82 protein-coding genes (1 of these 82 running past the window's edge) are annotated in these 92,417 nt (G+C 72.5%); 37 read left to right on the top strand and 45 right to left on the bottom strand.

Annotated elements, in window-relative coordinates; all coding sequences use genetic code 11:
- Positions 1-94 precede the first annotated feature (94 nt).
- The 3 genes from KBY32_RS24550 to KBY32_RS24540 are packed head-to-tail and all read left to right on the top strand — an operon-like array spanning position 95 to position 4,244.
- Positions 95-1,051, top strand: a complete 957-nt coding sequence (locus KBY32_RS24550; protein ID WP_115505237.1) for a carbohydrate ABC transporter permease — start codon at positions 95-97, stop codon at positions 1,049-1,051.
- A complete protein-coding gene (locus KBY32_RS24545) occupies positions 1,048-1,866 on the top strand; it encodes a carbohydrate ABC transporter permease (protein WP_055620293.1) in 819 nt (272 codons plus the stop codon). Before KBY32_RS24550 ends, KBY32_RS24545 begins: the two co-directional genes overlap by 4 nt.
- Positions 1,863-4,244, top strand: coding sequence for a beta-glucosidase (locus KBY32_RS24540; protein WP_210981651.1), 2,382 nt, complete (start codon positions 1,863-1,865; stop codon positions 4,242-4,244). Before KBY32_RS24545 ends, KBY32_RS24540 begins: the two co-directional genes overlap by 4 nt.
- An 80-nt stretch (positions 4,245-4,324) precedes the next feature.
- Here the strand turns inward: KBY32_RS24540 and KBY32_RS24535 are convergent, their stop codons facing one another.
- Positions 4,325-4,495 (bottom strand): hypothetical protein, encoded by a 171-nt coding sequence (locus KBY32_RS24535; RefSeq protein WP_055620292.1) that lies wholly within the window; start codon positions 4,493-4,495, stop codon positions 4,325-4,327.
- Positions 4,496-4,675: 180 nt separating this feature from the next.
- On the opposite strand from KBY32_RS24535, the gene KBY32_RS24530 reads away from it, so the two are divergent.
- The gene (locus KBY32_RS24530; RefSeq protein WP_210981650.1) at positions 4,676-5,251 is read left to right on the top strand and encodes a dihydrofolate reductase family protein; all 576 of its coding nucleotides are present in this window, start codon (positions 4,676-4,678) and stop codon (positions 5,249-5,251) included.
- 315 nt (positions 5,252-5,566) lie between these two features.
- Positions 5,567-6,751, top strand: coding sequence for a type III polyketide synthase (locus KBY32_RS24525; protein WP_210981649.1), 1,185 nt, complete (start codon positions 5,567-5,569; stop codon positions 6,749-6,751).
- 3 nt (positions 6,752-6,754) lie between these two features.
- Here KBY32_RS24525 and KBY32_RS24520 read toward each other — a convergent pair whose 3' ends face one another.
- Positions 6,755-8,923, bottom strand: a complete 2,169-nt coding sequence (locus KBY32_RS24520; RefSeq protein ID WP_210981648.1) for a SpoIIE family protein phosphatase — start codon at positions 8,921-8,923, stop codon at positions 6,755-6,757.
- 217 nt (positions 8,924-9,140) lie between these two features.
- Between KBY32_RS24520 and KBY32_RS24515 the strand changes: the two genes are divergently transcribed.
- Positions 9,141-10,097, top strand: a complete 957-nt coding sequence (locus tag KBY32_RS24515) for a GlxA family transcriptional regulator (protein WP_210981647.1) — start codon at positions 9,141-9,143, stop codon at positions 10,095-10,097.
- Between the two features lie 114 nt (positions 10,098-10,211).
- Complete coding sequence (gene gap / locus KBY32_RS24510; protein ID WP_210981646.1) at positions 10,212-11,210, top strand: type I glyceraldehyde-3-phosphate dehydrogenase; 999 nt, start codon at positions 10,212-10,214, stop codon at positions 11,208-11,210.
- Between the two features lie 70 nt (positions 11,211-11,280).
- On the opposite strand, the gene KBY32_RS24505 is transcribed toward gap, so the two are convergent.
- Positions 11,281-12,597, bottom strand: a complete 1,317-nt coding sequence (locus tag KBY32_RS24505) for an NAD(P)-binding domain-containing protein (protein ID WP_210981645.1) — start codon at positions 12,595-12,597, stop codon at positions 11,281-11,283.
- Between the two features lie 128 nt (positions 12,598-12,725).
- On the opposite strand from KBY32_RS24505, the gene KBY32_RS24500 reads away from it, so the two are divergent.
- Together KBY32_RS24500 and KBY32_RS24495 are read left to right on the top strand one after the other, a co-directional pair.
- Positions 12,726-13,100: a helix-turn-helix transcriptional regulator gene (locus KBY32_RS24500; RefSeq protein ID WP_210981644.1), complete on the top strand. Its 375-nt coding sequence runs from the start codon at positions 12,726-12,728 to the stop codon at positions 13,098-13,100.
- A gap of 13 nt (positions 13,101-13,113) precedes the next feature.
- Positions 13,114-13,539 carry an arsenate reductase ArsC gene (locus KBY32_RS24495; protein ID WP_210981643.1) on the top strand — a complete coding sequence of 142 codons (426 nt, stop codon included), beginning with the start codon at positions 13,114-13,116 and terminating at the stop codon, positions 13,537-13,539.
- A gap of 91 nt (positions 13,540-13,630) precedes the next feature.
- Here the strand turns inward: KBY32_RS24495 and KBY32_RS24490 are convergent, their stop codons facing one another.
- Positions 13,631-13,909, bottom strand: coding sequence for a hypothetical protein (locus KBY32_RS24490; protein WP_210981642.1), 279 nt, complete (start codon positions 13,907-13,909; stop codon positions 13,631-13,633).
- A 75-nt stretch (positions 13,910-13,984) separates the two neighbouring features.
- Positions 13,985-16,132 (bottom strand): SpoIIE family protein phosphatase, encoded by a 2,148-nt coding sequence (locus KBY32_RS24485; protein ID WP_374224989.1) that lies wholly within the window; start codon positions 16,130-16,132, stop codon positions 13,985-13,987.
- A gap of 400 nt (positions 16,133-16,532) precedes the next feature.
- Here KBY32_RS24485 and KBY32_RS24480 point away from each other — a divergent pair, with 400 nt between their 5' ends.
- Complete coding sequence (locus KBY32_RS24480) at positions 16,533-17,192, top strand: NADPH-dependent F420 reductase (protein WP_115505247.1); 660 nt, start codon at positions 16,533-16,535, stop codon at positions 17,190-17,192.
- An 82-nt stretch (positions 17,193-17,274) separates the two neighbouring features.
- Here KBY32_RS24480 and KBY32_RS24475 read toward each other — a convergent pair whose 3' ends face one another.
- Both KBY32_RS24475 and KBY32_RS24470 read right to left on the bottom strand, forming a co-directional pair.
- A complete protein-coding gene (locus tag KBY32_RS24475; RefSeq protein ID WP_210981641.1) occupies positions 17,275-17,691 on the bottom strand; it encodes an SRPBCC family protein in 417 nt (138 codons plus the stop codon).
- A gap of 24 nt (positions 17,692-17,715) precedes the next feature.
- Positions 17,716-18,726: an aldo/keto reductase gene (locus KBY32_RS24470; protein WP_210981640.1), complete on the bottom strand. Its 1,011-nt coding sequence runs from the start codon at positions 18,724-18,726 to the stop codon at positions 17,716-17,718.
- A 169-nt stretch (positions 18,727-18,895) separates the two neighbouring features.
- Here KBY32_RS24470 and KBY32_RS24465 point away from each other — a divergent pair, with 169 nt between their 5' ends.
- Entirely contained in the window at positions 18,896-19,807 is a 912-nt protein-coding gene (locus KBY32_RS24465) for a LysR substrate-binding domain-containing protein (RefSeq protein WP_210981639.1), read from the top strand.
- Between the two features lie 12 nt (positions 19,808-19,819).
- Here KBY32_RS24465 and KBY32_RS24460 read toward each other — a convergent pair whose 3' ends face one another.
- Positions 19,820-20,692: an aldo/keto reductase family oxidoreductase gene (locus KBY32_RS24460; protein ID WP_210981638.1), complete on the bottom strand. Its 873-nt coding sequence runs from the start codon at positions 20,690-20,692 to the stop codon at positions 19,820-19,822.
- Positions 20,693-20,822: 130 nt separating this feature from the next.
- Between KBY32_RS24460 and KBY32_RS24455 the strand changes: the two genes are divergently transcribed.
- A complete protein-coding gene (locus tag KBY32_RS24455) occupies positions 20,823-21,266 on the top strand; it encodes a helix-turn-helix domain-containing protein (RefSeq protein WP_210981637.1) in 444 nt (147 codons plus the stop codon).
- A gap of 11 nt (positions 21,267-21,277) precedes the next feature.
- On the opposite strand, the gene KBY32_RS24450 is transcribed toward KBY32_RS24455, so the two are convergent.
- The 8 genes from KBY32_RS24450 to KBY32_RS24415 form a co-directional block, all read right to left on the bottom strand.
- Complete coding sequence (locus KBY32_RS24450; protein ID WP_210981636.1) at positions 21,278-22,195, bottom strand: hypothetical protein; 918 nt, start codon at positions 22,193-22,195, stop codon at positions 21,278-21,280.
- A gap of 67 nt (positions 22,196-22,262) precedes the next feature.
- Positions 22,263-22,772 (bottom strand): flavodoxin domain-containing protein, encoded by a 510-nt coding sequence (locus tag KBY32_RS24445; protein ID WP_210981635.1) that lies wholly within the window; start codon positions 22,770-22,772, stop codon positions 22,263-22,265.
- A 27-nt stretch (positions 22,773-22,799) separates the two neighbouring features.
- Positions 22,800-23,522, bottom strand: a complete 723-nt coding sequence (locus KBY32_RS24440) for a CBS domain-containing protein (protein WP_210981634.1) — start codon at positions 23,520-23,522, stop codon at positions 22,800-22,802.
- Between the two features lie 11 nt (positions 23,523-23,533).
- Positions 23,534-26,218: a GNAT family N-acetyltransferase gene (locus tag KBY32_RS24435; RefSeq protein WP_210981633.1), complete on the bottom strand. Its 2,685-nt coding sequence runs from the start codon at positions 26,216-26,218 to the stop codon at positions 23,534-23,536.
- Between the two features lie 86 nt (positions 26,219-26,304).
- Positions 26,305-27,210, bottom strand: coding sequence for a universal stress protein (locus tag KBY32_RS24430; protein WP_210981632.1), 906 nt, complete (start codon positions 27,208-27,210; stop codon positions 26,305-26,307).
- Positions 27,211-27,317: 107 nt separating this feature from the next.
- Positions 27,318-27,938 carry a DoxX family membrane protein gene (locus KBY32_RS24425; RefSeq protein ID WP_210981631.1) on the bottom strand — a complete coding sequence of 207 codons (621 nt, stop codon included), beginning with the start codon at positions 27,936-27,938 and terminating at the stop codon, positions 27,318-27,320.
- 182 nt (positions 27,939-28,120) lie between these two features.
- Positions 28,121-29,029, bottom strand: a complete 909-nt coding sequence (locus KBY32_RS24420) for a DUF1918 domain-containing protein (RefSeq protein ID WP_210981630.1) — start codon at positions 29,027-29,029, stop codon at positions 28,121-28,123.
- Between the two features lie 152 nt (positions 29,030-29,181).
- Entirely contained in the window at positions 29,182-29,574 is a 393-nt protein-coding gene (locus KBY32_RS24415) for a MarR family winged helix-turn-helix transcriptional regulator (protein ID WP_210981629.1), read from the bottom strand.
- A gap of 86 nt (positions 29,575-29,660) precedes the next feature.
- On the opposite strand from KBY32_RS24415, the gene KBY32_RS24410 reads away from it, so the two are divergent.
- The 7 genes from KBY32_RS24410 to KBY32_RS24380 all read left to right on the top strand — a co-directional run bounded on the left by KBY32_RS24410 (position 29,661) and on the right by KBY32_RS24380 (position 39,339).
- Positions 29,661-29,855: an SDR family oxidoreductase gene (locus KBY32_RS24410; protein WP_308293790.1), complete on the top strand. Its 195-nt coding sequence runs from the start codon at positions 29,661-29,663 to the stop codon at positions 29,853-29,855.
- Between the two features lie 142 nt (positions 29,856-29,997).
- Positions 29,998-30,939: a C45 family autoproteolytic acyltransferase/hydolase gene (locus KBY32_RS24405; RefSeq protein ID WP_210981628.1), complete on the top strand. Its 942-nt coding sequence runs from the start codon at positions 29,998-30,000 to the stop codon at positions 30,937-30,939.
- A 201-nt stretch (positions 30,940-31,140) separates the two neighbouring features.
- Entirely contained in the window at positions 31,141-32,694 is a 1,554-nt protein-coding gene (locus KBY32_RS24400) for a PH domain-containing protein (RefSeq protein WP_210981627.1), read from the top strand.
- Between the two features lie 292 nt (positions 32,695-32,986).
- The gene (locus KBY32_RS24395; protein WP_210981626.1) at positions 32,987-34,372 is read left to right on the top strand and encodes a chitinase; all 1,386 of its coding nucleotides are present in this window, start codon (positions 32,987-32,989) and stop codon (positions 34,370-34,372) included.
- A 54-nt stretch (positions 34,373-34,426) separates the two neighbouring features.
- The gene (locus tag KBY32_RS24390; RefSeq protein WP_210981625.1) at positions 34,427-35,728 is read left to right on the top strand and encodes a ThuA domain-containing protein; all 1,302 of its coding nucleotides are present in this window, start codon (positions 34,427-34,429) and stop codon (positions 35,726-35,728) included.
- 126 nt (positions 35,729-35,854) lie between these two features.
- Complete coding sequence (locus KBY32_RS24385; RefSeq protein WP_210981624.1) at positions 35,855-37,756, top strand: Na+/H+ antiporter NhaA; 1,902 nt, start codon at positions 35,855-35,857, stop codon at positions 37,754-37,756.
- A gap of 92 nt (positions 37,757-37,848) precedes the next feature.
- Positions 37,849-39,339 (top strand): FG-GAP-like repeat-containing protein, encoded by a 1,491-nt coding sequence (locus KBY32_RS24380; RefSeq protein WP_210981623.1) that lies wholly within the window; start codon positions 37,849-37,851, stop codon positions 39,337-39,339.
- Positions 39,340-39,352: 13 nt separating this feature from the next.
- Here the strand turns inward: KBY32_RS24380 and KBY32_RS24375 are convergent, their stop codons facing one another.
- Entirely contained in the window at positions 39,353-41,434 is a 2,082-nt protein-coding gene (locus KBY32_RS24375; RefSeq protein WP_210981622.1) for a SpoIIE family protein phosphatase, read from the bottom strand.
- Positions 41,435-41,741: 307 nt separating this feature from the next.
- On the opposite strand from KBY32_RS24375, the gene KBY32_RS24370 reads away from it, so the two are divergent.
- Positions 41,742-42,674 carry a Rieske 2Fe-2S domain-containing protein gene (locus KBY32_RS24370; RefSeq protein ID WP_210981621.1) on the top strand — a complete coding sequence of 311 codons (933 nt, stop codon included), beginning with the start codon at positions 41,742-41,744 and terminating at the stop codon, positions 42,672-42,674.
- Positions 42,675-42,682: 8 nt separating this feature from the next.
- Here KBY32_RS24370 and KBY32_RS24365 read toward each other — a convergent pair whose 3' ends face one another.
- Together KBY32_RS24365 and KBY32_RS24360 are read right to left on the bottom strand one after the other, a co-directional pair.
- Positions 42,683-43,276: a hemerythrin domain-containing protein gene (locus KBY32_RS24365; RefSeq protein ID WP_308293788.1), complete on the bottom strand. Its 594-nt coding sequence runs from the start codon at positions 43,274-43,276 to the stop codon at positions 42,683-42,685.
- Positions 43,277-43,286: 10 nt separating this feature from the next.
- Positions 43,287-44,486: a hypothetical protein gene (locus KBY32_RS24360; protein ID WP_210981620.1), complete on the bottom strand. Its 1,200-nt coding sequence runs from the start codon at positions 44,484-44,486 to the stop codon at positions 43,287-43,289.
- 294 nt (positions 44,487-44,780) lie between these two features.
- On the opposite strand from KBY32_RS24360, the gene KBY32_RS24355 reads away from it, so the two are divergent.
- Entirely contained in the window at positions 44,781-45,254 is a 474-nt protein-coding gene (locus tag KBY32_RS24355) for an SPW repeat protein (RefSeq protein WP_247689897.1), read from the top strand.
- A 9-nt stretch (positions 45,255-45,263) separates the two neighbouring features.
- Here KBY32_RS24355 and KBY32_RS24350 read toward each other — a convergent pair whose 3' ends face one another.
- The 3 genes from KBY32_RS24350 to KBY32_RS24340 form a co-directional block, all read right to left on the bottom strand.
- Entirely contained in the window at positions 45,264-47,129 is a 1,866-nt protein-coding gene (locus tag KBY32_RS24350; protein ID WP_210981619.1) for a glycoside hydrolase family 76 protein, read from the bottom strand.
- Between the two features lie 85 nt (positions 47,130-47,214).
- Positions 47,215-47,601 (bottom strand): helix-turn-helix transcriptional regulator, encoded by a 387-nt coding sequence (locus tag KBY32_RS24345; protein WP_210981618.1) that lies wholly within the window; start codon positions 47,599-47,601, stop codon positions 47,215-47,217.
- A 192-nt stretch (positions 47,602-47,793) separates the two neighbouring features.
- Positions 47,794-48,168, bottom strand: a complete 375-nt coding sequence (locus KBY32_RS24340; protein ID WP_055620259.1) for a hypothetical protein — start codon at positions 48,166-48,168, stop codon at positions 47,794-47,796.
- A gap of 364 nt (positions 48,169-48,532) precedes the next feature.
- Here KBY32_RS24340 and KBY32_RS24335 point away from each other — a divergent pair, with 364 nt between their 5' ends.
- Complete coding sequence (locus tag KBY32_RS24335; RefSeq protein WP_210981617.1) at positions 48,533-50,809, top strand: catalase; 2,277 nt, start codon at positions 48,533-48,535, stop codon at positions 50,807-50,809.
- Between the two features lie 234 nt (positions 50,810-51,043).
- A complete protein-coding gene (rph, locus tag KBY32_RS24330; protein WP_210981616.1) occupies positions 51,044-53,638 on the top strand; it encodes a rifamycin-inactivating phosphotransferase in 2,595 nt (864 codons plus the stop codon).
- Positions 53,639-53,711: 73 nt separating this feature from the next.
- Here the strand turns inward: rph and KBY32_RS24325 are convergent, their stop codons facing one another.
- The 3 genes from KBY32_RS24325 to KBY32_RS24315 form a co-directional block, all read right to left on the bottom strand.
- Complete coding sequence (locus KBY32_RS24325; RefSeq protein ID WP_247689896.1) at positions 53,712-54,218, bottom strand: ATP-binding protein; 507 nt, start codon at positions 54,216-54,218, stop codon at positions 53,712-53,714.
- Between the two features lie 218 nt (positions 54,219-54,436).
- On the bottom strand, positions 54,437-56,047 hold the full coding sequence (locus KBY32_RS24320) for an MFS transporter (RefSeq protein WP_210981615.1): 1,611 nt from the start codon (positions 56,045-56,047) through the stop codon (positions 54,437-54,439).
- Between the two features lie 140 nt (positions 56,048-56,187).
- Positions 56,188-57,153, bottom strand: coding sequence for a hypothetical protein (locus tag KBY32_RS24315; RefSeq protein ID WP_210981614.1), 966 nt, complete (start codon positions 57,151-57,153; stop codon positions 56,188-56,190).
- 159 nt (positions 57,154-57,312) lie between these two features.
- Here KBY32_RS24315 and KBY32_RS35880 point away from each other — a divergent pair, with 159 nt between their 5' ends.
- The 4 genes from KBY32_RS35880 (at position 57,313) to KBY32_RS24295 (ending at position 62,171) form a co-directional block, all read left to right on the top strand.
- The gene (locus KBY32_RS35880; RefSeq protein WP_210981613.1) at positions 57,313-58,269 is read left to right on the top strand and encodes a helix-turn-helix transcriptional regulator; all 957 of its coding nucleotides are present in this window, start codon (positions 57,313-57,315) and stop codon (positions 58,267-58,269) included.
- A gap of 62 nt (positions 58,270-58,331) precedes the next feature.
- Entirely contained in the window at positions 58,332-58,547 is a 216-nt protein-coding gene (locus tag KBY32_RS24305; RefSeq protein ID WP_247689895.1) for a hypothetical protein, read from the top strand.
- An 89-nt stretch (positions 58,548-58,636) separates the two neighbouring features.
- On the top strand, positions 58,637-59,584 hold the full coding sequence (locus KBY32_RS24300) for a PLP-dependent cysteine synthase family protein (protein WP_210981611.1): 948 nt from the start codon (positions 58,637-58,639) through the stop codon (positions 59,582-59,584).
- A gap of 187 nt (positions 59,585-59,771) precedes the next feature.
- Positions 59,772-62,171: an RICIN domain-containing protein gene (locus KBY32_RS24295; protein ID WP_210981610.1), complete on the top strand. Its 2,400-nt coding sequence runs from the start codon at positions 59,772-59,774 to the stop codon at positions 62,169-62,171.
- Positions 62,172-62,186: 15 nt separating this feature from the next.
- Here the strand turns inward: KBY32_RS24295 and KBY32_RS24290 are convergent, their stop codons facing one another.
- Positions 62,187-63,011 (bottom strand): phosphotransferase, encoded by an 825-nt coding sequence (locus tag KBY32_RS24290; protein WP_210981609.1) that lies wholly within the window; start codon positions 63,009-63,011, stop codon positions 62,187-62,189.
- 152 nt (positions 63,012-63,163) lie between these two features.
- Between KBY32_RS24290 and KBY32_RS24285 the strand changes: the two genes are divergently transcribed.
- The gene (locus KBY32_RS24285; RefSeq protein WP_055620251.1) at positions 63,164-63,982 is read left to right on the top strand and encodes an SAM-dependent methyltransferase; all 819 of its coding nucleotides are present in this window, start codon (positions 63,164-63,166) and stop codon (positions 63,980-63,982) included.
- A 155-nt stretch (positions 63,983-64,137) separates the two neighbouring features.
- Here KBY32_RS24285 and KBY32_RS24280 read toward each other — a convergent pair whose 3' ends face one another.
- Positions 64,138-65,361, bottom strand: coding sequence for an MFS transporter (locus KBY32_RS24280; protein WP_055620250.1), 1,224 nt, complete (start codon positions 65,359-65,361; stop codon positions 64,138-64,140).
- A 403-nt stretch (positions 65,362-65,764) separates the two neighbouring features.
- Here KBY32_RS24280 and KBY32_RS24275 point away from each other — a divergent pair, with 403 nt between their 5' ends.
- Positions 65,765-65,986 carry a hypothetical protein gene (locus KBY32_RS24275; RefSeq protein WP_055620249.1) on the top strand — a complete coding sequence of 74 codons (222 nt, stop codon included), beginning with the start codon at positions 65,765-65,767 and terminating at the stop codon, positions 65,984-65,986.
- 95 nt (positions 65,987-66,081) lie between these two features.
- Here the strand turns inward: KBY32_RS24275 and KBY32_RS24270 are convergent, their stop codons facing one another.
- Complete coding sequence (locus KBY32_RS24270) at positions 66,082-66,384, bottom strand: hypothetical protein (protein WP_210981608.1); 303 nt, start codon at positions 66,382-66,384, stop codon at positions 66,082-66,084.
- A 127-nt stretch (positions 66,385-66,511) separates the two neighbouring features.
- On the opposite strand from KBY32_RS24270, the gene KBY32_RS24265 reads away from it, so the two are divergent.
- Both KBY32_RS24265 and KBY32_RS24260 read left to right on the top strand, forming a co-directional pair.
- Positions 66,512-68,578 carry a DUF4139 domain-containing protein gene (locus KBY32_RS24265; protein ID WP_210981607.1) on the top strand — a complete coding sequence of 689 codons (2,067 nt, stop codon included), beginning with the start codon at positions 66,512-66,514 and terminating at the stop codon, positions 68,576-68,578.
- 4 nt (positions 68,579-68,582) lie between these two features.
- The gene (locus tag KBY32_RS24260) at positions 68,583-70,142 is read left to right on the top strand and encodes a mucoidy inhibitor MuiA family protein (protein ID WP_210981606.1); all 1,560 of its coding nucleotides are present in this window, start codon (positions 68,583-68,585) and stop codon (positions 70,140-70,142) included.
- 66 nt (positions 70,143-70,208) lie between these two features.
- Here KBY32_RS24260 and KBY32_RS24255 read toward each other — a convergent pair whose 3' ends face one another.
- From KBY32_RS24255 to KBY32_RS24245, 3 genes are all read right to left on the bottom strand, one after another.
- On the bottom strand, positions 70,209-74,480 hold the full coding sequence (locus KBY32_RS24255; protein ID WP_210981605.1) for a discoidin domain-containing protein: 4,272 nt from the start codon (positions 74,478-74,480) through the stop codon (positions 70,209-70,211).
- A gap of 395 nt (positions 74,481-74,875) precedes the next feature.
- Positions 74,876-75,460: a TetR family transcriptional regulator gene (locus KBY32_RS24250; RefSeq protein WP_055620244.1), complete on the bottom strand. Its 585-nt coding sequence runs from the start codon at positions 75,458-75,460 to the stop codon at positions 74,876-74,878.
- Complete coding sequence (locus tag KBY32_RS24245) at positions 75,457-76,986, bottom strand: MFS transporter (RefSeq protein ID WP_210981604.1); 1,530 nt, start codon at positions 76,984-76,986, stop codon at positions 75,457-75,459. The genes KBY32_RS24250 and KBY32_RS24245 overlap by 4 nt, the downstream gene beginning before the upstream one ends.
- A 271-nt stretch (positions 76,987-77,257) precedes the next feature.
- Here KBY32_RS24245 and KBY32_RS24240 point away from each other — a divergent pair, with 271 nt between their 5' ends.
- Both KBY32_RS24240 and KBY32_RS24235 read left to right on the top strand, forming a co-directional pair.
- Positions 77,258-78,265 carry an NADP-dependent oxidoreductase gene (locus KBY32_RS24240; RefSeq protein WP_055620242.1) on the top strand — a complete coding sequence of 336 codons (1,008 nt, stop codon included), beginning with the start codon at positions 77,258-77,260 and terminating at the stop codon, positions 78,263-78,265.
- Between the two features lie 25 nt (positions 78,266-78,290).
- Positions 78,291-79,343: a zinc-binding dehydrogenase gene (locus KBY32_RS24235; RefSeq protein ID WP_210981603.1), complete on the top strand. Its 1,053-nt coding sequence runs from the start codon at positions 78,291-78,293 to the stop codon at positions 79,341-79,343.
- 10 nt (positions 79,344-79,353) lie between these two features.
- Here KBY32_RS24235 and KBY32_RS24230 read toward each other — a convergent pair whose 3' ends face one another.
- The 8 genes from KBY32_RS24230 to KBY32_RS24195 form a co-directional block, all read right to left on the bottom strand.
- Complete coding sequence (locus KBY32_RS24230) at positions 79,354-79,746, bottom strand: hypothetical protein (protein ID WP_210981602.1); 393 nt, start codon at positions 79,744-79,746, stop codon at positions 79,354-79,356.
- Between the two features lie 85 nt (positions 79,747-79,831).
- The gene (locus KBY32_RS24225) at positions 79,832-81,241 is read right to left on the bottom strand and encodes a glucoamylase family protein (protein WP_210981601.1); all 1,410 of its coding nucleotides are present in this window, start codon (positions 81,239-81,241) and stop codon (positions 79,832-79,834) included.
- A 162-nt stretch (positions 81,242-81,403) separates the two neighbouring features.
- Positions 81,404-82,606, bottom strand: coding sequence for a glycoside hydrolase family 1 protein (locus tag KBY32_RS24220; protein WP_210981600.1), 1,203 nt, complete (start codon positions 82,604-82,606; stop codon positions 81,404-81,406).
- Between the two features lie 146 nt (positions 82,607-82,752).
- Positions 82,753-83,622, bottom strand: a complete 870-nt coding sequence (locus KBY32_RS24215; RefSeq protein ID WP_210981599.1) for a carbohydrate ABC transporter permease — start codon at positions 83,620-83,622, stop codon at positions 82,753-82,755.
- Entirely contained in the window at positions 83,619-84,590 is a 972-nt protein-coding gene (locus KBY32_RS24210; RefSeq protein WP_210981598.1) for a carbohydrate ABC transporter permease, read from the bottom strand. The genes KBY32_RS24215 and KBY32_RS24210 overlap by 4 nt, the downstream gene beginning before the upstream one ends.
- A 15-nt stretch (positions 84,591-84,605) precedes the next feature.
- A complete protein-coding gene (locus tag KBY32_RS24205; RefSeq protein WP_210981597.1) occupies positions 84,606-85,850 on the bottom strand; it encodes a sugar ABC transporter substrate-binding protein in 1,245 nt (414 codons plus the stop codon).
- 468 nt (positions 85,851-86,318) lie between these two features.
- Positions 86,319-86,762 carry a hypothetical protein gene (locus KBY32_RS24200; RefSeq protein ID WP_247689894.1) on the bottom strand — a complete coding sequence of 148 codons (444 nt, stop codon included), beginning with the start codon at positions 86,760-86,762 and terminating at the stop codon, positions 86,319-86,321.
- Between the two features lie 34 nt (positions 86,763-86,796).
- Positions 86,797-87,054, bottom strand: coding sequence for a hypothetical protein (locus KBY32_RS24195; RefSeq protein ID WP_210981596.1), 258 nt, complete (start codon positions 87,052-87,054; stop codon positions 86,797-86,799).
- Positions 87,055-87,148: 94 nt separating this feature from the next.
- Here KBY32_RS24195 and KBY32_RS24190 point away from each other — a divergent pair, with 94 nt between their 5' ends.
- Entirely contained in the window at positions 87,149-87,508 is a 360-nt protein-coding gene (locus KBY32_RS24190; protein WP_210981595.1) for a hypothetical protein, read from the top strand.
- A gap of 10 nt (positions 87,509-87,518) precedes the next feature.
- On the opposite strand, the gene KBY32_RS24185 is transcribed toward KBY32_RS24190, so the two are convergent.
- From KBY32_RS24185 to KBY32_RS24175, 3 genes are all read right to left on the bottom strand, one after another.
- A complete protein-coding gene (locus KBY32_RS24185; protein ID WP_210981594.1) occupies positions 87,519-87,803 on the bottom strand; it encodes a hypothetical protein in 285 nt (94 codons plus the stop codon).
- A gap of 5 nt (positions 87,804-87,808) precedes the next feature.
- Entirely contained in the window at positions 87,809-88,408 is a 600-nt protein-coding gene (locus KBY32_RS24180; RefSeq protein ID WP_210981593.1) for a DUF5994 family protein, read from the bottom strand.
- Positions 88,409-88,671: 263 nt separating this feature from the next.
- Positions 88,672-89,172, bottom strand: a complete 501-nt coding sequence (locus tag KBY32_RS24175) for a DUF5994 family protein (RefSeq protein WP_210981592.1) — start codon at positions 89,170-89,172, stop codon at positions 88,672-88,674.
- Between the two features lie 177 nt (positions 89,173-89,349).
- On the opposite strand from KBY32_RS24175, the gene KBY32_RS24170 reads away from it, so the two are divergent.
- Together KBY32_RS24170 and KBY32_RS24165 are read left to right on the top strand one after the other, a co-directional pair.
- The gene (locus KBY32_RS24170; RefSeq protein WP_210981591.1) at positions 89,350-89,601 is read left to right on the top strand and encodes a hypothetical protein; all 252 of its coding nucleotides are present in this window, start codon (positions 89,350-89,352) and stop codon (positions 89,599-89,601) included.
- Between the two features lie 157 nt (positions 89,602-89,758).
- A complete protein-coding gene (locus KBY32_RS24165; protein WP_247689893.1) occupies positions 89,759-90,307 on the top strand; it encodes a DUF5994 family protein in 549 nt (182 codons plus the stop codon).
- A gap of 54 nt (positions 90,308-90,361) precedes the next feature.
- Here the strand turns inward: KBY32_RS24165 and KBY32_RS24160 are convergent, their stop codons facing one another.
- Together KBY32_RS24160 and KBY32_RS24155 are read right to left on the bottom strand one after the other, a co-directional pair.
- On the bottom strand, positions 90,362-90,760 hold the full coding sequence (locus KBY32_RS24160; RefSeq protein WP_055620230.1) for a DUF5994 family protein: 399 nt from the start codon (positions 90,758-90,760) through the stop codon (positions 90,362-90,364).
- Positions 90,757-91,083, bottom strand: coding sequence for a hypothetical protein (locus KBY32_RS24155; RefSeq protein WP_210981590.1), 327 nt, complete (start codon positions 91,081-91,083; stop codon positions 90,757-90,759). Before KBY32_RS24155 ends, KBY32_RS24160 begins: the two co-directional genes overlap by 4 nt.
- A gap of 346 nt (positions 91,084-91,429) precedes the next feature.
- On the opposite strand from KBY32_RS24155, the gene KBY32_RS24150 reads away from it, so the two are divergent.
- Positions 91,430-91,774, top strand: coding sequence for a hypothetical protein (locus KBY32_RS24150; RefSeq protein ID WP_055620229.1), 345 nt, complete (start codon positions 91,430-91,432; stop codon positions 91,772-91,774).
- Positions 91,775-91,957: 183 nt separating this feature from the next.
- Here the strand turns inward: KBY32_RS24150 and KBY32_RS24145 are convergent, their stop codons facing one another.
- Positions 91,958-92,417 carry the 3' end of a LacI family DNA-binding transcriptional regulator gene (locus tag KBY32_RS24145; protein ID WP_308293787.1) on the bottom strand. The gene runs 644 nt beyond the window's last position, so the window shows 460 of its 1,104 coding nt (coding positions 645-1,104); its start codon lies off the right edge, out of view; the stop codon is at positions 91,958-91,960.

Here is a 92,417-nt window from a genome sequence, read left to right as displayed (position 1 = left end):
CACAAGGCCATCCAGCAGTTCTTCAACGGACAGCTCGACACGGACGGCTTCATCAAGGCCATGCAGGCTCTCCCGACCGACTGACGAACGGCTCATGACCACACAGATCACGAGCGCCCGGCCCGCCGCCGGCCCCCGCAAGGGGGCCCGGCGGCGGCCGCCCGCCTCGAACGCCACGAAGGTGGGCCGCCCGAGTTTCGCCTGGGCGCTGCCCGCCGCACTGTTCTTCGCCCTCTTCGCGATCGCCCCGCTGGTCATGGTGGCGGTGCTGTCCTTCATGACCTGGGACGGCATCAGCTCCCCCCAGTTCGTGGGCATGGACAACTGGTCGCGTCTGATGGACGACCCGGTGATGCTGAACAGCATCTGGCTGACCCTGCTCCTGACCGTGCTCGGCGTCGTCATCCAGACGCCGCTCAGCATCGTCCTCGGGGTCTGGGCGGCCGGCAACCAGCGCAACCGCGCCGTGCTGTCGGTCATCTACTTCATCCCGCTGCTGCTGTCCGCCACGGCCGTCTCCGTGCTCTGGCGGGCGCTGCTCGACCCGAACTTCGGCATCCCGGCGGAGGCCACCTGGCTGTTCGGCGACGGCAACCTGTTCGGTGAACAGGCCACCGCCATCGGCGTCCTGGCGTTCGTCAGCACCTGGCAGTTCACGCCGTTCCACACGCTGATCTACCAGGGCGCCGCCCGTGCCGTCCCCGAAGTCCTCTACCAGGCCGCGGAGATCGACGGGGCCGGCCGCTACCGGCAGTTCTTCCACATCACGCTGCCGCAGCTGCGCAACTCGATGATCACCTCGATGATCCTGATGATCGTCGGCGGTCTGACCACCTTCGAGACGGTCCTGATCCTCACCCAGGGCGGCCCCGGCACCGACACCACCATCAGCGCCTACTACATGTACGACAAGGCGTTCAAGAGCTTCGACTTCGGCACGGGCTCGGCGATCGCCCTGGCCCTGGTGGTCGCGGCCACGATCATCTCGCTGGTCGTCGTCCGGGTGTCCGGCTACGACAAGATGCGCAGCACCATGGAGGGTGTGTCATGAGGCGCCGCCCCAACTACCTGGCCGGCGCCGGCTCGCTCGTCTGGCTGTTCGTCGTCGGTCTGCCCCTGTACGTGATGCTCGCCGCGACGCTGCGCACCCGGCAGGACTACGCCGAGAACGGCCCGGTCTCCCTGCCCGACAGCTTCACCCTGGACAACTACACCGGCGCCTTCGACTCGGGCTTCGGCCAGTACTTCCTCAACACACTCGTCGTCACCGGCTGCGTGATCGGCATCGTGCTGCTGCTGGTCCCGCCGCTCGCCTACGCGATCGTCCGCAGCCGCGGCCGGACCACCTCGGCGATCTTCCGGCTGTTCCTGCTCGGCCTCGCCATCCCGGCCCAGGCCGTCATCGTGCCGATGTTCTACCTGATCAGCGAGGCCGGGCTGTACGACAACCTGCTGGGCGTCATCCTGCCCACGGCGGCGTTCTGTCTGCCGATGTCGGCGCTGATCCTCAGCGGCAGCATGCGGGACATCTCCCCCGAGCTCTACGAGGCCATGGCCATGGACGGCGCGAGCCCGCTGCGCATGTTCTTCCAGCTCGTGATGCCGCTGTCCCGGGGCGGGCTGTCCACGATCGTCGTCTTCTCGGCACTCCAGGCGTGGAACGGCTTCCTGTTCCCGCTGGTCCTCACCCAGTCCGACTCCACCAAGGTCGTCACGCTGGGTCTGTACAACTTCCAGACCGAACACGGCATCGACATCCCCGGTCTGCTGGGAGCCGTGGTGCTGTCCATGGTGCCCATCCTGCTCGTCTACCTGTTCGCCCGTCGCGCCCTCGTCCGGGGCCTGATGGGTGTCGGAGGAAAGTGAACACCGACGTGGCCGTAGAGACCACCCCCGAGACCCCCCTCTGGAACGACCCCTCCCACCCCGTCGCCGCCCGGGTCGACGCGCTGATCGGCGCCATGACCCTCCAGGAGAAGATCGCCCAGCTGTACGGCGTCTGGGTCGGCGCCTCCGACCAGGGCGGCGAAGTCGCCCCGCATCAGCACGACATGGAGGAGGCCGTCGACCTCGACGCGCTGCTCCCCACCGGTCTGGGCCAGCTCACCCGGCCCTTCGGTACCGTGCCCGTCGACCCCGCCATCGGCGCGCTGTCCCTGATGCGCACCCAGGCCCGGATCGCCTCGGCGAACCGGTTCGGCATCCCCGCCCTCGCCCATGACGAGTGCCTGGCCGGCTTCGCCGCCTGGGGCGCCACCGCCTACCCCGTCCCGCTGTCCTGGGGAGCCACCTTCGACCCCTCGCTGGTCCGCGCGATGGCCGAGGCGATCGGCCGTGACATGCGCTCGGTCGGCGTGCACCAGGGCCTCGCCCCGGTGCTGGACGTGGTGCGCGACGCCCGCTGGGGCCGGGTCGAGGAGACCATCGGCGAGGACCCGTACCTCGTCGGATCCATCGGCACCGCCTATGTGGCCGGCCTGGAGTCGGCCGGCATCGTCGCCACCCTCAAGCACTTCGTCGGCTACTCGGCCTCGCGGGCCGGACGCAACCTCGCTCCCACGTCCGTGGGCCCCCGCGAACGCGCCGACGTGCTGCTGCCGCCGTTCGAGATGGCGATCCGCGAGGGCGGCGCCCGCTCGGTGATGCACGCCTACACCGACACCGACGGCATCCCCTCCGCCGCCGACGAGGCCCTGCTCACCGGACTGCTTCGCGACACCTGGGACTTCGACGGCACCGTCGTCGCGGACTACTTCGGCATCGCCTTCCTCAAGACGCTGCACGGTGTCGCCGGTGACTTCGGCGACGCGGCCGGCACCGCCCTGACGGCCGGCGTCGACGTCGAGCTGCCCACCGTCAAGACGTTCGGGGCACCCCTCGTCGAGGCCGTCACCGAGGGCCGCGTCCCGGAGGAGATCGTCGACCGCGCCCTGCGCCGCGTCCTCACCCAGAAGGCGCACCTCGGGCTCCTCGACCCGGACTGGAGCCCCGTGCCGCCCGCGCTCGAGGACGCCGACCTGGACGACGCCGAGGCGCTGCGCGGCCGGATCGACCTGGACCGCGCGGCGAACCGGGAACTGGCCCGGCGGATCGCCGATCAGGCCGTCGTCCTGCTCGGCAACGACGGCACGCTGCCCCTGACCCGGCCCCGCCGGATCGCCCTCGTCGGCCCCAACGCCGCCGAGCCCACAGCAGTGCTGGGCTGCTACTCGTTCCCCCTGCACGTGGGTGTGCAGCACCCCGAGTTCCCCGTCGGACTCGAACTGCCCACGCTGCAGGACACGTTGACCGCCGAGTTCCCCGACGCGGAGATCACCGCCGTCCGTGGCACCGGTGTCGACGACGGGGACCTCTCCGGCATCGCCGCGGCGGTCGAGGCGGCACGTGACGCGGAGGTCGTCGTCGCCGTTCTGGGCGACCGCGCGGGCCTGTTCGGACGCGGTACGAGCGGTGAGGGCTGCGACGCCGAGTCGCTGGCCCTGCCCGGCGCCCAGCAGCAGCTCCTCGACGCGCTGCTCGACTCCGGCACGCCAGTCGTCACCGTCCTGCTCGCCGGGCGGCCGTACGCCCTCGGCCGGGCCGTCGACGAGTCCGCGGCGATCGTCCAGTCGTTCTTCCCCGGCGAGGAGGGCACCCGTGCGATCGCCGGGGTGCTCAGCGGCCGTACCAACCCGTCCGGGCGGCTGCCGGTCAGTGTGCCGCGCGGCGCGGGTTCGCAGCCGTCCACCTATCTCGGTGCCCGGCTCGCCCAGGTCAGCGAGGTCTCCAACATCGACCCGACCCCGGCGTTCGGCTTCGGGCACGGTCTGTCGTACACCACGTTCGCGTGGAGCGACCTGACGGTCGACATCGAACAGGCGGCGACGGACGGCGAGTTCGCGCTCTCCCTGACCGTCCGCAACACCGGTGACCGGGCAGGGACCGAGGTCGTCCAGCTCTATCTGCACGACCCGGTGGCGTCCGTCGTCCAGCCCGTGCAGCGGCTCGTCGGCTACACCCGCGTTCCGCTGGAGCCGGGCGAGGCACGCCGGGTGCGGGTCACGGTCCCGGCGGACGTCGCCTCGTTCACCGGTCGCGACGGGCACCGTGTCGTGGAGCCCGGCGAGCTGGAGCTCCGGCTGGCCGCGTCCAGCACCGACGCGCGTCTGACGGCGACGGTCACCCTGACCGGGCCGGTGCGGCGGGTGGACCACACCCGGCGCTTCCACGCGGTCCTCACCCAGGAGCCCGTGGACCAGGCCTGAGGGACACCGCCTCGGATGTGAGCGCACAGCGAAGGGCCCGGCCGAAGCCGGGCCCTTCGCTGTGCGGTGATGGTGTCAGGTCACCATCGGTACCAGCGTCCGCGACCACCACCTGCCGTGGTGGAGCGCATCACGAAGCCGAGCAGCCACACGACCAGAACCACGACCGCGATCCACCACAGGGCCTTGAGGGCGAAGCCCGCACCGAACAGGATGAGGGCCAGAAGCAGTACAAGAAGCAGGGGAACCATAGTTATCAACCTCCTGACCCTCGATTGCCCTGCGATCCTCGATCCATACACCGAGGTTGCCTTGTTTATACAGGGGAAGCCGGGGCACACGGTGACGTTGCGACCAGGCGGGCGATGAGTATCGCGGCGGGCGCCGGTCTATAGGAGCAGTACCGCCCTCGCACTCCCGGGAGTCCCGCCATGACCGCCACCTACACGTTCGACGTCTTCTCCAGTCTCGACGGCTTCGGCGCCGCCGGCGGCGACTGGACGGGGTACTGGGGCAAGCAGGGCCCCGAACTCCTCGACCACCGCCTCTCGCTCTACGGCGAGGAGCAGCGGATGGTCTTCGGCGCCCACACCTACCGCGCCTTCGCCCAGCTGATCGCCTCGGACACGGAGGAGGCGGTGCACGACCCGTGGGTGACCCGGATGCGGAACATGCCGGCCACGGTCGTGTCGAACACGCTCGAGGAGCCCCTCGACTGGCCGGACGCCCGGGTCGTCCGGGGTGACGCCGTGGACGTGGTCGCCCGCCTCAAGGAGGAGTCGGACGTCCCGCTGCGCTCGCACGGCAGTCTGTCGGTGAACCGGGCGCTGATGGCGGCCGGCCTCGTGGACCGCGTCCAGGTGACGCTGTTCCCCGTGATCACCGGCAAGAGCGGACTGGACCCGATCTTCCAGGGCGCGGCCGACTTCGACCTCGAACTGATCGACCACCGGACGCTCGACGGCCACATCCAGGAACTCACCTACCGGCCGACCCTGCATCCCTGAGTCCACCGACGCACGTCCCACGTGCCCCGAGCCCTCGGAGGGTTCGGGGCACTTCCGCGTTCTGATGCCCGGTCAGTTCACCACCCCTGTGCGCGGCGTCACAGACATCGATGCGATCCAAGTTGCCCGCATCACAGCGGAAATGCCCGAATAGGCCCAAGCTCGATTCGGACGCACACGCCCGAACTGGGCCTTATCGGCGTCGATTTGGATACGACCCACCTAAGTGACGCACACCACAGCGCTCGTGCCGTACGCCTCGCGCTTCCCCCGTGACGACGTACGCCCCCCGCTTTCCGCAGAGAGGTGCCACCCATGCCCGCGTTCCTGAGCCCCCCTGCCGTGATCCACGGCGAGCACACCGTGAAGACCAGCGAGATCGTGACGGACGTCCTCGGCCGGCACCCGGACGCGGCCTGGGCGCCGCGCGTCGAGAGCATCGCGGCCAGCACGGGGATCGAGGCCCGCGGCTGGATGCTGCCGCTCCAGGCCGCCGTCGCCCCCGGCGGGGGCAATGGACTCCCGGCCGCCGGTGCCGACGCGACCCGCGCGGCGCTGGCCCGCGAAGGCGTCACCGGGCCGGACGCGGACCGGGTGATCGCCGCACTGGAGGCGATACCCGCACCGCAGACCGTCGCCGAGCGCACCGCGCCCGCGTGGGCGGCCGTCCAGGAGTACGGCGAGCGCGCGGCGCGCGGCGCCCTGCAGATCGCCGGTCTGGACGCCTCGGACATCGACTGCGTGATCACCAGCAACTCCACCACGCCCGCCCTGCCGGGTCTCGACGTCTCCCTCGCCAACCGGCTCCCCCTGCGGGACGACGTCCTGCTGCTCCCCGCCACCCAGTGGGCCTGCATCGCCGGGACCCGCTCGCTGGCTCTGGCCGCCGACCTGGTGGCCGCGGACCCCGACCGGGTGGTCCTCGTGGTGATCTCCGAGGCGCTGAGCACGACCTACCAGCCCGCGGACGACACCCTGGAGTCCCTGATCGTCCGGCTGCTGTTCGCGGACACGGCGGTCGCCGCCGTCGTCACCGGCCGCCCGCGGCCCGAGTCGGTCCTGCGGCTGGACTCCGCCTGGAACCACACCCTGCCCGGCACCCAGGACCTGCACCGCCTGGACACCCGGGCGGACGGCACGCACTTCGTGATGAACCGGCGCGGCCCGCGTGCCGTGCAGGAGACCGTCACCGCGATGTGGGCCTGGCTCCAGGAGCGGTACGGGGAGGACCCCGAGGCCTGGCACCCCGACGTGCTGCTCGCGCACCCCGGCGGGACGCGGGTGCTGGAGTACATGGAGCAGACGATGCCCGAGGCGTGGCCGTCGGGACTGCTGGAGTTCAGCCGGGACAGCTACACCAGCGGCAACCGCGGCGGGGCCGCCGTGTTCGACATCATGCGGCGGGCGTACGACGCCGGGCAGCCGGCGGGCAGCCGTGCCGTGCTGTACGCGGCGGCACCGGGCCTGACCGCGACGGCGCTGGAAGGCCAGTGGCTGTAGACCTCAGCGTCCCACCGAGGCCCAGACCACCTTGCCGTCGTCGGTCCAGCGCACGCCCCACCGGGTGGTGAGCCCGTGGACGACGTGCAGTCCTCGGCCGCCGTCGCCGAGGAGGTCCTTGCGGCCGAGCCGGGGCCTGCCGTTGCCCTTGTCCCCCACCTCGCACAGCAGGTGGCCGTGGCCGCCCCTGATCAGCCGGACCGTGAGGGGGCCGCGGGCGAAGCGGACCGCGTTGGCGACCAGCTCGCTGACCACCAGCAGCACGCTGTCCCGGGTGTCCTCACGGGTGTCCCACCGCTCCAGCAGCCCGGTGACGAGGGCGCGCGCCCGGGCCGCGGCGTCACCGCGGGCGGGCAGCCGCCACGTCGCGGTGTCCTCCTTGCGGTAGCCGATCGTGCGGGCGAGCAGCAGGGTGACGTCGTCACGCCGGTACGCGGGCGCCAGCGAACGGACGACACGCCGTGCCGCCTCCTCCAGGGGGTCCCACGGATGCACCGCCGACACCGCGTCGGACAGCCTGCCGATGCCCTCGTCGATGGACATCGCCGGATCCTCCACCAGGCCGTCCGTGTAGAGGGCGAGCATCGAGCCGGGGGGTGCGGCGAACGCGTACACGTCGAACGGCTCCCGCAGCGCGAACTCGGCGCCCAGCCCGGGGTGCGGGCGGACCGCGACCGGTCCGGCGGTGCCGTCCGGGGGGACCAGGATCGGCGGCAGATGACCGGCGCTGGCCAGCTCCACCCGGTGGCTGACCGGGTCGTACACGGCGATGCAGCAGGTCGAGCCGAGGGCGCTGTAGCCGGCGGCGAGCCCCGACTCGGCGTCGTCCAGCAGCGACACCGTGTCGTCCAGGTGCTCCAGCACCTCGCCGGGCGCGAGCCCCGCGGACAGCAGCGCGCGGGCCTCCATGCTGAGCTGCCCCATGGTCGCCGCCGCGCCCAGGCCGTGCCCGACGACGTCCCCGACGACCATCGCGGTGCGGCCGTCCGGCAGCGGGAAGCTGTTGACCCAGTCGCCGCCGACGCCGGCGCTGTCGGGGGTGGCGGGCTGGTAGACGCTGGCGGTCTCGATGGTGTCGCCTGCGGACCGGGGCAGCAGGCGGCGCTGCAGCGCCAGGACCTGGGTGTGCTCACGCTGGTGCTGCCGGGCGAGGTCGACGTGGTGGGCGGTCCTGGCCACCAGTTCCTGCAGGTCGAACAGCTCGCCGTCCTCGAAGGGCCGGTCGGCGCGCCGCCAGACCTCGGCGACGCCGAGGACGACGGGCGGCTCGCCGTCCAGCACCAGGGGCACGCACGCCACGCAGGCCGCCTGGTCGCCGGGGATCAGGGTGCGGGCGAGGCGGGGGCTGCCGAGGACCCGCTCGACGGCCGCCCGGTCGGGCAGGACGACGGCCTGTGCGGGGTCGTCCCGGCGGATCGCGTGGGACAGCAGGCGGCTCGCGTCGGCGGGCAGGTCGTCGCCGGGGGTGACATAGCCGTCGGGCCACGCCCGGTCCGGTACGAGGGCGGCGCGGCGCAGCCGGACGCGGCCCTGCGGGCGGTCGGTGACGACCTCGCCGGTCCATACGGCGAAGTCGAGGTCGATGGCGGCCACGTCGCCCCAGGCCAGCAGGGACTCGGCGAGGGACTGCGCGGTCTCGCCGATGTCCAGCGAGGTGCCGATCGCGGTCTCGGCGGCGTACAGGTGGAGCCGTCGCGCCATGGCGATCAGGGAGATGGTCAGGCCCTCCCGGGGTTCCGCTGCGGACAGGATGCTCATGGAGACGACCAGCTCGGAGCCGTCGCGGCGGCGCAGCCGCTGGACCCGGGCGACATGCGGCTCGCCGGTCTCGAGGACCTGGCGCAGCCGCCGGGTCACCGTGGGGACGTCCCAGGGCGGCAGGAGATCGACGAAGGGCATCCCGGGGACGGGGTCCACTCCCGCGAAGACGGGCGCTTCCAGGTTGGAGTCGGTGATCCTGAGATCCCGGTCGACGTTGACGGCGCCGAGTATCTGCTCGGGACGCCCGGCGCCCCGCCGGCGATTTCCCTCTCCGCGCGACGCGGCCGACTCGTCGATGTCCCGGTTGTCCTCGGTGTCGTCGTCGGCGTCGCCCCGCGGGATGTACTCCCCCAGCGCACCGCTGACCATGTCGAACGGTGACGCAGACGACGGGGGAGGCGTGGAGTCCATGCGGTTCTCTCAGCTCGCTCGCCGGCCACGGCACCGCGCCGGCGCCGTACCGGAGCCAGGGTGACGGGGTCCCGAGATCTCTGGCCGCACACCCCATTCAATAACACCCCGCTCCGCTTCGCCCACAGCAGCGGGCCGGACGCCGGTCACGCGGAGTGACGTGCGTCCGGGCCCCTGCGGACGCCTCCCAGGTCGGGGCCTCCGTATCCTCGTCCCCGTGTCACTCCCCCGTCTGCACCGTGTCGCCGTCCTCGTCAGCGAGGGCGCCAAGCCGCTGGACGTCGGCATCCCCGCACAGGTGTTCACGACCCGGGCGAGCATGCCGTACGAGGTGCGGGTGTGCGGGGCGACACCCGGGCTGGTGACCGGCGGGGACGGCCTGTCGTACGCCGTCGCGCACGGCCTCGACGCCCTGGCCTGGGCGGACATCGTGTTCGTGCCCGGCTACCGGCATCCGGACCGCGACGAGCCGCCGCGGCCGGTCGTCGACGCGCTGATCGAGGCGCACGCGCGCGGGGCGCGGCTCGCCGCCATCTCGACCGGGGCCTTCACGCTCGCCGCCACCGGTCTGCTCGACGGGCGGCGCGCGACCACGCACTGGCACTACACCCGGGCGCTCGCCGCCCGCCATCCGCGGGTCCAGGTCGACGAGAACGTCCTGTTCGTCGACGAGGGCAGCGTGCTGACGTCGGCCGGTGCCGCCTCCGGCATCGACCTGTGCCTGCACATCCTGCGCGGCGACCTCGGGGTGGCCGCCTCCAACCACGCGGCCCGCCGGCTGGTGGCGGCCCCCTACCGCAGCGGCGGCCAGGCCCAGTACGTGCCGCGCAGTGTGCCCGAGCCGCTGGGCGAGCGGTTCGGCGCCACCCGGGAGTGGGCGCTGCACCGGCTCGGCGAGCCCCTGACCCTGGACGTCCTGGCGCGGCGGGCCGGGGTGTCGGCGCGCACGTTCTCCCGGCGATTCGTGGAGGAGACGGGCTACACGCCGATGCAGTGGGTGATGCGGGCCCGGATCGATCTGGCCCGTGAGCTGCTGGAACGCTCCGAGCGCAGCGTCGAGCAGATCGCCGCCGACGTGGGGCTGGGCACCGGCGCGAATCTGCGTCTGCACTTCCAGCGGATCCTCGGCACGACGCCGAGCGACTACCGGCGCACGTTCACGCGGGGCGAGTAAGCCGCCTGAGGACGGAGCTGGCGACATCCTTGCGAACCGTGGCGGTCCCGCCACTGTCCGGCCGTCCCGGCGCGCGCGAGCCTTGGTGGTGGCAACAAGAAGGGACACCCACTCATGACTCGCATCGCCATCAACGGCTTCGGCCGCATCGGACGCAACGTGCTGCGCGCCCTGCTGGAGCGCGACAGCGCCCTCGAGATCGTCGCCGTCAACGACCTGACCGAGCCCGCCACGCTCGCCCGGCTGCTGGCCTTCGACAGCACGGCCGGCCGGCTCGGACGTCCGGTGACGGTCGACGGGGACACCCTCGTGGTCGACGGGCGGCGCATCAAGGTCCTGGCCGAGCGTGAGCCGGCGCAGCTGCCCTGGGCCGAGCTCGGCGTGGACATCGTCCTGGAGGCCACCGGCCGGTTCACCTCGGCGAAGGCGGCCCGCGCGCACCTGGACGCCGGCGCCCGCAAGGTGCTGGTGAGCGCGCCGTCGGACGGCGCGGACGTCACCCTCGCCTACGGCGTCAACTCCGACTCGTACGACGCGGAGCTGCACACGATCGTCTCGAACGCCTCGTGCACCACGAACGCGCTGGCCCCGCTGGCCAAGGTGCTGCACGACCTCGCCGGGATCGAGCACGGCTTCATGACGACGGTGCACGCCTACACCCAGGAGCAGAACCTCCAGGACGGCCCGCACCGCGACGCCCGCCGCGCCCGCGCCGCCGGCGTCAACATCGTCCCGACCACGACCGGCGCCGCGAAGGCGATCGGCCTGGTCCTGCCGGAGCTCGACGGCAAGCTGTCCGGCGACTCGATCCGCGTACCGGTGCCGGTCGGCTCGATCGTCGAGCTGAACACGACCGTGGCGCGTGACGTGACCCGCGAGGACGTCCTGGAGGCCTACCGCACGGCGGCCGAGGGCCCGCTCGCCGGTGTCCTGGAGTACTCGGAGGACCCGCTGGTGTCCTCCGACATCACCGGCAACCCCGCCTCGTCGATCTTCGACTCGGCCCTGACCCGTGTCGACGGCCGCCACATCAAGGTGGTCGCCTGGTACGACAACGAGTGGGGCTTCTCGCACCGCGTGATCGACACCCTGGAACTGCTGGCCTCTCGCTGAGCATCGACAGGCTGAAGCGCCGGGCGGCCGACGACCGCCCGGCGCTTTGTTGTACGGGTGCCGAGGCTCCTCACGAGCCGCAGCAGCCGTCGTCGCTACCGTCTGCTTCAGAGATGTCGAAGAGCCCAGCTCCACCGCACACCCCGGTTTCCGGGAGGGTGAGTTCGACGCGGTCGGCGGAGTCGGTGTCCCCGGCGATGGCGGCCACGACGGAGCGGACCTGTTCATAGCCCGTCATCGCCAGGAACGTCGGCGCCCTGCCGTACGACTTCATGCCGACGAGATAGAAGTCCTGCTCCGGGTGGGCCAGTTCGCGGTGGCCGTGCGGGTAGACGGTGCCGCAGGAGTGCTGGTTGGGGTCGATCAGCGGCGCCAGCGCGGTCGCGGCCTGGAGCCGCTCGTCCAGGCCGAGCCGGATCTCCGACAGGAACGACAGGTCCGGCCGGAACCCGGTCAACGCGATCACCTCGTCGACCGGCTCCAGACGTCGGCCGTCCTCGGCGACCAGGACCAGACGGCCGTCGCCGGCGCGCTCGATCGCGTCGATACGGAAGCCGGTGACCGCGTCCGCGTGACCGTCGTCCACCGCGGCCTTGGCCGCGAGCCCGAGCGCGCCGCGGGCCGGGAGTTGATCGGCGGTGCCTCCGCCGAAGGTCGAGCCTGAGATGCCGCGCCGCAGGACCCACACGGCGTGGGTGCCGGCACCGTCCTCGGCTTCGGCCAGCTCGGCGAGGTAGGCGAGTGCCGTGAAGGCGGAGGCACCCGAGCCGATGACGGCGGTGCGCCTGCCCGCGTACCGGGCCCGTACGGCCGGGTCCTTCAGGTCGGGCACCCGGTAGGTGATCCTGTCGGCGGCCGCGCGCTCGCCTAGTGCGGGAAGGCCGCTGCCGCCGGCCGGGCCGGGGCTGGTCCAGGTGCCGGAGGCGTCGACGACCGCCCGGGCGAACACCTTCTCCTCCCTGCCGTCCGTATGGGCGACGTGGACGACGAAGGGCTGTGCCTCACGGCCGGCGTCGACGACCCGGTCCCGACCGGTGCGGGACACGCCGGTCACCCGGGCGCCGGTGCGCACGCGGTCACCGAGGACGTCGGCGAGCGGCCGCAGGTACAGATCGGCCCACTCGCCACCGGAGGGATAGGAGTCCGGGTCCGGCTTCACCCACCCGGTCGGGGCGAGAAGCTTCTCGGCTGCCGGGTCCGTGAGTTCGCTCCAGGTGGAGAACAGCCGGACATGGCTCCACTCGTGCACGGCGCTGCCCGCCGCGGTGCCGGCCTCCAGCACGAGCGGTTCGATGCCCCGTGCGACCAGGTGGACGGCGGCGGCCAGGCCGACCGGTCCGGCTCCGATGACCACGACGGGCAGGTTCTGCTGTTCCAGCTTGTCCATGACCCCTGCTTCGATGATTGTCGATGTCTTGAGGGGTCGAGCATGACACCTGCATCGATGGACGTCAACATAGACATCCATCGAATCTGCGGGTCAAGCACTGCTTCGACATGTGTCAACATAGGCATATGTCGAACACCAAGCTGCTGCCGCTGCTCGAGCCCGACGGTGAGAGTGCGGCGCCGTGCTGCCCGCCGCTGACCGAGCGGCCTCTGGACGCCGCGGAGGCCGAGACGGCCGCCCGCATGTTCAAGGCGCTCGGCGACCCCGTACGGCTCCGGCTGTTCTCCGCGGTCGCCTCGCACGAGGGCGGCGAGGCGTGCGTGTGCGACATCTCCGACGTCGGCGTCTCCCAGCCGACCGTCTCCCACCACTTGAAGAAGCTCAAGGAGGCCGGTCTCCTGACCTCCGAGCGACGCGGCACGTGGGTGTACTACCGGGTCGAGCCGACCGTCCTGGCCGCCATGGGCCGGTTGCTGGTCAACGCGTCGGCCGCGGCCTGAAGGGGAGGAACCGATGTCCTCGAGCCCGCACGCCTCGGTGCTGTTCGTCTGCGTGCACAACGCCGGTCGTTCGCAGATGGCCGCCGGTTTTCTCTCCCACCTGGCGGGCGACCGCGTCGAGGTCCGCTCCGCCGGCTCCGCTCCGGGCGACCAGGTCAACCCGGCGGCCGTCGAGGCCATGCGGGAAGTCGGCGTCGACATCTCCGAGGCGAGGCCGAAGGTCCTCACGACCGACGCCGTCCAGGCGTCCGACTACGTCATCACCATGGGGTGCGGCGACGCCTGCCCGGTCTTCCCCGGCAAGCAGTACCTCGACTGGGTCCTGGAGGACCCGGCCGGCCAGGGCGTCGAGGCCGTCCGGCCCATCCGCGACGAGATCAGGAGCCGTGTCGAGGCGCTCGTCGCGGAGATCGACGCCGCTGCTCTGCGCAAGAGCTGACGGTCTCAGAGCTCCGACGGCGGCGTCGGTTGCAGGCCGCCGCCGGGTCGGGCCGGGAGCCGTGCTGGGCGGCCATCGGCGGGGTGCGGATCTAGGACACGCCCGTCTCCGTGCGGGCCGGAGCGGCCCCCTCTCCCCCGTCCCGCACGCGAGTCCCGGCGTCGGCCGACTCCGCGCCGAGCCCCAGCCGGTAGCGGAGCAGCAGCAGGGCCGTGGTGTCGGCGACGGGGGCGAGGCGTTCCAGCAGGGTGCGGATGGCGGGATCGTCGCCGGCCCGTACGGCCTGGACGATTCCGCTGATCAGGGCGCGTACGGAGGCCGGAACGGGGTGGGTGTCGTCGAGCGGGGAGAGCGCTGGTTTGCAGTCCATGCCTCCGTGTACCCGGTGCGCACAGGGCTAGAGTCACTCGTTCGGGCGATGTGGGGTGCACGCGGGCTGCCGGACTCAGCCGTGCGGCCGTACGAGGAGCAGCGCGATGTCGTCCGGGTTCGGCGCCGGATGGCCGGCGTGCCCGAGCAGGGCGTCGGCCAGGGCGTCGAGGTCCTCCGGCGGAGTGGCGGCGAGGCGGTCGGTGACGGCGGCGATCGCGTCGTCGATGTCGACGCCGGGCCGCTCGACGAGGCCGTCGGTGTAGAGGGCGAGGACCGAACCCGACGGGAGCGGGATGTCCACGGTGGCGTAGTCGGCCTCGGGGGTGATGCCGAGCAGGAGTCCGGCGGGGGCGGTCACGGGTTCGGCCCGGCCGTCCGGGTGCCGCAGGAGGGCCGGCGGGTGTCCGGCGGTGGCCAACTGCGCGCTGTGCCGGGCCAGATCCAGATGGACGATGAGGCAGCTGACGAAGAGGCCGGGGTTCAGGTCGGCCAGGAGGCGGTTGGTGCGGGCGAGGATGTCGCCGGGCGAGGCGCCGGAGGTGGCGTGCGCGTGGACGGCCGTGCGGACCTGGCCCATGAGTGCGGCGGCCGTCGTGTTGTGCCCCTGGACGTCGCCGATCGCGGCGATGGCGCTCGTCGGGGTACGGCGGATGAGGTCGTAGAAGTCGCCGCCGATGTCCAGGCCGTGGCTCGCGGGCAGGTAGCGGGCGGCGGCGTCGAGGCCGGGGACGTTGCCCAGGCTGCGGGGCAGCAGGGCGTTCTGCAGGGTGTGGGCGAGGCTGTGTTTGGCGTCGTAGAGCCGGGCGCGGTCCAGGGCCAGGGCGATCAGCCCGGCCAGCGAGGTGAGCAGGGCCCGCTCGGCGGGCGGGAACGCGCGGGGCGCGTCGTAGGCGAGGACGAGGGAGCCCACGGGGCGGCCGGAGACGATCAGCGGCAGGAAGGCCCAGGAGGCCATGTCGTCCTGGTGCCGTGCCGGCGGGTAGTCGCGCTGGAGGTCGGCGAAGCTCCGGTAGAAGCTGGCCTTGCCGGTGCTCACGGCCCGTACGGCCGGGGTGTCGAAGGTGAGGGACGCCGTCTCGAACCGGGAGATCAGCTCCCCGCCGTACCCCCGGTGCCCGGCGATGCGCAGACGGCCGTCCTGCAGCATCAGCAGGGCGAGCGCGGCCGGGCCGAACGCGGGGACGATCTGGTCGGCCGCCAGCTCGACGACGTCCTTGACGCCGGCGGCCTCGGCGAGCGCGGCGGCGACATGGGTCAGGTGGTAGAGCGCCGCGGCGCCGACGGGTTCCGCCGGTGAGGGGGCCGGGGCGGTGTCGTGCGGGCCGGTGGGTCCGTCGTCGGCGGGGGCGATGTGGACGCTGATGCCGGTGTCGTTCGGGTAGAGCCGGAACGACAGCCGGGTGTCGGGCGGGCGGGTGGCGGTGAAGGTGATGGGCCGGCGGGAGACCACCGCGGCCCGGTAGCGGTCCTCGAACAGCGGGTCGTGCAGCCAGAGCAGCACCTCCCAGGGCCGGTTGCCGAGGAGCGCGGCGGCTCCGGCGCCGACGAGTTCGGCGCCGGCCGGGTTGATGTAGGTGAGCCGCCCGTCGAGGTCGAGCGCACAGCACCCGACGGGCAGGCGCTCGGCGAACGCGAGGGCCGCCATCGCCTGCAGCGGGTCGGCGTCCTCCGCGTGGGGCGCGGTCAGCAGATGCGGGATGTCCGGGATCTCGGGCGGATGGCCGCGGTCCGCCGCGCGCTGCAGGAACCGCGCCGCACGGGCACACCCGGCGCCGATCGCCTCCCGCTCGGCAGGGCTGAGCTCCGGTGGATGCCACACCGGCCACAGCAGCACCACGCCGCCCCAGACGGGACCGCCGTCGGCGATCGGTGCGGCGGCGAGCATGAAGTCGTACGGCAGCACGAGGCCGAGGCGTGGATAGCGGTGGGCGGTCTCCTCCTGGCTGCCCAGCCAGATCAGCCGGCGTTCACGGATGGCGTCGACCACCGGGATCGCCGTGTTCATCGGGATCCGTGCCCAGGGCGCCGCGATCCGCCGCGACACGCCAGACACCAGCGCGAGGCGCAACAACTGCTCGCCGGGCGCCGGCACGTACACCATCCCGACGGACGCCCCGGTGTCCCGGACCAGGTCGGCCAGCAGGGAGACGGGCAGTTCCGCGTGCGGACCGGAACCGCCGTCCGGCAGGTCCCGCACGGCGTCACCCGGTCCGCGCGCCACGCACCACCTGGCGGTGCGGCGGCCGTCGGTACCGCCGCCCGCGTGGGACGTCCGGCACGGAGGGCCGCGCCCCGCACCGACCGCGGCACAGCACGTCACCCATATGCGGACAGTACGCCCACGGGCGGGGGACGGCACCCTGACCGGAGCCCGGGGCGCCCTGCCGAAGCGGGCCGCGCCCGGACGGGTGAGGTGGGCGGGGTGAGCGGCGTTTCGGGGTGCGGGGTCCCGCGGGGCGGCGCACCGTCGGTCGGGTGGGGGCGCGGCCGTGGCCGGAACCGGTCGCCCGCGGGTGCTCACAGACGGGCGACGGCACCGGTCCGCAGGATTCCCGGAATAGCCCTGCGGGGAGCGGGGGTTGGTGCCGTGGGCAGGACATTCTTGCGACGGAAGGCATGTCATGAAGATCGGCATCATCGGAGCCGGCCACATCGGCGGCAATCTCACGCGTCGCCTCACCGCGCTCGGGCACGACGTCTCGGTCGCGAACTCCCGTGGCCCCGAGACCTTGAAGGAACTCGCCGAGGAGACCGGGGCCACGCCGGTACGGGCGGAGGAGGCGGCTCGCGGCGCCGAGATCGTCGTCGTCACCGTCCCCCTCAAGGCGGTCCCGGATCTGCCGTCCGGCCTGCTGGACGGGGCGGCCGAGGACGTGGCGGTCATCGACACCGGCAACTACTACCCGCAGCGCGACGGCAGGATCGCCGGGATCGAGGACGAGGGGCTGACGGAGAGCCGCTGGACGGAACGCCAGATCGGGCACCCCGTGATCAAGGCGTTCAACGGCACCTACGCCCACGACCTCATCGACCGCGCCCGCCCCGAGGGCGCCCCCGACCGTATGGCGCTGCCCGTGGCGGGCGACGACGAGGCGGCCAAGCGCAAGGTGATGGCCCTGATCGAGGAGCTCGGCTTCGACGCCGTGGACGCGGGCGGCCTGGACGACTCCTGGCGCCAGCAGCCCGGTACCCCCGTGTACGGGCTGCGCGGCGGCGTCAAGGAGGTCCAGGACGCGCTGGCGGCGGCCACGCCGGAGCGACAGCCGGAGTTCCGCGGCTGAGGCTCCGGCGGTCGCGTAGGCGCGCAGCGTCTGGCACCTCGGCGTTCTGTCAGGCGCCCAGCGTCTGCCGCATCGGCTTCTGTCAGGCGCCCAGCGTCTGCCGCAGGGCTGTGAGGCCGTCGCGGTAGATGCCCTGGAAGAGGGCGGCCGCCTCCTCCTCGCCCACCCCGGCCGGGGTGAAGGTCCCGGACCACTCGACGCGTGAGCCGGTGCCGTCCACGTCGTGCACGGTGAGGGTGGAGCGGTAGCCGGTCACGGGGAAGGGCGCGTCGACGATCGAGTAGGTGTAGGTGCGCGCGTCGTCGTCGAACCGCTCCAGGCGTTCGACGATGACGCCGCCCTCCTCGTTGGTCAGGACACGGACGCGGCCGCCCTCCCTCAGCTCGCTGACGGGGATGTACGGCAGCCAGTCCGGCAGGGCGTCGAAGCCGCCGATGAGCTGCCAGACGGTGTCGGCGGGCGTGGGGAGGTCGATGGTCGCGGTCGTGCTCGTGGTCATGGTGGTACTCCGATGATCAGCGGGTCAGGCGGTCGGTACGGGGGCGTTCTCGGCGATCAGGCCCTCCTCGCGCAGCGCGGTCCAGAACGCGGCCGGGACGTCCGCGTCGAGGGCGGCGACGTCCTCAGCGATACGGCTGGGCCGGGTGGCTCCCGGGATGGCCGCGACCGTGGCGGGGTGGGCCAGGGAGAACTGGAGCGCGGCGGCCTTGATGGGGATGCCGTACCGCTCGGCGAGGGCCTTGATCCGGTCGACCTTGGCGAGGACCTCGGCCGGTGCCTTCTGATACTCGAAGTGCTCTCCGCCCGCGAGGACGCCGGAGCTGTAGGGGCCGCCGACGACGACGTCGACGCTCTGGGCCTCGGCGGCCGGCAGCAGGCGCTGCAGGGCGCGGTCGTGGTCGAGGAGGGTGTAGCGGCCTGCGAGGAGGAACGCGTCCGGCTTGGGCTCGTCCAGGTCGAGGGTCAGCTCCAGCGGCTCGACCCGGTTGACGCCCAGACCCCACGCCTTGATGACGCCCTCGTCGCGCAGGCGCTGCAGGACGCGGAAGGCGCCGGTGCGGGCGGACTCGTAGGCGGCCAGCCAGTCGTCGCCGTAGAAGTCCTGCGCGACGTCGTGGACCCAGACGATGTCGAGGCGGTCCGTCCGCAGGCGCCGGAGGCTGTCCTCGATGGACCGCAGGGTCGCGTCGGCCGAGTAGTCGTTGATCATCTTGTTCGGCCGGCCGTGTTCGAAGAGGCCGCCCTTCTCCCCCAGGTCGCGGGCGGCGGGGTCCTCGGTCTCGTCGAGGATGACGCGCCCGACCTTGGTGCTGAGCACGAAGGCGTCGCGGGGGCGTCCCGCAAGGGCTTCGCCCAAGCGGATCTCGGACAGTCCGGCGCCGTAGAAGGGCGCGGTGTCGAAGTAGCGGATGCCCTGGTCCCAGGCGGCGTCGACGGTGGCGGCGGCCTCGTCGTCGGGGATGGCCCGGAACATGTTGCCCAGCGGGGCGGTGCCGAAGCCCAGACGGCTGGGCAGGAGGGACGTGATCGACATGGTGGTTCCTCGTGGTGGTGCGGGAAACGGTGCGGTCTGCGGGCCGTCGTGCGGAGGGGCCGGGGTCACCGGCCGGGCCTTCGACGACCTGACGTGTTCGACCGTAGGATCGGAACTTGAGACTGTCCAAGACTTGCTTGGACACACTTGAGTCCCTGGAGGTCTCACCATGCTCGACCTGCGCCAGATCCGGTACTTCGTGGCGGTCGCCGAGACCGAACACGTCGGCCAGGCCGCCGATCGGCTGCACATCTCGCAGTCGCCGCTCAGCCGGCAGATCGCGCAGCTGGAGAAGAGCCTCGGTCTGACGCTCTTCGAGCGCGGGCAGCAGCGGATCCGGCTCACCCGAGACGGCCAGGTCTTCCTGTCGGAGGCCCGGGCGCTGCTGCGGCACGCCGACCGTCTGGAGAACCTGGGGCGCCGGCTGGGCCGCGGCGAGGAGGGCGGCCTGTGCATCGGCTACATCGCCGACGCCATGCACACCGGTGTGCTGCCCGCGGCGCTGCGCTCCCTCAACGACGAGCGCCCCGGCATCCACGTCGCCCTCTACAGCCTGCCTCCCGCCGAACAGTTCGAGGGCCTGCGGCAGCGCAGCCTCGACATCGCGCTCGTCCACGAGCCGCCGCCGTCCGAGGACCCGGACCTGACGGCCGCGCCCCTGCTGGAGGACCCGCTGCTGCTCGCCCTGCCCGCCGGGCATCCGCTGGCTGAGCGGCCGGACCTGACGCCTGAGGACCTGGACGGGCAGCCGTGGATCGGCGTGGAGAATCCCCAGGATCCGGTCTGGCGGGACACGTTCGTCGCCTCGTGCGCCGCGTCCGGCTTCACCCCGGACATCCGCATGGACGCCGCCGAACCGCTGACCGCGCTCGGCCTGGTCGCCTCCGGGCTGGGGCTCGCCCTGGTGCAGCGGAGCATGGTGCGCGGCATGTCGGAGGCCGTCGCCGTCCGCGAACTCCCCTGGCACGACCGGTCGGTTCAGCTGTGGGCCGCGTGGCACCGGGTGGACCTGCGCCCGGTGGTCGCCTCCTTCCGCGCCCTCACGCTCGCGTCGGGACCGGTGAGCGCCGCCCGGGCATGAGCGCGCCGGGCGTCAGCGCCCGATCTTGTCCAGCTCGGCGAGATCACCGTCGGAGAGCGATAGGCCCGCTCCCGCGACGTTCTCCCGCAGGTGCGCCACCGACGAGGTGCCGGGGATCAGCAGGATGTTCGGCGACCGCCGCAGCAGCCAGGCCAGCGCGACCGACATCGGCGTCGCGTCCAGCCGAGCGGCCACGGCCGTCAGCGCGGATGCCTGGAGCGGGCTGAAGCCGCCGAGCGGGAAGAACGGCACGTAGGCGACGCCCTGTTCGGCGAGTTCGTCGATCAGCTCGTCGTCATCGCGATGGGCGAGGTTGTACATGTTCTGCACGCACACGATCGGCCCGATCGCGCGGGCCTCGGCGACCTGTTCGGCCGTCGCGTTGCTGACCCCGAGGTGCCGGATCAGGCCCTGACGCCGAAGGTCGACGAGCGTGTCGAACGGTTCCGCGAGCGATCCGGGGACGGTCCCCCGCGCGTCGCCCAGCCGCAGGTTGACGACGTCCAGTGTGTCGAGGCCGAGGCGGTCCAGGTTCGCCTCGACGGCCCGGCGCAGCTCCTCCGGCCTGCGCGCCGGAGGCCAGCCGCCGTCCGCGTCCCGGACCGCTCCGACCTTGGTGACGAGGTGCAGGGCGGCGGGGTACGGATGCAACGCCTCGCGGATCAACTCGTTGGTGACGTGGGGGCCGTACGCGTCGGCCGTGTCGATGTGCGTGATGCCGAGGCGGACGGCCTCGCGCAGCACGGCGAGGGCGCCCTGGCGGCTGGCGGGCGGACCCATGACACCGGGGCCGGCCAACTGCATGGCGCCGTAGCCGAACCGGGTGACGGTCAGATCGCCCAGGGTCCAGGTGCCTCCGGGGAGCGAGGCGGAGGGGGTGGTCATGATGGGCCTTTCGGGTCGGGTCCGGGACTGGTGCCTGACGGCGCCTTGCACCACTATTGGTTTGCTGCTTCCTGTAGGGAAGTAGGCACTTCGAAGTGCGTAGGGCACCCGACGGTGGGAGGAACGGCCCATGGCGACGACGGCGGAGGAGCAGCGGCAGGCTCAGACCAAGGCGGAGTACGACGCCTTCCTCGCGGCCTGTCCCAGTCGCCAACTCCTCGACCGGATCTCCGGGAAGTGGGTCACGCTGGTGCTGGCCGCGCTCGGCAGCGGCGACGCGCCCCCGCCGGGCGCCGACTGCGCCGACGAGCCCCGGGCGATGCGCTACTCCGAGCTGCAGCGCCTGCTGGCCGGCGTCAGCCAGAAGATGCTCACCCAGACGCTGCGTTCGCTGGAGCGCGACGGTCTGGTGTCGCGCACCGTCGTGCCGACAGTCCCCGTCACGGTGTCGTACGAACTCACCGACCTGGGGCTGTCGCTGTACAGGATGATGCGCGGCATCAAGACGTGGGCCGAGGCTCACATGGACGAGGTGCAGGCCCACCGCGAGACCTACGACGCGCACGGCTCCTGACGCTGTGCCCCCTATCCGACGAGGCGCCGACGCCAGTCCAGGGGCGTGACGGTGATGGCGCGGCCCGGGTCGCCGTCCCACTCCGTGTGGAGGCCGACCGCTTCGAGGGCGGCGACGATCTCGTGGCCTATCGCCTCCGTGGTCTCGGACGAGCCGTCGAAGCCGCCGTAGAGGAGCATCAGTCCATGGCCTGCCGCGGCGGAGTCCGTGCACTGGGAGTGGAAGAAGACATAGCCGCGGGCGTCGGGGTCGCCGGCGGCGCCGATCTCGGACTCGCCGCAGTTGCGGCAACAGGCGAAGTTCTCGCGGGCGGTGATGCCGGACCCTTGGAGGGCCGTGAACGCGCGGGTGAGCCGTTCGGGGTCGGTCTCGCCCTGCCACGTGGCCTGTTCGGCGACCCGTTCGAGCCACAGCCGGTCGGCCAGCGCTATCGCCTGCTCGTGGGACACGGGGCGGCGGTCGTCGGTGACCAGGTAGTCCTCGGCGAGTTCGGCCAGTTCGGCGCGGGTGGCATAGCCGCCGGCCAGCGTCTCGCGTACGCGCTCCTCCAACTCCGCGCGCTCGTCGTCAGGGAGGTCCAGTGGCGGGACGTCCTGCACCGGTCCCATGTCGAGCCGCGACCACGTCAGGTCCTGGTCCCATCCGGGCCGGCGGCGTGCCCAGCCCGTGAGCGCCGAGGCGACCGCCTCGGGCGTGTCGGCCGTTGCCTGGAAGTGCCGGTCGGCCGCGCCGTCGCGGTGCTCCACCGTGTAGGCGCCGCCGGCCTGGTACCAGACCTGGGCGAAGACGTCGGGCAGGTCGGGTATCCGCTGGACGACCAGGAACCGGTCGCCGTCGTCGCCGATGCGCCGGACGAGCCCGTCCAGTTCCTCGGCCGACACGCGCACGTGGTGCTGCCGGTTCTCCGTCTCCACCTTGATCTCGAGCATGCCCGGACTCTGGCACACGCCACTGACAACGGGCCCGGGTGGGCTGGCGATCGCCGTGCACCCTGCCTCAGCGAGTCACCCCCGCGGCCGTCAGGTCCGCGGCGACCGACCGGGCCCAGTCCTCGATCCGGGCGAAGTCGCGGAAGTCGCCTCCCTTCCCGCTGCGCAGGATCATCCGGGCGACCCGGCCACGCGCCCCCTCCAACAGGCAGCCGCCGAAGGTGATGTGGCCCTCGGCGTCCACCCGGTCCATCGCCCGCTTCACCCCGGGCACCGGAGGGATGTCACGCTCCGAGGCCGACGGGTCCAGCGGGCCGCTGCTGAACAGCCACACCGGACGCCCGGCCAGGTCCGCGCGGTGCCGCCGCACGAACCGGCGGGCGTCCTTGTGCCAGCGTCCCGCGTACAGTCCGCCGCCGACCACGACGGCGTCGTAGCCGGACACGCTCTCCACCGTGCGGGCGGGCAGCGCCTCGGCGGTGAGGCCCTCCCTGCCCAGCACATCGGCGACGGTCTCGGCGATCCCTGCCGTCGAGCCGTTCGTCGTCCCATAGGCGACCAGCACCTTGGTGGTCATGGTCCTTGCCTCCTGTCCACTCTCGGTTCACGGCCCGCGGAGCCAGTCGTGCGCGAAGCCGTGCAGGGCCGGTTCCTCGGGGCGGGTATGTGCGTCGTCCAGGCGGTAGGACAGCTGGTTCACCACCGCCACCACACCGTCGATCTGACGGGCCATCGACACCGCGATCTCCGTCTCGCTGCGGCGCTCCAGATGGCCCGCCACCGTGACCACGCCCTCCACGACGGTGACCGTGACAGCGCGCGGCGGCAGCCACAGGGCGCGCGCCAGCACCTCGTCGACGACCTCGGCGCGGATGTCCTCGTCCGGCCGGAGGAAGACCTGGAGCAGGTCACGGCGGGTGACGATGCCGACGAGGCGGTTCTCCTCGTCCAGGACGGGCAGTCGTTCCACCCGGTGTTGTGCCATCGTCCGGGCCGCCTCCACGATCGTTTCGTCGGCGTGGACGGTGATCGGGGGCTCGGTCATCAACTGCCCGGCGGTGCGGGCCTCGGCCTTCGCGGCGCGCCGGCGTCCGGCGCGGGTCAGCCGGTCGAGGCCGAACCGCTTCCCGGTGCCGGGCTCGGCGGCGTGGCGGGCCAGCAGGTCGGTCTCGGAGAGGACGCCGAGGACCATCTCGTCGTCGTCCACGACGGGGAGTCCGCTGATGTGGTGCCGGGCGAGCAGCCGGGCGACTTCCTTGAACGGGGTGCCGTACTCGGCGCGGACGACGTCCGTGGTCATGACCGAGCCGACCTTGTCGTGTTTCATCGGGGGCCTCCTCAGCGCAGTCGGCGCAGATACGGGTCCTGGGGTGCGCGGGGCACCAGGCGCACCCGCGCGTCGAGCACGGTGACGCTCTCCGGTGTCGCGAGCACCGGGTTGAAGTCGGCCTCGGCGAGCTGCGGCAGGTCGGCCGCCATCCGGGACAGGCGCAGCAGCAGTTGCTCGAGCCCGGCGAGGTCGGCGGGCCGTGCGCCGTCCGCGCCGAGGAGGAGTGGGGCGCACCGGGGTGTCGTGATCAGGTCGTGCACGTCGTGGTCGGTGAGCGGGGCGAGGCGGGCCGCGTGGTCGGCGAGGACGTCGCTGGCGGTGCCGCCGAGTCCGAAGAGGACGAGCGGGCCGAAGACCTCGTCCTGCATGACACCGGCGAACAGTTCGGTGCCGCGGTCGGCGAGCGGCTGGATCAGGACGCCGTCCAGCAATCCGGCGAAGCGGGTCTCCAGGTCGCGGAAGGCGGCCCGGACCTGGGAGTCGCCGCGCAGGTCGAGATGGACGGCGTGCTCGGCGCTCTTGTGCACGAGTCCGGGCCAGTGGCCCTTCATCACGACACGCCCGTCGAAGCCGCGCAGCCGCTCGGCGGCCAGGACGGCGTCCTCCTCGGTCTCGGCCCAGGCCCAGGGCGCCTGGAGGATGCCGTAGCAGCCGAGAAGTGCGGCGACCTCCCGCGGATGCAGCCAGCCGCCGTCCGGGTGCCGGTCGAGGAACGTGTCGGCGATGGCGCGGGCGCGGCCGGTCTCGACGCCGTCGAGGGCGGGGACCGTGCCGAGGGGGCGGGCGAGCCATGCGGCACGGCGGGCGGCGTGCGCCAACGCCCGCGCGGCCGCCTGGGGTTCGGCGTAGGAGGGGACGGTGGTGCCGTCGGCCGCGGGCAGCCGTTCGACGGGCAGGGCCTGTCCGAGGCGTACGGCGACGACCGGCTTGGGGTGCCGTCCGGACCGGGTGAGGGCCCGGACGAGGTCGTCACCGGTGGCGGCGGCGAGCGCCGTGGGGACGAGGGCGACGACGACGGCGTCCACGGCACGGTGGCGCAGGAGCCGGTCCACGCAGGTGGTGAGCTGGTCCTCGGTGACGGCGGCGGTGACGTCGACGGGGTTGCCGGTGACGGCGTCGGCGGGCAGGTCGGCCGCGAGGTCCGTGGTGAGTTCGGGGAGTTGGAGTCCCGCCTCGGCGCAGGCGTCGGCGGTGAGGACACCGGCGCCGCCCGCGTTGGTGACGACGGCGACACGGGGTCCGGCGGGCAGTGGCTGGGAGTGCATCAGCGCGGCGGTTTCGAGGAGTTCGCCGCAGGAGCGGGTCGCCGTGATGCCGGCCTGGGTGAACAGCGCCGCGCGAGTCATGGTGCGGGTCGCGGCGGCCGCGGTGTGGGAGGCGGCGGCGCGCCGGCCGGCCTCGGTGCGGCCGGCGTCGACGGTCAGGACCGGCATCCGGCGGGTCACACGCCGGGCGGTACGGGAGAAGGCGCGCGGGCTGCCGAAGGACTCCAGGTACAGCAGGGCGAGGTCGGTGCGGCCGTCGCTCTCCCACCACTGGAGCATGTCGTTGCCACTGACGTCGTACTTGTCGCCGAGGGAGGCGAAGGTGGAGACGCCGATGCCGAGCCGGGACAGCCCGTCGAGCAGCGCGATGCCCACCCCACCGGACTGCACGGCCACACCGGCCGTACCGGCACTCGGGGGACGCGGGGCGAACGTGGCGTACAGGCGCTGGTCCGGGTCGGTGTTCGCGAGGCCGAGGCAGTTCGGGCCGACCAGGCGCATGCCGTGGGACCGGCAGGTGTCGAGCAGTTCGCGGCCCTGTACGGCGTCCAGCCCGCCCGTGACGACGAGGACGGCCCGTACGCCGGACTTGCCGCACTCCTCGGCGGCCGCGGGGATCGCGTCGGCGGGGACGGCCAGCACCGCGAGATCGGGTGTCACGGGCAGCGCGTCCACCGAGGGGTGGCATGGGACTCCGAGGAGGGACCGTGCGGTGGGGTGCACGGCGAAGAGGCGGCCCGTGCAGCCGCCGGAGCGCAGCTGGTGCAGGATCGCCCGGCCCGCCGAGCCCGGCCGGCGGCCGGCGCCGATCACGGCGACGGTCCGGGGGCGCAGGAGTGCTTCGAGGCTGAGGACGTCGGCGGTACGGCCGCGTTCCTCGACGGCGGTGAGGTAGGTGTCGCTCTGGTCGAGGGCGATGACGCACCGGACCTCGGGGCCGTCGAAGTGGCGGGCGGTGCGCAGGCCGAGGCCGGCGAAGAGCCGCAGCACCTCGTGGTTCTCGCTGAGCGCGTCGGCGGCGAAGGTGGTGATGCCGGCGGCGCGGGCGGCGGAGACGAGGTGCTCGACGAGGAGGGTGCCGATGCCGCGGTGGTGCAGATGGTCGGCGACCGCGAGGGAGACCTCGGCCGTGTCCGCGTCCGGGGCGCCGCCCGTGTCGTACTCGGCGAGTCCGACGACGTCGCCGCCGGTCTCGGCCAGCAGGGCGAGGTGTCCGGGGCGGGGTGGCCCGCAGGTCAGGTCGGCGGCGGCCTCGGCGGAGCCCCGGCCGGCGGTGAAGAAGCGCAGGCGCAGGGTCTCCGGGGACATGGCGTCGTACAGGGCGCGGATCCGGTCGTGGTCGGCCGGCCCGGCCGGGCGGATGCCCACGGTGGTGCCGTCCGCCAGGAGGGCGTGGGCGGTGGGCCGGCCGGGCGTGTCGTCCTTCATCGCTCCCCCTGGTGCAGTCTTCTACGGTGTTCTGCGGTCTTCTACGGTGTTCTCCGGTGTGGGCCGGTGCGGCCCGGGGCCGTCCGTCAGTGGTGCGGGACGACGGCGACCGGTGCCACGGCGTGGTGGAGGACGGCGTGGGTCACCGGGCCGATGTGCGCGCCGAACGGGCGGCGGCGGATACGGCGGCCGACGACCACCAGGGACGCCTCGCGGGAGACGTCCACGAGCCGTGCTCCAGGGCTGCCGGCGGGCACTTCCTCGCTGACCTCGACGTCGGGGAACTTCTGCCGCCAGGGCTTCAGGGCGTCGGCTAGCAGGGCGGCCTGCTGCCGGACGACCTTGTCCTGGAGTTCGATGTCGACGGTCAGGCCGTAGACGTAGTACGGCGGGAGGTTCCAGCCGTGGAGCACACGCAGCCGGGTCCCACGGCGGGCGGCCTCCTCGAACGCGAACTCGATCAGCGTCCCGTCGGGGCTGTTCGCGTCGAGTCCGAGGACGACGGGCCGGAACGGCGTCTGGGTCGACGGCAGCCCGTCGGCGTCCGGTTCGTGCTCGTCGGTGGCCTGTTCACCGGCCCGGACGAGGACGACGGGGCGTTCCGAACGAGCGGCCACCGACAGTCCGACGGAGCCGACCATGAACCCGCCGATCCCGCTCAGGCCGCGCGAGCCGAGCACGATGAGCTCGGCGTCCTTCGCCGCGTCCAGCAGAGCTTCGGTGGCGTCGCCCGTGCGCTGTTCGATGGTCAGCTCCATGTCGGGGTGGCGCAGCCGGATCGCGTCGGCGGCCTCGCGCGGCATGCGCTCGGTCCAGTTCTGCTGGGTCTCGGCGCCGAGGAGCGGGGCCTGGGCCATGGGCGGAGGGATGGGCTCCCAGACATGGACGATGGTCAACGGCAGTCCGCGCAGCCGCGCCTCGCGGGCCGCCCACTCGGTCGCGGACCGGCTCTCGGACGAACCGTCCAGACCTGCGACAACAGTGCGGAACATGATGCTGCCTCCTGATCCGATCTCTGCTTCCAGGGTCGTTCGCGGGCGGGCGCGGGGGCAGGGGCCGCTGGTCCCCTGCCGGGGCCGACCGGCCCAACGGCGCCCGGTCAGCGCAGCCAGGGGTGACGGGCGACGAACGGCAGCCGGGCCCAGGCGTGGCCGAGCCCCCAGACGGCGCCGGCCCCTGCGGCGGCGAGCGCGATCAGGACGACGGCGTAGACGAGGTGGTAGTCGGCGAAGGGGTTGGTCGACATGCTCGGCGAGCCGTCGGACAGATGCCGGGCGGGAGGCCACTCGGCCATCCACATCAGGGCCATCATCACGGTGCCGGCGACGGCGGCGAGCCGCAGTGCGACGCCGAGGGTGAGGGCGACGCCGATGCCGAGCAGCCCGAGCATGAACAGCCAGTCCGCCCAGGCGTCACCGGCCCAGGAGTGGAAGACCGACTCCATCGGGCCGACCGCGACCCCACCGAGGAAGCCGCGGGTCGGCGAGCCTCCGTCGATCCACCCCTTGCCGGACGGGGTGGCGTAGCCGAGGCCGAAGGTCTTGTCCAGGAAGGCCCACAGGAAGACGAAGCCGGTGAGCAGCCGCAGCCCGGCGAGGACGTACGCGCTCACGGCGGTACGGCCGGCCGCGGCCTCGCCGATGGCGGACTCGGTGGTGGCCTCACGCGCGGGCGAGAATCGCAGACCGGGGTGCCGGTGTGACGGATCGTGCACAGCCATGATCTTCATCCCCCTCGGGACGGATGCGCCGTTGACGTCGTCCACTATCCCGGTGGGGACATGACGTGACGCGGTGCCGAAGGGGACGGGCCGGGGGGCTGAACGGCCCTACCGCGTGGGTACGTTCGGACCCACGGACGGCAAGTCTGCTTGCTGTAGGAGTGCTTGGCGCGTGCGACCTGTCAGCGGTCGCCGGCGTCCTGCCGCTCGGCCGGGGCGATACGGCGGCCCGTGAGGCGTGCGGGCCGCAGCGTGATCCACAACTCCCGTTCCCCGCCCACCCAGGGCGTGGTGTGCGCGTTCTCGGTGAGCCGCCGGGCCGTGCCGGCGTCCGTGACCGCGTTCGCGGGCCCCACCGCCAGCACGCTCCAGCCCTGGCTGAGGGTCTCGTCCACGTGGTCCACCTCGAAGGCGAACTCCGTCCCGGCGGCCGCCGCGACGACCGAGCCGGGTTCCGTCCGGAAGGCGATCATGTCATCGACGATCTCGTAGTTGACCGGGACGATCGCCGGGCGCCCGCCGGACTCCGTCACCCCGACGCGCCCCACTCCGTGCGTCGACAGCAGGGCACGGCAGGTGTCCGGGTCCAGGTCGGTCACCTCCGGGCGGAGCAGGGCGTGCCCCTGGCCGGGCGGCAGGTCCGCGCCTCCGCCGCGCAGCGCGGTCGCCGTGGTGCCGAGGACGTCGGCGAGGCGGGTGAGGGTGGCCGCGGTCGGGTCGGCGGGGTGTTCCTCCAGGTAGGCCAGATAGTCCGGGGACATCCGGGCCCGGGCTGCCGTCTCCTCACGGCTGAGCCCGTTCCGGCGGCGCGCGGCGACCAGGCGGCGGCCCATGTCACCCGGGTTGGGGGTTCTCCCCCGAGGCGCCCTGCGCCCGGTGTCGGACCCGGCGCCGGGCTCCTCCTGCTCGATGTGGTGGACGTGCGCGTCGGGGCCGGGGAAGACGAGGGTCACCTCGTCCGTGTCCGACCAGCGCACGTCGTACGGGGGCGTCCCGTCCTCGTGGTGCAGCCCGATGATCTCGCCGTCGCGTTTGGCGGCGCCGGTGGACGGGCTCTCGATGACCAGTTGATCTCCGACGTGCGCTCGCATGGCCGTCGCCCTTCCTCGCGGTGGTGCGCGGTGGTGCGTGATCCCGCGTTCTGCTGCTCTCACCAACGTCGCACGCGCGGCCGGAGGCCGCATGAGTCGACCGGCCCTAGGACGGAATTCGAAGGTCCCGTCCGGCTAAGGGCTGGAGGATCTCAGCACTTCATCTCGTCCGGCGCCACCAGTTCCCGCTGGGCGGTCTGCGCGACCCGGGAGAGCAGGGCGCGCAGCTGCTCGGCGTCCCCGTCGGTGAGGTCGGCCAGCAGGCGGGCCTCGGCGGAGGCGAGGCTGCGGCGCACGTCGCCGAGACGGGCGCGGCCGGCCTCGGTCAGGACGACCTGACGCGCGCGCCGATCACGTGGGTCGGGTCGGCGCAGCACCAGGTCGTGCGCTTCGAGGTCGTCGAGGAGGTACGTCATCACGGTCCGGTCCAGGCTGACCTCCTTGGCGAGGGCCAACTGGGAGGGCGGCTCGCCCTGGGCGAGGGCGACCAGGACGAGGTAGCCGCGGGCGCCGCCCGGCAGGTCGGCGACGGAGGCGGTGGCCACCCGGCGGAACGCGGTGGAGACCAGGCGGATCGCCCAGCCCAGGTCGGTGTCCAGGGATACGGGTCAACACCGTCTCGCCGGGTCCCGTGCGCACCGAGGGGACGGTGGCCATGCTCGGCGACAACGCGGAGGTCATGAACCGCACCAACGTGCGCGGCAAGGTCGGTGAGCCGGAGGAGATCGCCGAGATCGTGTCGTTCCTGGCGGGACCGGCGAGCTCGTACGTCAACGGGGCGGTCCTGATCGCCGACGGCGGCGAACTGAGCGCCCTCCCGGGCTGACCGGAGCAGCGAGCAGGCAGGCCGCCGGCCCAGCCCCGGCGGTCTGCAGCGCACCCCCAATGCCCCTCGCTGGCCAACGACCAGCGAAATTAACTACGTTGGCGCCACTCCACCACAGGCCCCGGGCAGAGGAGCGGCCACCATGACCCGCCGACAGAAGACCTTCCGCGCCCTCGAGACAGGCGACGGAAGCGACGGACGCTGGGCCGCCTACGCCCAGCCGCTGTGGCCGCTCGCGGAGGCCTGGCTGACCGAGGAGGGCAGGACAGAGGCAGGCGCGCAGGACGCACGCAAGCTCTTCGAGCAGCACATGCCCGAGCTGGTCCCCGTGCTCGATCGCCTCGCCGCCCAGCTCGACCGGCCGGAGGCGACGACCTTCCTCACCCTGGCGGCACTACGGCCGTTCTTCTCGGGCTGCACCCAGATCGGCTCCGAGGGCGAACTGCTCCGCAACTACGACTTCGCCCCCGACGACTGCGAGGGCACGATCGTCCGCTCCCACTTCCTGCGACCGGTGATCGGCATGCAGGAAGCCGCCTGGGGCCTGCTGGACGGCATGAACGACGCGGGACTCGCCGTCTCCCTCACCTTCGGCGGCCGCTTCGTCCACGGCCCGGGCTTCGCGATCCCGATCGTCCTGCGGTACCTGCTGGAGACGTGCACGACCGTCGACGAGGCGGTCGCCAGACTCGGCTCCCTCCCCATCGCCATCCCGCAGAACGTCACGCTGGTCGACGCCACCCGCTCCCGCACGGTGTTCGTGGGACCGGACATCCCCTTGACCGAGGCACCGGACACCTGCGCCGCCAACCACCAGCACCTGCCGGTACCCGAGGACCAGGAACGGTTCTCGAGAACCCAGGAACGCCTGACCGCCATCCGCGCGGCGGGCCGCGACATGGCGGCGATGCTGAAGCCGCCCCTCTACCAACTCGCCTACGACGAGGGCCTGGGCACCGTCTACACCGCCCACTACCGCCCCACCGAAGGCCAGGTGACCTACGCCTGGCCGGACACGACCTGGTCCCAGTCCTTCACCACCTTCACCCCGGGCACCCGCACCATGACCTTGGGCCTGTCGTGATCGACGCGTCCATCGCAGCCGTCCCCCTCGGTGATGTCTCCGGCTGGTGGCCCGACGAGGAGTTGCTAGAGACGACGCCCAAGGACGATCGGGTCGGGCCCTGACCTGCCCGAGGTGTGCCAACCCGGCAACATCGGCCGCCCGAACTCTGCCGTGGACCCGACAAGCAGTTCGGAGACGGGTGATGGCACGCTTCCGCGTATGAACAGCGTGCCCCAAGTGACGTGCCGCACTCGGTCGAGGCGGCCCCTGTGGTTCTTCGTCGGTCTCGGCGTGGCCGGGCTGGTCCTGGCCGTGGCCCGGCTCGTGGGCACGGGTGGGGTTCCCGACCGGTGGGTCGCCGCCGGGGCCTGCGTGCTCGTGCCGATCGGCGTCGTGGGGATGTACGGCCTCGCCGTCCGGGTGCACGCCGACGCGCGCGGGCTGTCGTACCGGACGCTGCTGCGTCGCCGAAGTGTGGCCTGGGGCGACGTCGCCGATGTGCGGGTGCACGTCCAGTACGTGCGGAACGGCGAGCTGTATCGCGTGCACGTCGTCACGCGGGGCGGGCGGACCCTGCGCCTCCCCCTGCCGTTCGGAACGGCCGCCGACGACCGGTCCGAGTTCGACGCCACCGTGGAGGCGCTGCGCGCGCTGCACCGCGAGCACGGCGCACCGGAGTCGGACCATCTCGCCGTGCTGACCAAGGGCACGGCCGGGCGCAGCCTCCGGCTCCCCGCCTTCCTCTGCGTCCTGTTCCTCGCGGGGGCCGTGCTGGCCGCGTGCTTCGTCCCGGTGGTGGCCGAGAAAAAGCTGGCGTGGACGTCGGCCGTGCCGTGCGCCGAGGAGTCGTCGGGGCGCGACGCGGACTGTCTGACGTACCTTCCGGCCGTGGTCGAGCGCACCGACGTGGCGCGGGGGAAGGGCCAGAGCTGGGTGTACTTCACCGGCGGGCGCCCGGTGGAGCGGGTCTCGGTGTCGAAGGAGGGAGCCTCCGGGTTCGACGAGGGCGACCGCGTCGAACTCACCGTCTGGCGGCGCCAGGTGCGGGAGATCGTCGCGGAACACCACGCGTGGCGCGAGCACTTCCCCGCCGCAGGGGAGGTCACCGTGATCGCGGCGATGTCCGCGCTCATCGCCGCCTACCCGGCCGCCCTGATCGTGCTGCGCAGGCGCGCGCGCCGGCGGCCCGCCGACGAGATGCTGCCGTCGCCGCTCCCCTTCGCCGGTGCCCTCGTCGGCACGGCCGTGTGGGCGCTGCCGTACTGCTACACGCATCCGACCCTCGTGCCCGGTTCGCCGGCCGGTGCCGCCTGGGCCGGCGCGGGGTCGCTGCTCTCGGTCGGTCTGTTCGCCCTGGCCTGGCGCGCCACCCGTATCCGTACGGCCGGGGCGGACAGCACACCGCATGCACCGGTGGACACGGGAGCCGAGGACGTGTTCCTGCCCGCCCGGTTCCTGGAGGCCACCGAGTACAACCCGAACGGCTTCGGCACCCACATCGTCCTCGGGGGCGGTGAGCCCGCCGTACTCCCCCACGCCGGTCCGGGCCGGTTCGCGGCGCGGCCGATCCCGGTGGAGCGGCTCACCGTCCGGACCGTGCGCCGGCCCCGCGGCGGGGACGGCGACCTGGTGCCGAGGAGCTGGGACATCGCCGAACTGGACGACGCGGGCAGGCCGGTCCGCCTCGCGGCCGCCCCCGCCGACCTGGCCCGCATCCTGAGCGCGTTCGCCGCCGACGACACGCCCACGGTCGCCGCCGGTTCGGACGGCTGACGGAGGACGGCCCTTCCGACAGCACAGCCCCCGGCACCGAGAACCCCTGCCACTCACATTGGACTGGACCAAACCCCGTCCGATGTCTTGACAGGGGTTTTCCGCTGCTCCTTAAATTCACGGTGTGAAGTAACTCTGCATCCCGCAGTAACCCCTGTTTCCCCCCACCCTCGTTCAGCGGTCGACGACTTCACAGCCCCCCACTTCCCGTCTGTCATGGGCACGCCAAGCAGCCTCGGTCGTGGGTGAGCCGCGAGCCGCTCCGCGCGACGACGACAGAACAGGACGACGCATGCCTTCTTCCTCCCTCCCTCGGACCGCCCGGCGCGGTGCCGCCGGCGCCGCCGTGGCCGCCCTCCTCCTCACCCCGCTCACCGCCCTCCCCGCACACGCCGCCGCCCAGGCCACCGGGCAGATCACCGGCCTCGGCGGCAAGTGTCTGGACGTCGCCGGCGCGGCCACCGCCAACGGCACCGCCGTACAGCTCTACGACTGCAACGGCACCGGCGCCCAGCAGTGGAACGTCGGCTCCGACGGCACGATCCGCGCCCTCGGCAAGTGCCTGGACGTGGCGTCCGGCGGCACCGCCGACGGCACCCGGGTGCAGCTGTGGGACTGCAACGGCAGCGCCGCCCAGCGCTGGAACGTCACCGCCGCCCGCGACCTCGTCAATCCGCAGGCCGACAAGTGCCTCGACGTGAAGGGGGCGAGCTCCGCCAACGGGACCCCGGTGCAGCTCTGGACGTGCACCGGTGCCGCCCAGCAGAAGTGGACCGCTCCCGGAGCCGACACCCCGGCCCCGGGACCGGGCGCGATGGCGGTCGCCCCGTACCTCTACAACGGCTGGGGCGACCCGCCGAGCCCGACGACGGTCATGAACGCGACCGGCGTCAAATGGTTCACCCTCGCCTTCGTCCTCAGCAACGGGTACTGCAACCCGCAGTGGGACGGCGGCCGTCCGCTGACCGGCGGGGTGGACCAGCAGACGATCAACACCGTGCGCGGCGCGGGCGGTGACGTCATCCCGTCCTTCGGCGGCTGGAGCGGCAACAAGCTGGAGAGCTCCTGCGGCAGCGCGGGCGAGCTGGCCGCCGCCTACCAGAAGGTCATCAACGCCTACGGGCTGAAGGCGATCGACATCGACATCGAGGCCGCCGCCTACGACAGCCCGGCCGTGCAGCAGCGCACCGTGGACGCCCTGAAGACCGTCAAGGCGAACAACCCCGGCATCAAGGTCTACGTCACCTTCGGCACCGGCCAGAACGGGCCCGACGGCAGCCTCATCGGCAGGGCCGCCGCCTCCGGGCTCACCGTGGACAGCTGGACCATCATGCCGTTCAACTTCGGCGGCGCCGGCCAGAACATGGGGCAGCTCACCGTCCGCGCGGCCGAGGGCCTGAAGACCGCCGTGAAGAACGCGTACGGCTACAGCGACGACCAGGCGTACCGGCACACCGGCATCTCGTCCATGAACGGGATCACGGACAACAACGAGACGGTGACCGTCGCCGACTTCCGCACGATCCTCGCCTACGCGCAGCAGCGGCATCTGGCGCGGCTGACGTTCTGGTCGGTCAACCGGGACCGGCCGTGCACCGGTGGCGGCGCGGACAGCTGCTCCGGGGTGGCCCAGCAGCCCTGGGAGTTCACCCGCGTCCTCGCCCAGTACGCCGGCTGACCGAAGGCCACCCCACCCCCGACTCGCGCCGCTCCGGCGGCAGGAGGAGCAGACATGCCCCCACGCACCCCACCCATACGGCCCCACTTCCTCGCCCGGCTGCTGGCCCTGCTGGCCCTCCTCCTCGGGCTCGCCGCCCCGGCGGGCTCCGCGTCCGCCGCTCCCGAGGCGGCGGCCCCGTTCAAGGTCATCGCCTTCTACAACGGCACTTGGGACGCCGCCCACATCGACTTCGTGAAGGAGGCCAACCAGTGGTTCCCGCAGGCGGGGGCCGAGAACGGCTTCACGTACCGGGCGACCACCGACTGGAACCTGCTCGCGAACGGCGGGGTGGACGAGTACCAGGTCGTCCTGTTCCTCGACGACGCGCCGCAGACGGCGGCCCAGCGGTCCGGCTTCGAACGGTATGTGCGCGGCGGCGGGGGCTGGATGGGCTTCCACGTCTCGGCGTTCACCACGAACGCGGGATCCTGGCCCTGGTACTACAACTCCTTCCTCGGCAGCGGGAACTTCAGGTCGAACACCTGGGGACCCACCACCGCCGTCCTGCGCACCGAGGACCGTTCGCACCCCTCGACCGCCGGTCTGCCCGGCACCTTCACCTCGGCCGTGAGCGAGTGGTACAGCTGGTCGAACGACCTGCGGGCCAACCCCGACATCAAGATCCTGGCCTCGGTCGATCCGAGCAGTTTCCCGCTGGGCACCGACCCGAACCAGTCCTGGTACAGCGGCTACTACCCGATCCTGTGGACCAACACCCAGTACCGGATGCTGTACGCGAACTTCGGGCACAACGCGATGAACTACGACACGAACACCCGGCTGTCGTCGACGTTCGCCAGCCCCACCCAGAACCGCTTCCTCCTCGACGGCCTGAAGTGGCTGGGCGGCGCGGGCGAGGGTCCCGCGCCCACCGACCCGATCTCCCCGACGGCCTGGTACGCGCTGAGCGACCGGGCCGCCGGGACCTGCGTCGACGCCCGGTCGGCGGCGACGGCCAACGGCACGCCCATCCAGCAGTACACCTGCAACGGCACGCTCGCCCAGCAGTTCCAGTTCCGGCCCACCGACGGCGGGTACGCGCGGATCGCCATCCGGGGCAACCCGAACCAGGTCGTCGACGTCACCGGCGTCTCCACCGCCGACAACGCGCCCCTGCAGCTGTGGGCGTACGGCGGAGGCGGCAACCAGCAGTGGCTGCCGGTGCGCGAGGCGGACGGCGCCTACCACTTCACCGCCCGGCACAGCGGCAAGTGCCTGAGCACGACCGGCGGTGCGGCGAACGGCGTGCAGCTGGTGCAACGGCCGTGCGACGGGTCGGCCGCCCAGAGCTTCCGGCTCACCGCCCAGCCGTGACCGCGGGCCGTGGCGGCCCCCTCGGCCGGGGTCGTCACGGCCGTCCGGGTGAGCGTCTGCGGGCCGTACGGGAGCGCGGCCGGTCGTCCACTGCCCGGCGGGCGCACGGGTGGCGATAATCGGCCGGTGAGCGGCTACGACCCCAGCGATGCCAGTGACCCGTTGACCAGCCAGACCCGGGCGCGCTGGCGGACGTTCGTGCAGACCGAGACGGGCAGCGCCGCCCTGCTGCTCGCTGCGGTCGTGGTGGCTCTGCTCTGGGCCAACATGGACCCGCACTCGTACGAGGCGGCGTGGGGGGCGACCTTCACCATCGGTTTCGACACCTACCACCTCGCGCTCGACGTGCACGAGTGGATCAACGCCGGGCTGATGAGCCTGTTCTTCTTCGTGGTGGGGCTGGAGGCGCGCCGCGAGTTCGACATGGGGGACCTGCGGGACCGGCGCTGGGTGGTGCTGTGCGCGGTGGCCGGCCTGGGCAGCATGGTCGTACCCGCGCTGATCTACGTCGCCATCAACGCCGGTCATGACTCGGTGCACGGGTGGGGCACGGCGATGTCGACGGACACGGCGTTCGCCCTGGGCATCCTCGCGGTGTTCGGCCGCCGGCTGCCGGCCGCGCTGCGCGCCTTCATGCTGTCGATCTCCGTGGTGGACGACCTGGTGGCGCTGGTGGTGATCGCCGTCTTCTACAGCGAGGGCGTCGAGTTCATGGCGCTGCTGGTGGCGTTCGGCGGTCTGCTGGCCATCGTGGGGCTGCGTCTGGCGGGCGTCCGCAACGGCATCTACTGCGCCCTGATGTCGCTGGTCGTGTGGATCGCCCTGCACGAGGCGGGCGTCGACCCCGTCGTCACCGGGCTGGCCGTGGGCGCGCTGGTGGTCGCCTATCCGGCGCCGCGCAGCGACCTGGAGCGGGCGAGCCGGCTGTTCCGTTCGTTCCGTGAGCAGCCCACGCCCGAGCTGCAGCGCTCCGCCGTCCAGGGGCTCGCCGCCGCGATCTCACCCAACGAGCGGCTGGAGCAGAAGTTCCTGCCCTGGGTGAGCTACGGCATCGTGCCGCTGTTCGCGCTGGCCAACGCGGGCATCGAACTCAGCGGGCCGAAACTCGCCGACGCGTTCACCTCGCCGATCACGCTGGGCATCGTGGTGGGCTGCGCGGCGGGCAAGCTGATCGGGATCGTCGGCTCCATGGCGGGCGCGCGGCTGCTGACGCGCGGCGTGCTGCGGCCCACCGTGGGCTGGGGTTCGGTCACCGCGGGCGGGGCCGTCGCCGGGGCGTCCTTCACGGTGTCCCTGCTGATCGCGGCGATCGCGTTCGAGGGCGAGGAGCTGGAGCAGGCGCGGATCGGCGTCCTCGCCTCACTCGTCGTGGCGTTCGCCCTGACCTGGCTGGTGTCCGGCGCGATCGGGCTGCTGCCGGAGGCCCTCAGGGCCCGCGCCCTGCTGGGCACGTCCGAGACACCGACGGATCTCGCGGTGGCCGTCGACCCCCGGCACGACCGGGTGCGCGGGCCCGAGCGCGCGGCCGTGACCGTGGTCGAGTACGGCGACTTCGAGTGCCCTTACTGCGGGCAGGCCGAGCGGGTGGTGCGCGAACTGCTGGGCTCGGACTCGGACATCCGCTATGTGTGGCGGCATCTCCCGCTCCCGGACGTCCATCCGCACGCCCAGCTGGCCGCCGAGGCCGCGGAGGCCGCCGCACGGCAGGGCAGGTTCTGGGAGATGCACGACCTGTTGCTGCAGCGTCAGGACGCGCTCACCGGCCGGCATCTGCTGGCCTACGCCGAGGAGATCGGGCTCGACGTGAAGCGCTTCCGCGAGGACCTCGAGCGGCACCGGGGGGCGCGGCGGATCGCGGAGGACGTCGACTCGGCCGACCTGAGCGGGGTGTCGGGCACCCCCACCTTCTTCATCAACGGCCGGCGCCACCAGGGCGCCTACGACATCGAGGCCCTGACCCGCGCGGTCGAGCAGGCGCGGCAGCGGGTCCTGGCGGCGGAGACCTCCGGATGGCACCCGCGGGACTGAGCGCCATCCGGTCCCTCAGCGGCTACAACTGTCGCGGCCCTTCGCGGGTCCAACCCGCACAGGCCACACAGGTGCGACCCCAGGGACAACACATGACGCACGGCAACCCGGCGGCCGTCGCCGCCGCCTCCTTCCTGCTCCTGACGGGCGCGGTGATCACCGCGGCCCCCGGCACCCACGCGGGCACACCCGCCGGGGCGCACACCGTCGAGCGCGGCAGCGACTTCGACGGCGACGGGTACGACGACGTCCTCGTCGGGGCGCCGACCGGGACGGACGGGAGCCGTAAGAACTCCGGCTACGTCACCGTCCAGTACGGCGGAGCGCACGGCATCGGCACCGCCACCGGCGCCCGCGCGGCGCGCACGGCGGTGTTCGGGCAGAACACCGCCGGTGTGCCCGGGAGCGCCGAGTCCGGCGACGGCTTCGGTGCCGCCGTCGCGAGCGGGGATCTGAACGCCGACGGCTACGACGACGCGATCGTGGCCGTGCCCGGCGAGGACGTCGGTGGTGTGAAGGACGCGGGCCGGGTCACCGTCCTGTTCGGCTCGCGCACCGGGCTCAAGGCCTCAGGCAGCGTCACGTTCGGGGCGGCCACACCGGGCGCGGACGCCGGGTTCGGCCTGGCGGTGGCCGCCGCGCGGCTGAGCGGCGCCGCCCCCGGTGACATGCTCGCCGTGGCCGACCGGCGGGGCGTGCATCTGTTCACCCACGCCGGTGGCGCGCTGCGGCCCGCGGGCCGCCTCGACACGGTCGGCGCCCCGGGCGACGAGAAGATCCAGCCGGCGTCGCTGACCACCGGCGACTACGACGCCGACGGCCACGCGGACCTGATCGTCGCGGGGCGCAGCCTGGAGGAGGACGGTCAGGGACGCTCGGCCGTCTACCGGGGCGGAGCCGGCGGCCTCACCTATGTCCGCGACCTGCCCGGTGGCCCGGCGACCGCCTCCGGCGACATCGACCACGACGGGTACGACGACCTGGTCGCGGGCCGTCCGGACCGGCTGGAGGACGAGTACGAGCCGCTCACCGGCGGCTCCGTCCTGGTGTTCCTCGGCGGCCCCGACACCTTCACCGATCTGGACGAGTACGGCCGGCCCGACCAGGTGTGGCTCCAGCGCGATCCGGGGGTGCCCGGCACTCCCGAACTCGGCGACGGCTTCGGCTACGACGTGTCGCTGGGCGATGCCGACGGGGACGGTTTCGCGGACCTGGCCGTCGGCGTGCCCGGCGAGGACATCGGCGCCGTACGGGACGCGGGGATGGTCGTCGTGCTGCGCGGCTCGGCCCGGGGGCTGACCACGGCCGGCGCGGTCTCCTTCACGCAGAACACCGCGGACGTGCCGGGCACGGTCGAGAAGGGCGACCGGTTCGGCGCTCAGGTCCGGTTCGTGGACACCGGCCGTGACGGGCGCGCCGCTCTGCTGGCCATGGCGCCCGGGGAGAACTCCGCCGACGGAGCGGCCTGGTATCTGCCGGGGTCGGCGGCCGGCACGGTGGCCCGGGGGTCGTGGTCGTACGGTCCGCGTTCCCTGGCCGCGCCGCCCGCCGACGCCGGGTTCGGGACCGCCGTCGACGAGTGAGCGGAACTGCCCGTCAGGGCTTCAGGGGGTGGGCCTGGGCGATGAGGAGGGCCACGTCGTCGTGGTCGGAGGGCTTGCGCAGCGCGCGCAGGAGCCGTTCGCACCGGTCCTCCGGGTCGCTCGGCGGGCCCTGGAGCAGGCGCAGCAGGTGGGCGAGCCGCTCGTCGATGGGGTCGTGGCGGGTCTCGACGAGTCCGTCGGTGTAGAGGACGAGCTGGTCGCCGGGTTCGAGGGCGACGGTCGTGGTCTCGAAGGCGCCGCCGCCCACCCCGAGCGGGGTGCCCGAGGGCAGGTCGAGCAGTCTCGGCGGGCCTCCGTCGGGCACCAGCACGGGCGGCAGATGCCCGGCGGACGCGATGTGCAACTGGTGCTGATAGGGGTCGTAGACGGCGTACGAGCAGGTGGCGAAGAAGGGGTCCAGGTCCTGGGTGATCTTGTCCAGGTGGGTGAGGATGCGGGCCGGGTCGAGGTCGAGGTCGGCGAGCGTGGATGTGGCGGTGCGCAGCCGGCCCATCGCGGTGGCCGCCGGGATGCCGCTGCCCATGACGTCGCCGACGGCGAGGGCGGTGCGGTCGCCGTCGAGGGGGATGATGTCGTACCAGTCGCCGCCGACCTCGCTGAACGCCTGGGCGGGCCGGTAGCGGGCGGCGATCTCCAGGCCGGGGTGGCGGGGTGAGATCTGCGGGAGCAGGCTGCGCTGGAGGGTCTCGGCGGCGCTGCGGATGTGCTGGTGCAGGATCGCGTTGTCGATGCTGAGCGCGGCGGCCGAGGCCAGCTCGCAGGCGAGGGTGAGGTCGTCCTCGTCGAACGGCCTGGGGTTGCGGGCGCGGGCCAGGCCCATGACGCCGATGACCTCGTCCCGGGCGATCAGCGGCACCGCCATGTCGGTGTGCACCCCGGCCTCGGCGAGCAGCCGCGCCGCCTCGTCGTCGGCGGCGACGCGGACGAGGTCCGCCCGGTCCAGGTGGGTGATCAGCAGGGGTTCGCGGGTGCGGAAGCAGTGGGCCGCCGGATGGTCGGCGTGGTAGGTCGTCAGGTGGCCGGGCTGGATGATCGCGGTGGAGGCGTCGGTGGGGTAGGCGGTCTTGACCGCGAGGGCGCGGAACAGCGGGAGGCCGTCGCCGGCGTCGGGGCGCCCGGACTTGAGCAGGGAGTCGACGATGTCGACGGCGACCATGTCGGCCAGTTCGGGGACGAGGACGTCGGCGAGTTCCTGCGCGGTGCGCTCGACCTCCAGGGTGGTGCCGATACGGGCCGAGCCCTCGGCCATCATGCGCAGCCGCTGCTGGGCCCGCTCGGCCGCCCGCGCCGACTCGTAACGGTCGGTGACGTCGACGATGACGTTGGCGATGCCCAGGACCTGCCCGGCGTGGTCCTCCAGGCGGTACAGGGACATGGCCCAGGCGTGGTCGCTGTCCGGGTCGGCCCGGGTGCGTCCGACCACCTGCTGGTCGACCACGGGCAGGCCGGTCTCCAGGACCTCGTGCATCTGGGCCTCGGCGGCCGCGAACGGCTCGCCGGGCAGGATCTCGCGGAAGCCGCGGCCCATGTGGTCGGCCTCGGGGACGCCGTGCATCTCGGCCAGGGCGGGGTTGACGGCCACATAGCGCAGCTCGGTGTCGAGGACGGCGAGCCCGATGGGCGCCTGGGTGACGAGCTGGCTGGACAGGGCGACCTTGCGCTCCACCTGGCGCAGCGTCGCCCGGTCCGTGGCGAGTCCCAGCGCGTAGTGGTCGCCGATGTTGTCCGTCAGCCGCATGTTGCGGAACTCCACCGTGCGGATGCCGCCGTCCTTGTGCCGGACGGGGAAGACGCCCGCCCAGTCCTCCCCGCTCTCCATGACCGTGGCGAACAGCCTGATCGCCTCGGCGCGGTGCTCCGGGTCGACGAGCAACCGGGCCGCGTACTGTCCGAGGGCCTCCTCACCGGAGAACCCGAACAGCGCCTCGGCCTGGGGGCTCCACATGTCGATCCGGCCGTCGGCCTCGACGAGGACCGCGGCGACGCCGAGCAGGTCCATGAGCCCGCTGGCCCCGGAGGTGGCCTCCTGCGGAAAACCCGGCCGCGCCTCCGGACGCTGATTCGCTCGGCCCATCACACTCGCCCCTCTTCCCGTCCCACCGGCGTCCCCCGGTCCGCACCCCGCCGATGACGGCGTTCTTCCCACAGGTCGGCGACCCGTTCACGATGCGGCAAGGGACGTACGACGGCCAGGGGACTCGCCGGGACCGCGCGGTGCCGTCGGGCCTCCCTGAGGTCCGGCACGCGGTAGACGACCCACACCATGATCAACCCGTCGCCTCGGTCAGCACGTCTTCTGCTTCCCATGGTCCGTCGAGGGCCTCGCCGGGGCGCTCGGACCGGCCGTTTGCCTCGTCGTATGGGTGGTAACCCGGGCGGGCATGAGCGAATCGCCACGCCGTCCACCGGGACGGAACCGTGTCCTGTCGTTGCTGGACCGTCTGGAGCGCGAGCCCGCGGCCGACCGGGTCGTCGACGCGCTGCGCACGGGGGTGCGGGCCCTGCCGCTGGGGCGCGCCCGGGATCTGCTGCACGGCCGGCCCCTGGGGCATCCGGTGCACCCGCTGCTGGTGCAGGTGCCCATCGGCAGCTGGCTGTCGGCGGCCGTGCTGGATCTGCGGCCCGGCCGGTCGCGGGAGTCCGGGCTGCTGATCGGGGTCGGACTGGCCGCCGCGGGACCCGCCGCCGTCGCCGGCTGGGTCGACTGGGCCGAACTGCACCGGCAGCAGCAGCGCGTCGGCCTGGTCCACGCCCTGTCGAACATCGCGGCCGTCGGCCTGTACGCCACCTCGCTGACCTGCCGGCTGCGAGGCCGTGAGGCGGCGGGCCGGGCGTACGGCTTCCTCGGGCTGACGGCGGTCGGTGTCGGGGGCATGCTGGGCGGTCATCTGGCCTACCGGCAGGCGTCCGGCGCCAATCACGCGGAGGAGGTGCCGCACGTCGTCACCGAGGGCTGGCACCGGGTCGGGGCCGTCGCGGACTTCCCGGTCGGCGAGGCCGTGCGGCGCAGCGTCGACGACGTGCCGGTGCTCGTGGTGCGGGAGACGGGCGGGGAGGTCCACGCGCTGGCCGAGCGGTGCAGCCATCTCGCCGGGCCGCTCGCCGAAGGAACGATCGCCGACGGCTGTGTGCGGTGCCCCTGGCACGGCAGTGTGTTCCGGCTGTCGGACGGCTGGAACGTGAGCGGTCCGGCCACCGCCCCGCAGCCCTCCTTCGAGACCCGGATCATCGGCGGTCATGTCGAGGTGCGGCTGCGGCACCAGAACGGCGGGCGGCCCGCCCGCAGGCAGGTCGCCCGTTCAGCGCGTCCGTAGGAGGGGGGTCAGCCGCCCTCCCCCATCGTCTTGCGGACCGTGTCCCGGGTGCGGTCCATGAGGGCCGCGACCGGGCCGACAGCGATGTTCGCCGCACCGGACTCCACGCCGGGGTGCGGCCGGGTGGGCGCCATGGACTCGGCGGCCTTGACGGCCTTGGCCATCGTGGCGAGCTGCCCGGGGTCGGCGCTGCGCCGGATGTGCGTGAACTCGTACCGTTCCTCGGCACGCGCGTGTTCCTGGACCTCGGTGCGCAGCTTCATCAGCCGGGGCATGAACGTGGGGTCGTCGGTGTCGGCGTCGTCGAGGGCGGCCAGGGTCTCCTTGGCCGCGCGTTCCTCGGCGAGCCGGTCCTCGACGACCTGTTCACCGCCCGCGAGGTTGCGCCGGGCGTACGGGTGGACGACCTCCTCCTCGGCGGTCTCGTGGACGGCGAGCAGCCGCACCAGGCGGCGGAACGCGTCCCGGCGCTCCTCGCCCTGACTCGCCTCGACCTCGTCGAAGAGGTTGCGGATGTCGCCGTGCTGACGCATCAGCAGCGCCACCACGTCGTCGTCCATGGCCCGGTCGTCACCGGCCTGCGGGGTGTCGAGATCACTCACTGGCGTCCCCTCACTTCTCGCGCATGGCGGGGTCCGGGTGCTCGCCCTCGGACTGGACGCGGTACTCGCGGCCGAACATGTCGTCGTGCATCGCCATGACCCGCTCGCTGGGCGGCTCCTCCCCTCCGTGGATCTGCTCCTGCATCTTCTCGAAGCGCTCATGGGCCTCGCGGACGTAGCCGGCGCCGAGCGTGGTGAGGTCCATCTGGGTGTCCAGCAGCTCCCGCAGGTACTGCTTGTTCGGCTCGAAGGTGAGCACGTCGGGCAGCTCCGGGGCGAGAACGGACGCCGGGTCGCGGCCGTCGTGGCGGCGCATCAGGTCGCAGGCCTCGTGGAGGTGCTCCAGCTCCATGTTGAGGTGCAGCTCCCAGATGGCCTTGACCTTCGGGTCGCTCTCCTGCTCCATGAACGAGTAGTACAGGTAGCACTCGTTGTACTCGTGGTTGACGAGCTGCTCCCACCACGTCTCCCCCGGGTCCACCAGGGACTCGTAGTGGGTGACGTGCTCCTCCTCGATGAGCCCGATCTCCTGGTAGAGCTGGCGGGCGATGGGCTCCATGTAGGTGGGCCCGGTGTTCATGTAGAAGTTCATGGTCTGCTGCTCGGCCGCCATGATCGTCAGCGCGTGCAGCTTGGACAGCGGGTCCGTCCGGTCCTTGTCGTAGGGGTCGCGGACGTTGTCGACGGGGTTGCGGTGGTGGTACTTCGTGGGCCGGCCGGGCATGACCTCGCTCAGGTTGTCGACGATCGACTCGGCCTTGCGGTGCTCGATCATCTCGTACAGGTTGGCGTACCGGTACAGATGGTCGAAGTCCTCCAGCACACCGAACTGGTACGCCTGCTTCAGGTAGGGGTCGGGCTCCATCCGGGCCACCCACGCCGTCAGGTCCACCGCGACCTGCTCGTACGCGATGGTCGTCTCCAGCACCGAGGAGACGCCGGGCAGCAGCCAGTTCACGACCTTCTGCTGCTGCGCCTCGATGTACCGGGTGCGTGCGAGCTGCCGTTTGATCTCGGGGTCGACGGTGTTGCGGGCGAGCTGGTGGCTGAAGAGGATCGCCTCCACCTCGATGCCGTTCATGGCGATGATGCGACACCGTGTGTACGGGTCACAGCGGTCGGGGTCGATGGGCGGGACGTCGAGTTCACGCCAGTTGCGCAGTTGTTTGTCCAGCGGGATACCCCGCTGCTCCAGAGGGTTGAAGGTCACGTAGGCACTCCTCGATCGGGGTGAGGGGCCGCAGTACCCCTGCCGCTGGAAGCCATGCGGCGGGCCGCGCGCCACAGGCCATGTTTCAGCCGTCCGGCCGTACCAGCCACCACACAGGGGCGGGAGCCCCACGTTCGGGCCTCCCGCTGGGCCGACTGGCGGCACTCGCGGCGCGCCCCACGCCATGGGCGTCTCCGGGATCGGACGGAATCCGGGGCCGGGCCATGCGTGCACCTCGGATCGGGGGTACTCGTGGGGCGCAATCGGGGGCCCCACCACCTCGGAGGTGAAGCCATGGCGACCTCTTCCCGGTCCTCCATGGAGACCCATCCGGACATCCTCGACATGCGCAAGCGCCATGAGATGGCGGAGCGCGCGTCGACCACCCCGCGGGGGCAGGCCATCGAGACGCTGGCCCTGCTCACGGGCCTGTATCTGGCGGCGTCGCCCTGGATCGCGGGGTTCAACGGCCTGACCACGCTGGCCGTGAACAATCTGATCCTGGGGATCGCCTACGCGCTGCTGATGAGTGGCGGCTTCGGGCGGGCCTACGAGCGCACGCACGGCATGGCCTGGGCCTGCTGCGCGCTGGGCCTGTGGACGATCATCTCGCCGTGGGCCGTGGCCGGTGACGTCAGTACGACGAGGTCGGTCGTGAACAACGTCATCGTCGGCGTCATCGCCCTGCTGCTGGGGCTGGCCGCGAGCGCGGCGGCCAAATCGGCCGACGCTCCGTCCGCCAAGCGTCGCGGCATGCCCACCACCTGACGCCGTCCGTCACCGGCGCCCTGGGAGTCCCTCCACCGCTGTGAGGGCTTCCAGGGCGCTTGCCTGGGTGCGCCAGTCGGCCGGGTTGGGGGCGGTGCCGGCCCAGCGCTGGCCCAGGCGGTTGAGGGGGTCCCGGTCCTTGGTCCAGATCGAGTCGGCCTGGCGGGTGAGGTAGGCGCGGTGGGCGGCCGATCCGGTGGCGTCCGCGAAGTCGGCCAGATGGCGGACGAAGATGCCCTTGAACTGCTTCTGGTTGTCGTCGCAGGACGCGGTGCCGAGGTCGCAGGACTCGGTGAGGACGCCGTCCCGGGTGAGCTGCGGGGAGGTGACGGCCGCGTCGGCGAGCCGCCGGGCGGTGTCGAGGTAGCGGCGCTCGCCGGTGCCCCGCCACAGCTGGGTGAAGGCACCGATGGCCAGGCCCTGGTTGTAGCTCCACACGGTCTGGCCGTTGTTGGCGCAGCCCGCCGTCAGACCGTCGTTGACGAGTCCGGCCGCGTTGATCATCCCGCTGTCCAGGTACCAGTTGGCGGCCGTCGTCGACCGGCCGCCCCAGAGGGTGTCGCCCGGCAGACGCTGGTGCAGGGCGGTCGTCAGCCACAGATACAGCCCGTTGGTGACGGCGTTCTTGTAGGTGCGCTCGCGGTCCCACCACACGCCTCCGCCGCAGGTGCGCGGGTCCCAGTACTCGTGCACATAGGAGGTGATGGTGACGGCCTCGTCCAGATAGCGCCGCTCGCGGGTGAGGTCGTACGCCGTCAGCCAGGCGACCGCCCACCAGGCGGCGTCGTCGATGGCGCGGCTGATGAAGTGCCCCTCGACGGGGTCGGAGCCGCGCGCGCCGGCCGGGAAGACGCCCTTGTTCTGCTCGTAGGTGCGGGCGACGGCCCAGTCGTAGTCGTGCCGGCCGGTGCGGCGCGCGAACTCGGCCACCGTGGTCACGGCGACCGCCGAGTTCCACCAACTGCTCCGCCACCAGCCCTCGTCGGTCCGGTACGACGCCATCAGGGCGTCCGCGGCGGCCCGGGCCCGGGTCGGGGCGGGCCGCGCCCACGCGGTGCAGGCGCCCTCCTGGCGGTCGGCCGCCCGCCCGCAGGCCCGGACCGCCCCGCCGTACAGCAGGCCGCGCGGGTCGCGGGTCGCGACCATGACGGTGTGTGTGCCGGACCCGCCGGCCGGTACGGACGTACGGCCCAGGGAGGAGCCCTCGGGCCAGGTCGCGCCGCCGTCCCAGGAGCGGTCCAGCCAGATCTCGTCGCCGGCGCCGCCCCCACCGATCGTCGCCCAGGCCATGCCGCGTGCCTGGTCGACGTGCAGGTCGATGGCGCGTCCGAAGAGGGTGGCCGTCGGTACGGGCCGGTCGTCGCCGGACGCCCCGGCGGGGTCGGCGCCGTCGCAGGACGAGCCGTCGCACACCGTCGGGTACACCCAGTCGGTGCAGGTGACGGCCGCCGCGTCGCCGCAGGCGCGGATCCAGCCGCGGCGGTGCGCGACCGGGTCGGTGAGGTTGTACATGAGGGTGCGGGTGCCGGTCCACGTCCCGGGCACGGTGGCCTTGCCGAGCAGGGGTTCCCAGGTGGCGCCGCGGTCCCAGGAGCGGTCGAGCCATACGGCGTCGCCCTGGGTCGCCCGGTCGATGCTGGCCCAGGCCATCGAGTCGGGGTCGGAGACGTGCAGGCGCAGCAGGAGCCCGTTGATGACGCGGTCGGCGACCGGGAAGGTGTCCTGCTTGGCCTTCGACGGGTCGAGGGTGTCGCAGGACAGGGCGCACACCGGTGCCGGGGCGGCGTGCGCCGGGCTGGGGTGGGCCGTCAGGCCGGCCGCGGCGACGGCCAGGGCGACGAGCCCGCCGAACAGGCTGCGCATCCGTATCGGCATGACGTCCCGCTCCTGTTCCCCCGCACCACCGGAACTACGTCATGTCCACGACAGCACCGTCCGGCCCCCTTGTCCAGGGTGCGCGTCAGCCCACGCCGGCCCCGCCGGACCGCCGGGCCACCGCGGCCACCGGCGGCGCGGAGCCGTCGGACTGCTGCAGCTCCGCGAGGAGCTGGTTCCGGCCGGCCAGCAGCTCCGTGAGGATGCGCCGGGCGGCCCGCAGCAGCTCGGCCACGTCACCGCCGGCGAGCGCGTAACTGACGGTCGAACCCTCCCGGATGGAGACCACGATGCCCGCGCGCCGCAGGACGGCCAACTGCTGCGACAGGCTGGAGGGTTCGATCTCGATGTCGGCGAGCAGGTCCCGCACCGGGACCGGGCCGTGCTGCAGCAGCTCCAGAACCCTGATGCGCGCCGGGTGCCCGAGCATACGGAAGAACTCCGCCTTGGCTTGATAAAGGGGAACGTGCATCACGCTCTTCCTGCCGGTCCGTCAGTACGTCTCCCATGACGCGGCGGACCGGAGGGTCCGGACGCGTCATGGGGTCCCGCTCATCCTGCTCTGCCCGGGCGGCCGGCGTTCACGAAGTGCGGCCCTCTCCATGTGATGACTTGAAGAAGTCTTCAATTCGTGGGCGCACGGCGGCCCGGAACGGCCGAAGAGTCAGACCTCGAGTTGTTCCTCGAGCCGCTTGAGCTGGTGGCGGGCCATGGCGAGGTTCGAGCGGGCCTTGTCCAGGACGAGGTAGAGGAACAGGCCGTTGCCTCCCCGGCCGGCGATCAGCCGGATGACGTGGTACTGGTGGCTGAGCGTGATCAGGATGTCCTCGACCTCGCCCTTGAGGCCGAGGTGCTCCATGGTCCGCACCTTGGCGCGGATGACGTCCGTGTTGCCGGCGGCGGCGACGTTGAGGTCCAGGTCCTTCCCCCCGCCCAGCGTGCCGAGGGCCATACCGCTGGTGTAGTCGACCACGGCCGCTCCCAGCGCCCCCTCGATCCCCGCCATAATCTCCTTCAGCGTGACTTCCACGTTCGCCATCGGCGCCTCCCCTTGTCGGTGCGTTCGGCGGGCGCCGGTCTCGGCCCCGCGAACGGCACCGTAGGCCGATCCGAGGGGCCCGGGGGGCGGCCTGTACGGGAACGACACCGACCGATCGGAAGATATGAAGAACGGATCGGTGAACGATCACGCCTGACCGGCGCGTGCCGTCCCGGTGGCCGTCCCGGACGCCGGGCCGGAGCCTTCCTGGTCGCGGTGGCCCACGCGGTACGGAGGGGGCTCGCGGGGTTCCTGGGACGGGGGGATATGTCCGGCACAGCCGGGTACTCGGCGCCGGATCCCACGGCAGCCGGCCCTTCCCGCCGGCGGGCCTCAGCCGGGCGGAAGCAGAGGAACGATAGCGATGAGCCAGCCCAACCCCCTCAAGCGGGCGGCGGACAAGGTCACGGAAGCCGTCCAGGGCGACGGCAAGGGCCCCGAGGACGGGATTCCCGGCAAGCCGGCCCCGCAGTCCCCGACGCTCGCGGAGCCGACCGAGCCCATCGAGCCCCTGCCGCCGAAGCCGGACCAGAGCGGGCCGGACACCATGTCCCCCACCGGTCAGGCGACGGGAGCGGCACGGGCGCGCATGGCTCAGTCGGGGGCCTACCTGACGGACGCCCAGGGTGTCCGCCGGTACGACACCGACCACTCGCTGAAGGCGGGCCCGCGCGGCCCGGTCCTGCTCCAGGACCACCATCTGCGCGAGAAGGTCATGCACTTCGACCACGAGCGCATCCCGGAGCGGGTCGTGCACGCCCGCGGCGCGGCGGCGCACGGTGTCTTCACGAGCTACGGCACCGCGTCCTCCGTGACGAAGGCGGCGTTCCTGGCGCCGGGTGTGGAGACGCCGGTGTTCGTGCGCTTCTCCACCGTCCTGGGCTCCCGGGGCTCCGCGGACACCGTGCGTGACACGCGGGGCTTCGCGACGAAGTTCTACACCGAGGAGGGCGTCTTCGACCTCGTCGGCAACAACATGCCTGTCTTCTTCATCCAGGACGCCATCAAGTTCCCGGACATCATCCACGCCGGCAAGCCGCACCCGGACCGGGAGATCCCGCAGGCGCAGAGCGCGCACGACACCTTCTGGGACTTCGTCACCCTGCACACCGAGGCCACCCACCACACGCTGTGGAACATGTCCGACCGGGGCATCCCGCGGTCGTACCGGATGATGGAGGGCTTCGGCGTCCACACCTTCCGGCTGGTCGCCGAGGACGGTTCCACGACGCTGGTGAAGTTCCACTGGAAGCCGAAGCTCGGGGTGCACTCGCTGGTGTGGGAGGAGGCGCAGCTCGCCGGCGGCGTCGACCCGGACTTCCACCGCCGTGACCTCGCCGACGCGATCGAGGCCGGCGCGTACCCGGAGTGGGAGCTGGGCATCCAGACCTTCCCCGACACCCCCGACCAGATGTTCGAGGGCATCGACCTGCTGGACGCGACCAACATCGTGCCGGAGGAGCTGGCCCCCGTGCAGCCCATCGGGCGGCTCACGCTGAACCGCAATCCGTCGAACTTCTTCGCCGAGACCGAGCAGGTCGCGTTCCACGTCGGTCATCTGGTCCCCGGGATCGACATCACCGACGACCCGCTGCTCGCCGGGCGGCTGTTCTCGTACCTGGACACCCAGATCACCCGGCTGGGCGGCCCGAACTTCGCGCAGATCCCGATCAACCGGCCGCACGCACCCGTCAACGACATGCACCGCGACGGCTTCCACCAGGACGCCGTGCACCGCGGTGTCGCCCCGTACCGGCCCAACTCCCTCGACGGGGGCTGCCCGTTCCTCGCCGGGGCGGACAACGGCGCGTACATCGAGACGCCGGTGCGGGTGCCGGAGGGCACGAAGGTCCGCGAGGCGCCCGAGTCGTTCTCCGACCACTTCAGCCAGCCGCGCCGGTTCTGGCTCAGCATGAGCGCGGTCGAGCAGGAGCACATCGTCGGCGCCTACACCTTCGAGCTCGGCAAGTGCTACGAACAGGCCGTCAAGGAACGGGCGTTGCAGGTGCTGGCCAACATCGACCCCGGTCTGTGCGCCCGGGTCGCCGAGGGCCTGGGCCTGCCGGCGCCCGAGGCGACCGTGCCGTTCGCCGACGTGGAGCCGAGTCCGGCACTGTCCCAGGTCGGTCAGGTGTGGCCGACGGAGGGCCGGCTCGTCGGCATCGTCACCGCCGACGGCGGCGACCTGGACGGCGTACGGGCGGTGCGGGAGGCGGTGCTCGGCGCGGACATGGTGCCGCTGGTCGTCGCCCCCACCGGCGGCACGCTGGGCACGGGCGACGACGCGGTGACCGTGCAGCGGACGTTCGTGACCGCGCGGTCCATCGAGTTCGACGCGGTCCTGGTGGCGGGCGCGCCGGCGGCGGGCGGCGACGCGTACGGCTCCCGTGACGCCAAGGCACTGCCCTCCGGCCCCCCTGCGGGCACGGACCCCCGGGTGGTCCAGCTGCTGGCCGAGGCCTACCGGCACGGCAAGGCGATCGGTGCGTGGGCGGGCGGCGAGGCGGCCCTGGAGGCGGCCGGCGTCCCCGTCGACGCGCCGGGTGTCGTGGTCGGTGACGACGGCGCGGCCACGCTGGAGCGGGTGCGGGAACTGATGGGCGCGCACCGCGTCTGGGAGCGGTTCACCACGACCGTCTGAGTCACACGGCGGGCGTGCCGGTGGACGTCCGACAGCGAAGGGCGAGGAGATCCGTCTCCTCGCCCTTCTCAACGTATAGCCCACATGGGGGCTTGCGGCAAGGCCCCCATGAGGGCGCAGAATCGGCGGCCGTTGCCACTGCCTGCGGAAATGAGGGCTCGACGTGCTTGTGGTGTGGTCGGCGTACCAACGGTCGCTTGTGCCGTGCGGGACGACCGGGGCGGAGGTGGCGTGGTGACCGAGCCCCTTGTGGTGGACCTTTGGGACGTCGACGCGACGCGGATCGCCGACGTCGGCGGCAAGGGCGCCCACCTGGGCGAGCTGTCCCGGATCGACGGCGTCCGGGTGCCCGACGGGTTCTGTGTGACGACGCACGCCTTCCGGCGAGTCGTCTCCGCGTCGCCGGAGGTCGGTGAACTGCTCGACCGGCTGTCCCTCGTGGACGACAAGCGCGCGGCCGGTGACCTCGCCGCGCGGCTGCGCCGGGCCGTCGAGGAGACACCGCTGTCGGACGAGGTGGCGGCGGCGATCACCGGCGCGCTCGCCCGGCACGGTGAGCGGTCCGCGTACGCGGTGCGGTCCAGCGCGACGGCGGAGGACCTGCCGACCGCCTCCTTCGCGGGCCAGCAGGACACGTACCTGAACGTCGTGGGCGCGGAGGAGATCCTGCGGCACGTCAGCCGGTGCTGGGCCTCGCTGTTCACCGAGCGGGCGGTGACCTATCGCGGACGCCAGGGCCTCGACCACCGTACGGTCCATATGGCCGTGATCGTGCAGCACATGGTGGTGCCGCGGGCGTCCGGCATCCTGTTCACGGCCGACCCGGTGACGGGCGACCGCCGCACGGCGACCGTCGACGCGGGGTTCGGCCTCGGCGAGGCCCTGGTCTCCGGACTGGTCAACCCCGACGTGCTCACGGTGCGGGACGGCGAGGTCGTCACCCGGACGATCGCCGCCAAGCAGCGCGCACTGCAGGCCCTGCCGGGCGGCGGTACGAAGGAGACGGCTCTCGATGAACGACGGTCGCGGGAACCGGCCCTGACGGATCATCAGGCCGTGCGGCTGGTCGCTCTCGGCCGGCGGATCGAGGCGCACTTCGGCAGCCCGCAGGACATCGAGTGGTGTCTGGCCGACGACGGCTTCCATATCGTGCAGAGCCGGCCCGTCACCACCCTGTTCCCCGTCCCCGAGCGCGACGACGACACCTTCCGCGTGTACGTCTCCGTCGGGCACCAGCAGATGATGACCGACCCCATGAAGGCGCTGGGGCTCTCGGTGTGGCGGATGGTGGCCATGGCGCCGATGCATGAGGCGGGCGGACGGCTGTTCGTCGACGCCACCGCCCGGCTGGCCGCGCCCGCGAGCCGGGCCGCCCTCCTCGACGTCATCGGCAAGGGCGATCCGCTGACCCGGGACGCGCTGGAAACCGTCCTGGAGAGCGCGGAGTTCGAGCCGGCGCCGCCCGGCGGGGCGGGCCCCGGTGGCCCGCTGCCCGGGGACGGGACCGCCCCGATCGAGACCGATCCGGGCATCGTCACCGAGCTGATCGAGCGCAGCCGGCGGTCCGTCGCCGCGCTGGAGCGGGACATCCGCACGAAGACCGGCCCCGCGCTGTTCGACTTCCTGCGGGAGGCCTTCGAGGAGCACAAGCGGGTCCTCGGTGATCCGCTGAGCATGCGGGTGATCATGGCGGGCATGGAGGCCACCTGGTGGCTGAACGACCGGCTGGAGGAGTGGCTCGGGGAGAAGAACGCGGCCGACACGCTCACCCTGTCCGCCCCGGACAACGTGACCTCCGAGATGGGCCTGGCGCTGCTCGACGTCGCCGACGTGGTCCGCCCACACCCGGAGGTGGTCGCCTTCCTGCGGGGCGTCGAGGACGACGACTTCCTGGACGAGCTGCCGAAGCTCCCCGGGGGAACCGAGGTACGGGACGCGTTCGAGTCGTATCTCGACCGGTACGGCATGCGCTGTGTCGGCGAGATCGACATCACGCGGCCGCGCTGGCGCGAGCACCCGAGCGCGCTCGTGCCCGTCGTCCTCGACCACGTCCGCGGCTTCGAGCCGGGGGCCGCCGCCCGCCGCTTCGAGGAGGGCCGCCGGAAGGCGGAGGCGAAGGCGCACGAGGTGCTGGCCCGGCTGCGGGCCCTGCCCGACGGGGAGAGCAAGGCCGAGGAGACCCGGCGGATGATCGAGCGGGTCCGGACCTTCATCGGCTACCGGGAGTACCCGAAGTACGGCATCGTCGCCCGTCTCTTCGTCTACAAGCAGGCGCTGCTACGGGAGGCCGACCGCCTGGTGCGGTCCGGTGTCCTCGCCGGCCGGGAGGACGTCTTCCACCTCACGTTCGCCGAGTTCGAGGAGGCCGTGCGCACCGGCCGGGTGGACGAGGGGCTGGTACGGCGCCGTGCGGAGGCCTTCCGGTCCTACCGCGCGCTGACCCCGCCCCGGGTGCTCACCTCGGACGGTGTGGCCCTCACGGGGGCGTACCGGCGGGACGACGTGCCGCCCGGGGCCCTGGCCGGTCTGGCGGTGTCGGCCGGGACGATCGAGGGGCGGGCCCGTGTGGTCCTCGACATGGCGGACGCGGACCTCGCTCCGGGCGACATCCTGGTCACGCCGTTCACGGATCCCAGCTGGTCACCGCTGTTCGTGGGGATCGCGGGCCTGGTGACGGAGGTGGGCGGGCTGATGACGCACGGCGCGGTGATCGCCCGGGAGTACGGCCTGCCGGCCGTGGTCGGGGTGGAGGGCGCCACCCGGCTGATCCGGGACGGGCAGCGGATCCGGGTGCACGGGACGGACGGCTATGTCGAGCTTCTGTCCTGACCGCGACGGCCATAGCGAGCTGGCGCTATAGCGAGCTTCTGTGCTGACCGGGACGGCCAAAGCGAGCTGACGGCTACAGCGAGCTTCTGTCCTGACCGCCGGGCCGGCGCTCGGTTCCGGCGGTGTGGGGCTCGTCGACCAGGCTGATCCGGGCCGTGATGCGCTTGCCGACCTCCTCGCGCTGGGCCGAGAAGCCCTGGGAGACGGCCATGACGATCTCCAGACCGTGCTGTCCGACCCGGCCGGCGTCGGCCGCCCGGGCGACGGGCAGCACGGGATCGGAGTCCCACACCGCCACCTCCACGGCGTCGCCGTCGATGCTCAGGTCCATCCGGGCCGGACCGGGCGCGTACTTGCGGGCGTTGGTCACCAGTTCGCTGACGACGAGCTGGGTGAGGTCCATGCCGCGCTGGGACAGGGGCACGCCGTACTCGCTCTGCGCCCGGGTCAGGAAGGCGGCGGCCATGTGGCGGGCGTCGGCGATGGCGGTGCCGTCCCCGTCCAGCGCGACGCTCGTGCGCAGCACGGCACTCTCCGCCGCGCCCGCCCTCTGCATGCCCGTGGGCTCTGGATCCCTCATCAATGCCTGCGCTCCCCGTTCGTCCGCCCGCGCCTACCCACGCGCGGCCGGTCCACTCCCCACGCCCGGCCGCCGTCCGGCCCGCCTCCCCGGCGGCGCCGTCCGATCCTGCCACCCCCGGCATACGACGGCGCTCGGGCACGAACTCCCAGCGTGCAGTATCGCCCACCCGGCGCGGGCCCGCACGGCCGACCCGGATTCCGGACGGCACGGCCTGCTCAGCCCGAGCCGGGCTGCCTCGTCGGGATGCGTGAGGTGAAGAAGAGGGCGAGGGCGCAGGCGAACGCGAGGATGGCGAGGGCGGCCCGCAGTCCGTCGAGGCGGGCCTCGGCATTGGCGTCCAGCGCCGCCCGGGCGACCTCCTCGTCCACGCCTTCCTCGTCGAGCGCGTCTCTGAGCTGAGCGTCCGACAGGAACGTCACGCCGCTCTGGAGTTGTACGGCGGCCCGCTCGCCGATCTCGGGCGGGACCGCCGGGTTCTGCTCGAAGCTGGTCAGGAACGACGAGGCGAGCACGCCGATCAGCAGGGAGCCGGCGAGGGCGGTGCCGATGGACGAGCCGAGGTTGGTGACGGCGTTCTGGATGCCGCCGACCTCCGCGCTCTGCTCGTCCGGCACCGCCGACACGGTGACCGCCCCGAGCTGGGAGGCGAGCGCGCCCGTGCCGAGGCCGATGAGCAGGAACGGCACCGTCACGACCTCCGCCCCCGCGTCGGCGTCCAGCGCGGCCATCAGGACGACCGCCCCGGCGAGCAGCGCCAGGATGCCGAGCCGGACGACCCGGCGGGGTGAGACGTCGGGGAGGAAGCGGGGGATCAGGGTGGCCGCCGCCAGCAGGGTCAGCGACAGCGGCAGCAGCCGTGCGCCGGTCTGGAGCGCGGACAGGCCGAGGGCGATCGACAGATACAGCGGGACGACGAAGAACACGCCCATCAGGACGAGGTACTGGAAGAAGAACATGGTCAGCCCGCCGGTGAGCTGCCTGACCCGCAGAAGCGCCGGGTCGACGAGCGGATCGCGGTGCCGGGCGACCAGATGTGCCTCCCAGTGCAGGAACACCCGGATCAGCAGCACACCGGCCAGCATCAGCCAGACAACGAGCGACACGCCGAGCCAGTCGGGGGCGCCGGGACGGGGGCGGAACCAGCCCCATTCGTCGGAGCGGAGCACTCCGTACACGAAGGTGCCGAGGCCGAGCGCGGACAGGGCCGCGCCGATGAGGTCGAGGCGGGGGCGTCCGGCGCTCAGCGGGTCGCGGATGTGCCGGGCCACCGCCAGGATGGCGGCCACCACGACCACCTCCCCGGCGAACACCCAGCGCCAGGAGAGATAGGTGGTGGCGAAGCCGCCGATCAGCGGGCCGAGGGCGATCGCCACGGCACCGGCCGCCGCGACGAGTCCATAGGCGGCGGGCCGTCGTTCCGCCGTGAAGTTGCCGGCCACGAGGGCCACGATCGCGGGCAGGATGAGGGCCGCTCCGACGCCCTCCAGGAAGGACCAGCCGAGCAGCAGCACGGGCAGGTTCGGGGCGAGGGCGGTGGTGAGGGAGCCGCATCCGTAGATGACGCAGCCGATCGCGAAGGCGCGGCGGCGGCCGATGACCGCGCCGACCTTGCCGCCCGGGATCATGAGCATGGCCATCACCAGGGTGTACGCGGTGATGGCGCCCTGGATGCCGGTGACCGTCGTGCCGACGTCGTCGGCGACCGTCGCGATGGAGACGTTCATGACGGAACTGTCGAGCGCCATGAGGAACTGCCCGGCGGCCAGCGTCCACAGGACGAGCCGCCCTTTCGTCGCACCCTCGGCCGTGCCGGTCCCGGACGTCATGAGCAAGGCATTGCCGCCCGTCCGTGCCGTGCCCTGGCCGGGCGGCGGAGTTCAGCCGCTCGGCGGACACCCGGGCGAGGCGTGCGGGGCCCGTCCGCTCCCCCGTGGAGGGCGGCCCGTCGCACGCCGTCGCCGTGCCGTCAGCCGTCCGAGCCGCACATCGGGTCGTCGAGGGCGGTCACCGTGTAGGGCGGGGTGCCGGGCGGTTCGTCGTTCTGGCTGTTGACGACGTACAGGCGGCATCCGCGGCGGGCGAGGGTGGTGGGCAGGTCGAAGGTGTCGCCGGTGACGCGGTGCACGACCGTGCCGGTGCGCAGCTCCGCGTCGAGCCGGGCGATGTACACCCCGTGGGGGGCGCCGTAGTTGAGCACCGCGTACAGGGTCCGGCCGCGCAGCACCATGCCGTCCGCGCCGAACGACGTCTCCCCCAGGTCGAGGCGGCCGATCTCGCGGGTGGCGGTGTCGATGCGCCAGACGGCCTCGGTGCCGTTGGAGGCGACGAGGAGGGTGTGCCCGGCCGGGTCGGCGACGATGCCGTTGAGCAGCCAGTACCGGTCGGGGAAGCCGGGGAACGCGCCGCGCATGTCGGCCCAGGGCTCCAGCGGGCCGACCCTGCCGTGGCGCAGCCCGGCGCGCAGGACGACCGGGTTGGCCCAGTCGGTGACGTACACGGCGTCGGGGGTGATGACCAGGTCGTTCAGGTCGGGGGCGCCGAAGGGCCCGGCGGGGGCGTCCACGGCCTGAAGGAGACGTCCGTCGGGCGCGTGCACGGTGAGCCGGCCCCGGCCGACGGAGAAGACCCGGCCCGCGCGGTCGGTGTGGACGCCCCGAGTGCTGCCCCGGGAGGTGGCGCCCTCCGCCGGGAAGGGCCGCATACGGGGCGAGGTCACCCGGCCCCGGTACAGGGCGCCGGTCGCGTCGGAGGACACGTACATCGTCCCGTCGGCGCGGACGTCGATGCCCTCGGGCACCGTGCCCGGGGTGCGGGAGACGACGTAGCTGCCGGGGAGCGGCCGGCCGGTGCCCGCGGCGGGCACGGCGGCGGTGCCGACCAGTAGGGCGGCGGTGACGAGCGCGGGCGCGAGGAGTCGGTGCGGTACGGACATCTGGCCTCCAGGAGGTCATGGCGCAGGGGGTCGTGGCGCAGGGGGTCATGGCGCCGGCGTGGGCGCCGGATCCGCACGCAGGATCGCCGTCCGTGCTGGGCGCGCGCCCGTCCTTTCGGGCAGGGCCGAAACAGGGGCCGCTCCGGTAGCCTGCCCGGCGTGTTACGGATACGGTTCGGCCCGGCCGACCTCGCCCGCGTCACCGTCGCCACGGCGCCCGACGTCCTCCTGGAGACGGCCCTGAGCGTCCGTCACCTCGTCGCCCCGGCGCCTGGTCCCGCGGGCCGCCGGGGCGAACTCGCGGCCTGGCGGCGGGCGGTCGCGCCGGGGCTGGCGGCCCGCGCGGGCGTCCTGACCCGGCTGGTCCGGCCCACCGGCGGACTGCCGGACTTCCTGTACCAGCCGACGGCGAGGGACGCCGCCTCCGCCGCCGAGCTCGCGGCCCGGACCCCGACGGCCCGACTGGCCGCCGAGCTCGCCGTCCTGCCCGAGGATCCCACCGCGTCCCTGACCCGGGACCTGGCCCAGGGATCGCCGGCCGCGCGGCGGCGCCTGTTCGAGGACCTGACCCGCTATCACCGCTCCTCGGTGGCCCCGCTGTGGCCCGCCGTACTGAACGCGGCCGCCGCCGATCGCGCGCTGCGCTCGGAGACGCTGCTGCGCGGCGGCGTCGAGGCGCTGCTCGCGACCCTCCAGCCTGGCTGGCGCTGGGAGCCGCCCGACCTGCTCGTCCCGTTCGGGTCCTCGCACACCGTCGAGCTGTGCGGCCGGGGACTGCACCTGGTGCCGTCCTACTTCGCCGCGGGCGCGCTGCTCGTGTACGACCCCTCGGCGCCGACGGTGCTCGTCCGGCCGCTGCCCGTCGCCGACCGCGCGGTGGCTCCGGGCGACGTGCTGGGCGCGCTTCTGGGCCGCACCCGGGCGCAGGTACTGGCGTCGCTGTCGACGCCGGCGGGGACGACGGCCCTGGCCGAGCGGGCGGCGGTCTCCCCGGCGACGGCCAGCGAGCACGCCTCGGTGCTGCGGGCGGCGGGACTGATCACGACGGTGCGGGACGGCAGCCGGGTCCTGCACGCGCTCACCCCGCTCGGCGAGGCGCTGCTGGCCGGCGGGTGAGGCACCGGGCGCACGGAGCCGGGCCGGGGAACTGATCGTCCGCCCGCCGCGTGATGAAAGGCATGGCACAGGGCGGAAGCACGATGGGTGAGGAGCCGGGCTGGGGCGAGCTGCTGGGAGCCTTCGTCCTGGCGGCGTCCATCCCTGTGGTCGTCGGCGGCGCGCTGATCTGTGCGCTGGTGGGACTCTCCGTGTGGGTCTCTTCGGCGGTACGGCGGCGGCGTCCTGGCGGGGGCGGTGGCAGGGAAGCGGTGCGCGATCCGAACGGTCCGGCCTGATCCGAACGAGAGGCCCTAGCCTGGAACGGTCCCCGGCTGTCGGGACCGTGTCCGGTGCGGCGGCCGCCTCTGGTGAGCGAGGAGTCCTCATGCCCGCGCCCGGTGCCCCGTCCTCGTCCCTGCGCACGATCGGGGGCACGCCCCTGGTGCGTCTGAGCCATCTCGTCCCCGACGGGGCGGCGGACGTCCTCGTGAAGGTCGAGGGCGGCAACCCCACCGGCAGCTACAAGGACCGCATGGCCCTGGCGATCATCGAGGGCGCTGAGCGCCGGGGTGCCCTGCGGCCGGGGCAGCGCGTCGTCGAGTACACCGGGGGCAGTACGGGTTCCGCGCTGGCCTTCGTCTGCGCGGTGAAGGGGTACCCGCTCTCGCTCGTGTCGTCCGACGCGTTCGCGCCCGAGAAGCTGCGCACCATGCGGGCGTTCGGCGCGGACGTCATCGTGCTGCCGAGTGAGGGCGGGCGGATCACACCCGAACTGTTCGTACGGATGCGGGAAGCGGTCGAGGAGATCGTGAAGCGCGACGGGGCCTTCTGGACCGATCAGTTCCACAACACGGACGCGCTCACGGGTTACGCCGGACTGGGCCGCGAGATCCTCGAACAGACCGGCGCCGACGGGACTTCGGTGGACGTGTTCTGCGCCGCGATCGGCACCGGCGGCATGTTCGCCGGAGTCTCCACGGTGCTCCGCGAGGCCGGCCTGCCGCGCGCCGTCGCACTCGAACCGGCGTCCTCGCCGATGCTGTCCGCCGGTGAGTCCGGGCCGCACCGGGTCGAGGGCATCGCCACCGGGATCGTCCCGCCGCTGCTCGCGCACGGCCCGTTCGACGAGGCCCGCACCGTCGAGGAGCAGGAGGCCCGGCGGCTGGCCCTCCCGCTGGCCCGCCGGGAGGGCGTGTTCACGGGCACGTCGGGTGCCCTCAACGTCGTCGGCGCGCTCCGCCTCGCGCGGGAGGCGGGCGCGGGGCACACCGTCGTCACGGTCGCCCCGGACACGGGCCTGAAGTACCTCACGGGCGATCTGTACGCCGACTGACCGCCTTCCTCGCCGCGCCACCTCTGGACAGGTCCGCGTCAACGTGCTGTCATGCCAACGGCCGTCATTTCCAACGTTGTAGAGGATGGCGGAGCCCAGCGCTCCACCGTCTTGCCCCCGCCTCCCCACGTACATGCGCGACATCGCTGTCCCCCTCGATCGCCCCCTTTCGGAAGGCAGGTTCCCCATGTCGCTGAGTCGACGGGCGTTGCTCGGTGCGGGTTCGTTCTCCCTCGGAGCGGTGGCTCTCGGCGCTCCTCTCGCCGGGGTCGCGGCCGCGGCGCCCAGACCGGCGGCGGAGACGCGGGTGCCGGACCGGTTCCTGCGGCTGCGGCCGGGCAGCGTCACCGCGCGCGGCTGGCTCGCCGGACAGCTGCGGCTCCAACTCGACGGCCTGTGCGGGCGGTTCGAGTCCGGCTCCCACTTCCTGGACTTCTCGGCGACCGGCTGGGTGCACCCGGAGCGCGGCGGCTGGGAGGAGGTGCCGTACTGGCTGCGGGGCTATGTGCCGCTGGCCGTCGCGACGGGCGACGCCGCCGCGCTGAAGCGGTCGCGGGTGTGGGTGGACGCCATCCTGGCCACGCAGCAGAGCGACGGCTTCTTCGGCCCGCGCGCCCTGCGCACCTCACTCGACGGCGGCCCCGACTTCTGGCCGTTCCTGCCGCTGCTCCAGGCCTTGCGCAGCCACGAGGAGTACACCCGCGACCCGCGCGTGGCACCGTTCCTCGTGCGCTTCCTCCGCTTCATGAACGCTCAGGGGCCGGGCGCGTTCGACCGCAGCTGGGTGTCGTACCGCTGGGGCGACGGTCTGGACATCGCCGTCTGGCTCTACCGCCGTACCGGCGAGGCGTTCCTGCTCGACCTCGCCGCGAAGATGCACACCCACGGTGCCGACTGGACCGGAGCCACCCCGAGCCGGCACAACGTGAACATCGCCCAGGGCTTCCGTGAGCCCGCCCAGTACGCGCAGCTCACCGGGTCCGACGACCTCACCCGGGCCACGTATCGCGCCTACGACGCCGTCATGGGCGAGTACGGCCTCTTTCCGGGCGGCGGGATGGCCGGTGACGAGAACTACCGGCCCGGGTTCACCGACCCCCGGCAGGGCTTCGAGACCTGCGGCATCGTCGAGTTCATGGCCAGCCACGAACTGCTGACCCGCATCACCGGCGATCCCGTGTGGGCGGACCGCTGCGAGGAGCTGGCGTTCAACATGCTGCCCGCCTCCCTCGACGCCGAGGGCAAGGCCATCCACTACATCACCAGCGCCAACGGCATCGACCTCGACGACCGGGCGAAGACACAGGGGCAGTTCCAGAACGGCTTCGCCATGCAGGCGTTCCAGGCCGGTGCCGACCAGTACCGCTGCTGCCCCCACAACTACGGTATGGGCTGGCCGTACTTCACCGAGGAGCTGTGGCTGGGAACGCCCGACGGCGGTCTCGCCGCCGCCCTGTACGCGCCCAGTTCGGTGCGCACCCAGGTCGCGGGCGGCACGACGGTGACCGTCACCGAGACCACCGACTACCCCTTCGGGGACACGGTCACCCTGACCGTGTCGACTCCCCGCCCCGTACGCTTCCCGCTGCTGCTGCGCGTCCCCGGCTGGTGCCGCGACCCCGAACTCCGGGTGAACGGCAGCGCGTTCGCGGCGTCGGACGGCCCGTCCTGGGCGCGAGTGGAGCGCACCTGGCGGGACGGCGACACCGTCCGCGTCCGGTTCCCGCAACAGGCCCGGCTGCGGAGCCGGCCCGGCCAGCATGGCGCGGTCAGCGTGGAGCGCGGCCCGCTCGCCTACTCCCTGGCCATCGGGGAGGAGTACGAACGCATCGGCGGCACCGACACGTTCCCCGCGTACGCCGTCCACGCCACCACGCCGTGGAACTACGGACTGGTGCCGGACACCCCGCTGACCGTCTCCCGCAGCGCGTCCCGGGTGCCCGGGCAGCCGTTCACCCCGCAGGCGGCCCCCGTGCGGATCACGGCACAGGCGCGCCGCATAGAGGAGTGGGTCGCGGACGACGAACACGTCGTCGCACCCCTTCAGGACAGCCCGGCCCGCAGCACCGCGGCCGTGGAGACGGTGACGCTCATCCCCTCGGGCGCGGCCCGGCTGCGGATCACCTCGTTCCCCACGGCGACGCCCGACGGCCGGCCGTGGACCCCCGAGCCGCCGTTCCGCCGGGTGCAGAACAAGCACAGCGGCAAGGTGCTCGCCGTGGACGGGATGTCGCTGGAGAACAGCGCCCGTGTCGTGCAGTTCGCCAACACGGGGACCGCCGATCACGCCTGGCAGCTCGTGGACCGGGGCGACGGCTGGCACCTGATCCGCAACGGCCACAGCGGCAAGGTCCTCGGCGTCGACGGCATGTCGACCCAGAACAGCGCCCGGGTCGTGCAGTTCGAGGACAACGGTACCGACGACCACCTGTGGCGGCTGGTCGAGGACGGCGACGGCTGGTACCGCGTGCTCAACAAGCACAGCGGCAAACTGCTCGGGGTGGACGGCATGTCGACCGCCGACAGCGCACAGGTGGTCCAGTTCGAGGACAACGGCACGGACGACCACCTGTGGCGCTTCCTGTGACGGCCCCGCGGCTCCCTAGGATGTCGCCCGGATCTGCTCCAGCCAATCGGCGGCCAGCGCGCGTCCGCCGGGGAGCCGGTCGTCGCGGTCCCAGCGCCAGGCGGTGACGATCGCCAGGACGAGGGTCCGGCAGCGGCGCAGAAGGTCGTGGTCGGCGCCCGGGTAGTGGGCGCCGACCTCTTCGGGCGCGTGGGCGAGGTCGAACTCGACGGGTCCCCGGCAGCAGGTCTCCAGGTCGATGAAGAGCACCCCGTGTTCCGTGGCGAGGACGTTGCCGGGGTGCGGTTCGCCGTGCAGCAGCTGCTCGGCGCCGCCGTGCGCGCTCACGGCCCGTCCGAGGGTGCGCAGCGTGTCCGCGAGGAGGGTCCGGTCGGCGTCCGGGAGGTCCGGCGTACGGGTATGGTCCGCCACGAGCCGGCGGGCTTGCGCGACACGGTCCGTGAAGTGGGGTGCCGGGACGTCGAGGGCGCGCATGCCGGTGTGCAGCCGGTTGAGGGCGGCCGCGTACGCGGCGGGCGGGACGTCCGGCGGAGCGGCGGGCGGGTAGTACGTCCACAGCGTGATCACGAAGCCGTCCCGCTCGTACGGGCGCGGCGCGACCCGAGGGTCGAGGGCGGCGACGGGACTTCCGGAGCCCGCGAGCGCCTGGGCCAGGGTGATCTCGAAGGCCGCCACCTGGTCGGTCGCGGGTGCCACCCGGGCCAGGAGGTCGCAGGGCAGCAGGCGCAGGGTCAGCTTGTTGGAGTCGTTCAGGACGACCGCTTCGTCGGCGGGCAGGCCGAGCGAGGTGACGACCTCAAGGGCCGCGGCCTGCGCGCGGGCCGCCTCGGTGCGGTGCATGATCGTTCTGCCTCTCCCCGGGGACGCGACGTGCCGGCGATCATGCCAGCCTCCCGGCGGGGTCCGCCTCCCGGTTTGCGGTCACGTCTCCCAACTCGGCCCGGTAGGTTGCTCCTTGCCGGGTTGAACAGGCCAGATCTGGAGGACTTCGCGTGACCGAGATTTCCGCTGCGTCGAGGGAGGCGCGCAAGCGCATCAAGACGGACCAGCCGCACACGGCCCGCATCTGGAACTACTGGCTGGGCGGCAAGGACAACTACGAGGTCGACCAGGCGGCCGGGGACCAGATCCGCGGCCTGCACCCGGGCATCGGCGACTACGCGCTGGCCGACCGCAAGTTCCTCGGGCGGGCGGTGCAGTACCTCGCCGGCGAGTGCGGCATACGGCAGTTCCTCGACATAGGCACCGGTCTGCCGACCGCCGACAACACGCACGAGGTGGCCCAGCGCATCGCGCCGGAGTCCCGCATCGTCTACGTCGACAACGACCCCATCGTGCTGGCGCACGCGGAGGCCCTGCTGACCAGCACGCCTGAGGGGTATACGGCCTACCTGGACGAGGACCTGCGCAACGTCGACGCGATCCTGGAGCAGGCGGAGCGGACGCTGGACCTCACCCAGCCGGTGGCGCTGATGCTGCTCGGCGTCGTCATCTTCATCGAGGACGACAAGGAGGCGACCGGGATCGTGAGCCGGCTGATGGACCGGCTGCCCTCGGGCAGCCACCTGGTGCTCTCGCACACGGTCACGCACCCGGACATGCCGGACGTCGACGCCGCCGTCGCCTTCTGGAACGAGCACGGGACGCCGAAGCTGACCCAGCGCACACCGGAGGGTGTCGCCCGGTTCTTCGACGGCCTCGAGGTGCTGGAGCCGGGAGTCGTCTCGTGCAACCGGTGGCGGCCGGACGAGAGCCTGGCCGGGCTGCCGGAGGACGTGGCCATGTACGGCGGCGTGGGGCGCAAGGCCTGACATCCGGCCCGGAGCCGGTCGTGCTCCGGACACACGACGGGGCGGCCAGTCATCGCTGCTGTGCCGCCCCGAAGTGCGTCCCTGCTCCACCCGCCGATCGAGTGCCCCGGCGAAGCTCCCTCACACACGTGATCCAAGAAGTTTTTCCGGTCGCCTCAGGCCTGGTGAGTGGGCGCCGCCTCGGCCCGGGTCTCGGCGGCGGACGACGTGATCACCTCGGAGCTCGCCGTGCGGCCGTCGCGCCGCTCCATGGCGCCGCCCGCGAAGGCCAGACCGAGACCGGCGACGGCCAGGGCCGCGCCCACGAGGCTCGGCGAGGCCCATCCCCAGCCCGCCGAGATGGCGAGGCCGCCGAGCCAGGCGCCACCGGCGTTGGCCAGGTTGAAGGCGGAGTGGTTGGAGGCCGCCGCCATCGTGGGGGCGTTCTTGGCCTTCGCCATCAGCAGCATCTGGACGGGCGTCGTGATGAGGGACCCCATGGCGCCGATGAACGTGATCGTGATCAGCGCCCCGACCGTGCTGTGGACGGTGAAGTAAAACGCCACCAGCGCGGCCGCGAGCAGGGCGAGACCGCCGTACATGGTCGGCCGCAGGGCGCGGTCGGTGAGCGGGCCCGCCACCAGGGTGCCGAGCGTCATGCCCACGCCGTACAGGGCGAGGACCAGGGTGGTGGAGGAGTCGGAGATGCCGGTCAGGTTGGTCAGCATCGGCACCAGGTAGCTGTAGACGGCGAAGAAGCCGCCGAAGCCGACCACCGCGGTGCCCAGGCCGATCGCGACCTGCCGGTTGCCCATGGCCCGCAGCTCGTGCCGGATGCCGGACTGCCGCCCGCGCGGCTGGTCCGGGACGAACAGCGCCAGCGCGATCAGCGCCAGGACCCCGATGACGGCGACGGCGCCGTAGGCGGACCGCCAGCCCAGCTGCTGGCCGAGCGCGGTGCCGGCCGGGACGCCGACGATGTTGGCGATCGTGAGCCCGAGGAACATCTTGGACACCGCCCGGGCGGCCCGGTCGGGGGCGACCAGCTTGGAGGCCACGACGGCGCCGACACCGAACAGCGCGCCGTGCGGCAGACCCGCCAGGAAGCGGGCGGCGAAGAGCAGACCGAAGTCGGGGGCGAAGGCGGAGGCGACGTTCCCGACCACGAACAGGGCGGACAGCCACAGCAGCAGCCGCTTGTGCGGGACGCGGGCACCGATACCGGTCAGCAGCGGCGCGCCGACCACCACGCCGAGCGCGTAGGCCGAGACGACGTTGCCCGCCTGGGGCACGGACACCCCGATCCCGTCGGCGATCTGGGGCAGCAGCCCCATGGTGGCGAACTCGGTGGTGCCGATGCCGAAGGCGACGACAGCCAGGGCCAGCAGAGCCAGAGGCATGGTGCGGGGGAACCTTTCGAAGACGGTGGTCCGGGACTATGGAGGAGCCGAGAGGCCGAGGTCACAGGAGTTTCTCGACCGGCCGCGTCGAGCACCCTTGCCCAGCGCACCGCCCCACGCAGGGCAGGCCCATCAACACGGGAGCAATCATGGACCTGCGCGCATTCCTGGATCGAGCCACATAGTGACGTGATCTACGTCATGTCATGACGTGCCGGTGCGCGCCCGGCCCCATCGTGGCGCTCCGTGATCGTCCCGCCGCCGTCGTACGCGTGTCCCGCGTGCATCAACGTGCATGTGGCGAGCGGATGTTGGGTGGTCCGAGCCACCACTTCACGAGCGGGCTCACCCGCTCGGATGCTCTCGGCGCGCAGAAGATCGTCACGCTGTGCATGGTGAGATCATGAACACCACACCGCGCCTGAAGAAGGCCATCTCCCGCATGCCGCGCACGCTCGCCGTGACCACCGCCGTCGGAATCGCCTGTGCCGCGGGCCTGGCGACCGCGGCCCCCGCCATGGCGGCGCCCACCACTCACGCCGCCGTGCAGGCGGCCCCCGCCGGCGGCGGGGAGGACCAGCAGTGCGGCAACGGACTGCTCGTCCTGCTGAACTTCTGTAACTGACCGACCACCCGAACCGACCCCACAGCCTCCCCAAGGCGGTCAGGCACAAAGGCGAGTGACTTTGTGCCTGACCGCCCTGACGCGCGCGGCCGGTCTCAGACGCCCACCTGCCGGGCGGGGACGGACGGCCGTACGGAGACGGCGGAGCGGCGCTGTTCGGCGGCCGTCGCACGCGCGGGGGCGACACTGCGCAGCCACCAACTGGACAGCGCCAGCAGGCCGGTGAAGACCACGAGGAGCAGCACGGACGTCCACATGGTCCGGCTGCCGGGGGACGAATACGCCGTCCCGAGGCTCGTCGACGCCCACAGCAGGGCGCCGGCGGCGTAGACGGTGCGCATCCGGCGCAACTGCCGGGCGATCGACCAGGATTCACGGGACTCGCTGTGGGCTGCCATGCGCGCCGTGTACCCCGGTCCGCGCCGTACGCACCTGCCATCTCACAGATCTCACGGAACCACTGGCGGGCCGGGTACCGGCTGCGCGTAGGCTGCCGTCGGCAGGCAGACGGCGGGGGCGGGGTGGATGAAGTCCGAGGTCGCACAGACACAGGGGTGGGCGTCGACGCTGGACGCGGTGGTGGTGTACGCGCAGGGCGCGCTGTGCACCCGCGTCGCCCGGGGCACCGTACCGGCGGACGGCCGGGTGCGGGTGGCGGGGCTGCCGCGGTCGATGGACCCGGGGTCGCTGCGCGCCCGGGTGGCCGGTGAGAGCGGCGTACGTGTCACCGAGGTCCGGGTCGAGGTGGACGCCGAACCGGCCGGCGCCGAGGACACCGACGCGCTGCGGCGCGAGATGGAGCGGCTGCGCGACGCGCACGCGGCGGTCCAGGCTCGGTGCGACCGGCAGGCGAAGCTGATCGGTGAGATCGCCGCGCTGCGCCCGGTACCGCCGGCCCGTGAGCCCGGGGACCCGCCGCGTCCCACGCCCGCCGACGCCTGGCTGCGGCTGGCGGAGTTCGTCGACGAGCGGCTGCGCGCGCACCAGCTCCGGCTGACCGGGCTGGAGGAGGAACTGCGGCAGGCCGAGCACGAGCTTGCGGTGGCGACGGACCGGTGGACGCGTGCCTCCACCGACGTGCCGTCCGAACACATCGCGACGAGCTTGGTCGCCGTCCTCACGCTCGACGGCGTGACGCCGGACGCCGCGCCGGTGGAACTGGAGCTGGAGTACGGCGTCCCGGGTGCCGTCTGGGTCCCGGCGTACCGCCTCCTCCACCGGCAGGGCGAGGACGGCGGCACACTCGTGCTGCGGGCCTCGGTGGCGCAGCGCACGGGCGAGGACTGGACCGGCGTCCGGCTCGCCCTGGCCACCGCGGATCTGCGCCGCCGTACCGATCTGCCGAGGCTGCGCTCGCTGCGGGTGGGACGGCGGCAGCCCGCTCCCGCGCCGTCCGGCTGGCGGGAACCCCCGGCGGGGCTCGCCGACCTCTTCTCCGGGTACGACGCGGCGGGCCCGCGCCCCGTGCCCACTCCCCCGCGTGCCGCTCCGGTCCCGCCACCGCCCCCGATGCCCCCGGGATACGGCGTGGCGCCCGCCGCGCTGCCCGAGCCGGGCGGTCCGGCCGCGCCCGGGGCGGCTCCCTTCCAGGCCGCCCCACCGCCACCGCCCGCGCCGCAGGCGTTCGGGATGCCGCCGGCCGGTTTCGCGGGTGCCCCGCCCGCCTTCGACGTGGGAGCGCCCGCCGCGGCACCGGCGCAGCGGTCGCGGCGCGCGGGCGCCGCCCCCATGGCCCCGCCTCCGTCACCGCCGGCCGCCGCGCCGCCCCGGCCCAGCGGGGCGGAACTGGACTACGCCGCGCTCGTGCTGTCCGGTGCCGACGAGTCCGGTGACCGCCGGGGCCGGTTGTTCCCCGGGGCGTCGTACGACGCGCGGGCGGACGAGCTCCGCCGGCGCGCCGAGTCGGTGGCCGCGCTGCCGCTGCCCGGGCACGCCGTACGGCCCCGGGCGTCCGCGGGGTCCTTCGACCATCGCTACGACGCGGTCGCCCGGGCCGACATCCCCTCCGACGGTGTCTGGCACACCGTCACCGTGACGGAGATCCCGGTGGGGCTGCGCACCGAGTATCTGTGCGTGCCGTCCGTGGAGCAGACGGTGTACGCGACAGTCGTCCTCTCCAACGCCACCGACCAGGCGCTGCTCGCCGGGCCGGTCGAGGTGATGAGCGGCGACGACTTCCTGACCACCGCCGCGCTGCCCACGCTCGCCCCCGGCGGTGTCCGCCGGATGGGGCTGGGACCGGCCGAGGGCATCCGGGTCACCCGCCGCACCGAGCTGCGCGAGTCGACGGCGGGGCTGCGGAACAACACGACGGTGCTCGCCCACCGAGTGCACGTCGAGCTGGCCAACCGGCTCGCGCACCCCGTCACCGTCGAGGTGCACGAGCAGGTCCCGGTGACGTCCGAAGCGGACGTACGCATCGACGAGCAGGCCGACTGGACGACACCGGAGCAGGACGCCGACCGGTACACCCCGGGCACCCGCGTCTGGCGCGTCGACCTGCCCGTCGGCGGCGAAATCGCCCTCGACGGCGGCTACGACATCCGCGTCCCGGCCGCGAAGGCCCTGGTCGGCGGCAACCGGAGGAGCTGACACCATGCCCACGGACACCCTGCCGGTCCCACTGCCCGTCACCGCCGTGACCTGCCTGGAGGACCGCGCCCACATCGAGCGCACCGCCGACCTCGACGTCGGCGCCGGCGTCCAGCGGCTGCGCCTCGGCCCGGTGAGCGCGCTCGCGGTCGACCGCACCCTGCACGCCGACCTCACCGGTGACGTCGAGGCGGACGTCCTCGACGTACGGATCGTGCGGACCTGGACGCCGCGCGGACCGCGGCCCGCCCCGGACGACTCCGCGCTGCGCACCCGGGTCCGCGCTCTGGAGGAGGAGCAGCGCACCCTCGGGCACACCCGCGACCGGCTGCGCGCCCGGCTCGACCTCCTCGGCCGGCTCGCCGCCGACCTGCTGCGGGACATCGCCGAGGGCGCGGGCTCCGGTGAGACCGACGAGGGCCGCTGGACCCGTGAACTCGACCGGGTCGACACCGAGCGCGACACCTGCGCGGAGGAACTGCGGGCCGCCGAGGCCCGGTCGACGGCGCTCGCCGGCGAACTGGCGCAGGCGTCCCAGGCGCTCGGGCTCGCCGAGCAGCAGCCCGCCGAACTGGTCGGGCATGTCGAGCTGACCGTGCGGTCCGAGGCCGCCGGACGGCTCCGGCTGCGACTGACCCATCTCACGGCGTGCGCGCTGTGGCGCCCCGCCTACCGGGCCGTGCTCGACGGCGACACGGTGACGCTGGAGACCGACGCGATGGTCTGGCAGCGCACCGGCGAGGACTGGTCGGACGTACGGCTCACCCTGTCCACGGCGCGTTCGGCGCTGACCACGGATCCACCGCGGCTGACCGAGGACCGTCTCACGCTGAAGGACCGGACGGCCGAGGAGCGCCGCACGGTCGACGTGGAACTGCGCGAGGAGGACATCGCGGAGCTCGGCCCGACGGCGGTCGTCGGCCTGCCCGGCGTGGACGACGGCGGCCGGACACGCGTCCTGCACTCCCCCGCGCCCGTGTCGGTCCCCTCGGACGGCCGGGCCCACCGGGTGCCGGTCACGAAGGTCACGACGCCCGCGCGCAGCCAGTACGCCGCGTCACCGGAGCTGTCGCCGCTGGTCACACAGGTGGTGCGGTTCGACAACACCTCCGGTCACGCCCTGCTGGCCGGGCCCGTGGACCTGGTCCGGGGCAGCGGCTTCACCGGCCGCGGCACGCTGGAGTTCACCGCGCCGGGCGCCCCCGTGGAACTGGCCTTCGGCAGCCACGACGACTACCGGGTGGTCCGCCACACCGAGGAGTCCCGCGACACGGCCACGCTCACACAGCGCTCGGTGATCACCCGCATGGTCCGCCTGCACATCTCCCGCTTCTCGGCACCCGACGCCCAGGGCGACCAGGTCGTATCCCTACGCGAGCGCATCCCGGTCTCCGAGGTCTCGGCGGTCGAGGTCCGACTCCGCAAGGAGGCGTGCACCCCGGAACCGGACACGATCGACGCGGACGGAATCGCCCGCTGGGACCTGCCGCTACCCCCGGGCGGCCGACGCACGGTCACCCTGGTGTACGAACTCTCGGCAAGCGGCAAGGTGGTGGGGCTGTAGGCGGCGACGGGACGGGGCCGCCCTGAAGGGGGCGGCCCCGCTCGGTGCAGTGTGTGCTTCAGGCGGTCACTCGATGATGATTCTGAAGGTGCTGGTCGTGTTGCGGATGTCCTGGGCGTTGCCGTTCATGCGCAGGTTGCGGAAGACGGCCTCGCCGACGGCCGGGCCCTGACCGGGTTCGGGCAGCTCGTTGGCCCAGATGCCGAAGCCGGACTTGGCGTCGAACGCGTCGCCGCTCTTCTTGGAGTCGGTGATGGAGACGTCGGTGAAGATGGTGTCCTTCACCGGGAACTGCGGTTGCCCGCCCACGTAGTTGGTCTGGAACATCACGCCTCCGTAGGTGGAGTCGCTGATGTCGACGTCGTTGACCCGGATGCCCTGGAAGACCTTCGAGGCGGAGAACGCCCAGATGGCGGGGAAGACCTGCGAGCCCCAGAAGTGGCCGCCGGTGCGTTCCAGGGAGACGTTCTCGATCGTGGTGGGCTCGGTCCCGAAGCCGTTCATCGGGTAGCCGAAGTCCAGCGAGGAGATCGTGATGCCGGAGTAGACGAGGGTGTCGGCGACGCGGATGTTGCGGAAGGTGTTGTCGTAGCCGCCGTAGACGGCGATACCGGCCGCACGCCAGGTCAGGGTGGAGGTCAGGTTCTCGTAGAGGTTGTTCTTCTCGTCGGCGCCGCCGGCGTCGATGGCCGAGAAGAGGGCGAAGCTGTCGTCTCCGGTGGCGCGGGCGTCGTTGTTGACGACGTGGTTGTCCGTCGAGCCGTTCGTCATGTTGACGCCGTCGGCGAACAGGTCGCGGATACGGGAGTTCTTGATGGTCATGCTGTCGGTGTTGGCGCCCCAGTAGAGGCACACCATGTGCTCGACCCAGATGTCGTCGATGGTGATGTCGGAGACGTTGGAGAAGTCGAACACCTTGCCCGGGCCGTCGATCCGGGACGTGTAGTTGCCGAAGTAGGCGAACCCGGCGAACGTGGAGCCCTTCGCACTGGCCTCGGCGCGGAAGCCGACGTCGGTGTTCTCCTGCGAGGCGGGGGCGTGGAACCGGGTGAACCACGGCCCGGCGCCGACGACCTTGACCGCCTTGCCGTAGACCTGGAACTTGCTCGACGTCTCGTAGTCACCGGCGGGCAGATATACGCCGACGAGCGTGCCGGTGGTGTCCATACGGACCTTGTCGAGGGCGTTCTGCACGTCCTGGTGGGAGAACCCGGCCGGGACCGCGTAGGCCGCCGGGTCGGGGTTGGCCTTCGCCGTCGCCTGTTCGGTGTTGACGAAGTCGATGGCGTATGTGGAGGAGTTGGCGGCGTCCTTCTGGAGCCGGATCCGGGAGCCGGCCGGCACGGTCCTGCCGAGGTGGACGTTCGCCTCGTCGTAGATGTGCCGGGGGGCGCCGGCGCCGGGTGAGTTGCCGGGCGCGGTCTCGTTGCCGTACAGCCAGGCGTACTTGGAGGTGAGGTCGATGGGCTTCAGGAACTGGCCGTCGACGTAGATGTTGAGGGTGGTGTTCGTGCCGTCGGGGATGGAGAAGCGGGTCACCAGGGTGTTGGTGGCGGCGCGGGTGGTCCACTCGACGTACTGGCCGGTGCCGTTGAGGGTGACGGCCTTGCGGCCGCTGGCCTCGCCCGCCACGTCACCGATGGTGCGGTTGGGGCCGACGACCTTGGCTCCGCCGCCGACCGTGCCGTCCTCGGCCTCGTACATGTCGTACGGCATGTCGGCGCCCCGGCCGACGAACAGCGGGTGGGTGGTGGTGTTGTTGGCCCGCTTGACCGGCAGTTCGTTGGCGTCGTCGGCGATGACCGTCTTCACGGTGTACTTGCCGTTCGCGGCCGTCCAGGTGCCGAGGCGGACGGGCGCGGTGGTCTGGCCCGCCGCGATGGCGCCGGTGTGGGAGCCGGTGAGCGTCTTGACGGTGGCTCCCTTGGCGTCCTGGACGGTCAGGGTGATGCCGTGGGCGCCGGACGCGGAGGCCACCGAGCCCTGGTTCTTCAGGGCGACGGTGAACGTGACGTCGTCCCCGGCCGAGGCGCTGGTGGGCGTCCAGGAGACGGGAGCGGCGAGCAGGTCGGAGCTGGCGACGGGCTTGACGACGAGGGCGTCGGGCCGGGTGTAGGTGTTGTTCGCCTCGTTCTGCTCGATGACCTTCTGGGACGGGTCGACCTCGGCGCCGACCGGGTAACTGCCCGCGTCGCGGGTGCCGATGCTCGCGGTGACGGTCTTCGACTCGCCGGCCGCGAGGGCCGGGACGTCGGCGGTGGCCGCCTTGCTGTCGGCCAGGGTGAAGTCGAGGTCGGTGGCCTTGGACGCCTTGGTGCCGCTGTTGGTGACGGTCGCGGTGAGGCCGATGGTGTCCGACTCGACGGGGGCCGCGGGGGTGTGGGTGATGCCGGTGACCTTGAGGTCGGGGTTGGCGGCCGGGGTGCCGATGACCTGGAGTTCGGCGACCTGGGCGCCCGGCGCTCCGGAGTTGGCCGTGAACCGGAGCCGGATGTCGGCCGCGGCGCCGGAGACCGGGATGGTCACGGTGTTCCCGCTCGCCGGGTTGAACGTGTACTCCTTGGCGGCGGCCAGGGTCTCGAAGGTCGTCGCGTCCTGGTCGCGGCCGAGGACCTGGATGTTCTGGGTGCGGGTGGACCAGGCGGAGTCGGGGTTGAGCTTGACTACGACGCGGTCGAGGTCGGCGTTGGCGCCGAGCTTCGTGGTGAGGGTGGCCGGGTAGGCGCCGCCGCCGCTCTCCCAATAGGTGGCGATCTGGCCGTCGTTGGCGTTCGTGGCGACATAGGTGAAGACGGTCGAGGACGCCTCGATGGGCTTGCCCTGCGCGAGGTCGGAGCCGGCCGTCGTACCGGGGCGGGTGACGCTGTTGCTGGCCGGCGACACGTTCCCGGCGGCGTCCTTCGCCTTCACGTGGTAGGTGACCGTGGCCCCGGCGGACGGGGTGTGGGTGTACGTCGTCACGTCACCCGCGACGGACTTCAGCAGCTGGTTGTCGGCGTACACGTCGTAGCCGGTGACCTTGACGTTGTCGCTGGACGCCTGCCAGGTCAGCTTCACGTCCCCGCCGGACTGCGTGTAGGCCAGGTTCGCGGGCGCGGTGGGTGGCTGGGTGTCGCCGCCCGACCCCTTGCGGGTGACGCGGTTGCTGTCGGCGGAGACGTTGCCCGCGGCGTCCTTGGCGCGGACGAAGTAGGTGACGTCGTCGCCGGCCGGCTGGGTGTCCGTGTAGGTCAGCACGTTCCCGGCGACGCTCGCCCGCAACTGCCCGTTGGCGTAGACGTCGTAGCCGCTGACGCCGGTGTCGTCGGTCGCCGCGCTCCAGGTCAGCCGGATCTGCCCGGTGGCGGGCTCGGTGTAGGCCAGGTTCGCCGGCGCGGAGGGCGCCTGGGTGTCGCCCGTGGCGGGCCCGTACACCTCCAGCTCGGACACCTGGCCCGCGGGCCAGCCGGTGTTGGCGGTGATCAGGACGCGGACGTACCGGGTCGTCGTCGCGTCGAAGGAGAGGGTCGCGGACTGGTCGTTGCCGCTGTCGAAGGAGTACGCCTTGGAGGCGGTCAGGTCGGTGAAGTTCCGGTCGTCGGTCGAGCCCTGGAGCTTGAGGGTCTGGCTGCGGCTCGGCCAGCCGGCGGGCAGCCGCAGCGTCACCTCGTTGACCTTGACGGAGGAGCCGAGGTCGACCTGCAGCCACTGCGGGAAGGCGTTGTTCCTGCTCTCCCAGTAGGTGGCGCGGTTGCCGTCACCGGCGTTGGCGGCGCCGTAGACGTCCGCGTGCCCGCTCTCGGTGAAGGGCTTGCCCTGGGCCAGGTTGGGGGTGGCGGCGGCGCTCGTGAGGACCTGTATCTCGGCGAGTTGCGCGGTGCCGGCGACCGAGTTGGAGCTGAAGTCGGCGCGGACGTATCGGGCGAGGGTGGCCGGCACGGAGATACGGACCGTGTTGCCGTTGCCGGGGCTGAAGACGTAGCGCTTCGACGGCTTGAGCGTGGCGAACGTCTTGCCGTCGGCGCTGCCCTGGACGGCCAGCGTCTGCGTGCGGCTCTTCCAGTGCTCGGGCAGGCGCAGCACGACCTGCCGGACACGCTGGTCGCGTCCGAGGTCGGTCTGGACCCACTGGGCGGACTTCTTCGCGGCCTGCCAGTAGGTGTTGGTGTCGCCGTCGGTGACGGCGGCCGCCGCGTGGGCTTTCCGGGCGCTGCCGGCCGTGGCCGGGGCGGTGGCGGCGGTGTCAGGGCCGCCGGCCGCGTGGGCGTTGACGGCCGGCAGGCCCAGCACCGCGACGGCACACGCGAGCAGGGCGGTGGCCGTGCGCCGTCTCGGAGTTCTCGGCTTGGGTCGAGTCATGCGGGGTCACTTCCTGGGGAGGCTCGCACGCCGGGGCGGCGAGGGCGGCTCGTTCCTGAGGTGATGCCAGGTGGTGCCAGGTGGTGCCAGGCAGTGCGCGGGAGCAGGATTTTGCAGTGATTCATCGAAATATTGCAGAGCAGTGTGGGCCGGTCTACAGTCACGGCAGCACAAATTTCACCAGAATCGCTCAGTGACGGGCGCGGGAGGCGCTGCGGCGACGGAAGCCGGACCCCCTCGGCCCTCAACAGCCGTACGCACCACGGTCACTGGGCCACATCAGGAAGCACTGCGGCCGCGCGACGACCTGCCGTTCACTTACGCACCGACAGCGCAAGTGAACGCAAAGACGCGCAACTTCTTGCGCAGCGATGCCGCGCGCAGCGCACACACTTTCAGGGCGTCAGATACGCCTGCACGGCCGGTGCGTACCGCTCGACCAGTTCGTCCACCGCCGTGGCACGCACGTCCGTGCCCCGCGCGATGCCGTACATGACGCCCAGGCCGAGGAGGGTGGCGACGGCCAGTTCGGCGCGCAGGCCCGCGTCGGGGCCGTCGAGGCGCGCCGTGATGCGCTCGGTCACCTGGCGGCGGAAGTTCGCGCGCAGGATGTCGCCCTGCTCGCCGTGCAGCGGCGCGAACACGATCCTCAGCAGCGGGTCGGCGCCCTGCTCGGACTGGCTGACCAGGACATGCCGGACCATATGGGCGCCGAGCCGCTCCAGCGGCGCGGCCAGCAGGGCGTCGGCGTCGGCCTCGAAGGACATGACCTGGGCGAACAGGGTGTCCTTGTTGCCGAAGTACTTGAGGATCAGCGGCGGGCTGACGCCGGCGCGGTCGGCGACGGCCTTGAGAGTGATGTCGGCGTGCGCGTGCCGGGCCAGCAGATACCGGGCGGCCCGGAGGATGGCCGCCTTGGTGGCGGCGGCGTCCCTGCGGGCCGGTGTGGGCGTGACGGGTGGAGTGCTCACGGCACTCATGCTCCCTCCAGCGCCTCGTCCCGCGCGCCCCGGGGGCCGTCCTCGGTGCCGCCCTCGATCCCGTCGTCCTTGGGACCGCCCTCGGCTCCGTGCAGGACGCCTTGCGCGCGGCCGGCCGGTTCCGCCGGGATGCACCAGGCGGCCACCGCGGCCACCAGGGCGACGGCTCCCGCCATCACGAACGCCAGGAGATACCCGTGCAGGGTCGGCACCGGTACCCCCGCGACAGGACTGGTGTGGTGCACGAGGATCGCGGCCACGGCGGCGCTCGAACCGGCCTGGCCGATCGTGCGCATCAGCACGTTGACGCCGTTGGCGGAGGCCGTCTGCTCGGCCGGGACGGCCCGCAGGATGAGCGTGGGGAGCGCCGAGTACGCGAGCGTGGTGCCGACGGCGACGACGGTGGCCCCGGTGATGATCATCCACAGGTCGCGGCTGTCGGCGATGCGAAGGGCGTACCCGGCCGCGATGACCAAGGCGCCGAGGGCGAGCGTGACGCGGGGGCCGCGCGCTGCGGAGATCCGGGCGGAAACGGGCGACAGCAGCAGCATGACGACACCGCCGGGCAGCAGGCACAGGCCGGTGGCCACGATGGACAGCTCCAGCCCGTACCCGGTGGCCTCGGGGGCCTGCACCAACTGGGCCGTGACCAGGGTGTTGGCGTAGAACGCGAACCCGGCGAGCAGCGCCGCCACATGCGACAGGCCGACCCTCGGCCGGGCCACCAGCCGCAGGTCCACCAGCGGCTCCCGCGAGCGCAGTTGCTGTACACACCACAGGCCGAGCACGACGACGGCTCCGGCGAACAGTCCGAGGACCCGGGCGCTCCCCCAACCCCACTGACCGCCCTGGGAGACGCCGAGGAGCAGGCACACCAGTCCGACGGCGAGCCCCAGCGCGCCCGTGACGTCGAAGCGGCCCGGCTGCCGGACCGGGGACTCCCGTACGGCCCAGCGGACCAGCGTGACCCCGGCGGCACCGAGAGCGCTGGTCACCCAGAACATGGTGTGCCAGTCCGCGTACTGCACGATCAGGGCGGCCAGCGGAAGCCCCAGCGCGGCGCCGATGCCCACGGTGGAGCTCATGAGCGCGACGGCCGACCCGCGGCGTGCGGGCGGCAGTTCGTCGCGCAGGATGCTGATGGAGAGCGGGACGACCGCGGCGGCCGCCCCGGACAGGGTGCGGGCGGCGATCAGGACCCGGATGTCGGAGGACAGGGCACACAGGACGGAGCCCGCGGTCATCAGGGTGAGCGCCGCCATCAGGACCCGCCGCCTGCCGTACATGTCGCCGGCCCGGCCCAGCACGGGGGTGAGCACGGCCCCGGACAGCAGGGTCACGGTGACCATCCAGGAGACCGCGCCCGGCGAGGCCCCGGTCAGCGCGGGCAGGTCGGGCAGCAGGGGCACGACCACCGTCTGCATGAGGGCCATGAGGATGCCGCCGTAGGCGAGCACCGGCACGGTGAGCCGGTCCTTGAGGCCGCTCTTGGTGAGCGGCTCGGTTATGTCGGCGGATCGGTCCATCGGCACGTCACTCCAGCGGGGAGCGCCTGGTGGGGCGGTGGGCGAAGAGAGTGAATGGCTATTCACCCTATCTGGTGAATAGCCATTCACCAAAGCCCACGGGTTTCCCCCGCCCAGCCGTCAACAGCAGGCCGGCCCTCCCCCTCCCTTGCTCCCGGCGCCCCGCACCCGTACGCTCACCGGCCATACCGACTGGACGGTAGGTGCACCCGTGAGGGCGCCCCCGTCCACCGGTGGCATCGTTTCGCCGACCTCCAGGGAGCCTCCGCACATGTCCGGAACCAATCACCAGGTACGTCTGGCCGCGCGTCCCGTGGGCGAGCCGCGACCCACCGACTGGGAGCACACGGAGGAGCCGGTCGGCGAGCCCGGCGACGGCGAGTTCCTGGTGCAGGTGCTCTACCTGTCGATCGACCCGGCGATGCGCGGCTGGATGAACGCGGGCCGCTCCTACATCCGCCCCGTGGAGATCGGCGAGGTCATGCGGGCGGGCGCGATCGGCCGCGTGATCGCCTCGCGCCACCCCGGGTTCGCCGTGGGCGACCACGTATCGGGCTCGTTCGGCGTGCAGGAGTTCTGCGTCTCCGACGGGCGCGGCGTGACGACGGTCGACCCGGCGGTCGCCCCGCTGCCGACGTATCTGGGCGCCCTCGGCATGTCCGGGCTGACCGCCTACTTCGGTCTGGTGGACATCGGGCGTCCCGAGCCGGGGCAGACGGTGGTCGTCTCCGGCGCGGCAGGAGCCGTCGGCAGTGTCGCCGGTCAGGTGGCCAAGGCGCTCGGCTGCCGGGTCGTCGGCATCGCGGGCGGCGAGGAGAAGTGCCGGCTGCTGGTGGACGAGTTCGGGTTCGACGCCGCGATCGACTACCGCGGCGAGGACATCCGCAAGGCACTGCGCACGCATGCGCCGGAAGGCGTCGACGTCTACTTCGACAACGTCGGCGGCGACGTCCTGGACGCCGTCCTGCCCCGGCTGGCGCGCGGCGCCCGCGTCGTCGTCTGCGGTGCCATCTCGCAGTACAACAGCACCGAGCCGAAGGGCCCGGCCAACTACCTCTCGCTGCTGGTCAACCGGGCGACGATGACGGGGATGGTGGTCTTCGACTACGCCGACCGGTACCCGGAGGGCGTGGCCCAGCTGGCGGCGTGGCGGGCCGAGGGGCGGCTCACCTCCCTGGACGATGTCGCGACCGGCGGTGTGGCGGCCTTCCCCGACACCCTGATGCGCCTGTTCCGCGGCGAGAACCGCGGAAAGCTCGTCCTGAAGATCGCGGACTGACCGGGCGGGACGGGAGGGGAGAGCGATGAAGGCACTGAGCTTCCACGGCCGGCACGACATGCGGTACGGCGATGTCCCGGACCCGGCCGTCACCAGCCCCACGGACGCGGTCGTGGAGGTGACCACGGCCGGTATCTGCGGCAGCGACCTGCACATCTACACCGGCCATCCGTTCAGCCCCGAGCTCGGCTACACCCCGGGCCACGAGTGCGTCGGCGTGGTCGCCGACACGGGGGGCGAGGTCACCGGCTTCCGGCCCGGCGACCGGGTGCTGGTGCCCGCCTCGGTCGGCTGCACCCGCTGCCGGACCTGCGCCGCCGGCTTCACCGCCCGCTGCGAGCGCGCGACGTCGAGCCTGGAGCTCTGCTACGGCGTCAGCCCGCAACTCCCGGGCAGTCAGGCCCAGTTCCTGCGGGTCCCGCACGCCGACATCAACCTGGTGCGGCTGCCCGAGGGCATCTCCGACGAGGCGGCCGTCGTCCTCACCGACAACGCCCCCACCGCCTGGTACGGCTGCCGCCGTGCCCGTATCCAGCCCGGGGAGACCGTGCTGGTCATCGGTCTGGGGCCGGTCGGGCTGATGGCCGCCCAGTCCGCCTTCGCGATGGGGGCGGCACGGGTGCTCGGCGCCGATCTGGTGCCGGAGCGCCGTGCGTTCGCCGCCTCCTTCGGCGTCGAGCCGGTGGAGGGCGACGACCCGAAGGCCGCCGTGCGGGAGCTGACCGGCGGCCGGGGACCGGACGTCGTGGTGGAGGCCGTGGGCTCGGACGCCACCATCGAACTGGCCCTCAAGGCGGTGCGGCCGGCGGGCCGGGTCAGTGTGATCGGGGTCAGCCACAGCAAGGCGTTCCCGTTCCACATGGGGCTGGCGCAGATCAAGGAGCTCGAGTTCCACATCGGGCTCTGCTCGATCCACTACGAGCTGCCGCCCCTGATCGCCCTCGCGCAGAGCGGCCGGATCACGCCTGAGGCCGTGGTCTCGCACCGCTTCCCGCTCTCGGAGGGCGCGGCGGCGTACGCCCTGTCCGCCGACCGGTCGGACGGGGTCCGCAAGATCCTCCTGGACCCGAAGGGCTGACCGGGCAGGTTCAGGTCGCGCGGGAGCGGATGGTCATGCCGGGGCGCCTGCGGTGCACCGTCACATACGACAGGCCCTGCTCCCCCGCGGCCAGGGCGCGCCGGCTGCCGCGCGGCAGCCACAGCAGCCCGCCGGTCGTGAGGTTCTCTTCGCCACCCGAACCGGTGACGGTGCCGTCGCCCGCGACGACGAGGAGCAGGACGTCGAGGTCGGGTTCGGCGTGCGGGTCGACCCGGCGGCCCGGCGGCAGATGGACGACGTTGGCGTCCAGTTGCCGCCCCGGCTCGCTCAGTTTCCACAGGACCCCGGCCGACGCTGGGGCCTCGGTGAGCGCCGTGACGTCGCACAGCAGCCGCGCGAGCGGCTCCTCCTCCGGGCCGGTCGATCCACCCTGGTCGCCCACGAGCCGTTCCTTCCGATCGGGTGCCGGGGCGATCATACGGAAGCGGCGCGGCCGTCGGGTCCGGCGACGGCCGTGCCGCGTCCGCTCAGATGGAGAACCGCTCCTTGCGCAGCAAGGGCCGCACCCGGCTCGCGAACCCGCCCGTGCGGAATGGGGCCTGGAGCAGTCCGGGGCGCAGCCGCTGGGCGAGCGCGGCGATGACCATGCCCTGGTCGAGGGCGAGGACGAAGTCGCTGACGCGGCCGGTGGTGACGTCGACCGAGTCCCGGAAGCCGTACCGGTCGTCGTAGGCGCCGAAGGCCCGGTCCAGGCCGCGCAGGTTGGCGACGGCCTCGGTGGGCGCCTGCGCGAGGGCGAGGAAGCCGGCGTGCGGGGTGACGACACCGAGCGACCGGTAGCCCTCCTCCTGCATGCCGAGGGCGTCGACGCCGTACTCGCTGTACCCGCCCTCGGGGACGGAGGCCGGGGAGAACCCCCAGTAGCCGTAGCCCTGTTCGGCCAGGCCGTGCTCGATCTGGGCGCGGACGTACCGCTGGTGGGTCAGGCCCCAGGAGCGCGGCGACCACTCGGACTCGGGGACGAAGAGCGGGACCATCAGGGCCTCGAACATCGAGCCGCCCCAGGTGGGGACGACGTCGAGACCCCGGTAGGTGTAGTGCCCCTGCCACACACGGACGCCGTCGATCTCGGTGTACGCGCCGCTCGGCTCCTGCTCCTGGCCCGCGCCGGGCAGCAGGGTGCGGAACAGGTGCCAGTAGTGGTCGGAGGGTACCGAGCCGTCGGCGATGCCGAGGTAACTGGCCATGCGGGGCTCGGTGTTGAGCGCCCCGTAGTGGTGGCCGGTGGGCTCTCCCTTGCCGGGCTTGTCCGGCCAGTAGCCGCCGCGCAGCTGGCCCGGTCCGGCGACCGGGTCCGCCGGGTCGTAGGGCGTGTAGTAGTACGACCAGTCGGCGTCGGCGAGGAGCGCGGCGACGCGCGGGCGCAGGGCGGGGTCGGCGTCGGCGGCGATGCGCAGGCCGGTCACCAGCCAGGCGTTGTCGACGGTGGAGAGGAACGGCCGGACCGGGTCGCCGGTCTCGGGCCAGGCGGTCAGCAGGGAGCCGTCGTGGGCGTCGTACCAGTTGAACCAGAACCCGTGGGCGCGCTCCAGCCGTTCCACGGCGGTCAGGGCGCGGTCCAGACGGCGGTGCATGGTGCTCTCGGAGATGAGCCCGAGTCCGGCGGCGGCGACCGTGGACCACAGGCCGCAGCCGATGTTGGTCGGCGAGGTCTGCGCGGAGGGCACGGGGGTGCCGCCGCCGCTGACGTCGATCTTGTCGGTGGCCAGGCCGAGTTCGGTCGTCATGGCCTCCATCGAGCGGTACGTCGCGGCGAACCACTCGGTGAGCAGGCGGCGTTCGGTACCGGAGGGGGCCGCGTGGGCGGTGAGCGGGGTGGCGCAGGTGAGGGCCGCGGCGGTGCCGGCGGCGGCGGTGATGAAGCGTCGGCGGTTCATCGGTCTGGCTCCCTGGGGTGAGGGGACGGACGGTGCGGTGCCGGGGAGTTGCGAGGTCGAGGCGCGGGCCGGCCGGTGTCAGGGGCCGGCCGGCCCGCGCCTGTCCGGGGCGGCCGTGGGGCGGGGACACGCAGGGGGCGCCGCCCCGCCCGGGCCGGCGGGTCAGCCGCCGATGCGGGGCAGCGCGCGGTCGCGGGCGAGGCCGCCCAGCCAGACCGCGGACGGCTTGGCCGTACGGGCGAAGGTGACGGGGTCGACGGCGATGAGGCCGAAGGTCGGCCGGTAGGAACCCCACTCGTAGTTGTCGAGCGCGCTCCACGCTAGGTAGCCACGGACGTCGAGCCCGTCGTCGAGGCAGCCGGCGACGGCGTCGAGGGCGCCGGTGTAGTAGTCGATCCGGCGGCTGTCGTCGGCGGTCGCGATGCCGTTCTCGGTGACGATCAGCGGGGTGTCGTCGCCCAGGACGGCGGCGGTGTGCCGCAGGGCGTGGCCGACGGCCGTCGGGTAGTACTCCCAGTGGGTGAGGGTGCGCTCGGCGTCCTCGGGCGCGGGGATCGGGCCGTCGGCGCCGATCTTGGTGCGGGTGTAGGACTGCACGCCGATCCAGTCGTCGCCGCGGGCGGCCTCGATGAAGACGTCCTCGCGCGGGTGCCGGTAGTCGGCGGTGATCTGCTCGGCGCCGGGGAGGGCCTGGTACACCTGGTTCGCGATGGTCCAGCCGACCTTGATGTCGGGGTGCCGGTCGCGCAGCGTCTTCACGGCCGCGTGGTGCGCGGCGATGATCGCGTGAGTGGTCTCCTCGTCCGGGGTGGGCAGCCCGGCGGGCGGGAAGCCCTGGTCGCCGGCCTTCTTCAGACCGGCCATCACGGCGATCATGTTGGGCTCGTTGATGGTGCAGACGTACGGCACCCCGTCGGCGATGATCGGCGCGCAGTGCTCGACGTAGCGGGCGAAGAGGTCGGCGGCGCCGTCCGCGGTCCAGCCGCCGCGGTCCTCGAACCACTGCGGGACGGTGAAGTGGTGCAGGGTCACCATGGGGCGCAGTCCGCGGGCGATCGCGCCCTCGACCATCCGGCGGTAGTGGGCGATCTCGGCGTGGGAGAAGGTGCCCTGGACCGGCTCGATCCGGGACCACTCGACGCCGAAGCGGTAGTCGGTGAAGCCGAGCTCGGCGAGGAGGTCCATGTCCTCGTCCCAGCGGTGGTAGCTGTCGCAGGCGTCGAGGCTGGGCTCCTCGATGCCGGCCGCGGGGTCGTGCTCCTTGCGCCACCAGTCGCTGTTGACGTTGTTCCCCTCGATCTGGTGACCGGCGGTGGAGGCCCCCCACAGGAAGCCGTCGGGGAAGGGGGTGGTGCGGTGGGTCATCGTGTGTGGCTGTCTTTCCGTGGGTGGGGGTGTGGGGGTCACATCCGGGCACGACGGCCCGGCCCGGTGGCGTACGGGACGGCGGCCGGGAGGGTACGGGGGGGCGGGGTGGACCTGGTTGCGGCTGGGCCTGCTTGAGGCCGGGCCTATTTGAGGCCGGCCGTGGCCACGCCCTGGGTGAAGTGCCGCTGCAGGACGGCGAAGACGAACAGGACCGGCAGGACCACGAGCAGCGAGCCGGCCATCAGCATGCCGTTGCCGCCGGCGACGGTGCGGTTGGGATCGTTGGCGAAGGTCGCCAGCGCCACCGGCAGCGTGTACTTGTCGGGGTCGTTGGTGGCGATCAGGGGCCAGATGAAGTTGTTCCAGGAGCCGAGGAACGTGAAGATCGTCAGCGTGGCGAGGGCGGGCTTGACCAGCGGCATCACGATCCGCCAGAAGATGTACCACTCCCCCGCGCCGTCGAGCCGGGCCGCCTCCAGCAGTTCGTCGGGGACCTGGAGCATGAACTGCCGCATGAGGAACACCCCGAAGGCGCCCGCCGCGAACGGCAGCACCAGACCCGCGTAGGTGTCGATCAGGCCCATGCCGTTCATCAGCACGTACAGCGGCAGGATCATCAGGTTGCCGGGGACCATGAGTGCGGCCAGGACCAGGCCGAAGACCTTGGAGCGGCCGGTGAAGTCGAGCTTGGCCAGCGCGTAGCCCAGCATCGAGCAGAACACCAGGTTGCTGACGGTCACCAGGACGGCCACGATCGCCGAGTTCAGGAAGTACCGCGGCATGTCGAGCTGGTCGAGCAGGGCGGCGAAGTTGTCCAGCGTCCAGTGGGTGGGGATCCACACCGGCGGGCTGGCCGTGAGGTCCTGCCGGGTCTTGAACGCGGACAGCGCCATCCACAGGAACGGGGTGGCCATCACCAGCAGTCCGAGCGAGGCGACGGCGTACAGCAGGGGCTTGCGCGCGCGTCCGGTGCGGCGCGGCATGTGTGCCTTGACGGCTGTCTCGGCGGTCATCGGGTGTTGTCCTTCAGCAGGCGGAGCTGGAGCACCGTGATGCCCATGATCACGACGAACAGGACGTACGCCATGGCGCCGGCGTAGCCCATGTGGAAGAAGTTGAAGCCCTCCCGGTACATGTCGAGCGACACCGTCAGGGTGGAGTCGGACGGGCCGCCCTGCGTCATCACGAACGGTTCCTCGAAGACGTTGAGGTAGCCGATGGAGGTGATGACGGTGGCGTAGAGCAGGGTGGGCCGCAGCAGCGGGACGGTGATGCGGCGCAGTTCCTGCCAGGCGCCCGCGCCGTCCAGCCGGGCCGCCTCACGGACCTCCATGGGGATCGCCTGGAGGCCGGCGATGCACAGCACCATGACGGTGCCGAGGTTGCGCCACACCGCCATGGCGATGAGCGACGGCATGGCCCAGGTCTCGGAGCCGAGGAAGTCGGGTGCGGTGACGCCGAGTTCGGTGGCGAGGGAGGCGACGAGCCCGTCGGACGGGTCGAGGACGAACCGCCAGACGATGGCCACCGCGACGATCGTCGTGACGACCGGAGCGTAGAAACCGATCCGGAAGAGCGTACGGGCGCGGTCGACGCCGTTGTTGAGGAGGATCGCCGCGAACAGCCCCAGCAGGATGGTCGCCGGCACGCCGACGACGACGAAGTACGCCGTGTTGAACAGGGCCTTGAGGAAGGTCTCGTCCTGGAACAGCCGGATGTAGTTGTCCAGGCCGACGAACTCCGCCTCCAGCGGGCGGGTGACATGGCGGGCCCCGAAGTCGGTGAAGCTCATCAGGAGCGTGGCGACGATCGGGAAGAGCATGAACAGCCCGAACAGCACCAGGAAGGGTGTGGAGAACAGCCACCCGGTCAGGTTGTGCCTGCTCAGGGACCGGCGTCCGCGGGGTGCGGGGGTGCTGCCGGGCCCGGGACTCTTGTCGACGGCCGCGTGGGGGGCGGCCGGTCCTGTCGTGAGGGACATGAGGGGGCTGCTCTCTTACTTCACGAGGCCTTCGATCTGGGACTGGGCCTTGTCCAGGGCGGCCTTGGCGCCGGACTTGCCCTGGGTGACGGACTCGATCGCGGCGTCGACCTTGGAGGTGATCTCGGTCAGCCGGGGCTGGGACGGCGGGGTCTTGGCGGTGTCCATCTGGGCGCGCCAGATCTGCAGCGCCGGGTCCTTCGCGAGCTCACCGGACTCCCAGGCGCCCTTGTGGGCGGGCAGGTCGTTGGTGCGCTCGAACCAGCCGGCCTGGCCCTTCGCGTCGGCGAGGGAGGCGACGAACTCGGTGGCGGCGGCCTTGTGCTCGCTGTCGGCGGACACGGCCAGGCTGGAGCCGCCGGCCATGGACACGGACGCCTTGTCGGCGGGGACGGGGGCGATGGCCCACTTGCCCTTGAGGTCGGGGTAGTTCTCGTCGAGGAGACCGGTCATCCAGGGTCCGCCCAGGAACATCGGCACGGCGCCGGTGTTGAAGTCCTTCGTCACGTCGTAGCCGGGCTGGACGGACTTGTCGCTGAGGTCCTTGCGGAAGAAGCCGCCGTAGTTCTCCAGCGCCTTGACGGCGGCGGGCGAGTTCACGACCGGCTTGCCGTCGTCGTCCAGGACGGCACCGCCGGCCGAGTACAGGAACGGGTAGAAGCTCTGCACGGTGTCCAGGCCGCGGGGCTGGATGGACAGGCCCCACTTGGTGCCGGCCTTCTCCCGGTACGCCTGCGCGGCGGTGCTCAGCTCGGCCATGGTGGCCGGCGCCTTGTCGAGGCCCGCCTTCTTCGCGAGGTCGGTGCGGTAGAACAGCACGCGCGTGTCCACGTACCACGGGACGCCGTAGGCGGTGCCGTCGTACGAGCCCTGCTGCCAGGCGGCGGGGAAGAAGTCCGCCTCCTTGAAGGTCTTGGTGTCGACCGGCTCCAGGACGCCCATGTCGGCGAACTCGCCCAGATAGGTCCCGCCCATCTGCACGACGTCGGGGAGCTTCCCGGCGGCGGCCGCGGCGACCAGCTTCTGGTGGGCGACGTCCCATCCGATCGGGGTGACCTTGACCGTGATGTTGGAGTGCGTCTTCTCGTACTCCTTCGCCACGTCACCGAGCTTCTCGCCCTCGGTGCCCATGGCCCACACGGTCAGGGTCTGCTCGGCGTCGGCGGCCACGCCCGCGCCACCCGAGCCGCCACAGGCGGAGAGGGTGAGCGCTGACGCGAGGGCGAGGGCCAGCGACCCGGTGGCGGCGGCGCGGTTCATGGAGGGCTCCTCCTTGAGCTCTGAACAGATGTATGCGCTGTCTGTAAGCGCATACATCACTCTGTTGCAGCGCTTCGGGGCCTGACAAGAGGGGTTGTGGTCACACTCCGGTAACGAGCGCGAAACCTGCCCGCCGGCCCGGGCGGCACCCCTGCCACGAGGCCGCGCGGTCGGCGGTGCACCTGCAACGTAGGTCGGATCATTGCATAGGGAAAGGATGTGTGATGTATGCCGCGGGGTCCCTGCGGGGCGGGTGTGGGCGCGGCCTGCGGACGGGGCGGGCCCTGCCCGGCGGGGGGCTAGGCGCTGGCCTGCGGGCTCCTCTGGTGGCAGGTGCGGGGGCGCGGGCGCTGCGGGGCGCTGGAGGGCCGGGCGGTGGCATGCGGGGCGCCGGAGAGGCGCACATGGCTTTGCTGCCGCGACCCGGCGGGCGGCCGAGCCGGCGGTCGGCCGACGCGGACCGCTTCGTCAGTCGGCGTAGTACTCGTCGTAGTAGGCGGAGTGCTCCCCCACGGAGAAGTCCTCGAACTGCCCGCACGCCTCGAGCTCCAGCAACCGTTCCAGTGCCGCGGCGGCGGCAGGTGCCGGATGGGCCGAGAGGTGGGCCTTCGTCGCCTCGAGTCCGTGACCGAGCAGCAGCTCGGCGTCGATCGAGCAGGCCGCGTCGAAGCTGGACTGCTTGGCATCCCAGATGCGGAGCACGTCGTCGAGGTCTCCGCCGTTGAACAGGTGGACACAGCAGAGCTTCATCACGAGGGTGTTGCCCTCGCCCTGGCCGCGTCGCTCACGCGCCGCGTGCTCCGCGAGGAGTGCACGGATCTCGTCGAGGTCCGCCCCGACCGGACGAAGCCCGTAGCGGCGCAGGCATTCGTCCTCTTCCGTGCCGTAGTCGTCCATGCCGACTTCACTCATACCCGTCCCCCGTGATCACTGTCCACAGCCGCATTCATAGGCTGGGCCGGCGGTCGAACGCAACACGAGGGGGAAACAGGTCCTGCCTGCGCACAAGCTCGAGATCGGAAGCGAACCACTGGCCGAACCGGCGCGGAACTCGGTGTGCGGCCAACTCTTCCTCGACCTTGGCCAGGACTGGCCCGAGTGCTGCTGCGGTGAGCGGATGGCGCTGTTCTTCCAGTTCGACATCCCCTCGGACCTCGAACCCTTCGGTGGCGACCACCTCTTCGTCTTCCACTGCCGCGCGCACAACGACGCGTCCTGCCCCGAGGTCGTCGACGGCCGCCTCGAGCCCCGGTACTGGGACGCTCCGCAGCCGGGGTTACCCGGCCCCGTTCTGCCGGGTGCTGATCCAGAGCCGCGGGGCGCAGCCGGCTCCCGAAGCCGAACCGCACATCCGCGCGTTCCCACTGACCCTGCGCTCCTCCGAGGACACCCCGGCCGGGGCCCAGACCTTCAAGGTCGGCGGCGCCCCGTCCTGGGCGAAGCGGCCCGAGTTCTACACGTGCCCCTGCGGCGCGGACCTGGTGTACGTCTGCCAGGTCCCGGAGAACATGGACTTCGCCGTTCACCCCGGCCGGCCGGAACAGCCCGACAGCGTCAGGCCCGACGCCTACGGGCTGTTCCTGGGCAACGAGGTCTACCTGCTGGCGTGCCCGGACCGCTGCGATCCGGCGGCCGTGTGGCCGGTCAACCAGAACTGAGGGGTCCGCATCACGTCCTCTGTCCCACACCGGTTGCTCCCCGAGACGTGCCATCGGCCTGCGCAGCGTCGTCAGGGGCGGAGCCGCCCGCGTCCCCCGTCGGGATGGTCGGGCCACCGGTCGGCCCCGCCCGGCCGCGAGCCTTCCGCGGAGCCGGGCCCGCGACCGGTGTGCCGGAGCGGCCGTAGTGATAGGCCGCGATGCCCTCGCTGTGCCGCGAGTTGACCAGGTGTATGAGCAGCACCCCGAGGGCGATCATCGCCAGGATGGCGATCACGGTCACGAACGTCTCCATGGAGCTCACCTCTCCGTCGGCTGCTGCGGCGCGGTGCCGGTCGCGGCCGGGAGAGGGGAGCGTGCGGCCGGATCGCGCGCCTCATGTCCCCCTTCGGAGTCCCAGACCGCCTCCACGGCCCGGTCGGCCTCATCCACCGTCCGCAGGCGCGCCGCCTCCGCCATCAGCCGGCTCGCGGTCGACGTGCCCAGCGGGTCGCACGCGGCGGCCATCAGCCACGCGGCCGAGGCCGGAGGCGTCTGCGGCGGCACCACCAGGAGGTTCCAGCGGCCCCTGCGGTACGAGAGCAACATGAGCTCATGTGGGTCCTGTTCGGCGAGGAACCAGCCCACCTTCACCACGTGCCCGGTGACGGGCACCCTGCCCGGTACCACCGGCCAGTGCGTGGGATTCACCGTGACCCGGGTGATCCGCCGCCCCCACAACGCTTCCAGCACGGCGGTCAGGGAAGGGAGTTCCGCCCCGAGATCGCGGCTACGGGGCCACCAGGCGCCGTCCAGCAGAGCGGGTGTGGAACCGACGGGAACGAGCGACAGACGAAGCAACGACGACGAGGTCAGCTCGTCGGGTTCGAGTGTCGGCGAGGAGGAGATGGTCGCAGTCATCACGCGGACCCTGCCCCGGGCAGGCCGTGGCCGGCCCAGCGTATTCGATCGCCGAAAACGACACGGCCGTGGAAGCCGGTGCACGGAATATCCTCGGTAGGTCCAACGTACTCCCTCGGCAGGCCGAACGGACCGTACGGCCGAGGGAGATACGACGCCGTCCGCCCCCTCCGGCATCCCGTCGCCGGCGCGGCGGTTCGCCCCGGGGCCTCGAGGACGGGCGCGGCCGGTCCTCCGTGCCACCGGGACCATCCCCTGCGGGCCTACGGGCCTTCCACGACGCTCGTCGGGTCCGTTCGCCCGGTGCCGGTGTCGATGAGGATCTGTTCAGCCTGCGTCGCGCTGCCGGCGCGGACGGCCTCGGCCATCGCGGCCTGTGCGGCGCCGGGCGTCGCATGCGGTGGGATCACGAGGAGGGAGAAGAGATCCTGGTCGCCGCGGGTGATGAGAATCGTGTCGTCGCCGACCGGGAAGGAGTCGATGTGGACGACGCGGTCGTCGATGATCATCCGCGTCGGCAGCCCTTCCCACGCGCCCGCGTCCAGGCCCACCCGCGTGATGGGCCCGAGGTGCCGGGTCAGTGCGGTGATCAGGCGGGGGAGCTCGGCGACGATGTCGCGGGAACGAGGCCACCACGCCCCGTCGAGCACACCCTGCCGGTCATGGGTCGTCTCCAGCCGTGCGACAGCCGTCCCGGGCTGCACGGCCTCATGGAGGGTGTCCGGCAGAAGCCGGGTCACCCGCGGGGAGCCGGAGTCGGACATCGCGCTCGCCTGCCTGCCTGGCTGCCGGGACTGGGGAGACCGAGTGGCCTCCTCGTTTCACCGTACTCCGCGGGCCGCACCGGCCGGAAAGGCCAACGGTCATCCGTGAGACACCCCGGCGGTAGAGTGAGTGATCAGTCCCCATCCCATACCGGCACATCGAACTCCGAGGTCGCCATGCAGTCCACGGAAAAACCCTCGGAGGGGCACGCCGAGGTGCACATCGTCGCGGCCTCACCCGAGGTCGCCCGTCGGGTCGCGGAAGTCCTCCGTCGTTGCTTCGCCGCCACCGAGCAGCGCAGCTATCCCGCGGGCTCCGACGGCGGGACCCGCCTCGACCTCACCGTGGACACCACCCGCGCGGCGGAACCCGCCCGCTCCTGGCTGGAGACCAGCCGGTCCGCGCAGGACAGCCGGCCAGGAAATTGAGACGGCGGCCGGAAACGGCCCGCCCGGCTCCTCCGGGGAGTAGCGTGAAGTCACCGGGGGCACTTCGCACACCGGCCCCTATGCCGATGTCGTTCCCGGTGTGTGACGACACCGGTCGGTTCCGCTCCCGCGGCAGTGCCGGAGACAGGTCTGCGCGATGTCCGCGACCACCTCTCATCTGCCGCTGCGGGCCGCTCCCTTCAGGGCTCCGACCGTGCGCCTCGCGCTGAGACCCGAGAGCCCCGCCCGCGGGCATTCCGACCTGGACGGCGCCTGGTGGCCCCGTTCTCGTGACCTGGCGAGCGAGCTGTCCAGTCTGGCGGACGTGCTCGATCCGCTGTGGGGTCGCATCACCCGGGTCGCGGTCAACCCCCGCCACTGGCCGAGCCTCTCGCCCCGGATCTCCGTCAACGGACATGTGGTGAAGGTCGGTTGGTTCACGTCGGAGCTCGATCCGAACGAGATTCTTCTGCTGTCCTACACCGCGGGCCGCTGGGACCTACTGGTGATCCCGCCGGACACCGGTGCCTCTTCGGCCGCCCGGCTGATGGCCGCCGCGAGCGGGGACACCGCCGCGCACACGACGGCGACCGCGGTCATGACGGCTGAACGGGTCCGGCACGCGAGGCCGGACCCTGCCGAGGATGCGGGCGGCGACGCCTTCTCCACGCGGGACCCGGATCAGCAGGGCGCCGTGGGGATGTGAAAGCCCGTCTGGTGCCGTCCGGTCGGGCCGGGCGGCACCAGACCGGTCCGCGTCTCACCCCTGGTCGCCCGCCGCAGCCGCCATGAGCGGTTCCGCGGCGTCCTCGGTCGTCTCCGGCGGCACGACCAGCAGGTCCCAGCGTCCTTGGCCGGGCGCGAGCAGGACGATGGTGTGTGCGGCGGATGCCGTGAGGGTCCGGCGCAGCCGCACGACCTGGTTGGAGACGAGCATCCGGCCGGGCACCGCGGCCCAGGTCGCCCCGTTGACGGTGACACTGGCGATGTTCCCCCACGCGCGCGGCAACTCGGCGAGCAACCGGGGAAGTTCGGCGAGCAGGTCGTACGAGCGGGGCCACCATGCCCCGTCGATCGACCGGGGCACACCGCCCCGGGGCGCCAGGCGCAGACGGACCAGGGGCGGGGAGGGACGCGGGGGTTGTTGTGCGGTGGTCATGAGAGCTCCTGCCGACTGCCGTGCGCGGGCGGGTGGTTGGAGTCAGGCGCGGTGGGCGTCGATGAGCGACGGGGAGGGGCGGAGTACGTCGGGCGCCCGGCCGAACCGTTCGAGTAGACGGTGACGGCGGCCGTCGGGTCGAGCCGGCCGCCGTCGACGCCGTGGCGGGCGCTGGTGGGGTCGGCACCATGGAGGCCGTGCCGGCTCTCGCCGAGGGAGGGCGGGGCCGCCGGCGACTGCTCGGTGGCCCGGTCGCGGCGCAGGGGCGGCGGTGCGGGCCGCGACGGTGCGACCGTCGTGCAGGGCGTAAGGCTGACCGGCATGCGGACTCCTCGACCTCGATGCGGATGGCGCGGCCGGAGTCAGGGGCTGCCCATAGGACGGGGGCGCGCCGTAGTCGGTGGCGCGCCGTAGAAGGAATGTGGTCTGGTGGACCCATTGGAATACGAGGGCTGGAACACGAGTGAGCGGTCCGGAGCCGGTCGGAGTTCCGGCATACGAAAGGGCCTCGTCGTCCCCACGGTACTCCCGGCGGTGCGACGACCGCGTCTGCTTCGCCTCGCATGCGGCATCGCGCACCTCATGGATCACCGCCGGACGTCGACGGCGGCACGGCTCGACGCCACGCCGCTCCGGCATCCGGCACAACGCACAGGAAAGCGGACCTTGATGTACGACCAGACACGCGCCCAACAGCCGGCGGACGGGCCCCGCGGTCGCGCGGAGCGTCGCTCGCCCGGCCCGGCACCGCTGTTCCCGTCGGACGAGCGGGACAGGATCGCCCGGCGCCTCGGGCGGGCCCTCAACACCTTCCCGGACGCTCCGGTGGAGTCACTGGAGGAAGCCGAAGCCGCCTTCGACGAGACCACGGCACAGCTCATGGAGGCCCTGGCCGAGCAGCGGCGCGCCCTCCGCGAGGGCTGGCAGGACCACGATCCCGAGACCCAGTCCACCGAACTGCACCTCGCGCTGAGGCAGTACCGCGAGATCACACAACGCCTGCTCAGTCTCTAGCGGCACCTAGGGTCTTTCGTTTGGATCAGGCCGGATCAGGGAGCGGGGTCTGGTGTCGTGCATCGCAAGGCGGAGGAGGGCGCCATGGCGGAGCCATGGCAACCGACGACAACGCGGCGAGGTGCGGCCCCAGACCCCGCGAGCCCGGCATGATCCAAACGAGAGGCCCTAGGGGCGGGGACCTCAGACAGCGCCGAACGTCCCCGTCCCCTTACCGGCGCAACCGCAGCTCTCGCGGCGGGCGACGCTGACCGGCAGGACCAGGGACACCGGCTCGTCGCCGCTCTGGCCGCGCAGGCGGCCGATCAGCAGCTCGGCGGCCTGCTCGCCCAGGCGCACCATCGGCTGGCGGACCGTGGTGAGGGAGGGCCGGACCAGACGGCTGAGGGGGATGCCGTCGAACCCGGTGACGACGACGTCGTCCGGGACCCGTACGCCTCGCCGTTCGAGGGCCTGGAGGGCGCCCACGGCCATCTGGTCGTTGGCGAAGACGAACGCCTCGGGCCGCTCGCCGTCGGTGTCGGTGTCGGTGTCGCTGCCGCACAGCAGGTCGGCCGCACGGGCGCCCTCCGCCTGGGTCATCATGGGCATCCGCAGCGCGGGGTCCGTCCCGGTGTCGACGCCGGCCTCGGCGCAGGCCCGG

It is taken from the genome of Streptomyces sp. RK62 (genome assembly GCF_018070255.1).
GTDB classification, from domain to species: Bacteria; Actinomycetota; Actinomycetes; order Streptomycetales; family Streptomycetaceae; genus Streptomyces; species Streptomyces nigra.
Note: the sequence above shows the minus strand (reverse complement) of the source record. Positions and strands in the feature narration are given on the sequence as shown.

Coding starts and splice junctions, on each gene's coding strand:
- KBY32_RS24185 (WP_210981594.1), bottom strand. CDS start 87,803: ATGGAGACGTTCGTGACCGTGATCGCCATCCTGGCGATGATCGCCCTC.
- KBY32_RS24225 (WP_210981601.1), bottom strand. CDS start 81,241: ATGAACCGCCGACGCTTCATCACCGCCGCCGCCGGCACCGCCGCGGCC.
- KBY32_RS24345 (WP_210981618.1), bottom strand. CDS start 47,601: ATGCACGTTCCCCTTTATCAAGCCAAGGCGGAGTTCTTCCGTATGCTC.
- KBY32_RS24425 (WP_210981631.1), bottom strand. CDS start 27,938: ATGGCTGTGCACGATCCGTCACACCGGCACCCCGGTCTGCGATTCTCG.
- KBY32_RS24260 (WP_210981606.1), top strand. CDS start 68,583: ATGCCCACGGACACCCTGCCGGTCCCACTGCCCGTCACCGCCGTGACC.
- KBY32_RS24520 (WP_210981648.1), bottom strand. CDS start 8,923: ATGGACTCCACGCCTCCCCCGTCGTCTGCGTCACCGTTCGACATGGTC.
- KBY32_RS24235 (WP_210981603.1), top strand. CDS start 78,291: ATGAAGGCACTGAGCTTCCACGGCCGGCACGACATGCGGTACGGCGAT.
- KBY32_RS24495 (WP_210981643.1), top strand. CDS start 13,114: ATGTCCTCGAGCCCGCACGCCTCGGTGCTGTTCGTCTGCGTGCACAAC.
- KBY32_RS24205 (WP_210981597.1), bottom strand. CDS start 85,850: ATGAACCGCGCCGCCGCCACCGGGTCGCTGGCCCTCGCCCTCGCGTCA.
- gap (WP_210981646.1), top strand. CDS start 10,212: ATGACTCGCATCGCCATCAACGGCTTCGGCCGCATCGGACGCAACGTG.
- KBY32_RS24500 (WP_210981644.1), top strand. CDS start 12,726: ATGTCGAACACCAAGCTGCTGCCGCTGCTCGAGCCCGACGGTGAGAGT.
- KBY32_RS24525 (WP_210981649.1), top strand. CDS start 5,567: ATGCCCGCGTTCCTGAGCCCCCCTGCCGTGATCCACGGCGAGCACACC.
- KBY32_RS24480 (WP_115505247.1), top strand. CDS start 16,533: ATGAAGATCGGCATCATCGGAGCCGGCCACATCGGCGGCAATCTCACG.
- KBY32_RS24390 (WP_210981625.1), top strand. CDS start 34,427: ATGCCCCCACGCACCCCACCCATACGGCCCCACTTCCTCGCCCGGCTG.
- KBY32_RS24165 (WP_247689893.1), top strand. CDS start 89,759: ATGTCCGCGACCACCTCTCATCTGCCGCTGCGGGCCGCTCCCTTCAGG.
- KBY32_RS24370 (WP_210981621.1), top strand. CDS start 41,742: ATGAGCGAATCGCCACGCCGTCCACCGGGACGGAACCGTGTCCTGTCG.
- KBY32_RS24355 (WP_247689897.1), top strand. CDS start 44,781: ATGGCGACCTCTTCCCGGTCCTCCATGGAGACCCATCCGGACATCCTC.
- KBY32_RS24340 (WP_055620259.1), bottom strand. CDS start 48,168: ATGGCGAACGTGGAAGTCACGCTGAAGGAGATTATGGCGGGGATCGAG.
- KBY32_RS24400 (WP_210981627.1), top strand. CDS start 31,141: ATGAACAGCGTGCCCCAAGTGACGTGCCGCACTCGGTCGAGGCGGCCC.
- KBY32_RS24305 (WP_247689895.1), top strand. CDS start 58,332: ATGGCACAGGGCGGAAGCACGATGGGTGAGGAGCCGGGCTGGGGCGAG.
- KBY32_RS24380 (WP_210981623.1), top strand. CDS start 37,849: ATGACGCACGGCAACCCGGCGGCCGTCGCCGCCGCCTCCTTCCTGCTC.
- KBY32_RS24475 (WP_210981641.1), bottom strand. CDS start 17,691: ATGACCACGAGCACGACCGCGACCATCGACCTCCCCACGCCCGCCGAC.
- KBY32_RS24215 (WP_210981599.1), bottom strand. CDS start 83,622: ATGACCGCCGAGACAGCCGTCAAGGCACACATGCCGCGCCGCACCGGA.
- KBY32_RS24280 (WP_055620250.1), bottom strand. CDS start 65,361: ATGCCTCTGGCTCTGCTGGCCCTGGCTGTCGTCGCCTTCGGCATCGGC.
- KBY32_RS24325 (WP_247689896.1), bottom strand. CDS start 54,218: ATGAGGGATCCAGAGCCCACGGGCATGCAGAGGGCGGGCGCGGCGGAG.
- KBY32_RS24295 (WP_210981610.1), top strand. CDS start 59,772: ATGTCGCTGAGTCGACGGGCGTTGCTCGGTGCGGGTTCGTTCTCCCTC.
- KBY32_RS24450 (WP_210981636.1), bottom strand. CDS start 22,195: ATGCTCGAGATCAAGGTGGAGACGGAGAACCGGCAGCACCACGTGCGC.
- KBY32_RS24335 (WP_210981617.1), top strand. CDS start 48,533: ATGAGCCAGCCCAACCCCCTCAAGCGGGCGGCGGACAAGGTCACGGAA.
- KBY32_RS24350 (WP_210981619.1), bottom strand. CDS start 47,129: ATGCCGATACGGATGCGCAGCCTGTTCGGCGGGCTCGTCGCCCTGGCC.
- KBY32_RS24445 (WP_210981635.1), bottom strand. CDS start 22,772: ATGACCACCAAGGTGCTGGTCGCCTATGGGACGACGAACGGCTCGACG.
- KBY32_RS24405 (WP_210981628.1), top strand. CDS start 29,998: ATGACCCGCCGACAGAAGACCTTCCGCGCCCTCGAGACAGGCGACGGA.
- KBY32_RS24550 (WP_115505237.1), top strand. CDS start 95: ATGACCACACAGATCACGAGCGCCCGGCCCGCCGCCGGCCCCCGCAAG.
- KBY32_RS24170 (WP_210981591.1), top strand. CDS start 89,350: ATGCAGTCCACGGAAAAACCCTCGGAGGGGCACGCCGAGGTGCACATC.
- KBY32_RS24265 (WP_210981607.1), top strand. CDS start 66,512: ATGAAGTCCGAGGTCGCACAGACACAGGGGTGGGCGTCGACGCTGGAC.
- KBY32_RS24535 (WP_055620292.1), bottom strand. CDS start 4,495: ATGGTTCCCCTGCTTCTTGTACTGCTTCTGGCCCTCATCCTGTTCGGT.
- KBY32_RS24375 (WP_210981622.1), bottom strand. CDS start 41,434: ATGGGCCGAGCGAATCAGCGTCCGGAGGCGCGGCCGGGTTTTCCGCAG.
- KBY32_RS24220 (WP_210981600.1), bottom strand. CDS start 82,606: ATGACCCACCGCACCACCCCCTTCCCCGACGGCTTCCTGTGGGGGGCC.
- KBY32_RS24395 (WP_210981626.1), top strand. CDS start 32,987: ATGCCTTCTTCCTCCCTCCCTCGGACCGCCCGGCGCGGTGCCGCCGGC.
- KBY32_RS24470 (WP_210981640.1), bottom strand. CDS start 18,726: ATGTCGATCACGTCCCTCCTGCCCAGCCGTCTGGGCTTCGGCACCGCC.
- KBY32_RS24420 (WP_210981630.1), bottom strand. CDS start 29,029: ATGCGAGCGCACGTCGGAGATCAACTGGTCATCGAGAGCCCGTCCACC.
- KBY32_RS24180 (WP_210981593.1), bottom strand. CDS start 88,408: ATGACTGCGACCATCTCCTCCTCGCCGACACTCGAACCCGACGAGCTG.
- KBY32_RS24505 (WP_210981645.1), bottom strand. CDS start 12,597: ATGGACAAGCTGGAACAGCAGAACCTGCCCGTCGTGGTCATCGGAGCC.
- KBY32_RS24155 (WP_210981590.1), bottom strand. CDS start 91,083: ATGCCGGTCAGCCTTACGCCCTGCACGACGGTCGCACCGTCGCGGCCC.
- KBY32_RS24530 (WP_210981650.1), top strand. CDS start 4,676: ATGACCGCCACCTACACGTTCGACGTCTTCTCCAGTCTCGACGGCTTC.
- KBY32_RS24545 (WP_055620293.1), top strand. CDS start 1,048: ATGAGGCGCCGCCCCAACTACCTGGCCGGCGCCGGCTCGCTCGTCTGG.
- KBY32_RS24250 (WP_055620244.1), bottom strand. CDS start 75,460: ATGAGTGCCGTGAGCACTCCACCCGTCACGCCCACACCGGCCCGCAGG.
- KBY32_RS24270 (WP_210981608.1), bottom strand. CDS start 66,384: ATGGCAGCCCACAGCGAGTCCCGTGAATCCTGGTCGATCGCCCGGCAG.
- KBY32_RS24320 (WP_210981615.1), bottom strand. CDS start 56,047: ATGACGTCCGGGACCGGCACGGCCGAGGGTGCGACGAAAGGGCGGCTC.
- KBY32_RS24255 (WP_210981605.1), bottom strand. CDS start 74,480: ATGACTCGACCCAAGCCGAGAACTCCGAGACGGCGCACGGCCACCGCC.
- KBY32_RS24290 (WP_210981609.1), bottom strand. CDS start 63,011: ATGCACCGCACCGAGGCGGCCCGCGCGCAGGCCGCGGCCCTTGAGGTC.
- KBY32_RS24175 (WP_210981592.1), bottom strand. CDS start 89,172: ATGTCCGACTCCGGCTCCCCGCGGGTGACCCGGCTTCTGCCGGACACC.
- KBY32_RS24315 (WP_210981614.1), bottom strand. CDS start 57,153: ATGTCCGTACCGCACCGACTCCTCGCGCCCGCGCTCGTCACCGCCGCC.
- KBY32_RS24160 (WP_055620230.1), bottom strand. CDS start 90,760: ATGACCACCGCACAACAACCCCCGCGTCCCTCCCCGCCCCTGGTCCGT.
- KBY32_RS24465 (WP_210981639.1), top strand. CDS start 18,896: ATGCTCGACCTGCGCCAGATCCGGTACTTCGTGGCGGTCGCCGAGACC.
- KBY32_RS24430 (WP_210981632.1), bottom strand. CDS start 27,210: ATGTTCCGCACTGTTGTCGCAGGTCTGGACGGTTCGTCCGAGAGCCGG.
- KBY32_RS24460 (WP_210981638.1), bottom strand. CDS start 20,692: ATGACCACCCCCTCCGCCTCGCTCCCCGGAGGCACCTGGACCCTGGGC.
- KBY32_RS24440 (WP_210981634.1), bottom strand. CDS start 23,522: ATGAAACACGACAAGGTCGGCTCGGTCATGACCACGGACGTCGTCCGC.
- KBY32_RS24300 (WP_210981611.1), top strand. CDS start 58,637: ATGCCCGCGCCCGGTGCCCCGTCCTCGTCCCTGCGCACGATCGGGGGC.
- KBY32_RS24240 (WP_055620242.1), top strand. CDS start 77,258: ATGTCCGGAACCAATCACCAGGTACGTCTGGCCGCGCGTCCCGTGGGC.
- KBY32_RS24455 (WP_210981637.1), top strand. CDS start 20,823: ATGGCGACGACGGCGGAGGAGCAGCGGCAGGCTCAGACCAAGGCGGAG.
- KBY32_RS24150 (WP_055620229.1), top strand. CDS start 91,430: ATGTACGACCAGACACGCGCCCAACAGCCGGCGGACGGGCCCCGCGGT.
- KBY32_RS24275 (WP_055620249.1), top strand. CDS start 65,765: ATGAACACCACACCGCGCCTGAAGAAGGCCATCTCCCGCATGCCGCGC.
- KBY32_RS24245 (WP_210981604.1), bottom strand. CDS start 76,986: ATGGACCGATCCGCCGACATAACCGAGCCGCTCACCAAGAGCGGCCTC.
- KBY32_RS24435 (WP_210981633.1), bottom strand. CDS start 26,218: ATGAAGGACGACACGCCCGGCCGGCCCACCGCCCACGCCCTCCTGGCG.
- KBY32_RS24210 (WP_210981598.1), bottom strand. CDS start 84,590: ATGTCCCTCACGACAGGACCGGCCGCCCCCCACGCGGCCGTCGACAAG.
- KBY32_RS24490 (WP_210981642.1), bottom strand. CDS start 13,909: ATGGACTGCAAACCAGCGCTCTCCCCGCTCGACGACACCCACCCCGTT.
- KBY32_RS24200 (WP_247689894.1), bottom strand. CDS start 86,762: ATGAGTGAAGTCGGCATGGACGACTACGGCACGGAAGAGGACGAATGC.